The organism is Pedobacter sp. MR2016-24, from assembly GCF_026239655.1.
GTDB lineage: Bacteria > Bacteroidota > Bacteroidia > Sphingobacteriales > Sphingobacteriaceae > Pedobacter.
Genome location: NZ_JAPIVO010000002.1, coordinates 57672 through 173014, shown reverse-complemented (window position 1 = coordinate 173014; position 115343 = coordinate 57672). Strand labels below are relative to the sequence as shown.

General features: G+C 41.3%; 82 protein-coding genes and 2 tRNA genes (2 of these 84 cut by a window edge). 29 read left to right on the top strand and 55 right to left on the bottom strand.

The features are described from left to right. Together OQX62_RS04855 and OQX62_RS04850 are read right to left on the bottom strand one after the other, a co-directional pair. Nucleotides 1–2633, bottom strand: the 5' portion of a protein-coding gene (locus tag OQX62_RS04855; protein WP_265830285.1) for a SusC/RagA family TonB-linked outer membrane protein. The gene continues 496 nt to the left of window position 1, outside the view; 2633 of the gene's 3129 nt are visible here — the first part of the coding sequence; the start codon lies at nucleotides 2631–2633; the stop codon falls past the left edge of the window. A gap of 157 nt (nucleotides 2634–2790) precedes the next feature. Next, nucleotides 2791–5475 (bottom strand): alpha-L-rhamnosidase, encoded by a 2685-nt coding sequence (locus OQX62_RS04850; RefSeq protein WP_265830284.1) that lies wholly within the window; start codon nucleotides 5473–5475, stop codon nucleotides 2791–2793. A 127-nt stretch (nucleotides 5476–5602) separates the two neighbouring features. On the opposite strand from OQX62_RS04850, the gene OQX62_RS04845 reads away from it, so the two are divergent. Next, complete coding sequence (locus tag OQX62_RS04845) at nucleotides 5603–6076, top strand: FKBP-type peptidyl-prolyl cis-trans isomerase (protein ID WP_265830283.1); 474 nt, start codon at nucleotides 5603–5605, stop codon at nucleotides 6074–6076. 85 nt (nucleotides 6077–6161) lie between these two features. On the opposite strand, the gene OQX62_RS04840 is transcribed toward OQX62_RS04845, so the two are convergent. From OQX62_RS04840 to OQX62_RS04830, 3 genes are all read right to left on the bottom strand, one after another. Then, nucleotides 6162–7010 carry a phosphatidylinositol-specific phospholipase C/glycerophosphodiester phosphodiesterase family protein gene (locus OQX62_RS04840; protein ID WP_265830282.1) on the bottom strand — a complete coding sequence of 283 codons (849 nt, stop codon included), beginning with the start codon at nucleotides 7008–7010 and terminating at the stop codon, nucleotides 6162–6164. Nucleotides 7011–7309: 299 nt separating this feature from the next. Then, complete coding sequence (locus OQX62_RS04835) at nucleotides 7310–8041, bottom strand: hypothetical protein (RefSeq protein ID WP_265830281.1); 732 nt, start codon at nucleotides 8039–8041, stop codon at nucleotides 7310–7312. 29 nt (nucleotides 8042–8070) lie between these two features. Continuing rightward, nucleotides 8071–8469: a hypothetical protein gene (locus OQX62_RS04830; protein WP_265830280.1), complete on the bottom strand. Its 399-nt coding sequence runs from the start codon at nucleotides 8467–8469 to the stop codon at nucleotides 8071–8073. A 306-nt stretch (nucleotides 8470–8775) separates the two neighbouring features. Between OQX62_RS04830 and OQX62_RS04825 the strand changes: the two genes are divergently transcribed. Beyond that, complete coding sequence (locus OQX62_RS04825) at nucleotides 8776–9711, top strand: cyanophycinase (protein ID WP_265830279.1); 936 nt, start codon at nucleotides 8776–8778, stop codon at nucleotides 9709–9711. A 107-nt stretch (nucleotides 9712–9818) separates the two neighbouring features. Here the strand turns inward: OQX62_RS04825 and OQX62_RS04820 are convergent, their stop codons facing one another. The 20 genes from OQX62_RS04820 to OQX62_RS04725 form a co-directional block, all read right to left on the bottom strand. After that, nucleotides 9819–10055 carry a hypothetical protein gene (locus OQX62_RS04820; protein ID WP_265830278.1) on the bottom strand — a complete coding sequence of 79 codons (237 nt, stop codon included), beginning with the start codon at nucleotides 10053–10055 and terminating at the stop codon, nucleotides 9819–9821. A 124-nt stretch (nucleotides 10056–10179) separates the two neighbouring features. Continuing rightward, entirely contained in the window at nucleotides 10180–12429 is a 2250-nt protein-coding gene (locus OQX62_RS04815) for a hypothetical protein (protein ID WP_265830277.1), read from the bottom strand. A 410-nt stretch (nucleotides 12430–12839) separates the two neighbouring features. Next, on the bottom strand, nucleotides 12840–13985 hold the full coding sequence (locus OQX62_RS04810; RefSeq protein WP_265830276.1) for a DUF3095 domain-containing protein: 1146 nt from the start codon (nucleotides 13983–13985) through the stop codon (nucleotides 12840–12842). A 198-nt stretch (nucleotides 13986–14183) separates the two neighbouring features. Next, nucleotides 14184–14630, bottom strand: a complete 447-nt coding sequence (locus tag OQX62_RS04805; RefSeq protein WP_265830275.1) for a DUF3347 domain-containing protein — start codon at nucleotides 14628–14630, stop codon at nucleotides 14184–14186. Nucleotide 14631: 1 nt separating this feature from the next. After that, entirely contained in the window at nucleotides 14632–17085 is a 2454-nt protein-coding gene (locus OQX62_RS04800; protein ID WP_265830274.1) for a zinc-dependent metalloprotease, read from the bottom strand. An 18-nt stretch (nucleotides 17086–17103) separates the two neighbouring features. After that, nucleotides 17104–18522 carry a RagB/SusD family nutrient uptake outer membrane protein gene (locus tag OQX62_RS04795; RefSeq protein WP_265830273.1) on the bottom strand — a complete coding sequence of 473 codons (1419 nt, stop codon included), beginning with the start codon at nucleotides 18520–18522 and terminating at the stop codon, nucleotides 17104–17106. A gap of 12 nt (nucleotides 18523–18534) precedes the next feature. Continuing rightward, a complete protein-coding gene (locus tag OQX62_RS04790; protein ID WP_265830272.1) occupies nucleotides 18535–22047 on the bottom strand; it encodes a SusC/RagA family TonB-linked outer membrane protein in 3513 nt (1170 codons plus the stop codon). A 158-nt stretch (nucleotides 22048–22205) separates the two neighbouring features. Continuing rightward, nucleotides 22206–23348 (bottom strand): FecR family protein, encoded by a 1143-nt coding sequence (locus OQX62_RS04785; protein WP_265830271.1) that lies wholly within the window; start codon nucleotides 23346–23348, stop codon nucleotides 22206–22208. A gap of 124 nt (nucleotides 23349–23472) precedes the next feature. Then, nucleotides 23473–24081 (bottom strand): RNA polymerase sigma factor, encoded by a 609-nt coding sequence (locus tag OQX62_RS04780; protein WP_265830270.1) that lies wholly within the window; start codon nucleotides 24079–24081, stop codon nucleotides 23473–23475. Between the two features lie 192 nt (nucleotides 24082–24273). Further along, the gene (locus OQX62_RS04775) at nucleotides 24274–26808 is read right to left on the bottom strand and encodes a zinc-dependent metalloprotease (protein ID WP_265830269.1); all 2535 of its coding nucleotides are present in this window, start codon (nucleotides 26806–26808) and stop codon (nucleotides 24274–24276) included. Nucleotides 26809–26839: 31 nt separating this feature from the next. Next, nucleotides 26840–28165 (bottom strand): MutS-related protein, encoded by a 1326-nt coding sequence (locus OQX62_RS04770; protein WP_265830268.1) that lies wholly within the window; start codon nucleotides 28163–28165, stop codon nucleotides 26840–26842. A gap of 2 nt (nucleotides 28166–28167) precedes the next feature. Further along, nucleotides 28168–29502: a MutS-related protein gene (locus OQX62_RS04765; protein WP_265830267.1), complete on the bottom strand. Its 1335-nt coding sequence runs from the start codon at nucleotides 29500–29502 to the stop codon at nucleotides 28168–28170. Nucleotides 29503–29566: 64 nt separating this feature from the next. After that, nucleotides 29567–31855, bottom strand: coding sequence for a Gldg family protein (locus OQX62_RS04760; protein ID WP_265830266.1), 2289 nt, complete (start codon nucleotides 31853–31855; stop codon nucleotides 29567–29569). Nucleotides 31856–31883: 28 nt separating this feature from the next. Beyond that, on the bottom strand, nucleotides 31884–32813 hold the full coding sequence (locus OQX62_RS04755; protein WP_265830265.1) for an ABC transporter ATP-binding protein: 930 nt from the start codon (nucleotides 32811–32813) through the stop codon (nucleotides 31884–31886). 32 nt (nucleotides 32814–32845) lie between these two features. Next, complete coding sequence (locus tag OQX62_RS04750; protein ID WP_265830264.1) at nucleotides 32846–34210, bottom strand: RagB/SusD family nutrient uptake outer membrane protein; 1365 nt, start codon at nucleotides 34208–34210, stop codon at nucleotides 32846–32848. Nucleotides 34211–34221: 11 nt separating this feature from the next. After that, nucleotides 34222–37788: a SusC/RagA family TonB-linked outer membrane protein gene (locus OQX62_RS04745; protein ID WP_265830263.1), complete on the bottom strand. Its 3567-nt coding sequence runs from the start codon at nucleotides 37786–37788 to the stop codon at nucleotides 34222–34224. Nucleotides 37789–37980: 192 nt separating this feature from the next. Then, the gene (locus OQX62_RS04740) at nucleotides 37981–39231 is read right to left on the bottom strand and encodes a FecR family protein (RefSeq protein WP_265830262.1); all 1251 of its coding nucleotides are present in this window, start codon (nucleotides 39229–39231) and stop codon (nucleotides 37981–37983) included. A gap of 85 nt (nucleotides 39232–39316) precedes the next feature. Beyond that, the gene (locus tag OQX62_RS04735; RefSeq protein WP_265830261.1) at nucleotides 39317–39907 is read right to left on the bottom strand and encodes an RNA polymerase sigma factor; all 591 of its coding nucleotides are present in this window, start codon (nucleotides 39905–39907) and stop codon (nucleotides 39317–39319) included. A 289-nt stretch (nucleotides 39908–40196) separates the two neighbouring features. After that, nucleotides 40197–41570: a magnesium transporter gene (gene mgtE / locus OQX62_RS04730; protein ID WP_265830260.1), complete on the bottom strand. Its 1374-nt coding sequence runs from the start codon at nucleotides 41568–41570 to the stop codon at nucleotides 40197–40199. A gap of 154 nt (nucleotides 41571–41724) precedes the next feature. Continuing rightward, nucleotides 41725–42312 (bottom strand): TetR/AcrR family transcriptional regulator, encoded by a 588-nt coding sequence (locus OQX62_RS04725; protein ID WP_265830259.1) that lies wholly within the window; start codon nucleotides 42310–42312, stop codon nucleotides 41725–41727. A gap of 205 nt (nucleotides 42313–42517) precedes the next feature. Here OQX62_RS04725 and OQX62_RS04720 point away from each other — a divergent pair, with 205 nt between their 5' ends. After that, nucleotides 42518–43237, top strand: coding sequence for a LytR/AlgR family response regulator transcription factor (locus tag OQX62_RS04720; protein WP_265830258.1), 720 nt, complete (start codon nucleotides 42518–42520; stop codon nucleotides 43235–43237). Nucleotide 43238: 1 nt separating this feature from the next. Here OQX62_RS04720 and OQX62_RS04715 read toward each other — a convergent pair whose 3' ends face one another. After that, entirely contained in the window at nucleotides 43239–43400 is a 162-nt protein-coding gene (locus tag OQX62_RS04715) for a hypothetical protein (RefSeq protein ID WP_265830257.1), read from the bottom strand. Between the two features lie 413 nt (nucleotides 43401–43813). Between OQX62_RS04715 and OQX62_RS04710 the strand changes: the two genes are divergently transcribed. The 3 genes from OQX62_RS04710 to OQX62_RS04700 all read left to right on the top strand — a co-directional run bounded on the left by OQX62_RS04710 (nucleotide 43814) and on the right by OQX62_RS04700 (nucleotide 48127). Beyond that, nucleotides 43814–44536 (top strand): sensor histidine kinase, encoded by a 723-nt coding sequence (locus OQX62_RS04710; RefSeq protein WP_265830256.1) that lies wholly within the window; start codon nucleotides 43814–43816, stop codon nucleotides 44534–44536. 61 nt (nucleotides 44537–44597) lie between these two features. Next, a complete protein-coding gene (locus OQX62_RS04705) occupies nucleotides 44598–47441 on the top strand; it encodes a lantibiotic dehydratase (protein ID WP_265830255.1) in 2844 nt (947 codons plus the stop codon). A gap of 116 nt (nucleotides 47442–47557) precedes the next feature. Then, nucleotides 47558–48127, top strand: coding sequence for a hypothetical protein (locus OQX62_RS04700; RefSeq protein ID WP_265830254.1), 570 nt, complete (start codon nucleotides 47558–47560; stop codon nucleotides 48125–48127). On the opposite strand, the gene OQX62_RS04695 is transcribed toward OQX62_RS04700, so the two are convergent. Then, a complete protein-coding gene (locus OQX62_RS04695) occupies nucleotides 48128–49141 on the bottom strand; it encodes an alpha/beta hydrolase (protein WP_265830253.1) in 1014 nt (337 codons plus the stop codon). It lies immediately after the preceding gene. 165 nt (nucleotides 49142–49306) lie between these two features. Between OQX62_RS04695 and yiaA the strand changes: the two genes are divergently transcribed. The 4 genes from yiaA to OQX62_RS04675 all read left to right on the top strand — a co-directional run bounded on the left by yiaA (nucleotide 49307) and on the right by OQX62_RS04675 (nucleotide 53767). Beyond that, on the top strand, nucleotides 49307–49723 hold the full coding sequence (yiaA, locus tag OQX62_RS04690; RefSeq protein WP_265830252.1) for an inner membrane protein YiaA: 417 nt from the start codon (nucleotides 49307–49309) through the stop codon (nucleotides 49721–49723). A 171-nt stretch (nucleotides 49724–49894) separates the two neighbouring features. Further along, nucleotides 49895–49966, top strand: a tRNA-Arg gene (locus tag OQX62_RS04685). Nucleotides 49967–50137: 171 nt separating this feature from the next. After that, nucleotides 50138–52345 (top strand): SEL1-like repeat protein, encoded by a 2208-nt coding sequence (locus OQX62_RS04680; RefSeq protein ID WP_265830251.1) that lies wholly within the window; start codon nucleotides 50138–50140, stop codon nucleotides 52343–52345. 90 nt (nucleotides 52346–52435) lie between these two features. Beyond that, entirely contained in the window at nucleotides 52436–53767 is a 1332-nt protein-coding gene (locus OQX62_RS04675; protein ID WP_265830250.1) for a cobyrinate a,c-diamide synthase, read from the top strand. On the opposite strand, the gene OQX62_RS04670 is transcribed toward OQX62_RS04675, so the two are convergent. After that, nucleotides 53760–54929 carry an ABC transporter substrate-binding protein gene (locus OQX62_RS04670; RefSeq protein WP_265830249.1) on the bottom strand — a complete coding sequence of 390 codons (1170 nt, stop codon included), beginning with the start codon at nucleotides 54927–54929 and terminating at the stop codon, nucleotides 53760–53762. The two genes, OQX62_RS04675 and OQX62_RS04670, sit on opposite strands and share 8 nt — an antisense overlap. Nucleotides 54930–55020: 91 nt before the next feature. Between OQX62_RS04670 and OQX62_RS04665 the strand changes: the two genes are divergently transcribed. Beyond that, nucleotides 55021–55734, top strand: a complete 714-nt coding sequence (locus tag OQX62_RS04665) for a hypothetical protein (protein ID WP_265830248.1) — start codon at nucleotides 55021–55023, stop codon at nucleotides 55732–55734. On the opposite strand, the gene OQX62_RS04660 is transcribed toward OQX62_RS04665, so the two are convergent. From OQX62_RS04660 to OQX62_RS04610, 11 genes are all read right to left on the bottom strand, one after another. After that, nucleotides 55700–57559 carry a magnesium chelatase subunit D family protein gene (locus OQX62_RS04660; protein ID WP_265830247.1) on the bottom strand — a complete coding sequence of 620 codons (1860 nt, stop codon included), beginning with the start codon at nucleotides 57557–57559 and terminating at the stop codon, nucleotides 55700–55702. The genes OQX62_RS04665 and OQX62_RS04660 overlap by 35 nt on opposite strands. Further along, complete coding sequence (gene cobN, locus OQX62_RS04655) at nucleotides 57546–61826, bottom strand: cobaltochelatase subunit CobN (protein WP_265830246.1); 4281 nt, start codon at nucleotides 61824–61826, stop codon at nucleotides 57546–57548. Before cobN ends, OQX62_RS04660 begins: the two co-directional genes overlap by 14 nt. 112 nt (nucleotides 61827–61938) lie before the next feature. Continuing rightward, complete coding sequence (locus OQX62_RS04650; protein WP_265830245.1) at nucleotides 61939–62967, bottom strand: acyltransferase family protein; 1029 nt, start codon at nucleotides 62965–62967, stop codon at nucleotides 61939–61941. Nucleotides 62968–63154: 187 nt separating this feature from the next. Further along, nucleotides 63155–63439 (bottom strand): SelT/SelW/SelH family protein, encoded by a 285-nt coding sequence (locus OQX62_RS04645; RefSeq protein ID WP_265830244.1) that lies wholly within the window; start codon nucleotides 63437–63439, stop codon nucleotides 63155–63157. Nucleotide 63440: 1 nt separating this feature from the next. Next, nucleotides 63441–64319 (bottom strand): cysteine synthase CysM, encoded by an 879-nt coding sequence (gene cysM, locus OQX62_RS04640; RefSeq protein ID WP_265830243.1) that lies wholly within the window; start codon nucleotides 64317–64319, stop codon nucleotides 63441–63443. A 7-nt stretch (nucleotides 64320–64326) separates the two neighbouring features. Beyond that, a complete protein-coding gene (gene epsC / locus OQX62_RS04635; protein ID WP_265830242.1) occupies nucleotides 64327–65133 on the bottom strand; it encodes a serine O-acetyltransferase EpsC in 807 nt (268 codons plus the stop codon). 10 nt (nucleotides 65134–65143) lie between these two features. Then, the gene (locus OQX62_RS04630) at nucleotides 65144–65977 is read right to left on the bottom strand and encodes a mechanosensitive ion channel family protein (protein WP_265830241.1); all 834 of its coding nucleotides are present in this window, start codon (nucleotides 65975–65977) and stop codon (nucleotides 65144–65146) included. 143 nt (nucleotides 65978–66120) lie between these two features. After that, complete coding sequence (locus tag OQX62_RS04625; RefSeq protein WP_265830240.1) at nucleotides 66121–66897, bottom strand: hypothetical protein; 777 nt, start codon at nucleotides 66895–66897, stop codon at nucleotides 66121–66123. 42 nt (nucleotides 66898–66939) lie between these two features. After that, on the bottom strand, nucleotides 66940–67668 hold the full coding sequence (locus tag OQX62_RS04620; protein ID WP_265830239.1) for an MIP/aquaporin family protein: 729 nt from the start codon (nucleotides 67666–67668) through the stop codon (nucleotides 66940–66942). A 22-nt stretch (nucleotides 67669–67690) separates the two neighbouring features. Beyond that, nucleotides 67691–69205, bottom strand: coding sequence for a glycerol kinase GlpK (gene glpK, locus OQX62_RS04615; protein ID WP_265830238.1), 1515 nt, complete (start codon nucleotides 69203–69205; stop codon nucleotides 67691–67693). Between the two features lie 39 nt (nucleotides 69206–69244). Next, the gene (locus OQX62_RS04610) at nucleotides 69245–70834 is read right to left on the bottom strand and encodes a glycerol-3-phosphate dehydrogenase/oxidase (protein ID WP_265830237.1); all 1590 of its coding nucleotides are present in this window, start codon (nucleotides 70832–70834) and stop codon (nucleotides 69245–69247) included. 270 nt (nucleotides 70835–71104) lie between these two features. On the opposite strand from OQX62_RS04610, the gene OQX62_RS04605 reads away from it, so the two are divergent. After that, complete coding sequence (locus OQX62_RS04605) at nucleotides 71105–71872, top strand: DeoR/GlpR family DNA-binding transcription regulator (RefSeq protein ID WP_265830236.1); 768 nt, start codon at nucleotides 71105–71107, stop codon at nucleotides 71870–71872. A gap of 8 nt (nucleotides 71873–71880) precedes the next feature. Here the strand turns inward: OQX62_RS04605 and OQX62_RS04600 are convergent, their stop codons facing one another. Next, nucleotides 71881–72444 (bottom strand): acyl-CoA thioesterase, encoded by a 564-nt coding sequence (locus OQX62_RS04600; RefSeq protein WP_265830235.1) that lies wholly within the window; start codon nucleotides 72442–72444, stop codon nucleotides 71881–71883. A 78-nt stretch (nucleotides 72445–72522) separates the two neighbouring features. Here OQX62_RS04600 and OQX62_RS04595 point away from each other — a divergent pair, with 78 nt between their 5' ends. The 3 genes from OQX62_RS04595 (at nucleotide 72523) to OQX62_RS04585 (ending at nucleotide 75979) form a co-directional block, all read left to right on the top strand. Next, the gene (locus tag OQX62_RS04595; protein WP_265830234.1) at nucleotides 72523–73011 is read left to right on the top strand and encodes a TspO/MBR family protein; all 489 of its coding nucleotides are present in this window, start codon (nucleotides 72523–72525) and stop codon (nucleotides 73009–73011) included. 147 nt (nucleotides 73012–73158) lie between these two features. Next, complete coding sequence (locus OQX62_RS04590; RefSeq protein WP_265830233.1) at nucleotides 73159–75447, top strand: patatin-like phospholipase family protein; 2289 nt, start codon at nucleotides 73159–73161, stop codon at nucleotides 75445–75447. 1 nt (nucleotide 75448) lies between these two features. Then, nucleotides 75449–75979: a hypothetical protein gene (locus tag OQX62_RS04585; RefSeq protein WP_265830232.1), complete on the top strand. Its 531-nt coding sequence runs from the start codon at nucleotides 75449–75451 to the stop codon at nucleotides 75977–75979. On the opposite strand, the gene OQX62_RS04580 is transcribed toward OQX62_RS04585, so the two are convergent. After that, nucleotides 75976–78363 (bottom strand): BamA/TamA family outer membrane protein, encoded by a 2388-nt coding sequence (locus tag OQX62_RS04580; RefSeq protein WP_265830231.1) that lies wholly within the window; start codon nucleotides 78361–78363, stop codon nucleotides 75976–75978. The two genes, OQX62_RS04585 and OQX62_RS04580, sit on opposite strands and share 4 nt — an antisense overlap. On the opposite strand from OQX62_RS04580, the gene OQX62_RS04575 reads away from it, so the two are divergent. The 3 genes from OQX62_RS04575 to OQX62_RS04565 all read left to right on the top strand — a co-directional run bounded on the left by OQX62_RS04575 (nucleotide 78354) and on the right by OQX62_RS04565 (nucleotide 79443). Then, complete coding sequence (locus OQX62_RS04575; protein ID WP_265830230.1) at nucleotides 78354–79103, top strand: TrmH family RNA methyltransferase; 750 nt, start codon at nucleotides 78354–78356, stop codon at nucleotides 79101–79103. The genes OQX62_RS04580 and OQX62_RS04575 overlap by 10 nt on opposite strands. A gap of 48 nt (nucleotides 79104–79151) precedes the next feature. Then, a tRNA-Cys gene (locus OQX62_RS04570) sits at nucleotides 79152–79225 on the top strand. Nucleotides 79226–79260: 35 nt separating this feature from the next. Continuing rightward, nucleotides 79261–79443, top strand: a complete 183-nt coding sequence (locus tag OQX62_RS04565) for a spore protein (RefSeq protein WP_265830229.1) — start codon at nucleotides 79261–79263, stop codon at nucleotides 79441–79443. A gap of 271 nt (nucleotides 79444–79714) precedes the next feature. Here the strand turns inward: OQX62_RS04565 and OQX62_RS04560 are convergent, their stop codons facing one another. After that, nucleotides 79715–80743 carry a quinone-dependent dihydroorotate dehydrogenase gene (locus tag OQX62_RS04560; protein WP_265830228.1) on the bottom strand — a complete coding sequence of 343 codons (1029 nt, stop codon included), beginning with the start codon at nucleotides 80741–80743 and terminating at the stop codon, nucleotides 79715–79717. 177 nt (nucleotides 80744–80920) lie between these two features. On the opposite strand from OQX62_RS04560, the gene OQX62_RS04555 reads away from it, so the two are divergent. Next, nucleotides 80921–82840 (top strand): ABC-F family ATP-binding cassette domain-containing protein, encoded by a 1920-nt coding sequence (locus OQX62_RS04555; protein ID WP_265830227.1) that lies wholly within the window; start codon nucleotides 80921–80923, stop codon nucleotides 82838–82840. Continuing rightward, entirely contained in the window at nucleotides 82840–84108 is a 1269-nt protein-coding gene (locus tag OQX62_RS04550; RefSeq protein ID WP_265830226.1) for a DUF5103 domain-containing protein, read from the top strand. Before OQX62_RS04555 ends, OQX62_RS04550 begins: the two co-directional genes overlap by 1 nt. Before the next feature lie 13 nt (nucleotides 84109–84121). On the opposite strand, the gene OQX62_RS04545 is transcribed toward OQX62_RS04550, so the two are convergent. Then, complete coding sequence (locus OQX62_RS04545; RefSeq protein ID WP_265830225.1) at nucleotides 84122–85609, bottom strand: alpha-amylase; 1488 nt, start codon at nucleotides 85607–85609, stop codon at nucleotides 84122–84124. A gap of 79 nt (nucleotides 85610–85688) precedes the next feature. On the opposite strand from OQX62_RS04545, the gene OQX62_RS04540 reads away from it, so the two are divergent. After that, complete coding sequence (locus OQX62_RS04540) at nucleotides 85689–86216, top strand: acyl-CoA thioesterase (protein ID WP_265830224.1); 528 nt, start codon at nucleotides 85689–85691, stop codon at nucleotides 86214–86216. 102 nt (nucleotides 86217–86318) lie between these two features. On the opposite strand, the gene OQX62_RS04535 is transcribed toward OQX62_RS04540, so the two are convergent. Then, nucleotides 86319–86723, bottom strand: coding sequence for an EVE domain-containing protein (locus OQX62_RS04535; RefSeq protein ID WP_265830223.1), 405 nt, complete (start codon nucleotides 86721–86723; stop codon nucleotides 86319–86321). A 209-nt stretch (nucleotides 86724–86932) separates the two neighbouring features. On the opposite strand from OQX62_RS04535, the gene OQX62_RS04530 reads away from it, so the two are divergent. Beyond that, the gene (locus OQX62_RS04530) at nucleotides 86933–87358 is read left to right on the top strand and encodes a DUF3995 domain-containing protein (protein WP_265830222.1); all 426 of its coding nucleotides are present in this window, start codon (nucleotides 86933–86935) and stop codon (nucleotides 87356–87358) included. Between the two features lie 10 nt (nucleotides 87359–87368). Here OQX62_RS04530 and holA read toward each other — a convergent pair whose 3' ends face one another. Then, nucleotides 87369–88394 carry a DNA polymerase III subunit delta gene (gene holA / locus OQX62_RS04525; RefSeq protein WP_265830221.1) on the bottom strand — a complete coding sequence of 342 codons (1026 nt, stop codon included), beginning with the start codon at nucleotides 88392–88394 and terminating at the stop codon, nucleotides 87369–87371. 56 nt (nucleotides 88395–88450) lie between these two features. Here holA and OQX62_RS04520 point away from each other — a divergent pair, with 56 nt between their 5' ends. After that, nucleotides 88451–88912 carry a type I restriction enzyme HsdR N-terminal domain-containing protein gene (locus OQX62_RS04520; protein ID WP_265830220.1) on the top strand — a complete coding sequence of 154 codons (462 nt, stop codon included), beginning with the start codon at nucleotides 88451–88453 and terminating at the stop codon, nucleotides 88910–88912. A gap of 580 nt (nucleotides 88913–89492) precedes the next feature. Here OQX62_RS04520 and OQX62_RS04515 read toward each other — a convergent pair. Then, complete coding sequence (locus OQX62_RS04515; RefSeq protein WP_265830219.1) at nucleotides 89493–92168, bottom strand: valine--tRNA ligase; 2676 nt, start codon at nucleotides 92166–92168, stop codon at nucleotides 89493–89495. A gap of 57 nt (nucleotides 92169–92225) precedes the next feature. Next, nucleotides 92226–92771, bottom strand: coding sequence for a GNAT family N-acetyltransferase (locus OQX62_RS04510; protein ID WP_265830218.1), 546 nt, complete (start codon nucleotides 92769–92771; stop codon nucleotides 92226–92228). A gap of 405 nt (nucleotides 92772–93176) precedes the next feature. Here OQX62_RS04510 and OQX62_RS04505 point away from each other — a divergent pair, with 405 nt between their 5' ends. Continuing rightward, the gene (locus OQX62_RS04505; protein WP_265830217.1) at nucleotides 93177–95216 is read left to right on the top strand and encodes a M13 family metallopeptidase; all 2040 of its coding nucleotides are present in this window, start codon (nucleotides 93177–93179) and stop codon (nucleotides 95214–95216) included. 65 nt (nucleotides 95217–95281) lie between these two features. On the opposite strand, the gene OQX62_RS04500 is transcribed toward OQX62_RS04505, so the two are convergent. Both OQX62_RS04500 and OQX62_RS04495 read right to left on the bottom strand, forming a co-directional pair. Next, nucleotides 95282–95983 (bottom strand): OmpW/AlkL family protein, encoded by a 702-nt coding sequence (locus OQX62_RS04500; protein ID WP_265830216.1) that lies wholly within the window; start codon nucleotides 95981–95983, stop codon nucleotides 95282–95284. Nucleotides 95984–96082: 99 nt separating this feature from the next. Continuing rightward, complete coding sequence (locus OQX62_RS04495; protein WP_265830215.1) at nucleotides 96083–96445, bottom strand: MmcQ/YjbR family DNA-binding protein; 363 nt, start codon at nucleotides 96443–96445, stop codon at nucleotides 96083–96085. Nucleotides 96446–96491: 46 nt separating this feature from the next. On the opposite strand from OQX62_RS04495, the gene mnmD reads away from it, so the two are divergent. From mnmD to OQX62_RS04480, 3 genes are all read left to right on the top strand, one after another. Then, complete coding sequence (mnmD, locus tag OQX62_RS04490) at nucleotides 96492–97181, top strand: tRNA (5-methylaminomethyl-2-thiouridine)(34)-methyltransferase MnmD (RefSeq protein WP_265830214.1); 690 nt, start codon at nucleotides 96492–96494, stop codon at nucleotides 97179–97181. Between the two features lie 101 nt (nucleotides 97182–97282). Continuing rightward, nucleotides 97283–98236: an aldo/keto reductase gene (locus tag OQX62_RS04485; protein WP_265830880.1), complete on the top strand. Its 954-nt coding sequence runs from the start codon at nucleotides 97283–97285 to the stop codon at nucleotides 98234–98236. A gap of 114 nt (nucleotides 98237–98350) precedes the next feature. Continuing rightward, nucleotides 98351–99463, top strand: coding sequence for an AI-2E family transporter (locus tag OQX62_RS04480; protein ID WP_265830213.1), 1113 nt, complete (start codon nucleotides 98351–98353; stop codon nucleotides 99461–99463). A gap of 232 nt (nucleotides 99464–99695) precedes the next feature. Here the strand turns inward: OQX62_RS04480 and OQX62_RS04475 are convergent, their stop codons facing one another. The 4 genes from OQX62_RS04475 to OQX62_RS04460 all read right to left on the bottom strand — a co-directional run bounded on the left by OQX62_RS04475 (nucleotide 99696) and on the right by OQX62_RS04460 (nucleotide 109799). After that, nucleotides 99696–100595, bottom strand: coding sequence for a PorP/SprF family type IX secretion system membrane protein (locus tag OQX62_RS04475; protein ID WP_265830212.1), 900 nt, complete (start codon nucleotides 100593–100595; stop codon nucleotides 99696–99698). 19 nt (nucleotides 100596–100614) lie between these two features. Continuing rightward, the gene (locus OQX62_RS04470; protein ID WP_265830211.1) at nucleotides 100615–101370 is read right to left on the bottom strand and encodes a gliding motility-associated C-terminal domain-containing protein; all 756 of its coding nucleotides are present in this window, start codon (nucleotides 101368–101370) and stop codon (nucleotides 100615–100617) included. A 32-nt stretch (nucleotides 101371–101402) separates the two neighbouring features. Beyond that, entirely contained in the window at nucleotides 101403–104453 is a 3051-nt protein-coding gene (locus OQX62_RS04465) for a tail fiber domain-containing protein (protein WP_265830210.1), read from the bottom strand. 84 nt (nucleotides 104454–104537) lie between these two features. Continuing rightward, nucleotides 104538–109799 carry a beta strand repeat-containing protein gene (locus OQX62_RS04460; protein WP_265830209.1) on the bottom strand — a complete coding sequence of 1754 codons (5262 nt, stop codon included), beginning with the start codon at nucleotides 109797–109799 and terminating at the stop codon, nucleotides 104538–104540. Between the two features lie 690 nt (nucleotides 109800–110489). On the opposite strand from OQX62_RS04460, the gene mazG reads away from it, so the two are divergent. Further along, nucleotides 110490–111296: a nucleoside triphosphate pyrophosphohydrolase gene (gene mazG / locus OQX62_RS04455; RefSeq protein ID WP_265830208.1), complete on the top strand. Its 807-nt coding sequence runs from the start codon at nucleotides 110490–110492 to the stop codon at nucleotides 111294–111296. 27 nt (nucleotides 111297–111323) lie between these two features. On the opposite strand, the gene OQX62_RS04450 is transcribed toward mazG, so the two are convergent. After that, a complete protein-coding gene (locus tag OQX62_RS04450) occupies nucleotides 111324–112628 on the bottom strand; it encodes a DEAD/DEAH box helicase (protein ID WP_265830207.1) in 1305 nt (434 codons plus the stop codon). A 145-nt stretch (nucleotides 112629–112773) separates the two neighbouring features. Here OQX62_RS04450 and OQX62_RS04445 point away from each other — a divergent pair, with 145 nt between their 5' ends. Next, nucleotides 112774–115182: an alpha/beta hydrolase family protein gene (locus OQX62_RS04445; RefSeq protein WP_265830206.1), complete on the top strand. Its 2409-nt coding sequence runs from the start codon at nucleotides 112774–112776 to the stop codon at nucleotides 115180–115182. 124 nt (nucleotides 115183–115306) lie between these two features. Here OQX62_RS04445 and OQX62_RS04440 read toward each other — a convergent pair whose 3' ends face one another. After that, nucleotides 115307–115343: the final stretch of an ABC transporter permease gene (locus tag OQX62_RS04440; protein ID WP_265830205.1), read on the bottom strand. It continues 1184 nt past the right edge of the window; only the last 37 of its 1221 coding nucleotides appear in the window; its start codon lies off the right edge, out of view; its stop codon occupies nucleotides 115307–115309.

The following is a 115343-nucleotide window of genomic DNA, read 5'->3' as shown; positions in this document are numbered from 1 at the left end:
GTATTTGTTAATCCCCAGGTAAAATCAGGCTGTGGGGAACCGATCACGGCAAAATCTTTTACAGGCTCAATGATCCCGTTGTTATCTACGTCTTTGTACTTTACAGAGCCAACCACAGAAGTAACATGTTTCGGAGAGTTAGCCAGATCATCCTGATCCCGGTAGATTCCTTCCAGGATGTACCCGTAAAATTCACCCACTGGTCTCCCTACCTGCGTAATGTGCTGGTATGATCCTTCACCGCTCCGTCCACTATAAACCGGATCATTATTATCATTCAATGCCAGTACTTTATTCCTGTTAAAAGCGATATTTGCACTCGTGCTCCAGGTAAATTCACCTTCCAGATTTTTAGAGGTCAGCCCAAACTCAAAACCCTTATTTTCAATCTTGCCAGAGTTGATAATCGCATTCGAGTAACCGGAAGACAAGGGAATTTCACTATTGTACAACATGCCCTTCGTGATCCGTTTATAATAATCAAGGTTAACATATACACGGTCTTTGAACAGGCCCAGATCAATACCGGCATCCAGCTGTGAAGACTCTTCCCATGTCAGGTTAGGATTATTCAGGGAAGCAGGGATCCGTCCACTGGCTAACTGTCCGCCGAATGCATAATTAGATGAGCCAATATTGGTGATATACGTATAATTTCCAATGTTAAAATTACCAGAAAGGCCATAAGTAGCTCTTAGTTTTAAATCGCTCAGCCAACCTACGCTTTTCATAAAATCTTCCTGCGACACTCTCCAGCCCACCGCCGCAGAGGGGAAAGTACCATAACGGTTATTACTTCCAAAACGGGAAGATCCATCCGTACGCACCGTACCTGTAAATAAATATTTGTCCTTATAAGTGTAATTTACCCTGGCCAGGTAAGAAATAATAGACCATTTTTGTACATCCGCTCCATAAGAGCTGATAATAGATGCTGCATTGATGGTCTGGATCTTATCATCAGGATAGTTATCCGCAAAAAGGTTCAGACTTTCTGCACGTTCCTGTTGTGCACTATAACCTAATACCACATTCAGGCGGTGATCTTTAGCAAATGTTTTATCATAGGTCAGCAACGCTTCGGACAACCAGTTGAAGCTGGTGGATTTGTTTGTAGAAGAATTTGGCACTACTGGCGGCGGTGCATTTACACCACCTACAAATGAGGGGTTAAACACAAAAGAAGAGCCATTGATATAATCTACGTTGAAGCTGTACTTTAGTTTTAATCCATCCAGCAGCTGGTATTCTGCAAAAACAGTTCCCAGTCCCCTGAAGTTCTTCGATTTAGTCCCGGCAAATTCCAGACTGTTCAGTGGATTTGGTCCTGCATACATATCAGGCGACAATATGTATGGCGTAAGGTTTCCCGAAGCATCAGTAACCGGTATCAGCGGACTGAGCCAGAGACTCCTGCTGAGCACATCCACAAAGTCACTCTCAAAGCTGTTCAGGTGCTGTACACTATTGGTCGGCGCTATATTTAGTCCCACCCGCAACTTCTTGCCGATTTTACTTTCCGTATTCATCCTGATCGCATAGCGCTCAAAACCTGTATACCGCAGCGTTCCTTCCTGGTTCAGATAACCTAGCGAGAAAGAGTATTTTGTATTTTCTGAGCCACCGCTGATACTTGCATCCAGGTTACTGGTAGGTGCGTTATGGATAATCTCATTATACCAGTTTGTACCCTCGCCATATTGTGCAGGATTACGAAAGGCAGCCGGAATATCTGCATCCGTAGCCACTAGTCCTCTTGAGGCAAAATCATCAATAATAATATCTTTTCTGAACTGCGCGAACTCAGTACCGTTCAGCATTTGCGGACGCCCTTTCTGAGGAACCTGCTGAATACCGGTAAACGCACTTACATTGACCACTGGAATTCCACGTGCTCCCTGTTTCGTAGTGATTACGATAACTCCGTTGGAACCTCTTGAGCCATATATAGCTGTAGAAGAAGCATCCTTTAATACAGTTACCGATTCTATATCATTTGGATTGATCACATTCAGAGGGTTGGATACCTGTCCCGAAGTATTTGATATCGGATAGCCATCCACTACAAACAACGGATTATCGCCCGCACCTATAGAACCGGAGCCCCTGATTTTAATTGACGTACCACCGCCTGGCGTTCCTGTTGTGGTGCTGATCTGTACTCCCGGAATCTGTCCTTTTAATTTCTGATCTACTGAACTGACAGGTAAATCTTTCATTTGTGCCGCAGAGAGTGTGGCCACAGCTCCTGTAGCATCTTTTTTTGTAGTAGTTCCGTAACCAATCACCACAATCTCATCCAGTCGCTGGTTATTTGACACCAGTTGTACATCGAGCGTGGTTTTACCAGCGACCGCAACCTCCATTTGGTGGTAACCGATATAACTAAAGGTGAGAATAGCATGATCTACTGTTTTAAGCGAATAAACACCGTTCGAATTTGTTGTGGCACCGGCAGCGGTACCTTTTACTTTTACTGTAACTCCCGGAAGCGGATTACCATCATTTTTATCAGTTACCTTACCGGTAATGGTGATCTGCTGGGAAAGGGCATTTGTAGCTGTTGTCAGTATCAACAAGAGTACACAAAGCAGCGCAGAAAAGAATTTTTGTAAATTTCTTTCAGTCGTCATATGCATTTATATTTGGTTGATCTAAAATAAATCAACCAGTCCTGATCGGCAACCTGCTCTATCCTGTAAATGCGTTATTTTTATGTTTTAAAACGTTTTTATATCAAAAAAGGGCGACAAAATGAATTGCCGCCCGCTCCTTAAATATTTAATTACACTACTTTATCTCGAATACATATTTTCCCGCACCAATCTCATGAACAGCATTCACTTTATTCCCCTTTAACCAGGCAGATTGATTCCCTGTTAGCGGGAAGCGTACGGTTGCACTGGAATTCGATGGCACCGTTACTTCATAAATAACCTGTTTGCCTTTCCTCTTCCATGAAGAACGAATAGTGCCATATGGCCCTGTATGGCTCGCTTCAAAATGGCTTAATCCAGAGACGAAATTAGGCGCCAGAATAATATTTTTAAAGCCCGGATGCTCTTCATCAATCTTAATTCCACCTAAACCTTTAAAAAACCAGCCACCTATTTCACCAAACATCATATGGTTTAAAGAGATATCACGCTCTGCTTTAATATTCCAGTTTTCATATAAAGTGGTCGCCCCATTTACAATCCACCATCCCCATGAAGGGTAAGTATCCTGCGCAGCCAGTTTGTACGCTGTTTCTGCTTGTCCGTTATCACTTAAAGCATTTAAAATTGCTTTTGCTCCAAGTACACCCACATCCAGGTGCATCCCATCAGCAGCTACTCTCTTTGCCAGGTTTTCTGCCACTTTTGCTTTCAGTTCCTCAGGCACGATCCCCCACTGCAAGGCCACACTCAGCTCTGTTTGCAATCCGCTGCCATATATGGCCGTAGCTGTGTTAAGGTATTTGTCATTGATCGCCTTTTTAATCTTTTCTGCCAATGCAGTATAATATTCAGCATCTGCTGTTTTACCGAAAAGTCGTGCTGTTTTAGCCAGAATATTAGCATCTACGTAATAGTAAACGGATGACGTATATTCCAAAGGCGAAGAAGATTTCACAGGCACCCAGTCGCCCCTGCCAAAAGAAGTTAATCCTGCCGGGCTAATCTGCTCTACATAATTTACATAACTTTTGATATTATCATAGCAGTCCGCCAACAATTTACTATCTCCGTAAAACTGATAAATATTCCATGGAATGATGGCGATGGTACTGGTCCAGTCTGTTCCATTTGCTGTACCGTATCCCCAGCCGCCTGTAGGAATAATATCCGGTAATACCCCGTTCGGCTGCTGTTCATCTCTGTGATCTGCCAGCCACTTTTCATATACGGTAATCCCATCAAAATTATACAGACCCGTTTCCACTGCAAAATGACCGTCACCCGTCCAGCCGTTCTTTTCGCGCTGCGGACAGTCGGTCGGGAATCCAAATAAATTAGATAAGTACGAGTTATTAGTTGCCCACCATAATTTATCAATTAGCGGGTTTGAGGAGCTGATCTTACCTGTTACCGGTACATCGCTATGCATAAAGTAACCAGTGATACTACCTTTATCAATTTCTACAGGTTTGCTGCTGATGACTTCTACGTACTGAAAACCTTTATAGTTAAACTTAGGCATAAACTCTTCTACTCCTTTTCCACTCAGGATCAGGATATCGGTCTGAAAAGGATCTTTGTTATCTGCCGGACGATGGTATACATCGATGTTAGACAGATCCAGGCGACCATCAGGAAAGAGTCGCTCTCCATGTTTAATGCGTACAACAGTTCCGCTTTCTCCTTTCACCCTGATCTTTGTAACCCCGGCGATGTTCCGGCCCAAATCAAACACATAAGTAGTATCATTGAACTTTTTAACCGATGCTGCCGGAATAGCCTCCACATTACGGATCGGATGCATCGCCTGACTCACAATATTTTTTGATGGCGCCGCACGAAGGGAAATACCATTCCATTTACTGTCGTCAAAATCCACCGTATTCCATCCCGGTTGTTCCAAACGTGCATCATAATGTTCCGCTGTATATATACTGTTAAATATCACCGGACCGCTATGCGTTTTCCAGCTCCCGTCAGAAGTTACGACTTCAGCAGATCCGTCTTCATAAGTGATGCGCAAGTCTAGACAAAATGCCGGACGCGCTCTCCATGGTGCTTTATCAAAATCCCAAACGGCGAGCGACTGGTGGTTGTACCATCCATTGCCCAGTAAAACTCCTACAGCATTTTTACCATTTTGCAAATTAGCCGTTACATCATAACTCACATATAAGGTCCTCCTGTCGAAACGCGTATACATCGGATCCAGGCGATGGTTACCTACCTTTTTACCATTCAGGTATAACTCATATAGTCCGCCGGCAGCGATATATGCCCGTGCAGATTTCACCCTTTTAGCCGGTTCGAATACTTTCCTGAAATAAGGGGCAGGCAATTTATTTATATTATTCCCATCACTGATCCAGGTACCTTTCCAGTTAGACATCTTCATCATTCCCGTCTCAAAACTCGCTATCTTACCTGCAGCAGCCGGTTTTCCATCTTTATCCCACACTTCTACCAGCCAGAAATACTTTGTAAAAGCATTTAGCTTTTCTCCTTTATAAACAACCAGTGATGCGGAAGAGCTCACCTTACCGGAGTTCCATAACACCTCCTTTTGATTGAGCAGCGCGATAGAATCCGTACCTAAGACAATCCTGTAAGCTGTTTGCTGTGCATCCTGCCGTGTATCTGCAATCATCCATGAGAACCGCGGTTCTGGTGCGTCTATCCCTATAGGATTAACCAGATGTTCACATTGCAGGCCATATGGTGTTGCCGATACATTAGCCAAAATAGTCTGTGTCGACAGCAGCATGAGGATCAGTAATAAGGAAGAGATAAATAATTTTCTTGAATAAAGTTTCATAATATCATGTATGTGCTTTACAATAGTAACATGCGCAATTCTTTACAGCAACCTGTACTATCCTGTTCTCAAATCTAAAAAAAACCAGCTAACTGAAACCAAGCTATATTTTTTATATTTGCCGCTGATGAAATCTACATACCTAATCTTACTTGTTTGTATAGCAGGATGCTTTACCGCTTGTTTCAAAAAAGACTCTTTTGATCCTGAAGCTCAATTCAGAACAGATACGACTATGATCCGTGAATTTGTAAAGAAAAATAACATTCCAGCTATCAAACATAGCAGTGGTATTTTTTATGTGATTTCCACACCTGGTACCGGCGCTTATAAATATACGGCTTCCACAAAAGTGACAGCAAACTATACCGGAAGACTGTTAGATGGTTCCATATTTGATAGTACAACAGGCAAAGCACCAGTTGAGTTTCCGCTTAACCAGGTAATCGAAGGCTGGCAGATTGGTGTTCCATTGATCCAGAATGGCGGGACTATACGTTTAATCATTCCTTCAGGATATGGATACGGAAATACTTCTCAACCTTTGCCGTCAAACTCGATTACCGATTTTGATATTACAATCACGAAGTTACGAGAATAATAAAAGATAAATTTTAAACGCGGAAAGGCTCCTGATTAGGGAGCCTTTCCGCGTTTAAAGAAATTTAGGATATAAACCTGTATAGTTATTCATTGTAAGTGGCTTTCAGGAATCTTGCCATTGCTGCAGGGGAATCAGTATTCAAATAATCCACACCCATTTTGATAAAAGCCTGCCAGCAGGTTTTCGTATCCGGATTACCCCAGAAACGTACCTGTTTACCTGCTTTATGTACAGAATCTACGAAGTTTTGTGATTTTATATAATCAGCTGCTGTCATGCGACCCATCCCATTCCATTTCGAAAATTCATAGAGTCCTACACTAAAAAATGCTACTCTTTTCAGCTGCTCTGCAGCATATGGAGTTCCCCGCTTGCCATCAAAGAAAAAGATAGGGTCAAAAGCTTTAAAACGATCCGGAGCTGGAACGTTTCCCGTGATCACCAACCGCACGGCATCCGGATTAGCCGCCAGGTCAAAATAATGGCGCAATGGTTTCAGCTTTGCTTCCAGGCATTTCAGTGTAGGTTCTCCCGCAGTCTTCAGGTCAATCAGCAATTGAAGTTTACCTCCATCTTTGTAAGCCTTGTTATTTCCGTTGCGTTTAATCTCTCTTAGGAGTGGTTCGATGTACAGGCTTTCTATAGTGCGTTTTTTATCAATATCCTCTATGGTATGCGCTACATAAAGTTCATTACCTTCCAGAAACACGTCCACTTCCATAGAGCCAAAATGGCTGGCATAGGCGGTATGAAAAGGCTGACTTTGCAGATAATCATTGTGGGAATGCGTATTCTTATTTACTTCATACTTATTTACCGGAACATATTCCTGTGCATGAGAAGCCATAACATTTGCAACCTGCATCAGCATTGTACATATTGCAGTGTAAGATAAATGCCTTAATGCTGTACTCTTTTTTCCTTTTTCCATTATCCTTTTTTAGGGGTTTAAACCAAAATTAAAGTCGCCTCATCCTTCCCGGCAGAGATGTCTTGACAGTCGGTATAGTTATTAGCGTACCCATCTTGGGTCAAAGATATACGCTGATGTATTAAACTAAAGTTAGCCTGAAATTATGAAAAGAATACACTACGAGACTTATATAAAGATATCTGGATATACATATATCAAAATTCTTTAAACAAATACATAATTATGCAGCTATCGGTGGCCAAAACTATATAAATCTGCTATTTGTTATCTAACAAATTATCAATAAAACGAGATGATCACTTATCAAATTTGATCAACTGATCGTTTGGAAGATCATACTCATAGAGCAGATCACTTGTACTATCAAAATATAACCACTGAACAACGTTTGTTTTATGCTCGAATGCTGTAGCAATACCAATCATTGTATATTCCTTATCTGCTCTGGTTTGTGCTTCTATAGAATAGGAAAGATCATTTCTATTTTTAATTTGTAGTTTGAGCAACTCATTCTGAGAATTTGCAACATAGTATTCCACAATAAGATAAAGTTTATCCAGGTAGCTTTTTGAATATTTATCAGCTTCAACTGTATAGTATTTGAGTTCTTTCTGGTATCCTTTTCTAAATTCCGAAACCTTACCATCCTTAACTTTTGTTGCGGACACTATACGTTTCGCTTCCTGCGGTAAATCTCCATCACCGGCCATGTAAATCGTGTCTTTTTGCCATGTCAGCTCCACCAGGTCGCCCCTTAGTAAAGTTCTCTTTTCATTAGCGGCATTCACAAAAGAATAATTTTCGCTTCCTTTTCTGGCGTTAAACAGCTCGTAGTCGCCGTCATCATTATACCCAATAAATTCAACTGTAATTCGCTGTTGCGGAATAGCCGCCAAAGTCTCTTTAGGCAGGCTAATCTTTTTTTCTGGTGCCAGAACAACGTGACCTGGTGCTTTTACGCTATCAGAATGACATGATGTGCAAATGTTTAAAGGTAAAATACAGATAATAATAAATCGTTTAATCATGTTATAAGTCGTATTCGTTTTGAAAATTCTTATCTGGTCAGACTTATCGATTTTGTTCGTAGTATATGTCCTTTGTTAGGATCATACTTTTTACAATGTACCCGCGCTATCAAATCATCTGCATATCCTTCCAGTGTTCTGTTTTCATTGTCCCTGGCCGATTCATACAGGTGGTCGCTATAATCCACAAAGAATCTTTTTCTGTAAAAAAATATAGTAATCCGTTTGCTACTATCGGTTTTTATAACAGGATAATGCCTATTGACAAACTTACTGATGGTGTCTAATAGAATTTTGTCGGACACTCCCTCGTAGTTAGCAATCTGATAGTATTGCACCACATCTGTTGTACTAAAAAGCCTGTTATCCAAACCTGTACCGGTAAGAAATTTCGCATTGTATTCTTTACTTATTGGTTCTATAAGCAAAGCTGAATTATTCTTACAACCACTCATAAAAATGCCTGTCAGGATAAGAAAAAAAGCTGTTTTAAAAATTCCGGCCATCATAAAGAATTATCTAATAACCAAAATGGTTATCGCAATTTACAAAATCTTAAGAAAATCAGAGAGGCTATTGACGGAATGAGCTGATACTTTCGTTTCAGTTCCGCATAATTTTGACTATTCTATACCACTATCCTGCAATTAAATCTACCAGATTTATAGATTTAATTTGATACTATAAAAATTGATTATAGATTTACGGGTATCTGCCTAATGAATACAACACACATGAAAAAGATCCTATTTATAACAGCCCTGATATCAATTAGAATATCAGCACTGATTGCACAAACGCCAGTTACGGTCAACCAAAAATCAACCACCAGACATGGCCCCGAACAAGGTTCCCTGCTGATTATTGGAGGCAATGTTGGGTCAACTTATTCGGTATGGAGCAAATTTGTGGAGCTGGCTGGCGGAAAGGATAAGGCACACATTGTAGTGGTTACCGCCGCCGGAGGAGACTCTGCTTTATACGATAACAAATCCGTTGACGAGGTAAAAAAGCAAACAGGTATCAAAGATGTGGTGCTGTTGCATCCAAAAAGTCTGGCCGAAGCTAACAGCGACAAGTTTGTTGCCTCCATTAAAAAAGCGACGGGGATTTATTTTATTGGCGGCAGGCAATGGCGTATTGCCGATGCTTATCTGAATACACTTGCTCACCAGGCATTTCTCGATGTGTTAGCAAGGGGCGGTGTAATTGCAGGAAGCTCCGCTGGGGCCAGTATCCAGGGTTCGTTTCTATGGAGAGGCGATACGAAGGGAGCACAGATTTTGATAGGCGACCACACTCAGGGATTGGCTTTCCTCAAAAATTCCGCTATTGATCAGCATTTACTGAAACGCAACCGGCAGTTTGATCTGGTAGATTTTATCAGGACAGCACCCGAGCTGATAGGTATAGGCCTGGATGAAGCTACAGCAATTGTGGTTCAGCAGGATACTCTTGAAGTGCTGGGAAAATCATATGCAGTAATTTATGACTATCAAACAATTGTGGGTGAGGGTAAAATGCGGGTAAATAAAGACATAGAAGAATATTCCGCTCCAGCAGGTCCCTTACTATTTTTGTCTGAAGGCCAGAAATATGATTTGAAAAACAGAAAAGTGATCCCTGCAAGACAGATTTCTGCTATACAAGCCGTCCCCGCTAATCAATAACACACGCACTAAAATCAGAGCGATCAAATTTATGTTGATCTCTCTGATGCAAAATCAGGGTTTTAGCGATAGGTATTAGTACATACCGTATTTGTCCCGCCAATAGCTTAATCTTCTTTTTGATCCTTTTTCTTTTTTGTATCAGGCTTAGTTTGTCCGTTCGGAATTGGTGTACCTGTAGTATTTTTACCAGAAGAAACGCTCGAAGCATCACCAGTTGCCGGAGCAACCGGCCCTACAGGTTCAGTATGGTCTTTTTTACTCATCGCTGTATGTGTTACATGACAGGCTTGCAAGGAAAATACCGCTATTGCTGCTATAAATAAGTTTTGAATCTTTTTCATGGTATATGATTTTATAACCTGATAATCGCAAATAACGTGCTAGGTATTATTTTAGAAAAGGTTACGTACAAAAAAGCTGCTCCGTAAAAAACGGAACAGCTTTCTCAATTATATTGTTCTCCCCTTAGAACTTGAAGTTCACAGCGGCTTCAACCGTAAAAGGACGGATATAAGAACTGGTTAAAACAGAATTATAATAAGGTGTTGGATCTGTAATCAGCTCTGCACCATTGATCGTACCCTTTGCACCGTTCTGGTTCAGGATGTTCACTACGGTTAAGCCTAACCCAATATTTTTCTTTGCCTGGTAATTTACACCTGCAAATGTTTCCCACCAGCCTTTGAAATACAGGGCATTCGTTAAGTTGGCAAACTGGTTACTGAAGTAACGTGCGCTTCCCCAAACTTTCCATTTTTTGAATTCATAACTTGGATCAATCTCCATCAGTGTTTTGGAAACACCAAGAACGTTATTATTGGTAAAACTGTAAGCACTGTCAAAAGCGTTAAAATCGTAGTTCTGATAAATCGGGTTTTGGAAAGTAATCAGGTAATGCAGACTAAAACCTTCGAAAGGCTTGGCAACGATATCGGTTGTCCAGCCCGTAGTTTTAATATCATATTGCTGATAAACCACATTAGACTGCGCAGCATCGGCCGGATTAACAAGATTTAAGCGTTGTACATAGTTGTTTCTGGTTAGGTAAGTCAATGCAGATACTACACTGATTTTTGGGCTGTTAAAATACAGACCTATACTTGCATAAGGACTTTTTGTTTTTTTGTAATCAGGTTTATAACCTCCTGAGAAATCTTCCAGCTGACCATGTTTTTCGGTATAAATAAAATCACCCGTTACACCAAAGTTGTCAGTCGCCTTGTAAACCAGGTTCACAGCAGCGCCCATATGCATCCAATCATAGTTGAAATAGCTTTTCTCCTGACCTGCAAAGCTAAAGTTAGCCGTTCTTGGCTGTGCATAATAATCACCTTTCAGCTTATGATAACGTAAATTCACACCATAGTTCATCGTGAACTTATCAGAAATTTCCCAGGCATCAGACATATATGCCGTAATCTTATTTTCGAAACCATTATGGTATTCTGCACCGGCATTATAGTTATAAAAACCATCAGCATCTGTAGTAGGGGAAAGTAATTGACGCGGTTGTGCTCCTACTTCCTGGAAGTAGGAAGAACGGTTGGTAGTGAACTTGTCAACGTTATGGTAAGATTCGGTTATGCCGATACGCCAGTTGTGCGCACCTGCCTGTTTGTTCAATTCAAATCTTGAATTGATAGTTCTTACAGGTACGTTGAGTATAATTCCACCAAGAACCGTTTGTACAGCCCCTGTATAAACACTGCCATCATCTTTATAGCTGAAACCATCAGCTGCAGTTACCTGTCTTATCGCTAAAGGAGTAGTAGATGTAGAAGAGACGTTAGCCTGGTGATAACGAACGATATATTTAAAGTTCCAGTTATTTTCAAGCTTATAATTACCCAACAGGTCCAGCGTATGAGAACTTGTCATTCCATAATCTGAACTGCCCATGTCTGACTGATAATTTTCACCCGTCAGAGAGTTGCGCATGTTCATCAAACCATCACGCTTAAAATAAGAATCAAGACCGGGTCTGAAGTTACCCAATTCTTTGATTGTCCCCCCTTCCTGGTAGGTAAAAGCTGCATAGTTGGTTGGCAGGGCAAATGATCTTGCATATTTATATAATAAGCTAATCTCTCCTTTGCCATTACTGAAACGTTTAGTTAAACCTGCACGATAGATTTGTGTTTTATCACTGTAAGTCGTAAAACCCGGATCAAAAGTCATAGGGTCATAGTTGACGAAAACACCTGCGCTATATGCCCATCCATTCTTGATAGGCCCGGAGACATTCACATCACCTTTAAGCCATCCATAATGACTGCCGGATAAGGTACCTGCAACCTCTAGTGAATCGCCACCTAGTTTAGTGTAAGAGTTAACAGCATATCCGAAGTCGCCCGTCAACAATGCCTGTTCTCTTAAACCCATCAGGCCAGACTTACCTAAACTTACACTTGAGCGCCAGGTTCTGCTTGGCAACTCCGGCCAGAAATAATAAACTACTGGTAAATCATTCTCCATAATAGTTGTACCACCAACACTGGCCGGCAAACCTATATTTACTTCACGCGGACCATTGTTATTAGCCGCGTTTAACATCACATTACGATTTTCTTCTTCTTTACTGTTTTTTGATCCTGGTTTCTTCTTCACCTTGATCGTGTCTGGCTCGGCAACCTCCTGACCAAAGGCCATGGAATCGGGTAGGAATACACTTGATACTAGGAATAGTGCACATAACTTTACGGTCTTAAATCTCATACAATCGGGAATTTGGTTTTAATATTGATCTGGTATTGTTGTTTTATAGTATTATTTTACGTTTCGCTCTTTTATTGCATCAAAATGAGGCAATGGTAATTTTAAAAAGTTTGATCCCATTACGCTAAATCTTATGCGCAAGAGGATGTTATCAGGAAATGAATGTGGTTATTTTAGCAGATCTTCGTATAACTGCCGTAGTGTAAAGCTAAGTTCGAAATTGAAGCTTTTTGTAAAGTTGAGGGGGAGTATCTGGCCATCATAATAGGATTTAGCTTATATAATTTGGTTATGGGATAATACAGGTGCTAATTTTTCAAAAATCAATATAATATGCTGCAAAAAATGCACAGCAATATAAATGTTACAACAGCGATAAGGGTCAGATTGTTTTCTTAAACTTAGCAGGACTATAATTTAGCTTTCAACATACGTGCAGCCTGGGTATATCCCCCATCGGAACCATCTACAAAATGAATATGTGCATCATCCATATTTCTGACATAACAGGACATTATTGATGCATTGCTGATATGCAGACCATAATATATTTCCCCCGCAGTCTCCATTTGCTGCAACCGCTCTTCTAAGCTGAAACGCTGCGCAGCTGTGCCGGAAATTACCGTATTAATTCTGCCATCTATCACCAGCGTATCGGACATCTGAACCAACTGCTCTAAATATAATTTTCCCTTGAGCGTACGGAAATAGATATAACCATAGGCGTTCAGGATCATGGCGTGAATTACCTTTAATACGCGTGACTTACCTAGCCTTGCCAGCAACTCTGTTTTCAAACTATTGTATGAAGTCTTGAGGCGTAATTTGTTGATAGATATCGGTTGTCTTTGCTGTGGCGGACCATAGATTTCATCCATTAATTGTATCACTTTTCTTAACACTGCAGATTGCCTGACTCCCTCTCTTGCAGTAACCAGTAAAGCGATTACTTCTTCCTGATCTTCTGGTACCGCGATTCTGTCCCAGCGACACTGCATTCCCGTCATATCTGGTTCATCTTCGTCATCGGGATATTTGTCCGCCAGGTAATCCTCTCCTTTGATGAGTTTTTCAGCATAATCCAGTCCCTGTCCAAGCACTACCGGGATAGAGAAAACAGATGACCTGCTATGTTTTGAAACACGCAGCTCATAACCATCATCATAGATCTTCCGGACAGGAACTACTCCGGCACGCAGCTCCAGTTCAAAGTTGTTAAGAGAATTCACTTTATATTTAGATAGTGCCTGCATCACCGCATCAATAATCAGAGGCGGAACAATAAACGTTGCACCATCACCACCAAAGAAAAAAGGGACGTCGACATTCATCTTATTGGCAATGTTCAGCACAATAACAATGCTGCCCGTAGCCAGGAAATTGACTGTTTGATGCTGCCCGTTCAACACAGCTTTAGTAGAGTTTTTTATATCCGTAATAACGATATGCCAGTCGGCCGGCACCTGAATAAAAAGGGCTTCATCATTTAACAGCTCATCTAAGTCAATACCATTTACAGGAAGTGATGTATAAAATAATTCTGTGGTAGCTTTCATTATCAAATCTTCAATAGGTACTATGGATGTACGAAGATATCTAATTATGACGTGGAATTATTAACAATAAGCTACATTGAAAATATGATATAGTTATATATATAAATATTGATATCTATATACATAACTATCATTCAGGATAAAAAAGTAAAAGGCCGGCATCCACCGGCCAATCTACTATCTAACCTAATTTTTAACTTAAATCTGACCTTTCACTTCACCGCAGGTCAGCATATTTTTCGGATAATAAGGGTTCCTTATTTCCTTTTCTTTACTTAGCCAGCTTGCGCCCGTCATAGGGCAAACCTGTAAGTAAACCGTATTTTTTTTCTGTACAGGCATTTGCTCTGCCATAGTCCACATCAGTTTAGATAACAGGATAAAACCAGCGCGCTGTTTGTTGATGTCAGTTGTTGCCGCTATTTTTCCCGCATATAAGCGTATGCTGTCTGTACCATCAATTTTATTAGCTGCCTTCAGCAAAGAATCTGCTCCTTTTGCCACACTTTCCTTATCGGAAACGATCAGGCTGTTTTTCATGTTCAGGTAATAGTTAATTGCCTGTTGTTTGGCTGGTACTTTTTTCTGCGCCACTGCAGCAGAAAAGGAACACAGCAAGACTAAGTTGAATAGGATGTATTTCATATTATTTATTTTTTAATAACTGATCAATTTGTTTTGCCATTTCTTTCAAATGCAGCTTATCGATATCATCTTTTGCATGGATGGCACGTATTTGCTTGCGTATCTCTGCTGCATGCAGACGGGCTATCAGGTGTACATCACTGCGGTCTGCCTCTGATAACATTTTCCCTTCTGCATTGGCTTTTGTCTGAATCAATGCGCTTAAGCGTTCAACGTACATGCGTTCTACATTCCTTCTGAACATGTTGCCCATCTGGTCATTTGTAAAATCTTTCCATACGGCTTTCTGTACATCCTGAAGGAATTCTGCTACAGGGTAGTTGTATTGTTCCTTCATATCGATCTGCAACATGTTGTACAGAAGTCCCGGACTCAGCAACATCAGTACAAATTGATTCTGTTGTGCGGTAATATCCTTGATGATATCAACACCACTGATCTTATTGGTAATTTCTTTCGGATATAACCACATAGGTGCGTCAAATAACTGGCGACCAAAAAAATCCATTGCTGCTTTTACCCGTTCTTTTTTTACAGCTGTATATACAGGTCCATTTTCTTCAGAACTTTTAAGGGTAGTATATTGTCCGGTAACATTTGTCATCACATGATAAAGGAACCGGCTGTATTCCGTTACTGCACCTTTATGGAGACTTTTCAGGTTATCATACATATCCCCTTCTTCTGCTGTCCAGTTGACTAACTGAGGCACTACCCTTTTCAGGTTCATCAATCCGTAATCGCTGGCTTTTATGGCATCATCGCCGAGGTCTTCTGCCTGACTACGGGGATCACCGTTTTTACCTTCGCCGCCAAACCATAATTTAGGATTTGCCGCCAGGCTGTCAACAATCATTTTGCTTAGAATCTTGCGGTCTGCAAATTCATCTTTAGTATCAAAAATATTCTTATATCCCCATTCTATCGCCCATTTATCATACATACCAATCCTTGGATAAATACCCGCTTTACCAATATTGTCTTCAGGTTGCGCCACATAGTTGAAACGTGCATAATCCATGATGGATACCGTATGACCGTTGGCTTCCACCCATTTTTTATTACGCAACAGTTCTACCGGAGTATGGCTGCTTGCCCCCATGTTATGACGCAAGCCGATCGTATGCCCTATTTCGTGTGAAGACACAAAACGAATCAGATCACCCATTAGTTCATCATCAAATACAGGTTTCCTTGCCCTTGGATCTAATGCACCTGCCTGTAACATATACCAGTTGTGCACCAGTTTCATTACATTATGGTACCAGCCTACATGACTTTCGATAATCTCACCACTACGCGGATCACTGATTCTTGGGCCGTATGCATTGGCCTTATCAGAGGCAAAATAACGGATCACGGAGAAACGTGCATCTTCCAGGCTCATCGTCGTATCATTAACCGGCCATTCTTTGGCGATGATTGCATTTTTGAATCCAGCCTGTTCAAAAGCCTTTTGCCAGTCGTTCACACCAGCAATCAGATAAGGTCTCCATTTTGCAGGGGTAGCAGGATCTATATAATACACGATCTGTTTTTTAGGTTCTACCAGCTGACCTGCCTTGTATTTTTCGATATCTTCATCTTTAGGCTCTAAACGGTAACGTTGTATCAGCGCTAACTTTTGTACCTGCTGAGAATCATCTGCAAAAAACAGATAGGAATTTCCGAAGTAACCCACACGCTCATCTAATAAACGTTTACGCATCGGTACTTTAGGCAATAAAACCAGCGAAGTATTCATTTCAAGCGTGGCGGAACCTGTAGCGGATGCCGCTACGCTACCCATTGTAGCAGAATAAGTTTTAGTTGTTTTTACCTCTATATTAATCGGATAAGCATTGATGCTGTTTAGAAAGGAACGGTCATCTGCAAAACCACCCAATTTGTTTTCTGTTTTCATTGCCGCACTCATCGCAACTACCGCGTTATCTTTTCTAAAGAAATCTGTCACATCAATCACCATGGCCGAGGTAGCCGGATTAACCGCCTTAATATCAAAAATAGCAATGATCGGATTTATAGCGGAATTTTTGACTGCACTATAGATCGCCTGATTGGTATCCAATGCCATTTGATTTTCGAGTCCTGCTCTTAAAAGCAATTTATTTCCCTGCCCTTTTTCAAAATATAAAGTTTGTTCATTCGCTTTTTCACCACCGTATGAACCAAGGCCCATAGGTGTACCTACATATCTTGTAACCGCCAGGATATGCCTGTTTAATAAAGAATCTGGAATCTCAAAATACCATTTGTTATCGGTGTAATGCACAGTAAACATACCTGGTTTGGATAAAGCACCCGAAGGGATGATTTTATCATAGGAACCAATTTTTGCTGGCTTAATGCTTTTCTGTACACTGTCAAGCGTTTTAACGGGAATAGAAACTGTTTTTTGCGCCTGTAACCGCAGAGCAAAAAACAGTAAAAAGATAATCGGAATTGTTCTCCTCATTTGTGTGTGTTGAAAAAATTAAAAAGGTCTGGTTTCGTCTGTATTGAGCGTTAACGATGGATTGGCCTTCAATACATCCTGTGCGAAAGGGATAATATATAAAAACGAGTTTGGCTTTAAAGTATATGTTTCCTGTGGAACTGTTTTGTTAACTAGAGGAAATACCCTTACAATGGTTTTAGAATAATCAGGTTCCGTATTTAACCTGCGCAGATCCCAGAAACGGTTAAAACCAAATAACAACTCACGGCGACGCTCGGCGATCACCATATTCATCGTTTCTTTGACAGTAGCCGGCACAGCCAACGTAGCACCAGTTAGTACTTTCTTCACGCGGATTTCATTCAGTAGTCTGACCGCTTCTTCACGATTACCTGCTCTGGCTTCACATTCAGCCAACATCAGTATCACTTCCGTAGTTTTCATACCTACAGTGGGATAAAAGAAAGTATTGTATTTTGGAGTCCACCATGCTGATCCTGCTGCAACATCAATCCATGAGGCATTCGTGGTATCAAAAAACAGGTTAAAGCGTGCATCAGTAGTACCAAATAGTGTACGCAATTCCGGACTGATCACAAAATTATAACCAAAACTCAGTTCGTTATACCCTGTCATAAAGAGCAGGTTTAACACTTCCGGGTTTAGATCTGCAGTAACAAGTGGTTTAACAGCTAACTTGCTATAAGCAACTAAATCGTAGATTTTACTATTTAAAGCCAGGGACTGCTTCGCTGCTGCTGCTGCTTTTTCAAATTCTTTCTTGAATAAATGAACCTTAGCTCTTAACGCATAAGCATAGGCCAGCGAAGGATGGTATGGATTTGCAGGATTTGCCTGCAAAAATGGAATCGCCTCATCCAGATCTTTCTCCACAAAAGCATACACTTCTGCTACGCTAGATTTCTTCGGTTTCGCCTCGAGATCATATTTATCCATGATACAGATACCACCATCAGTGGCTGCTGTAGCCGCATCATAATGTTTAGCATAGGTATTCACTAGTAAAAAATGCTCAAAGGCACGGTTAAGCCTGGCTTCTGCCTTAGCCAGCGTTTTTAGCTGTTGATCTCCCTCACTGTCATCAACTAAACTGATGATGATATTCCAGCGGTTAATATATACATAAGCCTGATTGTACAAACTTGATGCTGTTAGGAACTGAGGTCTGTTAATTTTCTCATCGAACTTAAAATTGATAGTATTAATATTGGTAGGAACACCAATCACATTTGATTCTTTCATGTACTGGTCGTCAACCAAATACTGGAAGGTATTAGTTGGATAACTACGACTTGGCAATTCAATCAACTTATAGAACTCTTCTGCCTTTTGAATAGTGACTTTACCTTTGGGTTCGAGGTCCAAATATTTCTTGCAGGATACATTGAGTATCACCGGCAACAATAACAATATATATATGATTCTTGATTTCATGTTTGTATGATTTTAAAAAGTAACCGCTAAACCGAATAAAAGTGAGCGGGGTGTACTTAAACTCCTCGTTCCACTATTTAAACTATAAGTTTCCGGATCAATGTCGTCACCGGCAGCAGCCCATAAAAATGGATTATTGGCTTGTGCTGTGAGTTTCACCTGCTGCAGGTTAATTTTCTTTAAAAAGGTTTTAGGCACAGAATAGGAAAAAGATATATTACGCAGACGTACAAAAGAGGCATTTGCAACATTGATATCGGCAGATCTGTAAAGCGCATAAAGCGTAGATACTCCATTTGACTGAAGCGCAAGAGGATAATCAAATATTGCGCGTGGTATATTGCTTTCAGTATTAGCCGGTGTCCACCTGTTAGCCAAATCTACGTCAGTTGGGTAATTAGTAGAAAAATCGAGAACATCTTTTCTTAACTTATTACCCCCGTAAAATATAAACATGGCTCCCAATTCAAAACTTTTGTAACGAATACTTTGCTGAAAAGAGCCGTTATATGTTGGCGTTAGTGAGCCGGCATTCTGAAAGGCCAGCGGACTGTTTATTGCTTTGATTGTTGTGGGCACCCCGTTTGCATCAAAGGTAACATTAGGATTTCCGTTCTCATCTAAAAACACAGGATAACCATTGGTCATTCCTGCGTATTTATAAACATAAAGTGAATTAAAATTCTCGTTTGTAAAAAAGTAATTAGTCGGCGCATTTACATAATTTGACCCTGTCGTTGAGGCACGCGCCACGTCAAGCACTTTAGTACGGTTATAAGCGAAAACAAAATTAGAGCTCAGCGTCCAGTCACCATGTTTAAACCAGTCTGATCCAATAGTAAATTCTATACCTTTGTTTGTTAATGAACCATTGTTGATGGTTTGTGTACTCGCTCCCAGCGTTGGCTCAAGATCCATAGTGATCAGCAAATCTGTACTTAGTTTACGATACATATCAATACTACCACGAATACGGTTATTAAAAATAGCATAATCAATTCCAAAGTTGGCTGTAGCAGTTTTTTCCCATCTCAATTTCGGGTTTGGCAATGTACCCAGATTCAAATAAGTCAAATTAGGATACAGCCTGTCATTTGCTACTCTGGCGGTGAACTCTGAGCTCGTTGACTGATCAATATTTCCACCGATTCCATAAGTAGCTCGCACTTTAAGGTAATTTAACCAGTATAGATCTGACAAAAAGTCTTCATTACTCGCATTCCATCCTCCGCCCACAGACCATATAGGCCTGAATTGTGATCTGATTTCTGATCCAAACAGGTCCGCCTGATCAACACGGATACTACCAGTCAGATTATAACGGTCATTGACCGTATAACTCATATTCCCATACATAGAAACATACCTGTGCTTGGTTTCGAGCTGCCCGTCAGACGAACTCAAAGTGGTTACATTATTAAATGGATAACTCGTAATCCCAGTCCTCTTCAGCATGTCTAAATCCAGCAGCTGTGAACTTAATGTGATTGGATTGTAACCATATCTTGTATCCTGAACAGCTACCGGAGTGAAGGTCTGACGCATTTCAAAACCTGCCAGGGCACTGAAATCATGTTTTGTATTACCTATTCCGAAAGATTTAGAGTAATCCAGCTGATTTCTAAATGTATAACTGTATTTCTGCTGGCTCGACTGAAACTGCCTGTCGCCATCTGGTATATAATGCCTGTATACCTTTGTGTCTGCAGCATAGGATGTGAAAGTATTGTACAAATTTCTCATTGCGTAAGAATCAGCTTCCGAATAGCTGGTTACATCAGCTTTATTTATCTCATATTGTCCCTGGATGCTATATTTCAAACCACCAATAATTTTATAGTCCAAATTGGCAAATGCACGAACGTTCAATGCATTAGTTTTAGTTAAATCCCGATCGAGTTCATCAAGTACATTAAATTTAAATGATTTAAAATTTGTATTCCCGGCCAGCGCATCAGCTACAGAAGAATTTAATGATGTGAACCCCTGAATATTCCCCACGTAGTCTGTTAAAACACGATTACCATCGGCATCGCTAATGGCAGCATAGCGCTGTTGAAGTGTATAGTTATCATAGACACTATTTGTCGAGATCGATCTGTTGTACCTGCCATTTAAACCAACTGTGGCCGTTAGACGATCAGACAACTGGTAGATCGATTTAAAGTACATGTTAAAGCGTTCGCCATTGTTATTGCGTACACGCTCATTTGTTTTATCGTAGTTAAAGGAGAAATAAGTATTGCTTTTGTCCGAAGCAGAACTCAATGACAGGTTATAACGCTGGCGACTCTCATTTTGCCATGCCTGATCTACAAATTGAGAATAATAATCATTATTACCTAATCCATTAAGACTACTTGCTAACTGATTTGCGTTTATTTTCCCCTCTGCCTGCTGCCTGTAGAAAGCATAAACCGGGGAATAATATTTCACAGTACCAGTACCAATTCCACCATAGTCGGCGAAAAGATTAGCTACATTTCCTTTATTTAGCAGTTCTGCCTGATAACGGGCTGATTCGTAATCTACGAGCTGACTGGAAGAAGCATAATGCATGTCATCCAGATCAGGCTTTTCTGTAATAAAAAAATCTGTATTGAAAGTTACCTGAGTTTTTCCTTTTACTCCTTTTTTAGTGGTAACGATAATTACTCCGTTAGCTGCACGCGCACCGTAAATAGATGCTGCAGCAGCATCTTTTAAAACCGTTACAGATTCAACATCATATGGATTGATGTCGTTCAAAGCTGTTTCAGTCGGCAATCCGTCGATAACGACCAGAGGCATATTTCCCACAGTAATTGTTTGAAAGGTGCTTGTTCCACGTAATACAGGATCACCCTTGTACATGCTTAATCCAGCAACTTTTCCTTCCAAAGCCGCAGTAAGATCCGTATTTATAAATTTATTCAGTTTCCCATTTTCAATCGTCTGTATAGACCCCGCTGAATTTCCTTTAGTGGTGGTCTGATAACCAGTAACCACAACATCATCTAATGATACGGCATTAGTAGTTAAAACAACATTGATGGCCGCCTCACCTCTTGGATTTAATTCCTGAGAGACAAATCCCATATACTTAACAATAATCGTTGGGCTATTAGTATTAGAACGCAGGTAAAAGTGGCCTGAACCATCTGTTTGCGTCATTACATTAGTACCTTTCAGCGTGATCAATGCACCGGGAATAGGCATACCTGTGGTATCCTTGACCATTCCATGCACAATTTTATCTACTGTGGTATTTTCTACCGCTTCAGTATTGGTCTTGTTTTTCAGCAAAATAGATTTATCATTCACCTGATAGGTAAAAGGCTGATCAGCAAATACAAGGCTAAGTACCCTGCCGATATTTGAACTTTTTACATTAATGGTTACCGGATTTGCTTTTTTCAGAAAATCAGCATCATAAAAAAAGTTGTATCTGGTCTGCTTGGATATGGAGTTGATTACCTCCTCCAGCGGAGCTGCTTTAAAATTAAGCGTGATGCCTTGCGCCTGTGCATTACTGGCTAATTGCATTAAAAACAGGATCGCAAAAAATGAAACCAGTTTTTTAAGGCTAAAAATTTGGGTTGTAGTTCTCCAGGAACTTCTACTTTGATAGAAATTTTTCAAATGATGTGGTGTGTTTAGTTTATTTACGGGTTAGTTGAGTAGGAAGATGTAAAAGGAAGGTATCAATTTTTCAAAATTACGCTCCTTCCTTCAATTCTAAATTTGATATTACTGGTCACTTCCAGCATGTTCAATACGCTTGATAATTTGACATCACGACTGATCTTACCATAGAACCGTTTTTCAGCATGGGCGTCGTAAATAATATCTACATCATACCAGCGCTCCAATTGGGCAAGCAGCGTTTTCAAATCTGTATTTTTAAACAGGAAATAACCATTTTTCCAGGCTATACTTTCTTCTGTATCTACAGCTGCAATCTGAAAACCCGAAGGGGTTAATACAGCTTGCTGACCCGGAGTCATTTTCCTTGCCGGGCCGGCGGCATTTTCACTTAGCGCAATACTACCTTCCAATAACGTGGTTTTGGCAGGTGACTTATCGGGATAACTATTGATATTGAAATGCGTACCTAATACTTTTACGAACTGGCCGGCAGAACGGACTATAAAAGGTTTTGCTTTATCATGAGCAATTTCAAAGTAAGCTTCACCGGAAAGCTCAACCTCTCTTTTATTTCCTAAAAACACAGCTGGATATTTAAGAGAAGATGAGGAGTTTAACCAAACCTTACTTCCATCCGGCAAGATAATCTGATACTGGCCACCTCTCGGGATAGTAATTGTATTCAGGCCGCCACCCGCATTTTCATTGTTTGCCGATGAACCGCCTTCATATTTTAAAGTGCCGTCTGCTGTTTTAACAATTTTTGTCTGCTGCTGACTGGCCAGTATACCGTTAGCCTGTTCGTTCAGGTCGATCACAGAACCATCAGCTAAAGTCAGCATTGCCTTATTTTTACCCGGTGCTATATCATTTTTATGCTTCGCATTAACAGGTGCCTCATTATTGCTCGTGTAAGACCTGTAAAATTCAATTCCAGCACTGATTATAATCAGGACCGCAGCGGCTAATGCAAAATATCTCCATTTTAACTGGTAAACAGGCACATCCAGTCTGGAATTGATTTTACCCAATAACTTTTGCTCCAATGCTGTTTTCTCATCCGCATTTAACCTACTGGTCAGATCCTGGTCCTGTTCAAAACTAGCATACCAATGATCCAGCTCCTCCAATTCTACTGGTGATGCCTGTTGTGAATTACAAACTTCAATTAGATATTTTAAACGTTCCTGACTGATCATAGATATAAGTAGATAGCATAAATAACAACCGCTATACAGATCATATCGTTTATAAAAGAAAAAACCCTTGGTTTATTCCTAAAAAAAATGAAAAAAGTTTATAATGGTTAAAATAGGAAAGAATTTAATGCCTGAAGAGCTCCATACATACTAAAACAGTCAGGAAATCGGCACGATAATCTTTTAAAAGTGATTTTAATGTCTTTCTTGCCAAACTTATGTGCCCTTCTACAGTTTTTTCAGCAATCTGTAACCGTTCAGCAATCATTTTATTTGTTAATTGCTGCTGGTGTTTTAGTAAAAATACTTCCCGGCATTTTGGAGCCAGCTGTTCGGATAGCTTTACAATTAATTCAGAGAGTTCCTTATTTTCCAACAGCGTGTGGGCATCTTCAGCCAGTACCGGAGGGCGGTTCAACCATTCTTCCTTGTAATTATTTCTGACTAATCTCGCACGAACCTCATCCAGCACCTTATACTTTAATACGCTATGCAGATAACCCGCCACAGTTGTAGTAATACGCAGTGTATGCCTTTTAAGGTAAACATTAAGGAAAACTTCCTGCACCAGCTCTTCAGAAATATCTTCATCTTTCAATCTCTTGAAAGCAACATCAAGCAGGCTGGACCAATGTCTTTTATAGAGCGTATTGAAAGCATGACGGTTGTCCTCCCGAATCATATCCAGCAGCACCGCGTCAGTATAAAGCTCTAATTCAATCGGATCCATCATAGTTGATAGCACAATAATAATTATTATTATTGGAATACGCCTCAAATGGAGTCGGAGCAGCAACAACGTAACATTAAATGATTAAAAGGAAATAACCTTCCCTGACCAGATCAGGGAAGATTTTGAAGGTCATTACTAATTGGAGGTTACAACATATAACCTCCAATTAAGATTTTCTGCCAGAACGGCGTATTATTTATTCATACCGTTTTTTTCGGCGGTGAATTTATTGTCAATCATTGTGATCATTTCCTGCAAATGCAGTTTGGTCACTTTGTTCAATCCAGCATTTTGTAACGCTTTTTTAAACAGCTGCTGCTGTGTTCTCAATTCGTTTCTGATGAGCGCATTGATATCGGTTACCGTAAAACGGAAAGTATTGTTTGCATTGATCTGCGACATATCCATGTTATAGAAGCCTTGTACCAGCAATCTGTACACATATAATTTCTGCATATTCCTGCGGTAAAAATCTACATTCTTACCTGTCATTTCTTCCTTAAAGATGCCTTTATCCAGATCACCGAACAATTCAGTAATCGTATATTTCTTTCCTTTACCCTCCTGCTCATCTGTTAACATTCTGCTGAGGCGGTTTCTGGTAATCACAGCATCAATACTAGTCTGCTGAAGGCTGTTTAATTCAAATCCGAAATTCACATTCAACTTATTGGTGATGCTGGCATTATTCAGCCATAGTGGTGTGGTGAATAAATAATCATTCAGGAACTGCACTGCACTTTTCTGTTTTGCGTAGGGAGTAGTTTCCGAAGTTAATCCGGCTTCTCCATTTACCCGCACCGTATGGTAAGAACCAGCAATGTTTTTAGTTACATGACCAAGATATAAGGTATACTGATCCCAAACACCTTCATAAGCCTTGAACAATTTCGCCTGATCTTCACCGGGAACACTCACCCATTTTTCAAGCTGTGGCAAAATCCGTTTCAGGTTTTTGATTCCATAAGCACTTGCAGTCATGGAGTTATCGCCCAGATCTTCATTCTGTGCCCTTGGATCATAAGGTTCAGCTTCATTACCAAACCATAAACGGTGGTTACGCTTCAATGAATCAGTTACTACTTTTACCAGTGCTTTATGCTCTTCTTCGGCAGTTGCAAATTCAGGATGCCAGGTATATGCCCATTTAACGGCCCATTTATCGTAATCACCAATTCTTGGGAACATTCCTTTGTCGCCCACATGATCTTCCGGCTGCGCCACATAATTGAACCTTGCATAATCCATAATTGATGGCGTATGTCCATGTGCCTCTACCCAGGCCTTATCTCTTAATTTTTCTACCGGCACAGTTGAGCTCGATCCAAAATTGTGCAGTAAACCTAAAGTATGCCCTACTTCATGGGAAGATACGAAACGAATCAGGTTACCCATCAGTTCAGTATCAAATTCTGCTTTTCTGGCTCTCGGATCTACCGCAGCCGCCTGCATCATATACCATTTCTGCAATAAAGACATCACATTGTGGTACCAGAAAATATGACTCTCAATAATCTCCCCACTTCGTGGATCTGCCACATTCGGTCCCATTGCATTCGCAATAGAAGATGGTCTGTAAATGATGGCAGAGTGACTCGCATCATCGATGCTCCAGGTACTGTCCTGTGCTTTAGTTGGTGCTTCCTTAGCGATAATGGCATTCTTAAAACCTGCTTCTTCAAAAGCCTTTTGCCAGTCGTTCACACCAGCTATTAAATAAGGCACCCATTGTTTCGGCGTTACCGGGTCAATGTAAAACACAATTTGTTTAGCAGGTTCCACCAGCTCACCGTTTTTGTATTTCTCTGCATCTTCGGGTTTAGGCTCCAGCTTCCAGCGTTTAGCATAGGTAGTGGTTTGTACACCTTGTGGATCTGCATCAAAATCTTTGAATGAGGTAGAAAAATAACCTACCCTTTCATCCGCCAGTCTAGGACGCATCGGTTTTTCATCCAGCAATACCATAGAAGAGTTCAGCCCAACGGTATAACTTGATCCTGTCGGATTAAGACCTGCGCTATAAGTTTTAACGGCACCAATCTCTATGTTTTTTGGATAAGTATGCACATAATCGATATAACTTCTATCGTTGATCTGACCGGCCATACCCGCTTTATCCTTGAATGCTTTCTTCTGGAAGTAAAGGATATCATTGTCGCTGTTTAAAAACTCAGTTGCGTCTACAACAAAAGCCGACGAGTCCTTGGGCATCGTCAAGACAGGAAATGCAGCAGCAATGGCACTGATATTATTCTTCTGCAGACTTGCGAACATCGTTTTAGTGCTATCATTGGTATACTCAGAAAAAGAAATCCTTCTTAAAAAAAGTTTGTTATCCGGGCCTTTTTCAAAACGGTATACCGTTTCACCGATCTGATCACCCGCGTATCCGCCGGAGCCATTACGCATATCGGAAGCCGCTTTAGAGATTCGGTTAACAATCAGGATATCTCTGCCTAGAATAGCATTCGGGATCTCAAAGAAATACCTGGCATCCTTCTGGTGAACAGTAAAAAAGCCAGTCTGACTTTTAGTTCCCTTAGTAATAATTTCCGCGTAGGGCTTTAGCGAGGTTGCTTTTTTTAAACTGTCTGCCGTTTTCTTCGCCTTGTCTGCCGGTGTTATTTTAGCAACAGGCACAGGTTTTTTATGGAACAGCGCACAACCAGTAACGAATGTGGTGAGGCTCAGTGCACTATACATGAATAGTGATTTGTGTGTAAGCATTTGTATTTATCTTGGTTTTAAATGTGTCTTTTTAATTCCCTATAATTTCAAGGATTCTTTCATTTTCAATGATCATCATGCCGTGCCTGTCGCTACTGATGCCTTCTTTTGCACGGTATGGGTAATGCGGTATTTTGCCTTGCATTTCTGTAGGCATATAAATAAAGCGAAGGTTATTGGTGCGCTGTCCGAGCGCTTCGCCGACTTCCACGATATGGGTGGAGATGATATAAAAGCAGTTGCGATGCTTCGCAAAAACCTCAGAAACAGCTAAAGTAGCATCGTAGGCATCTTTTACATTTGTTCCTTTAAAGAGTTCATCAAATATGACCACCAGATTTTTAGGGCTGCTTACTTCCTGCGCAATCTTCTTTACCCGCAGTACTTCTGCGTAAAAGTGACTGTAACCCATATTCAGATCATCCGGTACATTGATGGAAGTGTAGATCCCATCCTTTACCGAAAACAACATAGATTTAGCTGGTACCGGAAATCCCATATGTGCCAGATACATGCTGATTCCGAAAGCTTTCATATAGGTTGATTTCCCGGCCATATTTGCACCGGTTAAAAAGATCATGTTCATCTCTGAATTGAGCGACAAAGTATTGGGCACTGCTTTATCCAGACAGGGATGAAATCCTTCCTCCAGATAAATCTTATGCTGATCTGCTGGCAAGGCTTCTGCATAAATAAAGCCTTTTGCTTTTGCTACGCCTGAAACTGCAATATATACGTCCACCTGATACACCAGCTCCATAATTCCCTCCATCTCTGCTCTTAATACAGAACGCAATTGATAGTCATACTTTACTGTCTCAAAAAATGATAATTCAGCAGCTATACTTACAGTTTCGATCCAACTTAGTCTTTCACTTTTGAATAACTGATCTGCTTTTTTTAGTGCAACAGCAAATGGGCTATCAGCATCTTGTCTTAATAAATCAGCTACGAACCTTTTAATGGCAGATAGCATTTTTATTGTTTCACGCAGTCCGGCAGCAATCAGATCCTGTTCCACTTTCAGGCCCAGCAGGTACAATGTTTTTCTACGTGCTGCCTGGCCTGTGGCTACCAGAAAATTTGCCGCGCCGGGACCACTTAGATAATTCCCGGCAGCAATCAGTGCATCCTGCTCAAATGGAAAAATAAGAGCCTTTCTTTCAAAATACTTTAAGATGCTACTTCTCCCGTTAATCTCTTCAACAGAAGTTAGCGGGTGCTGAAACATAGCTTCTAACAAGCGCTCGCCCCCTGCTGTTTTGGTATGATTAAACAGATTCAATACAGAATTACTCTTGTATTTACCCAGGATATTTAAATCATCCAGTGTTTGTTTGTCGGTTACGAATGACATGGCTATTTGTTATTTATTTTCAAGATATCTATGATCCCTTCGTTATTGATGATGATCATCCCGTGACGGTCGGACGTAATACCTTCCGCCAGACGGTAAGTATATACAGGCTTTGCACCTTCCATTAAAGTGGGCAGATAAGTGAAATGGATGTTATCACAGCGCTCTTTTAATTCTTCCCCAGCTTCAATAATATGTGTAGATATCACAAAAATGCAGTTCTTTTTACGAGCGAAAGCTGCCGTTAGTGCCACAGTAGCTTCATATGCATCCTTCACATTTGTACCCCTGAACAGTTCATCAAAAATGACAAATATCTTTTTTGACAGCGAAAGCTGCTCGGCCACCTTTTTTACCCTTAACACTTCTGCATAAAAGTGACTGTAGCCCATACTCAGATTATCTGGCAGATTGATGGTACTATACAAACCATCCATTACGGAAAACTCCATTTTTGTAGCAGGTACCGGGAAACCCATGTGCGCAAGAAATACAACGATACCCATTGATTTCATAAAGGTCGACTTCCCCGCCATGTTTGCACCCGTCAGGAAGATCACATTACTACGCGGTGTAACCTGAAGGTTATTTCCAACAGCATTCTCCAGCAGCGGATGGTACACCCCTTCCAATGTCATATCCAGCAAATCCGCCGGCAAAGCCTTGGCAAAAACAAAATTCTCTTTTGCAGCTACAGTAGCTACAGCGATATATACATCCAGCTGATAGGCATGAGAGAGCATCTTCAGCAGCAGATCTTTCTTTTTGAAACGCAGCACCTGATCATATTCGGCCGTTTTTTCATAGGTCTGCTTCTCTGTTGCTCCCGCTCTTGTTAGTTTCTGGATTTCCTGATCGTCAAGAATACTTTTAATCGCAACTAATTCCTCGTGATAAGGCATTGCATTCTTGTTACTTTTCATTTGATCAAGGAACTGATGAAAAGCATTTATAAAATCGAATATCGCGGCAAGCGCTTTAGCAATTTGCCTGTATTCTGTATCTGCACCGATCAGGTTATTGAATGTTCTGCCGAGCTTATTTTCATCATGGGAAAGCTTACTCCGTTCATCAGCATTACTCAGATACTGCTCAATCAGATCGAACCATTCCTCTTTGAAGGGAAATAAAGCTTTGCCCGATTGAAAAAAATGGATCAGCTGACTGCGCTGGTTGATTGATCCGGCATCCGACAAAGGATACCGGAACATCTGCTCCAGAATTTCTGCACCACCACGGGTGCGGGTGCGGTTAAAAAGACCAAAAACAGAATCCCGACCTTTCTTCGTAAAAATATTGAGATCGTCTAATGTTTGTTTGTCAACGGAGAAACTCATATGTTATTCTTCTGTTTATTTTGCGCTTCTAAATCATTCTATTTGTTAATGCTGATCTTAGATTTTACCTTCCTCTTCTGCGGATCCAGATAATCAGACTAATTGCAATCAGCAATGCAGGCATTCCCCATTTGAAGAAGATCCCGAAGAAAACCCAGCCTTTTTCACCAATACTGATTGATGTATCTGGCGCAGGATCACGGCGCATATCAATTGGCACCTCTCCATCAGAAAGCCAGAAAAACGTACCAGCAACCAGGGAGAAATTAGAGGCCTGTACCCCATTACGATTCATGCCCAGTTCAGCATTACTCATCCAGTCGGCATCACCTGTAACAATAATTTTCTGCTCTTTACCTTTCACCTTACGTGAAAGCGCTAAAACTGTTGGGTATGACTTCTCCACTTCTCCTGCAGCAGGATTTAATTTTACGCTGTCATCCACAAAATTGGTCGTCTCCACTTCGTTCCAGCTACCAATAGAATCGGTGTAAAAAACAGTTTTCACCTCGAATCCCTTGTCTTTGGTATAGGCCATTGGAGCCGTTGCCGGCATAGTCAGCACCATCTCCATTTTCTTCATCATTTGCAGATAAAAAGAGAAATCAGCCGCTGCCTGGCCGGCTTTCATCACCATTAAGTCCGACTGTAAAGTACCCGGTTTTACCAGTCTTCCCGGAAGAAAATGTACACCCAATTGTCCCGTAATTGCATTCATCTCGGCCTGTCTGCCCGGTTCCCCTGCAATCACCATATTACCCCCCCGAGCGATATACTGGTCAAGATTTTTCTGTTCTGCAGCCGTTAAAACCTGTTTAGGCTCGGCAATGACCATAATTCGGATTGAATCAGGCACCTGTTTGTCCAGCGTTAAATCAGTGAAATCAAAACCCTGATTGATCAATGCATAACGGAATGTTTTTTCACTTGCCACCATATTGTAGCCACGATCCTGTTCTCCCGAACTGGCGCGCTCACCATGTCCTTTTACAAAACCCACTACCGGCAGTTTCATCACCATACGTTTGATCGCTGCAGTAATTTCTGCTTCAGAAGGCAAACGCTGCTGATCATCAAAGTAGCGAAGGAATGTTTTACGACCATTATCAAGTTCCAGCACACGCACAAATCGATAATTCTCTGGTTCAAGATTTACTTTGCTGCTGATCTCTGTATAAGGAACAATATCGAAATTCCATTTATTCAGCTTTTTCAAGGTATCAATTCGTTGCACATCACTTAGCTTAGCATACATCCTTTCCAGGACAGGGTTATCAGCCTTGTGGTAATAATACGTGTAGTCCATCTTGATATCTGGTTTAAACCTGATATACTTTTCAAAACGACTCACATCATCCTTATATGCTGAAGGTACAGCAGTATAAGCAGAAGCATCCAGCATGTTGCTGTAAGTGTGGATAGACAATCCGCCTTTCAGCTTATCCATCACCTCCAGGCTACTTTTTGTCAGGGTGTTTTCTTTGGTTCTCGTCGCATCATAATAAATTTTCATGTAAGGCTTTGAGCTGAAATAGCCTAATAACATCGCTACCGAAAATACGATCGCATATTTGCTGAACGTAATTGTCCATTTACTTTTTTGTCTTCCTGCCTGCAGTTTGATAATAGTAAACCCAAGAAAGAGTGCAATGACAACAAAGAAATACAAGAGATTTTCACTGTTGATGATCCCGGCAACGAATGTACCGCTACGCCCCGTGATGGCTAACCAGTAGGTAATATCACGTACAAATTCGATATCCTGACCTACATTTTTCACATATCCCATCAATGCTAAAATCGTTACCGTACCCAGTGCTGCGACTACATTGTAAGATGTTAAAGAAGACATAAACAAACCGATTGCTGCATACGCGCAAGTCAGCAAATAAAGTCCGAGCATTGCAGTCAGCAGGAAAGGTATATCCACATGATCAATCGTAATGATACCAAAAACAGCAAAAACGGCCAGTACCCCCATTAATGCCAGCCCGAAAATCATCAATGATAAATACTTACCAAGTATAATCTGCGCATTGGTAATGGGCGAAGAATATAATAATTTGATGGAGCCACTGCCTAACTCACGACTCATGATACTCATCGTAAGCAGCGGGATATAAAGATATAAATATGCCTGCACCTTGGTGAAAATGCCACCCCAGCCTGCATATGTATTGATAGTTGCACTATTAAGTGGAATCTTCATGACGCCGAGCCTGATCAGCCCTTCAAAAGAATCCGAAAAAGTCATTCCCGTCTGGAAAGTAAAGATGATCAGGATTAGCCAGGCTACAGGAGAATAAAACATGACCTGGAGCTCAGTCTTCGCTATATTAAATATTGTCTTCATTTTTCTGGTTAAATCGAACCCCTAAAGGCTACTTAAGTTTTTTCTTGGTTAATTCGGCAAAGACAGTCTCCAGGGAGTTCTTTTCTACCGCGATTTCAATTAGTCGCCAGTTCCTCTGTACACTGGTCTCTACCAGTCTTTCAATCAGATCCTGCGCATCATTGAATCGGATCTGGTACCTGATACCACCCAAAGGTTCTACCGCGAGCACTCCCGGCACGGCCAGCAGTTCTTCCACTCCGGGTGCTGCTACTAATGAAACCACCAGCGTATTCGGTACGATATGGTTGTCAAATTCATCCATAGTACCCGAGAAAATCATGCTCCCTTCATTGATCATCCAGATATGGTCGCACAATGCCTGCACTTCCTGCAGGATATGCGTAGAAAGTACCACCGTCCGTTCTTCCGCTATTTCTTTGATTAAGCCTCTTACTTCGAGAATCTGGTTGGGATCAAGGCCATTTGTAGGCTCATCCAATACAACGAAATCCGGTTTATGGATAATTGTCTGCGCAATCCCTACACGCTGCTGATAACCACCAGAAAGATTGCGGATCAGGCGTTTGCTGAAATGTGCTATTCCACATTTGTCCATCACCTCTGCCACAGCAGCTTTTACTTTGGAGGAATCCATCAGGCGGATATTGGCCGCATGGATCAGGAACTCCGTAACCGTCAGGTCGTTTTGCAGGGGCGGTTGCTGAGGCAGGAAACCGATATGACGCTTCGCCTTTTCAGGGTGTTCGCCCATATTAATCCCTTTGATAAATATCTCTCCGTCGGTCTGTTTGATCACACCACACATGATATTCATAATTGTGGACTTGCCGGCGCCATTAGCGCCGAGCAGTCCATAGATACCGTTTTTAGTCAGGTCAAAGTTAATATCTCTCACAGCCCATTGCACGCTGTAACGATGAGATAAACCTCTGACACTTACGATAGGTTCGTTCATGTTTTTGATTTAATAAGATTTGTATGTATCGTTTACCTTGGATTCTGGATGATCTCAGGGTTTAGCAAAATGTATTTATCACCGATAGGGAAAACATATTTGTTACTGCCTGGCTCAAGCGTATATGTAACACCTCTGTAACTTCGGGTCACTGTAGATACAAATCCGGCATCTTTGCTTAACCTTCTCTGATCAAACCACCTGAAACCTCTGCCCAGAAACTCTCTTTTGCGTTCATCAATTACCTTGTGCAAAGCGTCAGTTGCATCTGTAGCAGTTAAGGCCACGTAATCTGCAGTTCTGAAACGCTTCGTTCTGAGGTCATTTAAAATACCTACAGCGACACCTGCATTACCTGCCCGGGCTTCACATTCTGCTTTGATCAGCATCATTTCAGGAACATTCGGTCCCGTGAAAGAACCTTCGTTACCCACCAGATTTCTGGTGAAAGCGCGGGTATTGAAAGTTGGACTAAATAGGGTGATTCCATCAACAGTAAAAAGCTGGTAGCGCAGATCAGTAGTACTGAACATACTGATAGCATCTGCGCTCATAGGAAAGCTCAACGGCACCTGCGTAAGTTTCTTCAACAGAATTTCTTCAGGGTTCAGGTTTCTCGTAGGGAAACCAATGGGACTGGCCGCATAAGTTTTCAAGTCAATCAGTGTACTTTTCAATGCCAGCGTTAAATCTGCATTCCGTTCTGCTTCTGCAAATTCCCTAGTATGCAAGCAAACGCGAGCCATAATACCATAAGCAGCTGCTTTGGACGGGTTACTGTTAAAATCCGGAAGATCAGGTAAGCCGGGCAATGCCTGATTTAAATCTGCTTTAATCTGGCTATAAACCTCTTGCACACTTGCTCTGGTCAGATCAGTAAAAAATCTGGGCTCCAGTACCAGGGGTACACCAGGATCTGTTGCGGCCGTAGCTGCATCATATTGTTTGCCATAAAGGTTGACCAGCGTAAAATAGATGAAAGCTCTGTGTACCAGCGCAGCAGACAAAATGCCCTGTTTTTGGGCTTCAGTCCCTCCCTTGCTCTTCATTACATCACTTACGATGGTGTTACATAAATAAAGCTGTTCATAAAGAGCTCTCCAATCTGTATCTTCTTCTGTTGCACCATAAATTTTGGCCGACCAGGTATACAAATTTCCGGGAACTACATTCTGGATATTTTGCCAGCGGATATCATCAGTACCGATGTCATCCCCTGCAAATGCCGGCGCGTAATAACTTCTGTCGAACGTTGTAGTATTGTACATCAAAGACTGGTAATCTGGAGTTTTTTCGAGCACCCTGGTATTTACCGGAGCAATTTCAACATATTTCCGGCAGGCTCCAGTGCAGAATAAAACACCGCAGATTAAAATTGTATATATATATTTTTGCATGATGTTTACAATTAAAGAGATAGATTTAAATTAAATACATAGTTACGCGTTGGAGGTAAATTGGTGAACTTGTCTGTCATCTGGTAACTCGGGTCAACCCCTTCTTTATTAGCTGTCCAAAGCAGGCCAAGATTACTTACCGTTGCCCCTATATTTACAGCTTTAATAAAAGGTGTATTCTTCAGCATGGTTTTTGGCACTCTGTAACTTAAGGTTATCTGCTGCAGTCGGATTGTCCCGGCATTTCTCACATTCAGGTCTGAATACATATAACGATTTACTGTATTTATATCTACACCTGTTAATCCAGGAATATCAGTAAAGGCTTCATCACCTGGTTGTCTCCAGCGGTTAACCAATGCTTTATTATTACCAATCAACCCCCCGTAGCTACCACCTGTTGGATAAAGACTCGGATCTATTTTCTGAATCAGGAATTTATGACCTAAGTTATAACTTGCCCTCGCCGAAATACTTAAACTTTTATATCTCACAGATGTTCCAAAACCACCAAAATATGGGGCGATGGTTCTGCCTGCACTTACGATATCATCAATAACGATATTGTTATTATTTGATTTGAGGATACTCCCATCGGCAGCATAGATCTGCGACTTTCCTGTATTATCTAATCCCGCCCAACGGTATACAAATAATTGATCTACCGAATAACCTGGCGTAAGTCTCACGCCTGTTGAATTAAGTGGAATAACACGGCTTTCTGTGATCTTATTATTATTATAAGAGAAATTAAAGTTTGCGTCCCATCCCCAGTCTTTCTCGCGCATAAGGTAGCCTATCATATTCAGATCAACCCCATTTCCAGACAATGTACCAGCATTGTATGAAAGCGTCGTCCAGCCATATGCAGAATTGATTGGCAATGACATTAATAAATCTGTAGTACGTTTATTGTAGATATCAACACTTAAATTCAACCTGCTATTCATCAATGCTGCATCCAGACCAACATTCAGCATATTAGTAATTTCCCATCCAATATCCTGGTTTACAGGATACCCTATTGTTGAGTATGGCAGCTGTGTATATCCATCTGTTGAACCAACGGAAACTGTGGAAACATTTGCAGATTGCAAAGGATTATTTCCGGATCTACCATAAGATCCCCGTAAGCTCAATGCATCAATCCAGGTCAGCTGATCCATAAAGCTTTCCTTTTTGATATCCCAACGTAAACCGGCCGACCATAATGGAGTAGCTCTAGCTTTTCTACTTGCACCTAATATGTTAACATCATCAAACCTTGCGCTTCCGGTAACATAATATTTATCCTTAAAAGCATAAGTTGCGGTAGAATAATAAGAAAGATATCTTCTAGCCGACCGTGAAATAGTATTATTCGGATTAGGAATGATCCCTGTCTGCCCGTAAATATTTGTATACCTGCCAGCGGCTCCTACTGTATTTACATTGATAGAAGAAGAAAGCTCTTCATTGTAGCCATACAGCGTTCGTGTTGATCCATTTGCTTTTTCCTGACGAATTTCAGTACCAGCGATCATATCAAAATGATGATCTGTTCCCCAATTTTTATTTACCGACAATTGTCCGCGCAGCGCATAATCATCCCGGTTTATTCTTGCATTATTATGTATGCCGCCTTTAGGAAACCCATAACGCGTTCCATAAAGAGTCGTATTTAAGGGGTTTGTTCCTATATTGATCAGGTCACGTGTAAAAAAGCTATTCTCGTTCTTCAGGTTAATCTGGTCATCGATAGTTTTCTGAATTTGTCCGGAAACACTCAATTTCAACCAGTCAGTAACATTACCATCCAAAGCTGCATTTATCCTAACAGCATTACCCGTATTTACAGTATTGTTATAATCGAGTTCATCAATAGCATTGTATGTCCATGGCATCAGGTTTTTTATCCTTGTAAGACTATCAGACGTTCTCGTTGTTAAAGTGATCCCCTTCTGTATCCTGTTGCCATTTGCATCTACCAGCATTTCATAAGGTAACAGCCCGAAGGTACTCAGACTTAAAGCCTGCAATGCAGCACTATTCACCTGACTTTTTGAATAGGAATAGTTGATTCCGGTACTTAACGTAATCCGCTTATTCAAAAAGGTATTTGTCATATTGGAGAGAACTGAGTATTTCTCGCCCAAATTGCTTTTAAAAACAGGCTGATCTTTCGTGTAATTCCCTGACACATAATAAGAAGTATTATCTGTACCACCAGAAAAAGAAAGATTATACTGCTGTGTAACAGCATTTTGCAATAAGTAATCCTTTAACTGATCTCTGTTGGAACGGTTGGCAAGAACATTTAGGGCAGAGTCTCTCTGTCCGGCATATATAGGATTTCTCTTTGCTTTGAACATCCATTCCTGCGCCTCAGTAATAGGCGCAGTTCTATAACCGTTCAATGGTGAAGCAATTAGATTGGCAACCGGATCCTGAATAAATCCCTTATCTACCAATTCACGTTCCAGGTCAATATATTCCTCGTTAGACATCGTATTGAGGTTAGAAAAATTGCCAGGTGCAGATACGCCCAAAGTTGCACTGAAATTCAGCTCTGAAGGTCCCTTTTTACCACGTTTGGTGGTGATTACAATTACTCCATTCGCTGCTTTAGCACCCCAGATAGCAGATGCCGCAGCATCTTTCAAAAAAGTAATACTTTCAATATCCGCTGGATTGAAAGAACTTATAATAGCATTTCCCGTTGTAGAAGGCTGATTTTTATAGGTTACATTCCCATCTACAAGTCCACTACTAATAGAGGTCAGATCCTGGTTGATGGAAGGAAAACCATCAATAACAACCAGTGGAGGTTGCGCATTATAAGAACTCACGCCCCTGATCTGAATAGTATTTTTTCTAATATCCACCTGTACACCTGGTATTTTACCCTCAATACGTTCCATTAAATTTACGCTCGGCGTACTCTCAATGTCTTTAGCTGTAAGCACACTAAATGATCCTGTGGTAGATGACTTTTTTACCGATTGGTATCCCGTTGAAACAGTTACATCTTCTAATAACTGAGTAGCCATTACCATTCTCACTTCCATACTCTCTCTGACTTTCACTTCCTGAGTAACGAAGCCGATGCTTGAAAAGATCAGTGTACCTTCATCTGGTAAACTGTTAAACCTGAAATTACCTCTCTCATCTGCTACCACTGACCGTGTAGAACCTTTAAGTGTTACAGAAACTTTGGGTATTGGCAGGTTTGTAGATGCATCTACGATTTTACCTTCCACATTGATGGAGGCGAGATAATCGCTCACTGTCTCCAGGAAACTCTTTTCTTTTTTAGTAACTACCACAGTCTGGTTCACGATTTTATAACTTAGCTCGTGCCCCGATAGCGTCTTCTTTAAAACATCATCCAGAGGAGCGTCTTTAAACGAAACATTGACTTTCATCGCATCGTTTACTTTGCCTTCCTGCCAGAATACATTATATCCTGTCTGTTTTCTGATTTCTGTAAACAATTCTTTCAATGAAGCGTTTTGCCTGGTGAAAGTTAACTTTTGTGCAAAACCTGCTGCGCTGACCTGCAACAAAAAGGTGGTCATAATTAGTACCATTATTTTCATAACACGAACTATTGAATTATTTACCCAGGCGGAATACCCGGACCGGACTAGATCCTTAAATTTCATTACATTTGTTGTTTAGTGGTTATTTGTTGATGTGTGAATATGTCTCATCTGAACACTGAATTATGGCCGGGGATGTTTGCAGCATTCCCGGTTTTTTACTCCTGTTCATCTTTGTCTATGTAAAGGTTATTTCATAGCCATTATCCTCCTTCCTTCCATTGTAAAGTGAACTGAGCCTGTTGATTCTAATACTTCCAGTAACTGGGAGATCTTTTTAAAGCGGGAAATTGTACCTTTGAAGGTCTGTGTTTTTAGACTATTGTCACTGAATACAACATCTACATCGTACCAGCGCTCTACCTGTTTCATAATACCTTCTAAATCCTGACCGCTGAACATGAAAAGTCCATTTTTCCACGCCATTGCTTCTTCCATGTCTGCCGCCACTACTTTAATACTGCTACCGTTTAAAGTCGCCTGCTGACCTGGCCGCAGCTCATAAGTTTCAGAATGAATATTGTTCGGCGTACTGCGTAAAGAAACGCTAATAGCTCCTTCTAATAATGTGGTCTTCGTCGCCGCTTCTTCAGCATAGGCATTCACATTGAAATGCGTACCTAATACCTGTACGTCTTGTTTTTCTGTTTCTACGATAAAGGGCAGCCGTGCGGTAACTTGTTTACCTTTGATAACTTGTTTAGTCATCATTTTTGCGACTTCAAAATACGCCTCACCATTCAAATTAACCTTTCTTTGTTGACCATTAAACTGAACAGGAAATTTTAAGGACGAAGCCGCATTCATCCACACTGTCGTTCCATCAGGCAGGTTTACTTTATACTCCCCCCCCCTCGGTGTAGTAATTGTATTATATGCATTTGCATTACTCTTAGTTTGAGCGCCATTTTTCCCAGTACCATTTACCGTATACACCAATTGTCCGGTTTTAGTTTTGGTCACTGAGATTCCTGATTCTTTCGCCAGTTCCCCATTTCCGGCATCACTTAAGTCTATTGTCCGACCATCAGACAATGTTAAAATAGCACGATTACCTCCAGGTCTGAGATCATGCTGAGCAAAGCGCTCTGAGGCCGGTGCCAACTCCCTATCGGTATAAAAATACAATCCTGCAGAAAGTGTGACCAATACTGCTGCTGCTACAACAATACAATACCATAATTTTCTAGTAGGTGCTGGATAATCTGTTGTATTAAATTCCTGATGATGAATTAATTTCTGATAAAAATGATCTGCCTCTTCCTCAGTATGCCATACTTCGGCTGTAGTATTTTTCCAGATCTGATCCATCGCTGCCAAAACCTCTTCGTCATTTCCGGTCAGATTGAAATAGCTGATCAATGCTGTATATTCCTCTTTGCTGATATTATCATCTGCAAATTTCTGGAGCAATGCCGTTAATTGTTGTTGATTTGCCATGTATTAATATTCCCTTTACAATGGGTTTATATATGCATTACACAGCAAAATAGATTTAGGACTAGTCGATATGAAAATAAATATGTTATTTTTTCAGCAATGACATAGAAAGCAGGATAAAATAGGTTACATCCGACTGATTAAAGTGTGTTTTTAAAGTTTTAAGCGCCGCAACAAGATGATTTTTCACCGTATTTCTGGAAATATTGAGCCTGTCAGCTATTTCATCATAATTTAAACCTTCGAATCTGCTCAATCTGAATACTATTTGCTGTTGAGGAGGCAATGTTACCAGCGCAGATTCGGTAAAACGTTGCAAATCGCTCAACAAAACGGATTCTTCTGTATCATTACTCGCATTTTGCATACTTAACCAAAGTTGATCTATTGCCTTTTGAGAAGTTGCAATTTGTCGCAGTGCATTTAAAGCGAGTCGCCGGCTAATGGTATATAAGTAAGGAGCAACAGGAAAATCTGCATTTAATCGCTCTCTGTTGGTCCATACGTTCATCAGCGTATCATTCACAACCTCTTCAGCCTGCTCTTTATTTTTAAGGAGGCGAAAAGAGAAGGCATATAACTTCCGGAAATTCTGATCGAAAATTTCACGAAAAGCAGATTCGTCTCCCGCTTTTAATGCTAAAAGGGTGTCTTTTTCAGTTCGACCGCTTAACATTCAATAAATTGTTGTAATAATCCTTTTCTGACATTTTAATCTGACACATCCTCAGACCCTGAAAATGTACTGCAATATAAAAATTATGTTAGAAAGTATACCAATGATGTAGAGAATAGGTTTTCTCCTAAATCATATGCGGCGGCGAAAAAAACTGCCCGACAACTGAAGCATGACCAGATTTAAATCGTTTATATTCTGTTCGATCGGAAAACCTTAAAATAAGGTTAGAAGAACGTCAAAAGAACGTTAGATAAAAACCGCCGTTTGGGATGCATTATTAAATTGATTATAATAACACACCAGTCAAAAACATTACCGCTACAGAAAAGTAAATGATCAATCCGGTCACGTCGACTAAAGTAGCCACAAAAGGTGCTGATGATGTAGCCGGATCGGCGCCAAGTTTCTTTAACAATAGCGGCAACATAGAGCCGGCTAATGACCCCCATAGTACGACTCCGACCAGCGCAACACCTACAGTTAAGCCAATCAGTGCCCAATGTGGCCCATATATGTCAGAAAATAATGTCCAGGTAAATATCCTTAGAAAACCTATGCTACCTAGTACCAATCCAAGCATCAAACCTGAGATGATTTCTCTGCGCATCACCCGCCACCAGTCGCCGATAGTGATTTCTCCCAATGCCATCGCCTGAATGATCAGCGTAGAAGCCTGGGAACCACTATTACCTCCACTGGAGATAATCAAAGGCACAAACATGGCCAGAATTACGGCTTTCGCAATATCTGCTTCGAAATGAGCCATTGCTGTGGCGGTTAACATTTCTCCCAGGAAAAGTACAACCAGCCAGCCAATACGTTTTTTGAATAGTCCGAAAATAGGCATATCCAGATAAGGCTCATCCAGCGCCTGGGTACCCCCTATCTTGTGCATATCTTCCGTATACTCTTCATTGGCTATCCAAAGAATATCATCTACTGTAACAATCCCCAGTAATACGCCATTATTATCTGTAACCGGTAAAGCAACCCTGTTATTCATCCTGAAAACATTAATGGCTTCTTCCTGTGGATCATTTGCATTCAATGCAATAGAACGGTTATCCGTCAATTCTACGATAGGAACTTCAGGGTTTGCAAGGAGAATTTCCCTGATCCGGATATCATCCAAAAGGATTCCGTCTTCATCGATCACATAAATCACATCGATGGTTTCCGAGTCTTTACCATATCTCCTGATATGCTCCAACACTCTCTTTACAGTCCAGTCTTTTTTAACCGCGACATAATCCGGCGTCATCAACCTTCCGACACTATCTTCTTTATATCCCAATAAGGATAAGGCTTCCACCCTGTCTTTAGCTGGCAATAAGATAATTAGTTTTTTAACGGCATCTCCTTTAAGTTCAGAGAACAATGAAGTCCTGTCATCTGGCGGAAGCAGGTTAATCAGCTCAGCAAGCTTTTCACCATCCAATTTTTTAATTATTTTTTCCTGAGTAGGAAAATCCAGAATCCTGAAAACATTAACTGCCCTTTTTATAGACAGTGTATCAATAAATTTAACCGCATATTGTGGAAGTTCATCAATCAGATGTTCAACGTCAGAAATATTCAGATCGTCCAGAAAGACCTTTAACTGACCGTTGTCATTACGTTCAATTAGTTCTACCACCTCTTCTACAACCTGCTCTTCCATATATAGCGTTTATTTACATGCCCTACTGTTTTATCAAGGTTGCAAAAATGACATTTTATTTTTAAAACTCCCTAGGGAAGGATAAAAATAATATGATCATTCTATTAAGAATTGAATCCGCAGCAAATTATATAAACGCCAACCGAAAATAAAACTAGTTAAATGCGATGTGCAATATTCGTTCCATAGAACGTAATAAATCGTCTTTTTGTAGAATGGTATGTACTTTATTCCCTCCTACTCTTTTTTGCATAGACTGCAGTAATAACTCTTCAGTACCGGCAACAAGCAGCTTGGATACAATCTGATAGTAGGCAGCTGAATCATTAACAATTTCCTCAGCAGAGGGTAACTGATTATCGTTATACTTTCTGTTATTAGATAAGTTTTTAGTAATCTTGGAATCAGTAGTAATGCTGTTCAGGATATTAGCTTCCATTTCGCAATGATTATAGAAATGGCCAAATTGTTCCTTCAATATTCCGCTAATCAATAAATGCAAGGATTTCGACTTACTGTTTACGACAGGAGATTCAGCGAGATGGTTTTCCCAGAAATCTTTCTCTTTAACGCATATCCTCAGCAGCTTCTCTAAGTTACCAAAATAGCGATAAATAAGAATTTTAGACACCCCCGCCTGTTTTGCAACTTTGTTTACACCCAGACCTCCAAGTCCCTTAGTTTTTACAATATAGTCAACAGCATCTATCAATTTGCGCTCTGTTTGCATTCTATTCTTCATATTTATATATTTTATTAATAACTGTAACCTGGTCATGCTACTCGTTTAAGTTATGTTCTCAATATATCCTTCAGCAGCTACGAAGAGAAAAATGTTATATAAAGTCTGTAGAATATTATATATAACTGTAATTTATTTATATTAATCTACTTGTATTAAGTATCTTAGATGAGAGTTATAAATTTTAATGATCATTGATATGGCAATGAGTTGTATAATAATTGATGATGAACCACACGCTATTGATGAATTAAGCGAACTGGTTGAAGGAACGGGTAAACTGGAACTCCTGCAAACCTTCCCTGATGCAAAAAAAGCAATTCTCTACATGCAGCAGGTGAATCATATTGATATTGTTTTTTCTGATATTGACATGTCAGTTTTAAACGGAATAGATGCTGCTACTGTATTGAATAATTATTGCCATTTCCTGGTTTACGTTACCGCTTACAGAGATCATGCGCCAGAAGCCTTCGAGGCGAGGGCAGCGGGTTATCTGCTCAAACCAGTTAACTATATCACATTCAATAAAAAGATCGAAGAATTAGACCTGAAATATCAGGATATCATCAAGCTAAGAAAAGATGATCAGGACTTCTTATTTATTAAAGGAGGACAAAAATGCAGTTATATTAAAATAAGATACAGCAATATTGTTTACATAGAAGCTTTACTAAACTATATTATGATTTATACTACCACGGGTCATGAAATTACTTATATAGGCCTGAAAGCAATGGAGGATATGTTGAGGGGAAGAGATATATTTTTCAGGATCAATAAGTCGATCATTATTTCAGTGAATTACCTGGAACGTGTTGATGGAAATATTGCCAGAATGAGTACAGGAAATAACTATCAGGTAGGCGAAAAGTATAAAAGTGTGTTCCTTGAATATTTGAAGAAACACACTTTGAGATCATAGCTTAATTTTGCTCACGACGATTTACTGTTGGAGGAAACATAGTATTTGTTGTATGTGCAAGAACAGTAGTTGGATCAGAATAACTGAAACCGCCAGTAGCATGTTTTTGATAAACAAATAATGTCTCTTTTGTTAATTTGATGTTTTTTTTTAAGATTTTCATAATGATTGTTGTTTAGGTACAATCAATATTATCTCTCAAATAAATTATTTGCACTTTTATTATATTAAATGCCCGCTTTATTATATATAGGACGATTTAAAATATCAAAAGCTGTGTTCATACATTCGCTATGTTGGACTATCTTCATATTTTATGAAATAATAATCATAGGAATAATAACAAGGCATTTTCAATCCTTTTTATTATATCTTATATTCTATATCCTGAATATCTCTTTATTTTATTTCCATTCTCTAGTTGTACTTCGGTCAAGTTCCCATCACACCATTATAAATATTTGGAGATTACCATTATTTATAATTCTGGAAATATTAGCATACACTGTTATTACAATCCTTATCAGTTTTTATTTAAAAAAAACTGTCCCCTATTCAATTCTGTCTCGCGAATTTTTGACTTCAATATATTTAGCAAATATTGTCTGGAGAGGCAGCTACTTCATGCTGTACGGCACCGGCTACTACTTCCTCATCCGGTATAACCAGAAGAAGGAACGCACTTTAAAACAGGCCATTGAAAATGAAAAGCTAGAGAATAGCCTTCTTCGTGCTGAGCAGGACTTTCTTAGAGCACAGATCAATCCTCATTTATTATTTAACAGCTTGAATTTCATCCGATATGCGATTAGAAAAAGGCCCGCAGAAGCAGATGATGCAATTATGAGACTGGCAGGAATGATGGGTTTTGCATTAGAGAGTACTACTGGTACGATACCATTAAGCAGAGAGCTGGAACAAATAGATAATTTAATAGCATTAAACCAGTTACGATTCAACCATACTTTGTACCTTAACTATAGCACGGAAATCCACGATCCGGAGACGCCCACTATACCCATCATCTTACTGACACTTGTAGAGAACGTCTTCAAACACGGAAATCTAAGGGATGAAAAGTTTTCTGCCTCTATAAAAATCGAATCGACCCCGGCATATTTACTGTTTGAGTCCTCAAATCTGGCGATTGAAAAAAACTCCGTTAAAAGTAACAAAACAGGTATTCAAAATATTTCACTGCGACTAGACCAGTTTTATAAAAATCAATATCGATTTAGCCATGAACTGCATGAAAATATTTATAAAGTGGAGCTAAAAATTGATTATCCACCCAAATAAAAAAGATAATTAATCAATATCTTAGTGTAACTCATAAAACACAATTAATTTTCGCCCTCTTATGAAATTAACCATCTGCCCTGTAACACTTTGCCGTACGCCTGTATTTTCCACTCAAGCGCAAATAGGAGAAGTTTGGGAAGATCTTAAAACTTATATTGAAGAGTCTTCACCTGCCTTTTTTGAAATTATAAAAGATATTGAAGCTAACCAGCTTAATTTATTAGACGCAAAAGCCCGCTTCACCTTATGGAAATATTTCAACAGGGCAAAATTCAGGGCTACACCTTATGGTAAATTTGCGGCTTTTTCACTGATACCTGTCTCGAAAGATGAATCATTTAATGGTATAAAAATAGCTAGAGAAGCTGTAATCCATCGCTTTGCAGACTGGTCTGAAAAAGAAAATGTTAATCTTGATCCATCCTCACTCCTGAAAAATGCCAAGCATCTTAGAACCAACACCACTGCCTATGTATGTGGAGAGGAATTACGTTATGTAAATATTGTTGAGGGCACATTTGAACTCTCTGCAATAACTAACCAGGAACTCGCTGCAAATGTGATTCGGTTCTGCCATATTCCGCGTACGATCAAGGAAGTAAAGGATCTGCTCCATGCCGAAGGGATGGGTAAAACCACAGCAAACTACTTCATTGAACAGCTGATCAGCCTGCAATTACTTTTTACGGAGATGCATCCAAATATAATTGGACAAGAATACTTTAGTCGCATCGGGTTTAATACACAAGCTCAGGCGAATGATTATATCATAGCAGAAAGAGAATTAGCAGAGGGGTACCTGAATGAGAAAGAATTGCAAATTCTTTTAGAAACTGTCCATTTTTTAAGTAAACACCTACCGGCTAAGAATAGTAGGTCATTGACAGATTTCCGGGACCAGTTCCGTTCAAAATTCGAAAATAAAGAAGTTCCGCTCCTGACAGCAATTGATCCAGAAGTCGGAATTAACTATATCTCACTAGAACAGGACAAAGACGAAGACAGTTTGATACAAGGATTGAAGAAATTCCGGGATATCCCTAATACAGGCGCAGATCATGTAAGTTCAGCGCTTCAAAAGTATATTATTGATCAGATGATGTCCAGTGAGATCGTACAACTAGCGGGATTTAAAGGTCAGGCTTACGGTTCGACAAACATTGTCGCAAATACTTTTAGCGTACTGATGCAACATGCTGATGAGCTAATTGTAGCCAAACAAATAGGCGGGGTAACCGCCAATGCTTTGCTTGGACGGTTTTCTATGGTCAGCCATGACATTGAAAAACTAGGCAGTAACTTCGCAGAAATTGAAGAAAAAGCAAATCCCGGTGTGCTTTTCTTCGACATTGCTTACCAGGCTGAGAAACATATAGACAATGTGAACAGGCGAAAATCGCTGTATAATTACGAACTTCCATTACTGACCTGGACAGAAAGCAGGAATATCATTGATCCGGACGACATTATGGTTTCTGTAATTAATGGAGAACTGGTACTACGCTCTGTAAAGTATGGAAAAAGAATAATCCCAAAGCTCGCTTCGGCCTATAATTATATACGTTCAGACTTAACCATCTTCCGCTTCCTTTCAGATTTACAACATCAAAATATTCATTCTGCATTAACGGTAAGTATAGATCATATTTTACCCGGACTTTCCCACTATCCCAGAATACAATACAAACAGGTAGTACTATCACCCGCTAAATGGCTTGTACCGGAATTACTTTGCCTTCCTCAGAAAGATCTGCCTTTAAGTGCAGCTACGGATTGGCTGCAAAAGATAGGGATAAAACAGCTATTTAAATGCGGGTCTGCTGATCAGACTTTATGCTTCAACCCATTGATTGAGGAAGATATGACTTCATTTCTGGCTTACTGCCGTAACAAGACATCTTTATATATCGAAGAAGCTTTTATTCCTGAACAACCATTGATCACAGATGAAGGAGGTGCACCCTATCTTTCTGAATTTATTGTGAGTATAACGCATGAGGAAGAAGTATATAAGTCTTATTTTTCTGACATCAAACCGGAAGAACCATTAAGTAGTGCAGGCAAGCCAGTCGCCGATGTCTTTTTACCCGGAAGTGAATGGTTATACTATGAGATCTATTGCCATCCTTCCCGCAGCAATGTTATCCTGCATGATAATTTAAAAAACTGCATCAATGCGGTGAAAAAAGACATTAGAAGCTGGTTTTTTATCCGCTATAATATCCCAACCAACCATATCAGGTTCAGGATGCAACTAAAACAGCATACCGATGGATATGAGGTGATGCGCACAGTAGCGAAATTTATGGAGCCCGATTTACTGAGCGGAATCATATCGGATTTACAGATAAAAACTTACCGGAGAGAAAATGACCGGTATGGCAGCATCAGAATAGATAGTGTAGAAAAATGCTTTCATGCTGACAGTGAATTTGTCATGACCCTGCTTAAAAATGAATATCAGGTACTTCAATTATATGCTTTATCCATCTATCTGATTGAAAAGGTGTGGGGGGCTATTGGATTTTCTCTCCGGGAATGTCTGTCATCTGCAGAAAAAGTAGCTGACAGCTTCGCGCAGGAGATGAATATACAACCGGAAGGATTCAAAATGATCAATCAACGCTTTAAAGATTTCTCCAACAGGAATGATATCGCATTTTTGAAAGCTCAACAAAAAGAGAAACTGGAAAACTCTGCCATTGCTTTTATAAAGGTTTTAAACACCTGTAACATGAGCATAAAACCCCGGCTTTTAACTGATCTGTTTCACATGCATGTAAATAGATTATTCCGCAGCGACCAGCGAATGCATGAATTGGTGATCTACCACTTTCTGGCCAGAATGATGAAAATAAAAATTGGTCGTCTCAAAAACATGGAAATAGATAACGCTAAATAGATTTAATTATAACATACTGATATACATAAAATTAATCAACAAAAAGAGTATCCAAATAAAACAAATTTCCTACTTTTACGCTAGTGGTAACATTGTGGTTTAGTTAGAAAGATTTTATGAAACCCATTAAGAATTATAAGAATGCCGCTCAGATATTGCTGGCGAGTGTAGAGGCCATCGAAAAATTTCAGGCTGCACATACCAGGTTTGTAAAAACTGACAGCGAAGAGGATAGAAATGAAATGGCGGAGTCTTTACGGGTGGTTAAAATGCTCCAGCCAGAGCTGAATGCCCCCGACGCTGACGCTGATAAAATCCGACTCGCATTCATCAAACAGGCCACTATTCTCGAAGCCAACATTATCAACATGAACACACATGATTTGCATCCTGATCTTTACAGAGATAGTGAATCGCTTTTTATGCTGATGAAAGATATTATCAACTGCTTCAAAACTGCATTAGTTACTAAAGGTGAAACGGTTCCGCTGGTCGAACTTTCCTCTACCACAACCCCCTGGAAAGATCAGGGCATAGTTTCTTTTTGCAAAGATCTGAAAAAGGACCTCGCTGCTACTGAATTTAAAACATTATGGGAAGCGCTGCAATGTTATGAGAGATGCAAGTCACTGCTAACTTATACTTTTGAAGTGCTGAATATTACCGGCAACCTTGGAAAAAAGTAACTAGATAGCAGATTTCATATGCAGTATTTCTTTTGCAAAACGCAATGTTTCTCTTGTTACAGCGGGCACATCTTTAGATAAGGCAGGACAGGCAATTACATGATTTCCAGCATTAGGTATAGCAACCTTCCGTTTCAGTGCAGCTGATGTACCTAACTGATCAAACATTTGAAGCATGACATCAATCTTTACTGTAGCATCCTGATGGGTTTCATCTTTATAATAATAGAGCATCAAAACGGGCTGTTTAATTTTAGTATAAGTAGCATGGGTATTTGAGGTTTCCATATACTCTTCAAGCTGTGGTAAAGCCTCCAAGCGGTACTGGCCGTAAAAATACTGACGCAGTTTAGGATCAGTATCTTTGGTATCCTTCGAATATTTCCCGTCCATTACTTTCCTTAAAATTTGCAGTCCCCAGGGATCATTCATCAGCCACGCAGATTTACTATTAATCGCAATATTTGGAGAGTAAAGGATAATACCTTTGATTTCAGGAAAAGTAGCAGCTAATCTCAATGCCACTGCAGCACCTGTTGAAGTGCCTACAATAATCACTTCCCTACCCAGTTTTTTACCAATTGCGTAAGCTTCCAATGCGGATGCCCATAAATGTTCTGGTGTAAATTCCAGCATGGCATCTTTGCCCTTGAGCCCATGACCTGCTAAACGGGAAAGGTAAAGATTACAGCCGAAAGCATGGGCGAATGTCCTGTGTACAGGATCGCCTTCTCCCTGACTGGCCGTAAATCCATGTAGGTATACGATGGCAATTTCCGTTTGCTTTTTAGAGCTACTGTCCGACCATACGATCCGGGCCTCATTATCAGCTTTTACCGGCAGGTTATTTTCTTTTTTGCGAATATACTGGTCCACCTGCACCAGATCAGCTGGCAATACAGGCAATTGATCAGTATAAACAGGGGTTGCTGGTTTAGGGCCGCAAAAATAAACAATGACCAATAAAAGGATCAGGACAGCCAGGCCGGTGAGTATTTTTTTAAACAAACGCATGTGATATATTTATAAGATAAATGCTATGCTCAAACATAGTGTTTTTATGAACCAAAATTGTTCACTAAGCAGACATGACCATTCGAATATTAAAATGATTTAACTATGTTTGTTTTGCGCTTAATAAAGAATAAACAATTTTTCAATCACTTATCTATCTAAATTATGAACCAGAAACCATCAAGTGCATTTGTAGGAGCATCCTGGATTGCTTTAATGGCAGGATTTGCCGCTTACAATATCGGCCTTTTCAATGCAACAATGCAGCTGAATGAGAAAGGGTATTATTTTACCATTCTTATTTTCGGTGTTTTTGCAGCGATCTCAGTACAAAAATGTGTGCGTGACCGTCTGGAAGGAATTCCGGTAACAAATATCTATTATGGGATTGCCTGGTTCTGTACCATCCTGTCTATTGTTTTGCTTACAGTTGGACTATGGAATGCTACGCTTGCATTAAGTGAGAAAGGATTTTATGCAATGGCGTTTTTAATGTCACTTTTCGCTGCTATTGCTGTTCAGAAAAACACACGTGATAGCATTGATACGGAAAATAAAAACCCAAACTCGCTTAATGACTAATCTTTGAATAAGGTAAATACCTGAACAGGAAGTCACAGCTAAGAGCTCGGATTCTTATTCGGGTATTTATTCCTCTTTTCAGTCTCATGAATGAAATAATTAGGTTTAATCTACCGTTATTTTGTCTGAAAATTCAATAATAACCACTCAGATTTATATATTTGCAACCCTGCTTCCGTAGTTCAATGGATAGAATTTTGGTTTCCGGTACCAACGATGGGGGTTCGAATCCCTTCGGGAGCACTTTAGAAAGAGGGAATTTCAGTAATGAGATTCCCTCTTTTTTCATCCATTCTATTGATATTCAGATTATTACCTTTCTTTACGGATTCAACTAAAGTAAAAATTTTCCATCAATGGCATACTATTCGCTATAACGCAATAAATTCTAGTCATCATTTAATCCACACTGATTTGTCACACCGTGCTTATTTATACAATTTAAATACTCCATCAATTGCTGATGATAGCGATACGATGATAATGGAATGGAAATACGAAATGCCGCTGATGCTTCAGCCACTGCTGATCAGTGGAGGCTTCATTTCAGGCAACACTTACAACAACCACATCGAATGTAACGACGCTGGTTTGTATTATGATGCCGCACCAGGAATTGAAAACCTGAAGCAGTTTTATAATTTTCTGGAAGCCCAGCCCGGCCTCATTAAAAATATGGAATATTTTAAATCATCCAGGGATAAATTGTTCAAATATTTAGAAGGGTTACACCGCGGTTACTTCCATCTTGACATGTGGGATATATTTAACATGGAGGATACGCATCATGCTGAACAGGCGAAAGCGTGGCTGGCTGGCATAGCACACAATAACCTCGTTATTACCAATGCAATGAAAAAGGGCGACATTGGCTTACTGGACTACAAAGCGCTCAAAGATGTCAATGCCGCATTTAATTCGTTTGATGATCTATTAAACTATGAAGATTATGCCTACGGCTGGAGTTGTATTGATGTGCCATTTGAAGAAGAACTAGTATACGAAATATTCCAGGAAAATGAACTTTGGGGATTAAAGGGCAAAGATGGCAGGATATTACTCATTCCGCAATTTGATGAATTCTTTAGCTTCGGTCCGCAAGACCTTGCAGTGGTTTCGAAAGATGGGAAATATGGCTATGTAAATACCAGTGGCAGGATAGTATTACCATTAATATGGGATGATGCTTTTGATTTCGAATATTCGGGTATCGCTGTAGTTGTGTCCGAAGGAAAGATGGGACTGATTGATATAAAGGGTAAGCCTCTGAGCCAGTTTAAGTTCGATGAACTCGGAGCATTTGAAGGTGGAGAAGGAGATTATTTCAGTGCGAATATGGATGGCCTTTGGGGAGTGATAAACAAGTCTGGCACTGTGATGATGGACTTTGAACATTCCAATGAAATACAGGCCAGCTACGGTTTCTACCATATTGAGATCAGCGGTAAAAAGAATCAAAAGATTTTTAATGCGGACTTCAAATACTTGGGTGAATTTTCACTTCGGTCAATTGAAAACCTGGAGCAGGGACTGTTATTAATCAAACCACACAAAGGCCAGAATTTTTATTCCATATATAAAAAAGATGGAACACTGCTCGGCAGCGGATTTGACCTTGTGGTATCGAAACCTTTTGATGAGGGCTCTTTTGCATTGGCTTTCAGGGGTGAGGAGGTGTATATGGTTAATGAAACGGATATACAACCAATCAGCAAGGAGATTGCACTGAAATATGCAGGTGAAGATTATGCTTACTATTTTGACTATCAATGCAGAAAAAGATTATTAGTTTATGGTAAGGCGCAGAAAATGAATGACAGGGAGATCCAGGAGGAGTTGAGCGATGTACACTCCTTATACGAACAAGGACTGTCAGCCTACGATCATCAGGATTACGCTACAGCGATATACTACTATACTATCGCTGCGAAAAGAGGTTATACTTATGCAATGAACAATCTGGCATTTATCTATTATAATTACAAGGATTTTGAGGATGATGCTAAAGCTTTCTACTGGTATCAGAAAGGTGCATTATTAGCTAATAAGGATGCTATGAACGGACTGGGCATGTGTTATAAATTTGGAGTCGGTTGTAATTCAGACCTGGAAATGGCAGTACATTGGCTAAGTAAGGCTGCTGAAACGCAATCGGCACTGGCAAATAATAATCTCGGTGATCTTTATTCGGATGAGGATCTGCCCATTTTTAATCCTGATCAGGCGCTGGAATATTACCATAGAGGAGCGGACCTGGGCGAGCCTAAATACAACTGGCTGGGCTATCTTTACGATGCAAGAGGCGATGATGAAAAGGCAGTGCAATTCTATCAGCTTGCCATAGATCAGGGTAACGACGTTTCTGCTTATAACCTTGGTATTTTATACGCAAACGGACTAGGCACGGATAAGAACGTTGAAAAGGCAATAGAATGCTTCGAAATTGCCTTAGGTCGTGCATACCTGCATGCACATCTTGAACTTGCAAGGATTTACAGGAACGAAAATGGATTCATGGACGAAAAAAAAGCAGAGCAGCACTTAAACGAAGCAAGAATAGCCGAACTAACGATACCTGAAGAACTTTTGGTGGAAAGAAAGGATGGTTTGACTTCTGACTAATCTGTAAACGAAGGGAACTGACCAAACTTTACCATTAGTTTTAGGACCCGAAAAAAGAATAAACAAAATTTTGGATATGTCATCAGCAACATGCGCACAAAACCCCAATTCTTAATTGCAGCCCCGCATAGCGGAGCCGGCAAAACAACGGTTACACTTGGCATATTACGGGCCTTAAAAGATAAAGAGTTAAACGTTCAGCCCTTCAAATGTGGCCCTGACTATCTTGATCCCAAACTGCACAGCATTGCGTCAGGAAAACAGAGCATTAACCTCGACCGTTTTATGATGGATGACATACACATCAGGGAATTATATCAGGCTTATGGTGAGTCCGCCGATGTATTGGTAACTGAGGGTGTAATGGGTCTATTTGATGGTGCCGTCAAAATGGAAGGCAGCAGTGCTGATATAGCCCGTTTACTTAACATTCCCATCGTTCTGATAGTGAATGCCAAAGCAATGGCTTATTCAGTGGCAGCACTTTTATTAGGTTTCAAAACGCTGTGCAAGGATATCCATATCGCTGGTGTAATATTCAATTTCGTAGATCATGAATCGCATTACCTGCTGTTGAAAGCAGCTGCGGAGGATGTTGGAATTACTGCATTGGGCTACCTGCCAAACAATTCCGCTATACAAATTCCGTCCAGACATCTGGGTTTAAAAACAGAAGAGGGAATTGATTTGGAAAGTGCAATTGAACTGGCAGCTGTGCATATTAAAAAATACATCAACCTGGAAGAGTTGATGCGGATCACTGCTGCTCCATTTGTGAACAGCAATTTACCGGTCTCAGTAAGTTTAAATAAGCAACCTGATAAACAAGGCAAGTTGAAAACAATATTAATTGCAAAAGACGCAGCCTTTAACTTCACTTATGCAGAGAATATCAAGGCATTATCTGCACTTGGAACCATCAGGTATTTTAGCCCGTTGAAAGATGAAATACTTCCTGTGGCAGATCTGATCTACTTCCCTGGCGGTTATCCCGAATTACATCTGGAAGCCCTGTCGCGGAATCAAATGATCAAAGACCAGCTTTTCACTTATTACAGTAATGGAGGCAAAATCCTGGCGGAATGCGGGGGCATGATGTATTTAGGAAAATCAATAGCTGATCATCAGGGTAATGCCTATACAATGACCGGAATTTTAGCTTTCTCTACAAGCATGCAACACAAAAAGTTATCTATAGGTTATAAAAAGATAAGTATTGAAGGTATAACATTAAAAGGACATGAATTTCATTATTCACAGTTCACTGAAATACCTGAGGTAAATACGAATATAAAAGTATGGAATGCAAGGAACGAATTACTTCAGCTACCTGTATACCATACAAATAATATATTAGCCAGTTACTTTCACTTTTATTTCGGAAATGACATCGGGGCTATTGAAAAGCTATTGTTTACTTAAGTTGTTGATAATAGACCAGCTGATGGTGAGGCAGCAGCTCCGGATGAAGTATTTTAATCAGGTCGGATAAAACGATTTGTGGATTAACAGCGCCAGATTCCCAATAATCATTTGCACCCGCATCATTTATCTTCTTGTTATAATTGTATACATTCCCATTTTTAAAGGGTCCGAAATCTGCAAAGCGCTTATCCCTGGCAGTCATTTCTGCTTTGCTGTTCACATAACCTATGTTTAACCAGAAATCTGCTTTCAATGCTTCCGGCGCCACCAGCTCAAAGGAGAGTGGCAAGGTACCAATCCCTTTTGTATCCGCCCATTTAATGGTACCACCTGCATCCTGGAGAAAATGCGACAGGTAACTGTTTCCTTCAGGCACATACCAGGTGCCTTTCACTGGCATGGTGGTGATCACCCTTGGTTTACCTATAGCTTTTTTAGCGAGCTGAACCAGTTTGTTGTACTCCAGCACTATGGCATCAAACTTTTTGTTCACCAAGCCTTCTTTATCCACCAATGCAGCCATCAGTTTTACCCATTCAGCACGTCCCAACGGTGTGCTCTCCAGGTATTCCGAATTTTGGATCACGGGAATACCCGCATCTGTAAGTATTTTAAAGCGGTTAATCTTTGAACTGACATTTCCTACGGCCATCAGTACATCCGGGTGCATCGTAAGCACCATCTCATTGTTCAGGTTTGTCTCCTGTCCTACCTCTTTTATTTTACCGGCTTTGATATATTTCCTCACTTTAACTGAACTGGCATATTTCAAATTTCCTAATCCGGTTAAAATGCCATCTGCATCGGCAAAATTTATCAATGCCACATGCATGGACGACATGCCAATGATTGACCTGACTGGTATTTCGATCACCTGTGCTTTTGGAAAGCCATCTGGAATAGGGGAACCTCTTTTAATCAAAAGATATTGCGCAGTATCTATTCTTTTGCCTTCATAATTATAAACATTTACCTGCTTGAATGTCTTATAATAAGTTATGCTGAAACCTTTGGCATATTTTAAATCGGCTTTACGAACGGGTAATTCTGCCAGCTGATGTATCGGATTGCGGCTTGAATACAGATCGGGCTGACAAGCCGCCAGGAAAAGAATACCAGTCCATACGCTACAAATAAAAATTGCCTTTCTCGTGATCATGTGCCAAATACCTTCTTAATGAATGAATGGTAAAACTAAGAAGAAATATCAACTGACCATAAACAATCTAAAATGTATAGCTTTGCGCGCAATGAATATCCTTAGTATTAGTCGGCCACTCATCGCCGGAATCCTGCATTCTTTCGAACCTGACCATATCGCCGCAGTATCTGTTTTAGCATCTGAACAGGCTATCAGTAAAAAGAAGATCTCCTGGTCAGTTATCTTCAGAGCTTCTCAATGGGCACTGGGCCATTCGGTAACTTTACTGATCTTTGGTATTATAGCACTACTATTTAAGTCATCCTTACAGTTATTTGTCAACAATATCTCTTTCTGGGCAGAAATGTCGGTCGGCCCGATTATGATTATCCTGGGCATCAAAGCCATCAGAAGTAATTACAAAATCAATGAAATTGTGAAGCAGACAGCCAGGGAAGAGCACCGGCATTTACCTTCTGAGCTGATACATTTTCACGGAGAAAAAGGAGAAAAGATAAAAGTAAAACCGCTTACCAGATCTTTCTGGGTTGGCATGTTACACGGACTGGCAGGAACCGGAGGTGTGTTAACCACAGCACTGGTCATCAGCGCAAGCACTATTGGCGGCTCTATTATGGTACTGGTCATCGAATCGGCAGGTATTATTTTAGCCATGAGCATCTATAGTTACCTGCTCATTTCTACCATGAGCCGCTTTCTGCAAAACAATATGGTGGTATTCAAATGGATGAACGGTTTAGCCGGTCTGGGCTCGATACTATTGGGCTCTACCTGGATTTATAAGATAATTGATTTATTATAGGCGTAAGCTCCTCTTCAGAAATATCTGAAAGCGAAAGGTATTGTGCCCCAAGCGCTACAGCTAATTCATCTGCATGGTCGAGGTTGAAATAGCTTGATTCCGTGTTGATAACGAGCGACTGAACAGCATGGTCTTTCAATTGCCCGGCAAGCTGGATCGTCTGACCCCATGGATCTTCACCTGTTCCTGGCAGCGGCACATTTGCCTTACCATCGGTAAGCACAATTAATATAGGATGATAGCCCTTTTTTGCGTCAAATGTATTCAACAATTGAATAGCCGTCTGCAAAGCATGAGGTAAAGGCGTTCTTCCGCCGGTAGGCAGACTTCTCATTGCTTCTTCAGCGAGATCTGTAATTTTAGTAGGTGGCAGCAGCACCTGTGCCTCTATCCCCCTGAATGCAATTACACCAACGGTATCACGTTTTTCATATGCTTCGGTCAGCAAACTCAGCACCGTTCCTTTAACGGCCTCCATTCTCCTGCGTGCAGCCATCGAACCTGAAGCATCAACAATGAATAGAATTAAGTTGCTCATTTTACCCAGACGCTTTTTCTGATGTAAATCGCCCGCAGAGATTTCAAACTTTTCCGGGTCACGTAATACGGCATGGATCACGGTAACGTCTATCGCAATATCACTGGTATTTGTCGCTCGTTGCGCACGCGTATAAGCGCCAATCTTCAGGGTGTCGGTCGCGCTCCTTCTTCCTGCCTTAGGCTCTTCGGGAATTCTTACCCGGGCGATATCAATCTTAGGCAAAGCTTTAGGCATACTGCTTTCAAAGATCTGTTCTTCACCAGATTGAGGCTGATGTTGCGCTGCGTCCCCCTGCTGTTGTTCAATTCTTTTTCCCTGATCCCTGTCTTTCTCTTCATCCGGCTGTCTTTGCGGCTGATCTGGAGTCGGTTGCGATATAGGTGGTGATGATGCTGGTGGCGTGTTAGACTTCTTTTTGCTTCGATGCGGTAATGCCAATTCTGCCGCCATTTTTATATCCTCTTCAGTCACCTGTTGACGAAGATCAAAAGCAGCGAGCGTAATTGCTGTTTTATACATCACAATATCTGCACGCAGACTTCTCACATTCAGTTCTGTAGTGAGCTGACTAATTAAATTGAGCAAATCATCGTCCAGAATAACCTCGGGTAATAACAGTTTAGCCTGCAAAAGCTGCTGCTGCAGTTTAGCCTGCTGCAACGTCCAGCGCTGTACAAAAAGCACAGGATCTGCTTCAAAAGCAATGCGACGGCGCACAACTTCTGTCCGCTCTGCAATATCAGCCGGAGCGTCTACCTGTACCATCAAACCAAACCTGTCCAGAAACTGTGGTCGCAATTGCCCCTCTTCCGGATTCATCGTACCGACCAATGTAAACCGGGAAGGGTGGCTAAGTGATAAGCCTTCTCTTTCAATTATATTTTCACCTGAAGCAGCAACATCCAGCAGCACATCCACCAAATGATCAGACAACAGATTTACTTCATCTATATATAAAATACCCTGGTGCACTGCCGAAAGCAGGCCGGGCTGAAACTTCTTCTTTTTATCTACCAGCACCGCTTCCAGATCAAGGCTACCGATCACCCTTTCTTCAGTAGCACCCAATGGCAAGGTAATAAAGGGAACTTTCCCTTGCTCTATCGCAGGCATCACCTCCGCAAGTGCACGTGCAGCAGTACTTTTTGCTGTTCCTTTATCTCCCTGAATCAGGATTCCGCCAATAGCAGGGTTGACAGCACATAAAAGTAAAGCCTTTTTTAACTTCTCCTGCCCTACTATTGCCGCAAATGGATAATTTATACTGGTGTTATTCAACTTCATTCCGTTCTTCTAATAATGTTTCACTTTCAAGGTACAGCTGTTTCAGGGCCTCCAGCATTGCTGCAGGTACCGACCACATTTTCCTTTTTGCAGCTTCCAGCAATCGCTCGGTAATGGCATGCAGCGCCCATGGATTGTTTTCATTTAAAAACTCCTGCATGCCCTGATCCAGGGCATAAGTTTCTGCGATCTGATCATACATCCAGTCATCCATTACCTTTGCAGTAGCATCATAACCGAACATATAATCTACGGTAGTGGTTAACTCCAGCCCGCCCTTGTAACCATGTTTTTTTATACCGTCCAGCCATTTGGGATTCACTACTCTGGACCGGAAAACACGCAGCACTTCTTCTTTCAGATCCCGAACCGTTGCCCTGTCGGGATTCTGTGTATCACCGAAGTAACTTCTTGGCTGCTTTCCAGTCAGGCTCCGTATAGAAGCAATCATCCCTCCATGGAACTGCAGGTAGTCATCACTATCAAAAATATCGTGTTCCCTGTTATCCTGGTTGTGAAGGGCAACTTCTACACTGGAAAGTCTCTTTTTAAATTCAGTCCTCGCATCCACCCCATTCACGCTGCTGGTATAGGCATAACCACCCCAGTTGATATAGGCAGCAGCAAAATCAGCTTCAGATTCCCAGTTTCTTTCCTGAATCAGCTCGAGTATACCAGCTCCATAAGCTCCCGGAGGAGAACCAAAGATCCTGTAAGCTGCCTTTTCTTCCGCTTGTTCTATGGAAAGGTCTTCCGACTGAAGTTCAGCTAAATCTTTGAGGTAATGTTGTTTTACAAAGTTCTCCTCATCAGGTTCATCTGCAGCAATAACCAGCTGTACAGCATTATCTATCAGTTCAATAAGGTGCGGAAAAGCATCTCTGAAAAATCCGCTGATACGGGTAGTAACATCTATCCTTGGCCTTCCAAGGTCCTCAAGGGCAATCAGTTCCAGGCCGTTCACTCTCCTGCTCTCTGCCTGCCATATCGGTCTTACACCCATTAAAGCAAGGATTTCTGCCACGTCATCCCCTTGGGTACGCATGGCACTGGTCCCCCATATACTTATGGCAACACTCTTAGGATAAAAACCCTTTTCTTTCAGATGGCGCTCCAGCACTTCACGCGCTAATTGCTGGCCGACATGCCATGCGGCCTGTGAAGGTAAAGCACGTGGATCCACACTATAAAAATTACGCCCTGTAGGCAGAATATGCGCCATCCCCCGGGTAGGCGCACCGCTTGGTCCGGCAGGTATATATCCACCGGATAATCCGTGCATCAGATTGCTGATTTCATCGTAAGTGTGCCCCAGATTGGGCAATAAGGAATCACAGATATAGTGTAATACCTGAATGATACCTCCTCCTGTTTCCGTTGTAGAAACAATAGAAAATGTCTCAAAAAATGCCTGATCAATCATTTTCCTGCTGAAGTGATATTTATACATGAGCTGAAGCAGATGGTTGATCAATTCATTCAGCACTTCTGTCACATCGGTAGCCGTGACCAGCGGGCGACCAGCCAAATGAATCAAATGTTGTGGCACAGCAGTTATTCGTTGTCCCTTCTGATCGAGAAGCTCATTGATCTCAAAGCCAAAAAGTGCAGCAACTTCAGCGGCAAGACCAGGTACGCCAATATTTGAAAGACGCGTGAGCGAAGAGAGCATATCTATTAAAGCTGTGCCGATCGGCGCCAAACCTAAGGTATGCAATCCATTCCTGATCTGCGCGGCACCCAATTCACATAAATAACCGTCTATATCTTCTATTAAATGCGCAATATCCTTTCCGTCCATTTCGGTAATACTCACCGGAACACCCTCCGGAGTCATTTCATCATCCCATTCATGCACATGATCTCCATGATCACGCTTCAGCATGGCTGAAAGATCTTTATCCAGGTTTGTCTGTTTGATCAGTGTCCATATCTGCTGCTGCAGTAAAGGTAGTTTAGAAGGATCCAATGTTTCTACCTGATAATATTCATCCACCAATTGGGTCAGTAAGGCCAGTTCTCCATAACTGTCTGCCGAAGTCATAGCCGGGGTAAGATGATCTACCACCACCGCATGTGCTCTTCTTTTGGCTTGTGAACCTTCACCCGGATCATTGATAATAAAAGGATAGAAGAGCGGCATATCAGCAAGAAACGCATCGGGAAAGCAATTTTCTGACAGACCGATACTTTTTCCGGGTAACCATTCCAGTGTACCATGTTTACCCACATGCACAATGGCATCTGCACCCCAGTCTGTTCTCAGCCAGCGGTAGAAAGCGTGATAGTGATGTGTTGGCGCCAGATCCGGCTGATGGTATATCGCATCGGGATCCATACCGTAACCGCGCGGAGGCTGGAGCGCGACCAGCGCGTTTCCAAGCTCAATGCCTGCGAAAGAGATATAACCGTCATGTACATAAGATTTTCCCGGAGCGGCTCCCCACTGTTTCTCCATGTTGTGTTGCAGCGCAACGGGAAGGTCTTTAAACCAACTGGCGTAGCGCTCAAATGAAACACGACCTATGGCAGCTGATAATTGTTGTGAAGTAAGATAACTCTCATCATAAGAACACCTGTTGATCAGGTCATGGATCAACTGCGTACCCGAAGAAGGCAGATTACTGATCTGGTAACCTTCACCCTGCATCGCCTGCAAAATAGCCATCAGTGATTCCGGCGCATCGAGTCCAACAGCGTTTCCAACCTGCGATGCTTTACTGCTGGAATTCGTAAAAATAAAAGCTACCTTTTTTGCCCGGTTGGGTAAATGCTTTAAGCGCGAAAAGCGTAGGGCAAGTCCGGCTACACGTTCCACCCGGTCTTCCAGAGGTTCATATCCTTTAGCGTCCCTGCCTTTCTCTTTAAAAGAGATGGGCACCGTGATAATTCTGCCGTCAAATTCGGGAATGGCAACATTCATTGCGGTATCTAATGGGTTCAGCCCACGTTTTGATGATTCCCATGAGCCACGGCCCATACCACTGGTAATAGCCTGTAAAATGGGAACGTTTAATTTATTGAGTATACTTTCACCTGAATTTGCTGCATTGGCATCCTGCATGGCGAAAGAAACAGTATTAATCAGCACATCGATGTTGACCAGTCCTTCTGTTCTGAAAAACTGGAATGCAGCAGGCCAGCCAGTCACTTCATCGTTAGCTTTGAGTGAGGCTGTAAATACAGGAAGAACATTTAAATCCCGATCTTCAAGAGATCTGATCAAAGCATCTATAAAAGCGGTGTTCCCACTGATATAATGTGCCCGGTAAAATGTGATTCCTATATTCGGAAAAGCCGGATTTCTTCTTAAATACCAATCCTGCAGACTGGCATTTTCAGGCAATTCAGGATGGTAGATACCGTGTTGTGGCAAAATAACAGGCGCATCAAAACCAAAACCGGTAAGCAGTAAATGATCGGACAAAAAATGAAGGAGGGATACCAGGTTAATATGTCCACCCGCATCCAGGTAATCTAATGTTTCCTGCAAAATAGCAGGTGTCACAGTAGAAGCGGCTGCATATTCCGGGTTAAAGTCGCTCGTGCCACTTACAATAATCAAATGCTGACCTTGCTTCCGCGCACGCTGCACCAGTTCACTAAAGCCGGGTATACTGCTCGGTCTGCCTAATATTCTGAGTATAATAATTTTAGCACCTGCAATTTCCCTGTCCAGCAGCTGAGCCATATGTGCTTCACTTTTTACGGCAAGCAGATTTATGCCTAATGTTCGGGGGAAATCTTCTGGCAAAGACTGGATAGCGCGGTGTAGCGTCAATAAGTCTGTATCTGCATGGCTGAGAAAAACAATTCCCTCTTTAGCATGATCCGCAGTATTGGATAGCGAAGGAGCCTCAGTACCCTTCCAGGTATAAAACTGAAACACATACTCATTGAGTTCGGCCGGTGGTATTTGAAAACGGTCAGCAACAACCATACCTTCTATATAATCAAAAATGGCTGTTACCTGCCAGTCGCTATTGATAGAATGAAACCATACAGAATGTCCGTCGAATAACAGTGTAACCACATTTGCCAGCGTACATGGACCGAGACAGCCCCCTTTAGTCATGTGCACTACATTCCGTAATTTACGGCGCAACCACTCATTCTTATAAAGGTCTACCGGAACAGCGCTATATCCCCTGTCTGTTCTCCCACAGCAGCAGGCATTATAACAATAAGATAGGTGCCCTCTTCTCTGAACAAGATTAATCGCTTTACCGTCCGCCCTGGTTACACGCTGCCTTTTGATTTCCGCCATTATTCGATCAATTCTTAATTATGCTGATGAGGTTTCCCTTCAAAAGTATTAAGAATTTTTATCATTAGCCGGCCTAATTGGTATACCTGTAGCAATAAAACCTTTGAACATGTTACGCAGCAACTGGTGTCTTGGCCAGAGGTCGCTTTTTACTATAAAAGTCGAACAATATATAAACCAGCCAGGCTACAATTAAAGAGGCAAGTACGCCGAGACCAATATTATGGATGTTGTGTTGATTAAAAAATAGAAACACAGAACGATGTGTAAGATAAAGCGGATAAGAGATGTTCCCAAGAACGTTAAATATCTTTTTAGTATTGAGGGATAAATAAGTAACCTTATGGTTATAGAATACAACCACAAAAACTATTCCCAGCGTAAATAACTGCAGAGCAAAGTATATCAGATCATGACTGACAAAATCACCTGCCGTATGTTGCTTAATCTGATGAAACAATTCTATCAGGATAGTTAAACCAAAATAACAGGCAAAAAAGAGTGCGACATTGATTGCCATGAATTTTCGTTTTTCAGGATATATGGAATAAACAAAACCTGCCACCCATATAAATCCAAGGATGATTAAATTAAGTCCTGCAGTAACCCCTGCATAATAAGGCCAGTGAAATAGTGTCCGGCCAGCAATATGAATCAAAAAGGCAGCAAATGAAATATAGATAATAACCATCAAAGCTTTAAAGGACAGCTTATATAAATATGGAGCGAGTGCATATAACCAAACCTCAAGGGATAAACTCCAGGCGACAACTACATAAGAAAGTGAAGTGAAAATCTGATTCAGAAAGAGCAGATTCAACACAAGTAAAACGATAAACTCCGTTGTGATCTGATCCTGTACAACTAAATAGTGTATAATTATACTGACAATATAAACGGGATAAATTCTCTGCAATCTTCTTTTAAAATAAGAATCCTGATTTTTCTGTATCGACTTTCCAATAGATAAACCACTAATCAATAAGAATCCAAGAACTGCCTCAAAAGCACCTAACTTACCATACCAGGGTCTTGAAGTATCGCTCATTAATGTTGCAGGAAGGTGGTGAAAGAGTACTACTATAGCTAAAAAGAACCTGGTAATTGCTAAAACTTCCCAGTTATAAGTTATTTTTTTCATTAAAATTGAGCCTGATCTTAAATTCAATAGCAATAATTAAACCATTAAATCAATTAAAAATAATGTTTCAGACTTAAATCCCAAAATGAAATAAAATTTTAACGTTTCTTAGAGGAGAAATGCTATTTATTAATATTCACCTAACAAATTCTTTATTCGAAAGGGTGAAATTCATAAAAAAACTCAATTAAACAGACTTATCAGAGTGACCCAGACCTTTTTCGGGACAAACTACGTCTCTGATCAGCTGCTTCAACTCCTTAACTTCCGGAAAACGGCTATGTGCTTTCCTGTCAAACACCGTCAGGCCATCAACGCGAACAATATAGGCGCCACCTGTCTGACTTGGCTGTAACAATACGCCATGAACTTCATCAGTGAAAGTGGTCAATAATTCCTGCGCCATATAGGCCGCTCTAAGCATCCATCCACATTTAGGACAATACTCTATACTAACAGTTGGCTTCATCATCTTATTTGTTAACAAATAAATCACTGCTCAGATAACGGTCGCCACGATCACAGGCAATAAAAACAATGACACCAGAACTCAACTCAGCAGCTAACTTCAATGCACAGGCCAGCGCACCACCGCTGCTCATTCCGGCAAAGACCCCTTCAGTACGCGCCATCTTTCTCGCATATTCACCCGCCTCGTCCTGCGACACATCCATTACCCGGTCTACTCTTGAGGGATCAAATATTTTAGGAAGGTAGGCCTCCGGCCATCTCCTGATGCCAGGGATAGATGATTCTTCCGTGGGCTGGCAACCTATAATCTGTATCTCAGGATTTTTTTCCTTCAGGAACATAGAGTTACCCATAATACTTCCTGTAGTCCCCATCGAACTTACAAAATGAGTAATCTGTCCATCTGTATCACGCCAGATTTCCGGACCTGTTGTCTTATAATGGGCCAGGTAATTATCAGGATTTGAAAACTGATCAAGCAGGAAATAACCGGGCTCAGCACTTTTTTCTTCCGCATAATCCCTGCAGATTTCTATGGAGTCCAGTAAAGTTACTTTTGCGCCAAAAGCTTCCATCGTCAATGTGCGCTCCCTTGTAGAATTAGAGGGCATCACCAGCTCAATCTCAAGCTGGTAAATGGCAGCAATCATGGCTAATGCAATTCCCGTATTTCCACTCGTAGCTTCAATTAACTTAGTGTCTTTGCCTACATCTCCACGTTCCATCGCACTGCGGATCATATTCAAAGCAGCCCTGTCTTTTACGCTTCCTCCAGGATTATTACCTTCCAGCTTGGCAAAAATCTTAACGTCAGGATTTGGATTTAACTGTTGAATTTCTACCAATGGCGTATTTCCTATACATTCGATCAAATTTCCCATTTCTTGTCTATTTCTTTGTCTCTATAACTTTCATGGCCGATTGGTGATATACCGTAGAACCGGCAGGCACACTCCTGGTCAGCCATACATTCCCACCAATAATACAATGTTCACCTATAAAAGTATCTCCGCCCAGTATGGTTGCACCAGAGTAAATAATCACATGGTCGCCAATAGTCGGATGCCTCTTCATATCAGCCATATATTTTTCTACACTTAATGCGCCCAGTGTAACGCCCTGATACAATTTAACGTGATTCCCTATTTCCGTAGTTTCTCCAATAACAATACCAGTTCCATGATCTATAAAAAGATACTCTCCTATTCTTGCGCCCGGATGGATATCAATCCCCGTTACTGAATGTGCATACTCTGTTAAAAATCTTGGAATTAAAGGCACCTGCAGTAATAGCAGGTGATGTGCGATTCTATAAAAGCAGATAGCAAGAAAGCCAGGATAGGTACGTATAATTTCGAATTCACTTTTCGCAGCCGGATCACCACTCAGCGTGGCACTGATATCGGTATTCATTTTCCGGTACAATTCCGGCAGATCCTGATAAAATGATTCAGCAATCAATTCGTTTTCACACCCGATACAAGCTTTGGTAGAGGTAAGGATATAAAGCAGCCCCTGCTCTGAGTCGGCAAACATTTTCCTGATCTCCGCAAGGGTATATTCAGCCCTGGTTAACCGTTCAGGATAAATCAGATTCAGCAAGTTAATAGCCCATTCTGCAATCTCCCTGTTGGAAGGCACAGGGTCAATGTGTTCTTGCTTCTGATAAATATGCAGGTAAAAATCCTCGTTCATTTCACTTCCTTTATCCCAATTTCAATGGATTGTTCACTATATTTATTTCCTGTTTGGTATCCGGCAACTTGATGTCATTCGCTGTCAGTGTTTCAATGATCTTTTCGTAATTAGCGTGGTAGGCCGTCCAGAACGTTGTATTGGTCGACCATGCCCTCACCAGCAGCACAATCGCACTATCGGTAAGCGAGCCGACCAGAACAACCGGTTTTGGTTCTTTCAGGACCAGTGCATCATTTTCCAGTACAGCAAGGATGGTTTTACGTGCCGTGTCAATATTGGTATCATAAGAAAGACTGATTTTATATTCTGCCTGACGAATCTCATTGTCAGACACGTTATTGATCACTGCATTAGCCAGCGGACCGTTTGGCGCATAAATGGTTGTTCCGTTACCTGCTTTTAGGGTAGTATATAGTATATCTATTTTTAATACTGTGCCGGAGACATTATTGCTGGAGGTAATATTGTGGCCGACTTTAAAGGGCTTAAATAATAAAATCAGCACCCCACCGGCAAAATTGGAAAGGCTTCCCTGCAGGGCCAGGCCGACCGCCAAACCTGCAGCACCCAATACCGCCACAAACGAAGTTGTCTGTATCCCAATCATAGATGCACAACAGATGATCAGCAGCACATATAAGGAAACATTCACGATACTCAGCAGGAACTCGCTCAGGGAAATATCCACCTCATTACGCCGGAAACGTCCATGAAGAAATTTCACGAACTTTTTAATCAGCCAGAGTCCGACCAAGAGCGTAACTACCGACATCACCAACCCCGGCAAAAAATTAAAAATCAGTCGCGTAATACTACCTGTATAAACTTCAATCTTATTCATTTTAAACATATCTTTCACAAAGATACTGAACTCATTTAAGCTCTTCGGCCGAAGAGTTCATTAAGATGTCAAGAAAAATGAATCTGTCAAAAGGCCGGCTTCAGATTTTCTCCAAAGCCGGCCTGAATAAGAGCAGTATCTGGTCAAAAAGCATTGATGACCAGCTGTATGGCACCATGATTGTGTTCCGGACTAAACATTGCTGTCGCCGCCACGGGCATATGATGATTAAATAGTATCAGTTCTTTATTCAGCGTTAAACCCGTATTAACGATGTTCGGCTTATCCCCATAAAAACTCTTATCCCTGCCAAAAGCAAAGCCGCCAGCCACATACACATGGAGGTTAATCGTACCTTCTTCCCATAATTTATAATCAAGCTGCACATAATTGGAATAATTGTTTCCCAGCTGCCCGTCACTCTTCACATGTGTATCACGGCCCTGAACAATTGTGCTCCAGCTAATGCTCAGAGGAAATGCTTTACCAAACTGGTAAGCCGCAGAAACATCGATGAAATGTGAAGTGCTGTCCCTTTTGTAGTCAAACAGTTTTGCATTTGGAAAGTCCGTAAAATTATTGATATCCCATACCGCAAAGCTCCAGCCTTTTTTGGCATAACTTACATAGTAATCAAACTCTCTGTATTCACCATTAAGTCCGGCTCCACCCCATAATCCGGCAGAAAAGCTGCCGTCACGTGTGGTATAATGCATGTCCACATCAGTAATCGGGCTATTGGAAACCCTGAAGCCACGCCAGATGTACATATTCCGCAGCTGCAGGTTTACATTATAGGGACGATATTTTTTAACCGGAACCGTATCTGTCTTTCTTGCTGTGGTATCCTGAGCCTGAAGATTCAGGCAAAGGCATAGCCCTAGTGCAACCAGAAGGCTGCCTTTATAGATGGCTTTCATAATTATTTTTTTTAAAGCGGGAGAATATTTATTCTCCCGCGGTTAATGTAATTGAAGATAAATCAGTGCAGCGATTCCCGAACCGATCAGCGGACCCAATACAGGTACCCATGAATATGCCCAGTCACTGCTTCCCTTACCTTTAATTGGCAGAATGGCGTGCATTAGCCTTGGCGCCAGATCGCGCACGGGGTTGGTTGCATATCCGGTGGTTCCGCCTAGCGACAAACCAATAACCCATACCAGGAATGCTACCGGAATAGCGCCTACAGAACCCAGACCTACTGGCACTTTGGTCGGAGTGATCTCTGCTCCCGTAATATAAAAAATGGTAAAGATGAGCACGAAAGTACCGACAATCTCACTGACCATATTAGATGCATAATTGCGGATCGCAGGAATCGTACTGAACACACCCAGAATAGTACTCTGCGAAGTCGTACGTTTAAAGTGATCGAGGTACATTACCCAAACCAGGAAGGCACCCATACAGCCACCCAGGAACTGAGCCGAAATGTACATGGGTACATCTGCCCATGGGAACTTACCGATGATGGCTAAACCTAAAGTAACTGCGGGATTTAAATGTGCCCCGCTATAAGGACCGGCAACGGTAACTGCTATAAAAACAGCCAAACCCCATGCGGTGGTAATTACCATCCACCCGCTATCTTTTCCTTTTGTTTCGTTTAATATGACGTTGGCAACTACGCCATCGCCAAGGAGTATAAGCAACATCGTGCCTATCAACTCTGCTATAAATGGAGTCATTTGATCAGGATTAAAGGGTGATTTATGCTTTGTCAGTTACAGGTAATTCATCAGTAGATCTTTGAGCGGTATAAATTGCTCTTTCCCAGCCGTTGATCCCGGCCGCGACTTTTTCAGGATCTCCCTGAGCGGCAAATTCCTTATCTGCCTGCCATAACTGCTGAATCTCTTCCACACTATCCCAGAAACCTACAGCAAGACCAGCCAGATAGGCAGCGCCTAAAGCAGTGGTTTCGATGATTGTAGGCCTGATTACCTTACAACTTAGTAAGTCAGACTGAAACTGCATCAGCAAATCATTCGCCGCCGCTCCGCCATCAACCCTAAGCTCTTTAATTTCTACTCCGGCATCGGCCTGCATGGCTTTCAGCACATCCATTGTCTGGTAAGCAATTGCCTCTAAAGCTGCACGTGCAATGTGAGCCTGGTTAGTACCGCGACTTAAACCTATAATCGTTCCGCGAACATCGGGTTCCCAATAAGGCGCACCCAGACCAGCGAAAGCAGGTACAAAGTATACTCCCTGCGTATCTTCCACACTTAAAGCCAGTTTCTCTATATCAGCAGAAGATTTAATAATTCCCAGGCCGTCACGCAGCCATTGTACCACCGCTCCGCCTATAAAAATACTCCCTTCAAATGCATATTGTACTTTTCCGTCAATTTTCCAGGCAACCGTAGTCAGCAGGTTATTTTTTGATTCGATAAACTCCTCACCGATATTCATCAGCATAAAACAACCTGTACCATAGGTATTTTTCACCATTCCTTTTTCAAGACACATCTGCCCGAAAAGTGCAGCATGCTGATCTCCCGCAATCCCTGCAATAGGAATTTTAGAAGCGAAAATGGTCGTGGCCGTTTCACCATAAACTTCACTGGATTGTTTTACCTCTGGCAACATGCTTTTTGGAATGTCCAGCAACTCCAGCAATTCATCGTCCCACTGCTGCGTACGGATGTTAAAAAGCATGGTACGACTTGCATTGGAAATATCGGTCACATGTACATGCCCCCTGGTTAATTTCCATACCAGCCAGCTGTCTACCGTTCCAAAGGCAAGATCACCAGCATTCGCTCTTTCCCTTGCACCTTCAACATTGTCCAGTATCCATTTAATCTTTGTACCGGAAAAATAAGAGTCAATTACCAGCCCTGTTTTAGAGCGGATCATATCAGCCTTACCTTCTTTCTTTAACTGATCGCAGTAATCAGCCGTCCTCCTGTCCTGCCAGACAATAGCATTATAAACAGGTTCACCAGTATGGCGATCCCAGACAATCGTTGTTTCACGCTGATTGGTAATCCCTATTGCTTTAATATTAGTCCCGTTAATCCCTAATTTCACTGTTGCTTCAGCAGCCACTCCTGCCTGCGTAGACCAGATCTCGTTCGGATCATGTTCTACCCAGCCTGACTGGGGAAATATTTGTGTGAATTCCTTCTGAGCTACAGATCTTATTTTACCAGCATGATCAAATACGATTGCGCGTGAGCTTGTAGTGCCCTGATCCAGGGCTAAAATGAAGTCTTCCATGATTATATGATTTATATTGGTTTTTTTAAATTATTCGGGTTAATTGGCAGGCAAATAAGGCACCAGCAGGTAAGATTGTGCCAGTTTGGTAAAAGTAGCGATCTGCTCTTTTTTCCATGCTTCGTCCTTTTGTAACTCGCCGGCTATCAGCTCCGCTACTACCGGCGCCATATCTATTGCAGCCCGCGCATCCAGGAATAATGCCCTCACTCTTCTGGCCAGCACATCTTCTACCGTTCTGGCCATTTCATGACGAACAGCCCAGATGACCTCTGCTTTAAGGTAAGGCATACGCACATGCAGTTGCTCTTTCCATACAGGATTCTCATTTCCTAAAGCAAGCACAGCCGCTTCATCACTTCCATAAACATAAAGGTGATCATTACGGTCTACATCAGCCTTGCTGCCGTGGATCGGTAAATCTTTTGTTCTGGTAGCTACCTTTTTCAATCGGCCCACTTCCATTGCCTTATCAATCGTATCCTCACCCATCCTGCGATAGGTTGTCCATTTACCACCAGTGATGGTGATTAATCCTGATTCAGTAACGATCAGCTTATGGCTTCTGGAGATTTCTTTCGTTTTTGAGGATCCTTTTTCCGGTGCAGCTAAAGGTCTCAGACCGGCAAATACACTCAGCACATCATTACGTGTTGGCGCTTTCACTAAATATTTTGCAGCAGTACGCATAATAAACTCGATCTCTTCTTCCAGCGCTACCGGCTCCAGGCTATGCTGATCTAAAGGCGTGTCCGTAGTCCCAACCACCAGTTTATCGTGCCATGGCACCACAAACAATACCCTGCCGTCATCCGTTTTAGGGATCATGATCGCGTCTTCGCCCGGCATGAATGAACGGTCAATCACTAAATGGACACCCTGACTTGATCTCACGAGTGGCTTTTTACCTGGTTTATCCATTTGTAAAAGGTCATCCACAAAAACGCCAGTAGCGTTAATGACAGTTTTTCCTTTAATATGATAAGTAATGCCTGATTCTATATCTGTTGTTACCACACCGGCTATTTTAGCCTGTGCATCTTTGAGCAAACTCGTTACTTTGAAGTAGTTCAAAATCGTTGCACCCTGTTCCAGTATGGTCTGGGCTAGATTTACAGCAAGACGTGAATCATCAAACTGACCATCGTGATAAGCGACTCCGCTATACAATCCCTTCTGCTGAATGGTAGGCAGTTTACTGATCACTTTGCTTTTTGAAACGTATTTCGCTCTTCCAAAACCAAGTTTCCCGGCCAGCAAATCATAAATTGTCAGTCCGATAGCATAAAATGCGCCACCCCACCATTCGTAATTGGGAATAATAAAAGTCTCGTTCTTAACTAAGTGGGCGGCGTTTTTCAACAACAATCCTCTTTCGTACAATGCCTCTCTAACCAGCCCGATATCACCCTGGGCGAGGTAACGCACACCACCGTGAACCAGTTTGGTACTGCGACTGGAGGTGCCTTTTGCAAAATCGGCCTGTTCCAATAGTAAAGTCTGGTAACCACGACTGGCTGCATCCAATGCTGCACCCAACCCTGTTGCACCACCACCAACTACAATCACATCCCATACCTTATCCTGGTCAGCAATATTTTTTACGATTTCTTTTCTATCTGTGTTCATCTTCAAAGCCTCCTCTGTTCTTTACAAACCTATGTTTCATTTGCTATATCAAACTTACGAAATAAAAACAATACGAAACAAATAAAAAGCATATTAATTTTACATATCGTAATTATGTGGCTTTACAGTGCATAAACAGAATAAAATATAAAAAATGAAAGTGCATTTCAAAACAAATCGAAACAAACGCAATACTATAAAATAATTAGTTGTTTATTTCGCTTTAATAGCGCACTAATTGTTATTTTTGATCACCTATCTACGTGAAAAATGAAAAGTATAACCGAAAGACATCAGTTGATTTTAAAAAAATTGCAGGAAAACGGCCTTGTAAACGTGCAGGAACTAAGTCTGCAGATGAAGGTTTCGGAGGTAACGATACGAAAGGACCTGAAACTTCTTGAGGATAAAAATCTGCTTTTCCGCACGCATGGTGGAGGATCAAAAATTAATCCCTACACGAATGACAAGCCCGTTGCAGAAAAAGAACAGCTGCATGCAAGTGAGAAGAGAACCATCGCTGAAACTGCCGCAACAATGATAGGTCATAATGACTCGATCATTATCGCATCGGGGACTACCATGCTGGCCCTTGCCAGATCTATACATCCCGAGAAACACCTGACAGTAATCACTTCCGCTTTAAACGTAGCTCTGGAATTATCATACCACAAACATGTGGAAGTATTACAGCTTGGCGGGCAGCTCAGGCAAAATTCATCCTCTGTAATGGGACCTTATGCGGAACAGATTCTTAAGGACGTGTCTTGCAGCATGTTATTTTTGGGGGTGGATGGACTTGATCTGGAGACAGGCATCAGCACGACGAGTCTGATGGAGGCACGGTTAAATCAAAAGATGATCGATGCTGCACAGATTACCGTGGTACTGGCAGACAGCAGCAAAATAGGTAAACGCGGTTTGGGAAAAATCTGCACACTGGACCAGATTCAGCATATTATAACGGATAATAAGGTGTCTCCCGGCATCGTAAAAGCATTGGAGGAAAAAGGAATTACGGTAACTATCGCTGGCTGATACTGATCTCAGATAACGATCTGACAGCGCTCATTTTTCAGTAAAGTGAGGCAATGCTCATTGTCATATTCATTTTTAATGTTTTCTTCCTCTTTTTTATAGGCCTGCTTCAATTCTTTTCTGTTTTTAGCCTGAGAGAAACGCCTGATATCATCCTGACTCTTCAATATTAATCCGGGTACCTGTTTCGGCTTATTGTCATCTCCGATAGCCACCATGGTAAAGTAGCTGGTGTTGGTATGTTTGCTTACCTGTGTCTTTAAATTTTCTGAGATTACGCGTATACCAATAATCATAGAAGTATTGCCTACGTAATTCACAGAAGCCATTAAGGAAACGAGTTCACCTACTTCCACGGGGGCCAGAAAATCAACAACATCTATAGATGCAGTGATACAATAGCCATCGGAATGTTTCGCCGCACATACATAGGCCACCTTATCCATCAGACTCAGAATGATACCTCCGTGAATCTTACCACCAAAGTTAGAATAGGAAGGAATCATCAGCTCAGTCAGTGTGGTCTGTGAATTTTCAACGGGCTTAAAATTTGGTGCAGCGACTATATTCATGATGCAATTTACTTTTTTATCGTTTAAAGCCAAATCTGACAGGCATGATTATTGACCAAAACAATTAAATTATTATTCATGCCAACTGACGCTAAACGAATTGAATTCCCCGCTTTATTGATTAATATATTGATTCCACTACTTTTTGGGGTTGCCGGGGGACTCATCACGATCGATTCAGTACATAGCTGGTATCCCGGAATAGTAAAACCATCTTTCAACCCGCCAAACTGGCTGTTCGGCCCGGTCTGGTCACTATTATTTATCATCATGGGTATTTCAGCCTACAGGGTCTGGATAAACCGAAAAAAAATTGCACATCTGCCAAGAACTGCAGCAATCTATTTTATACAACTGATCCTAAATCTGGGCTGGTCATACCTGTTTTTCTACAGGCACCTTATTGGCGCTGCACTGATTGAGATCATAGCATTGCTGGCTGCCATCCTCGTTAATGCAACCATCTTTTATAAGATTGACAAAACGGCGGGGCTCCTGTTTATTCCTTACTTTTTATGGGTAAGTTTCGCAAGCATCCTGACCTACAATATCTTTCTACTGAATTAGGAGCAGCACAGACCCTATCCGTAAAAAATTCTTAAGAGTGAAATGATTACAGCAAGATGATCATCTCCTAACAACTAAAAGCCGGATATTATCTAAAAAAACCTGTATTTTAGGGATGTGATCTTAGGAGGAAAAATATTTCTGGTTATGCTATGTTTCTGCACTCTGAATTTACATGCGCAGAAAGTAGGTCTCGTGCTCAGCGGAGGTGGCGCCAAAGGACTATCACATATTGGCACATTAAAGGCGCTGGAAGAGAACAATATCCCTGTTGACTACCTCACCGGAACTTCAATGGGTGGCATAGTCGGCGCCCTTTATGCCGCAGGATATTCTCCGGCACAGATCGAAAAAATTGCTTTAACGACTGATTTTCAGGATTGGGTAAGCGGAAAATACAAAAGTGATTATAGTTTCTACTTCCAGAAAACAGCGCCTAATTCTTCGCTAATCACGGCAAAACTCTCCGTCGATACTGCATTAAGAATGAGCTTCAGGTCCAACCTGGTGAATGATATCCCGCTTAATTTTGCATTATTAGAACTTTTGTCGCAGGCCTCTGCCACAGCTAAAGATAATTTTGACAACCTGTTTATTCCTTACAGATGTATGGTGTCTGATGTTTTTTCACAAACCAGCATCACGGTAAAAAACGGAAGTCTGGCTGAAGCAGTACGTGCCACCATGACCGTCCCTTTGATCTACCGCCCTATTAAACTGGATAATAAATATGTTTTCGATGGCGGACTTTACAATAACTTTCCTGCGGATGTTATGCAGAAAGAGTTCAAGCCGGATTATATTATCGGTGTAAGCGTATCCGCAAAAAATTACAATGAATATCCGAAAAATGGCGATGAAAGGCTGATGAACAGACTGATGATGTTCATGTTTTTATCTAAATCCGATTCCACACTGATTGGTAAAAATGGCATTTATATCGAACCTGACCTGAAGGGATACAGCGCCAGTAATTTTAACCCCGTTGCAGAACTGATTAAACTGGGGTATGATGCAACGATGCGTGAAATGGACCAGATCAAAAAAGAAGTGGCCAGACGCGTGAGCACCAAGCAGCTGAGCGACAAAAGGAACAATTTCAACATCAGAAAACCCGAACTGGTTTTTAACGCCGTTACAGTATCAGGCGTAAACAGTCAGCAGAAAAGATATATAGAGCGACTCTTCAAGCGTGATAAACCGACATTCGACCTGAACGACATCAGGCAGGGTTATTACAAGCTGGTTGCGGATGAAACATTTGAAACCATCTATCCCAGGATCTCATATGATCCAAAATCTGACGGCTATACCTTCGAAATACTCGCACAGCCCAAGAAAAGCCTTAAACTGGATGTAGGAGGAAATATTTCCAGTCGCCCGATCAGTAACGTATTCTTGGGCGTTCAATACAATTACCTTAACCGGAAAGCCTATACTTTTGGCGCCGATTTCTATTCCGGTCGTTTTTACGAATCGGTACAGTTAAACGGGCGTATAGATTATCCATCCCGGTTGCCATTTTTCCTGGCCATGGAAATGACCTATAACCACTTCAATTACTACAATACGAGCCAGATTTTTATAGAGAATCCGCACCCGACTTATATTGAGCAGAACGACAGGAAAATTGAGATCAAGGCAGGAATTCCTTTAAACCGCAATACTAAAATTACCCTCGGTACATCTTTTATCAACAACGGCGATCATTACAGTCCCACCAACACCTTCAACATTGGGGATGTGCTTGACGAAACTATTTTTAATGGATTACGCAGCACGCTCAATTTTGAGCAGAACTCCCTTAACCGTAAGCAGTATGCCACCCGGGGTCGAAATTTCCTGTTCAGTTTCAACTATTTCACCGGCAGGGAAAATTATACGCCCGGTAATATTTCCAGGAACAGTTTTGTGCAAACAGATATTGCTGCGAACCGAACATCAAGAGACTGGTGGAACCTTAAAATAAGCGACGAAAATTATTTCTTTACGAAATCGCAGTATACACTCGGCTATCTTGTAGAAGGGGTGATTTCCAACCTGCCGCGCTTTTCAAATTACTATTCCAGCTTATTGGTCGCCCCTGCTTTTTATCCGCTACAAGACAGCAGATCACTATTTCTGGAAAAGTTCAGGGCCAGGACTTATGTAGCCGGTGGATTAAAAAATGTCTATAAATTCCGCAGAAATCTGGACCTCCGCGTAGAAGGATATCTGTTTTTGCCTTACCAGCAATTTGAACAGGATGGATTCCAGGAAGTAAAAAACAGGGGCACGTTCAACAAAATCCACTATGCCGGCACTGCAGGACTTGTTTATCACACTCCGCTGGGCCCCGTTAGCCTAAGTTATAATTTATATGATGACCCGATAAAAAGAAACGGCGTTTTGTTACATTTGGGATATCTTATTTACAATAAACGTTCTATCGAATAATATGAAGACATTATACTACTGCCTGTTGCTACTGATGATATCGGCCACTGGATTTGCGCAAAAAGCAGATGTAAACAATTTTATAGTAAAAGAGAGCCTGCTGAAGAACAGCAAACTGGCTATTATTGCCGCTGATTCACTCGATCAGCCTTTGGAAAACATCAACGGGTTGTATACTTTTTCGGTGAGTGGATTTACTCAACCCGTGAAATTTAATGACGGCGTGGCTATTTTACCTATGCAGCTTGAAAGATCTGCATTCGTCTATATCAAACATCAGAATGATAAAGGAACACACAGCAAACTGCTCTATGTGTACAAAAAAGATGGTACCCTAAACCCATATACGATCAATAGTCTGTGGCTGGTTGTGATTCCACTGCTGCTGATCTTTATGGCTTTTGCTTTCAGAAAGCTGATCATCTTTGTAGTGATCATCCTGCTGTTATTTATGTACTTTAACCATAGCAACGGATTAAACCTTAGCACTTTCTTTGAAACCATCTTTGACAATCTTAAAAAGGCATTTTAGAAAGGTAATCCAATTCCGAAGTTATATTGTACGAAACGATAGGTATCAGGACTGTTTGCGATTTTATATTCGTTTTTAAACGCTCTTCCACCGCCAAGGAACTTGCTGATTACCCATTGTTCTGAACCTTTAAACTGTGGATCTTTTAACTTTAAACCGATATCAAATCTGAATACAAAATACTGAACATCATACCTGAATCCCATCCCTGTACCTATACCCAGCTGATTTCCGATATTTTTAAAATCAAAATAGGTTTCCGGCTGGGGATTACCAGGAGAAATGTTCCATACGTTACCTGCATCCAGAAAAATAGCTCCCTTTAACTTTGCACCGAAGAAGTTATTAATTAATCCATAGCGATATTCCAGATTGGCTTCAATATGCATCTGACCTAACTGATCTATCCCATAAAGCGTTTTTCGTGCTTCCTCAGTTGGTACACGCTCTGCGCGGTTATAATTTCCCGGACCTAATGTTCTGGCCTGCCATGCCCTGACACCGCTTGATCCTCCTGCAAAGAATAACTTCTCAAAAGGCACTGCTGTAGAGTTACCATAAGCATAACCTACGCCCCCGTTTATACGTGCTACAAACTGTTTATCTACCCCGAGACTTTTATACCAGCGTATATCCACTTCTGGTCTTACGTACTGATTAAAAGGTAATCCCAGAATTCTCGCATAATCTCCCTCAGAAGGATTATGCTTTCTGTCGGTCAGCCTGGAGACCGCATCAAGCATATTCCCCGCCAATTCAATATTTCCACGGAAATACACAAAACTTTTATTTAACAGCAGTTTGTTGGCATTGAGTGAATAGGCATATTTTACCCCTACCGTCAGATCTCTTCTATCCAGCAGCTTGATATTGTAAGAATATGCCGCCAGCAAATCTCTTCCTTCCTGTCCTTTCGGTGTATCAGAAGTATCGACCAGCAATCCCCCGAATCTGTATTCAAAATTCAGTGGCGTAAAAGAGTGTAACTTGGATTTAGTTTCCACCCATTCATATGTGATTGAGTTTAAAAATACCCGCCTCACAAAAAAGTCTTTTTGTAGTGCATACACGTAACTGGTAGAGAAAGTGGTGTAAGGTATCCCGTTTTTACCCATCATAGGGATGTCGAACGGCACCATTAACCTCGGGACGGCTAAACTGGCGCTTATAGAGAAATCGCGCTGGTAGATGTCTTTAAAAAAGGGAACACCCTGACCAATTCTTGATTGCAGTCCGCCTTTAACCTGAAATTCAAAACGCTCTGCTCCTCTGAAGAAGTTATTGTTGGTATAGGTATTGCCCAGCGTAAAGCCAATCGTACCCGCATTAAAAGGAATTTCCCCCTCCACCCTGTTGCTCATTTTCTTTTGAGGAATCAGTTGAATGAGCGGATTCACCCTGTCAGCACTGTCTTTATCCTTCGTATATTCTATTTTTACATTTTTAAACACGTTGAGTTCATACAGACGGTCAAAAGTGAGGTTCTCTTTACTGACATCATAAACCTCCCCTTGCCTGATAAAATCATAACGTACAATCGGATTTCTCCTGAAGCGTTTAGATAAATCCGTATACCTGATCCCTCTGAAAATACGGGGGTTCAATTTTACTGAATCTGTAAACCCGTCTGTAGAAGGAGCAACAATTACATTGGATTCCCCGATCAGGTATTTGGTATGTTTACCGTTATTTGCCGGCTGATCAATATATAAAACAACATTTGTCTTGCTGGCGTTCAGTGCAGAATCAACCGTAAACCGCACATAAGGACGGGAAAAATCAAAGTATCCGTTCTCTTTCATCACCTGATAAATCTGTTCGCGCTCATAAGAGAGTGAATCGTCATCATACTGCATCCCTTCATGTAAATGCGTGAACATCGCTTTTTTATCCTGGTAAAGCTGGTTTACTGCAGAATCCGGAATTTTATATTCGACCTTATTTATCGAGAAGGCAGGACCAGGATTCGCTTTAAAATCAACCTCTGCCCGCTGATTTTTAACCTTGATTTCCGATTTGACTTTTGCTTTGAAATAGCCCTTACTGTTCAGAAATTTTTCAATCTGGTTACGCGAAATTTCCACCAGTGTACTGTCCAATACAGGTGCAGGGTTACCGACCGACTTAGTTTTGAAGAGTGTATAAAATAAATTGTATAAGCCGACATTGATCCCCAGCCTTGGAGCGGGACGGATATCCTTCTGAATATAATTTAAAGATTCCTCTTCGTACTGCTTGGGAATGCTATCTATATCCACCTTTTTAACGATCGACTGGTAGTCTTCTATAAATTTTGTAGAAGAACAGGCAGTGACAAAAAGAAGAATAAATAGTAATATTGCGGGAAATTGGAATTTCTTTTTATAAATAGAATATGCTTTCAAAATCTCAGATAGGTTTTATTAAATCGTTACATCAAAAAAAGTACCGTAAAGAGAATGGGGTGTTCATTATTGAAGGAATAAAGTCCATTTCAGAATTTATTCAGTCCAGCTACCAGATCCAAAGTATCTATTTTTTACCCCAATATCAGTCTTTACTTCCAAAGTTAGCTTCAAATATAAAGTTATTTGAAGTAAACACTACCGAATTGGAGAAGATTAGTGCGTTGCAGGCACCACAAGGTGTCCTGGCGGTTGTTGCTATTCCCGCAAAAGCCGGTTTTGATAAAAATTCTTTAAAAAATTCATTTTCACTCGTACTTGATGGTGTTCAGGATCCGGGTAACCTCGGTACTATCATCAGGACAGCAGATTGGTTTGGTTTTAAAAATGTGATCTGCTCCAACCATACGGTGGAGGTTTACAACCCGAAAACAGTGCAGGCCACTATGGGATCTTTAGCCCGCGTAGATGTAAGTTACCACGAGCTGCCTGAATTTTTGAAAGACATTGAGATGCCCATTTTTGGTGCAATGCTGGATGGAAACAGTCTTTATGAAACCAACTGGGGAAAAGAAGGGCTCGTTATTCTGGGCAATGAAGGACAGGGAGTGAGTGAGGAAGTAGAAAAATTCATTGGTCGCCCAATAACAATTCCAAGAGTGGGACAAGCTGAATCATTGAACGTTGCGGTATCTGCTGCAATATTTTGTGCGGACATTTGCAGATTTTTGCAGAAATAAATTGCATGTTAATATAAAATTGCTATTTTTGCAGCCTGAATTTCAACAGGTCGAGTGGCCGAGTGGCTAGGCAGAGGTCTGCAAAACCTCGTACAGCGGTTCGAATCCGCTCTCGACCTCCAGATTTATATAAATTAAAAAAATAAAGGTTCAAACCATGGCAGTTACTAGATTAAAAAGAAAAGACAGAAAAAACAAAACAACTTCACGTTTAGAAGTTAAAACTTTGAAACTAGCTACAAACATTGAATTAGGAAGCCGTTCAAAACAACCTAAAACAGATCAGTTAGCTAAAAACAACATCATCTTAGATCAGCTTACAGCTGCTGCAAGAGCATAGTTTTTCTGCACAAAGAATCAAAGAGAGGTTAGCTTAATTGTTAACCTCTTTTTTTATACCTGGAATTTTAAATTTCACACTGCGACGCAGCTATTTTGGGTCGGGGCAAAACTAGAGCAGATCCCAGGTTCGCTTGGGGAGTATTCTACCTGATTATAGTCTGACTCGGGTGATACTGTGGTACAGGCACCAGTATAGCGCCCAATTCATCTGCACGCAAGTCATATTCAGCCTGCAGTCACCTCAATTCGTCCCAGACGCCCCCCGGAACTTAAATTAATGCTTTACAGATTCTTTTGATGAGTCCCGGCCCTTCATAAATGAAACCCGTGTACAGTTGCACGAGTGATGCACCTGCCTCAAGCTTATCCTTCGCATCCTGGGCAGAATGGATACCCCCTACGCCAATAATAGGAAAAGCCCTGCCTGATTTATCAGCAAGATAACGGATCACCTCAGTGGAGCGCAAAGTAAGCGGCTTACCACTCAGACCGCCAGTCTCATTGGCTAATTCAGCAGGTGTATATAATCCCTCTCTGCTGATCGTTGTATTGGTAGCAATTACACCGGCGATACCCGTTTCCTTTACAATATCTATGATATCATCCAGTTGCTCATTCGTCAAATCCGGTGCAATCTTTAATAAGATGGGTCTGGAGATATTGTTCTTGCTGTTGCGCTGCTGTAAAGTGTTCAGCAATTCCGTAAGCGGACCTTTTTCCTGCAAGGCTCTTAACCCGGGTGTATTGGGAGAACTTACATTGACTACAAAATAATCTACCACATCAAAAAGGCGGTCAAAACACTTTACATAGTCGCTCGTTGCCTCTTCATTAGGCGTATTTTTGTTTTTACCGATATTGCCGCCAATCACAATGCTGGCATCTTTTGCTTTCAATACCCTTAAACGCTCTGCAAGAATATCCACGCCCTTATTGTTGAATCCCATCCTGTTGATGATTGCACTATCTTCTGTCAGGCGAAACATCCTGGGCAGGTCATTCCCGGGTTGTGGTAAAGGTGTCACCGTCCCTACCTCGATAAATCCGAATCCCAAGTGACTTAAAGCTTCGATATATTCTCCATTTTTATCAAAGCCGGCTGCAAGGCCTACCGGATTTTTAAACCTGATACCGAACACCTCCCTTTCCAGTCCTTTGATATGTACATCGAAGCTGCTGCGCAGGATTGTTTTACCAAGTGGAAAACGATCATGAAACCAGTTCAGTCTTTTAACCACAAAATGGTGTACTTTTTCAGGATCAAATTTAAAAAATATGGGCTTTATGAGACGATACATGCCACAAAGATAGATTATTATCCATAATTATGAATTCAAATGTATGCGAATTCATAATTACGGATCAGTGCTGCTTTGGCTCAAAAAAGTAGCAGCGCTGTAATATTTTTATAATTCGGGTCAGAACTCATTATAACTCAAACAAAATGCGCTTAATTTTGTATTTTTGCACCCAACATGATTTCGATAAACGACTTAACATTCCTGATAGGTTCCCGTGCTTTATATGACGAAGCGAACTGGCACATTAAACCAGGAGAACGAATTGGCCTTATTGGTGCCAATGGAACAGGAAAATCTACCCTTTTAAAAATAATTGTAGGAGAATATGCACCTTCTTCGGGATCAATTTCTATGTCTAAGGACCTGAAAATTGGTTACCTGAATCAGGATTTACTTTCTTATGAATCTCACCATACCATTTTACATGTGGCCATGGAAGCTTTTGAGCGCCAGAACCAGATACATGATGAAATTGAAGTACTGCTAAAAAAGATTGAAACAGATTATTCTGAAGAAGTACTGAACAAACTGAGCGATAAACAGCAGGAGTTTGAAGCACTGGACGGCTATAATATCGAATACAAGGCGAATGAGATCTTAGCAGGATTGGGTTTCAGCACTGCAGATCAGCACAGACCTTTAAACACTTTCTCCGGAGGATGGAGAATGCGTGTGATGCTGGCAAAGATCTTATTGCAGACACCTGATATCCTTTTACTGGATGAGCCTACCAATCACATGGATTTACCTTCCATTAAATGGCTGGAAACTTATCTGGCCGGATTTGAAGGTGCTATCGTAATTGTTTCACACGACAGGTACTTCCTTGATAAAATAGTAAACCGTACTGTAGAGTCCCGTAAAGGTAAACTGACAACTTATGCAGGAAACTATACTTTCTACCTGGAAGAGAAATCACTCCGTGGTGAAATCCAAAAAGGAGAATTTAAAAACCAGCAGGCCAAAATCAAGCAGGAAGAAAAACTGATTGAGCGTTTTAAAGCCAAAGCAAGTAAAGCAAAGATGGCGCAATCGCGTATGAAGGCTTTAGATAAAATGGAGCGTGTGGAAGATGTTGATGATGACAACCCAACGGTTAACTTCAGCTTCAAGTTCACCAAACCTTCGGGCAGACACGTGATCAGGATCGAGAATGCGACAAAAAGATATCCTAACATCGACATTCTGGAAAATGCAGAAGCTGTAATCGAAAAAGGAGACAAGATTGCATTGATCGGCGCAAATGGTAAAGGTAAATCTACTCTATTGAGAATGGTTGCAGGGGTAGAAAAGTTTGACGGTACCTGTGAGACCGGACATAATGTAACGACTACTTTCTTTGCTCAGCATCAGCTGGAATCACTGCATTTAGGCAATACGATCCTGGAAGAGCTGCAGGCATTTGCACCAAAACATACAGACACCGAATTACGCTCCATATTAGGCTGTTTCCTTTTTACAGGAGATGACGTATTCAAAAGGATCAAAGTCCTTTCAGGGGGAGAAAAATCACGTGTAGCGCTGGCAAAATCACTGACTACGGATTCTAACTTCCTGATTCTGGATGAGCCTACGAATCACCTCGATATTCAGTCGGTCAACATTCTGATCCAGGCATTAACACAATTTGAGGGTACTTTTATTGCAGTATCCCATGACAGGTACTTCCTGGACAATGTGGCCAATAAAATCTGGTTTATCGAAGAAGAACAGATCAAACAATATCCCGGTACTTATGCAGAATATGAAATATGGAACAGCAAAAGGGTAATCCCTGCTGCAAAAAGTATTCCTGTGAAACCGGCAGAAAAAGAGGTGAAACCTAAAGCAGAAGATAAACCGGTAACGGTAAATACACAGCAGCAATTAAAAAAACTGAATGACCAGCTGCAAAAAATTGAGCAGGAAACTGTTGTACTGGACCAGGAGGTGAAAGCTATTGAAGCTGAACTTGCTGATGAAAAAGTATACAGTGATCAGGTGAAACTTGCGGAAGCAAACAAAAAATATATCGCTGCTAAAGCGCTATTAGATGATGCGCAGGACAAATGGGAAACACTTGCTGCTGAGATTATGGAACTGGAAACAGCCTGATGAATAAATTTGGAGGATTGCTCTTTTTATGTCTTTATGCTTTTCAATTCTGCTTTGCACAGCAAAATCAGTTTGATTACGAGAATAAAATATACGCTGCACAAATTAAAACTGTGCAGTGTTACAATACACAAAAAGAGCAATCCCTTCCTGTCATCCAGCTCAATTCCAGCGAGCGACTACTGTTTTCATTTGATGATTTGAATGGAGGCAGTAAAGATTACTGGTATACTTTAGAGCATTGTACGTACGACTGGAAAGCGAGTAACCTGTCTGTACTGGATTATCTTGACGGGTTGAATGAAGACAGAATTGTTGATTATGCCTACTCTTCCAAAACGCTGCAAAAGTTTAGCCACTATCAGCTGACTTTGCCAAATGATCAGATCAAACCTAAAATTTCCGGAAATTACCTGTTAAAGGTATATCTGAACGGAGATATCAACAAACCGGTATGCTCGCAAAGGTTATACATCACCAGCAACCAGCTCAATGTGGCGACGGAAGTTACACCAAGCAATGAAGTTTCCCTGCGTTTCAGCAATCAGAAAATCAACTTCACCGTTTTTAGCCAGACGCCAATTCAGAATCCTTATACCGACATCAAAGTTTTGCTGATGCAGAATGGGAATCCCCGCACAGCAAAACTCAGTACGAAGCCTACTTATGTAAAACCAGGATCACTGGTATACAATGAGATCAATGCGAATGACTTTCCCGGTCTGAATGAATTCAGAAAGTTCGATTTCCGCAGCCTGCGTTACAAAGCTGAACATGTGCAGAATATCTTTACCGATACGGCGAACCATATTGTTCTCTTCCAGGACATAAATGGGAATGCACCTAAATATACCAGGCAAATTGACGATAATGGTGCTTTTTTTATCAGGAATCAGGATAATACAGACAATGATACGGATAGTGACTACGCGCACGTATTATTTACGCTGAACAGCGCCCCTCCCGGGACTGATGGAGATGTATATGTGGTAGGGAGATTTAATAACTTTCAGCTTACAGCTGAAAATAAAATGGATTACGATGCCTTTAAGAAAAAGTATTACAAAAATATTTTCTTAAAACAGGGCGTATATGATTATCAGTATGTATGGAGGAACAATTCAACCGGAAACACCGACTTTGCTGCGTTCGAAGGTTCTTTTGTGGAGACTGAAAACAACTACCAGACTTTCGTCTATTTCCGAAAACCTGGTAGCCGCTGGGACGAACTGGTTGGCTATAATACCATCAGTACTGTCCAAAAATAATTAGCTAAAGAGCTTAATTCTTTTTAATCCACACAGAAACACTGCCTGCATTACAGAAAAATTCTGCCCATCCCTCTTCATTTACGGTAACTTCTTCTTCCCTTCCGCCAATGGCATCTATAAATATACTGCCTGCGTGTCCCTTTCCTATTTCCATATTCTTGTTTCCTTCTTCTCCGTTGCTTAATACTACCGCAACTCCCGAATTTTCATGTTCTTCATCCCCTTCTCTCGTCCAGCCTATACAGTTTGAATGTTCCAGATATTCCCGCTGAAAGCCATGTGCCAGATCGCGGCGGATCTTAATCATTTCGGGCAAGCTGTCTATGCTCACCAGCTCTACATCTGTCTCATTCCCTTCACTATCCGTATCCTTATATTTAGCACCATACAAATCAGAATAAAAAATACAAGGTATTCCCTGCTCCCTCAGCAATATCATGGCATTAGCAAGCGGACGGAACCAAAAGTCCACATAAGCCTCTAACGATTGAAGCGGCTGTGAATCATGATTATCCACAAATGTGATGGAAAGATGCGGATGAGATTCAACAAGCGTATCTTTAAATATGGATCCCATATCATAATCGCTTCCCTGTTTGCTCGCCTGATAGAAATTATGGTGCAGCATCGAATCAAATAATTGCATTCTGCCTTCCGTGATGTCAATATAACTACGCAGGTTTGCGACGTCATCCAGCACCCAGTTCTCTCCTACTATGAAAAACTCCTTATTGAATTTCGCATTCATATGGTCCAGCCATTCGTTCAGAAAGTCCGGCGCAATATGTTTCACCGCATCCAGTCGGAATCCATCCATCCCGCAGGTTTCGTAATACCACTCTCCCCATCTCTTCAATTCTTCCCTTACCGCTTTATTTCTAAATTCCACATCATTAAACATCAGGTAATCGTAGTTACCCATTTCTTCAGATGGTACATCTTCCCAGCCTTCTCCGTATTCATTTTGGATAGAAAATATGGCCGTTTCCTTCAAATCTTCCGCCCAGTCAATTCCACTGAAACAACTTTTATCCCATATGAACTCAGAATATTTTCCTTGCCTGCCAGGGAAAGTGAATTTTGTCCAGGCCTCAATCTCAAAAACATCAGAAGTGAATTCTGCCCTGTTGTCTGCATCTACCCTTCTCACCGGCACTTTTTCCAGCTCATCGCCCCCGGCTTTATGGTTAAACACCACATCAGCAAGCACCATGACTTCATGCTCATGCAAAGCCTTTATCGCCTGCAGGTACTCTTCCTTAGTCCCGTATTTAGTGGCCACACTGTTCTTCTGATCAAATTCCCCCAGGTCATAAAGATCATAACAGTCATAGCCCGTAGAATCATCCCCTTCAGTAGATTTATAAGCCGGCGGAAACCATACGCCGGTTATACCTATATCCTGAAGATTTTTGGCTTCAGCCGCTGCTTTCTGCCATAGTTTTTGTTCGTCGTTATAATACCAATGAAAATATTGAATTAGTGTTTGATTGATCATGAAGTGGGTATGTGTTTGATTGTTGTTAAAACATTAGCATAACATGATTCCCTACATTTTGTTTACTTTTGCCCTAATTATGAGTATAAAAGCCAAAAATCCTAAAAATTCATTCACCATCATGAATGAACTGGTCCTGCCAAACGACACCAATACATTAAATAATTTAATGGGTGGCAGGTTATTGCACTGGATGGATATAGCTGCTGCGATTTCAGCACAAAAACACTGCAACAGAATAGTTGTAACGGCTTCAGTAGATAACGTATCTTTTCAGCAGCCCATTAAACTAGGGGATGTAATTACCATAGAGGCTAAAGTAACCCGTGCTTTTCATACTTCAGTGGAAGTACGCCTGGATGTGTGGGCGGAGAATATCCCCTCGGGGAGTCGCGTAAAATCTAATGAGGCTTACTATACTTTTGTAGCGGTAGACCAGAGCGGCAGAACTATTCCGGTTCCTGAATTATTACCGGAAACGGAAGATGAGATTGAATTATTTGCAGGCGCATTAAGGAGAAGACAACTGCGTTTGATTCTTGCCGGAAAAATGGACGCAAATGATGCGATCGAATTAAAAGCCCTGTTTTTTAAAGACCAGGCATAAACCACATTGTTTTTCAAGGCATAAACAATATTATACTAACAACAGGAGAGATCTTAAATTCCTGTTGTTAGTCCCTGTTTTGGATTACAATCCTGACAGCTATTAGCTGCCCATCTCCAGGATCTTATCAAATTCTGTTGCCTTGAGCTGCATCACAGATAAGCGGCCTTGTTTGACCAATGAAATATCTTTCAGGCTTTCCTCTGCTTTAACCTGCTCCAGGGTAACCGGATTTTTTAGCGTCTCCACAGGAGACAGATCAACTACTACCCAATTGGTGTCATCTGTAGTTGGATCCTGATAAAACTCTCTCACCACTTTTGCAACGCCCACCACATGTTTTCCTTCATTGCTATGATAAAACAGGACAAGATCGCCCTCCTTCATCAATTTCATATTATTGCGTGCCTGATAATTGCGTACACCGTCCCAAAAAGTACGTCCGTCTTTGTTAAACTGTTCCCAGCTATATTTAAATGGTTCTGACTTGACTAAGAAGTAGTTCATCTATGTAAATAATTTATGTATGAAGACAGATATCAGCGATGTAATAAACATATACCTGACTTTCGGATCCAAAATTAACAAAAGGGGAACAATAAGAGCTTAAATAAATTCAAATGACCATTTTCCGCAAAAAGAAAGAACTCAACATCTTCTTTTTAAACATTTTAACTATATTTAATGGCTAACCAAATCCAATTGCTCGTTCTTTTATGATCACCTTTTTAACCATTATCAATATTATAGTATTTCTGCTGCTGGCCGGACTTCATTTTTATTGGGCATTTGGCGGCACTGCCTGGAAAGATGTAGTCATTCCTACTTATGGAAACGGAAGGTATCTGTTTATTCCTTCGATGGAAGTTACCGTATCTGTCGCAATCGGTATGCTGTTTTTTGCGGCGATAGATCTCGCACATCGCCACTGGCTGCATCTTTATATCGACCTCGAATATGTGCGTTATGGTGTCCTCATCATCTGTATCATTTTTCTGATGCGGGGCATAGGCGATTTCAGGTATATTGGCTTGTCAAAGAAATACAGGGAATCCCGGTTTGCAAAGATGGATACGCGATTATATAGTCCGCTATGCCTGCTTCTGGCGCTGACACATATCATCGCCTTCCTGGAAAGCTAACGGAAAGAGATTAGTGTAATACTTTGAACATCAATTCTTTCAACAACTCTCCATCGGTCACATTTCCCGTGCTATCCACTCCTTTACTTTTAAGGTCATATTCCCTTAATAAACTGATAATATCAAAGGTCTTGTTGATAGGATAACTTCTTGCTGCAGCTTCATAGTCCTTCACAAAATAAGGATTTACCCCCAGCTCTCTTGCTGCGTCTCCTTTATGCTGCAGATAATGATACTTCAGGATTTTGGTGAAATAAGCATTCAGATTCGCCATCACCATCACCATCGGATTTGCTTTGGGATTATCAGCAAAATAATTAACAATCTGATTGGCCTTCAGCACATTCCTTGACGCCAGTGCCTTTTGCAATTCAAAAACATTATACTCCTTACTGATGCCTATATTTTTCTGAATATGATCCGTATCAATAGTAGTTTCCTTACTCACGTTCAGCATCAGCTTCTCCAGCTCATTCGAGATCTTGGAAAGGTCCGTTCCAAGATATTCTGCCATCAGTGCTGCTGCCTGCGGTGCAATTTTTGCTCCTTTTTCTTTCACCAGATCCTCAATCCATCCCGCCAGTTTATAATCTCTTACCGGATCTGACTGAAATACAAGCCCGCTTTTAGTAATGGACTTAAAGATCTTCTTCCGCTTATCAAAATTTGCATATTTATAACCCAGCACCAGAATAGTGCTTTGCAGTGGTTTCTCAAAATAAGCCTGAACAAACTCAGCTTCCTTACTACTCCCCTCCGTTTCTTTAGCCCATTTAAGATCCTGCGCTTCCTTCACCACGATCAGCTGATAATCTGACATCATCGGATAGCGCTTCGCCGCATTTAAGATCGTAGCCATATCCGTATCCTTGCCATATAATACCGTCTGATTAAAGCCCTTTTCCATATCGCTCAGCACATGTTGTTCCATGTAATGGATAATCTGATCAATATAATAAGGTTCTTCGCCATGCAAGAGATAAACTGGCTTAAACTTTCTCGCTTTAATGTCTTTTATAATATCGGAAGCACTCATATAATTATCCAAATGTAACGGCTAAAAACTAATTATTAAAGGTTATTTTTGCACAAATGGCTTTTATACCCACAGCACTCAATCTACCGCATCACCCTTTCAAAATAACCATGAAAGCAGAGCAGTACTTTATCTTTGATGAAGTAAGAAAGAAACACCTGGTATTAACTCCCGAAGAGTGGGTAAGGCAACACTTTATCCACTACCTGATTAAAGAAAAGAAATTTCCGAAGTCACTCATCCAGATTGAAGCAGGTCTCAATTTAAACGACCGGCAGAAGCGTACAGATATCGTCATCTTCAATACCTCAGGACAGCGCATCATGGTGATCGAGTGCAAAGCACCGTCAGTAAAGATGTCTCAGGCGGTGTTCGACCAGGCATCCAGATACAATTCTGTACACAAAGCAAAGTGGTTGGTGGTAACCAATGGTTTGGTACATTGTTATGCTCAGATTGATCACCTTGCTTCCAGTTTCCTGTTCTTCGAAGAGTTGCCGCTGTACGCAGATCTTTAAATCGCTTCATATTCTATAAGTTCATCCTGATCTGTAAAATAAATGATGCTGTTTCCAGGCTGCCCAAGCTTTGAAGGAACCTTGGAATGCCTGTCTACAGCAATAATTTATTTTCTTAAACCACTAACTCACGTTATCTCCTACCTACAGACTGCAACCAGATACAGCTCAAAATCAACCTAGCAAATCAATCATAAAAACCTTCATTAAAACGCCCCTACACCAACCCACGATTAAGGTAAATAATGATTCCATATGCACATCTCCTAGACAGAACAATTAACATATATATACCTATACATCTTTACGTCTATATATCTGCACACCTATATACCGTTACCTCTATAGATCAAAATACCTACACATTTTGATACCAACAATTATATACCGCTATACTAATATGCGCCATACCGGACGCACCCTCCCCTAAAAGCCTTATCTGAAACTGGATATGTTGCATCATCCCGGGCCGTGGATACACATGTGAGTACGAAAAAAACGGGGAGAGGGGTATGCTGTCCTAGGATTGTTCGCCCCTTCAGGCGAATATTCCAGACAGCATACCCCTCTCCCCGTTTTTTTACAAAGCTTGTAAAGACTCCAGGATAATCTTCATCTTCCCTTCAGCATCAGCTTTCTTATTGCGCTCATTTTGAATAATTTCTGGTTTAGCGTTCTGCACAAACCTTTCATTACCCAATTTCGCATCTACTGCCTTCAGGAAACCCTGCAGATAAACCAGATCAGCATTCAAGCGTATCTTCTCCGCCTCTACATCAATCGTTTCATTCAGCTGAATAAAGAATTCGTCCTTACCCACCATGAAAGCTGACGCACCAGATACCTTATCACTCACGATATCAATCCCGGTAACATTCGCCAGTTTCGATATGATCGTACGCCATTTGTCGTAAGCTATTGCTGAATTCACCTTAATACTCAAAGGCAATCCTTCCTTCGGAGAGATTTGTTTAGTATTACGGATATTCCGAACTTCAGCAACAATCCCTTTCACTATTTCCACATCTTTTAACAACACCGTATCTGCATCCCCTACTACAGGATAAGGTGCGACGATAATACAATCCATTTCACCTTTCTCCCCGAACAATTCATCATGCCAAAGCTCTTCCGTAAGGAAAGGCATAAAAGGGTGCAGCAGACTCAGGATTTTTTCAAAGAAGCCTACCGTTGCTTTCAGGGAAGCAGGATCAATAGGATGCTGATAAGCAGGTTTCACCATTTCCAGGTACCATGCACAGAAATCATCCCATACCAATTTGTAGGTAGTCATCAGCGCTTCCGATAAACGGTATTGCTTAAAGTTATCTTCGATCTCCGCCAATGCCTCATTGAAACGGTTCTCAAACCATAAAATAGCTTGCTCATTAGGATTAGCCAGCGTATCATCCACCTCCCATCCTTTTACCAGGCGGAAGGCATTCCATATTTTACTGGCGAAATTCCGGCCCTGCTCACAGTAACTTTCGTCAAACATCAGGTCGTTTCCTGCAGGAGAGCAAAGCAGCATACCTACCCTCACGCCGTCAGCACCATATTTTTCGATCAGGCCAATCGGGTCAGGAGAGTTGCCCAGTGATTTAGACATTTTGCGACCCAGTTTATCGCGTACAATACCGGTCAGATATACATTCGTGAAAGGCTTTTTGCCCATAAACTCGTGTCCTGCCATAATCATACGCGCTACCCAGAAGAATAGGATTTCAGGAGCCGTAACCAGGTCGTTTGTCGGGTAATAATAGTTGATATCTTTATTGCCCGGGTTCTTCAAACCATCGAATACAGATATTGGCCATAACCATGAAGAGAACCAGGTATCCATTACATCTTCATCCTGCCTGATGAAAGGAGCCAGTTGGTGTTTAAAGCCATTCGCTTCTTCTTCCGTAAAATTACCATCAATATCTTTCAGTTTCAGAAATTCTTCTAAAGCTTCGTCTTTCGTTTTTGCGACTACCCAATTGTTTTTATCATCATACCAGGCAGGGATTTGCTGGCCCCACCAGAGCTGGCGACTAATATTCCAGTCGCGCACGTTTTCCATCCAGTGACGGTAGGTATTCATAAACTTTTCCGGAATCAGTTTCACATCACCATTCAGCACATCTTCCAGTGCAGGTTTTGCCATTTCATCCATCTTACAGAACCATTGCATAGACAACTTAGGCTCAATAGCCGCATCCGTACGCTCAGAGAAACCTACCTGAGATTTATAATCTTCTACCTTATCCAGGTGACCGGCTTCATCCAGCAGCACAGCAATTTTCTTGCGCGCTACGAACCTGTCTTCACCCACCAGGATTACAGCCAGTTCATTTAAAGTACCATCATCATTTAAGATATCAATTACAGGCAATTTATGTTTCACACCCAGTTCATAATCGTTCAGATCATGTGCCGGAGTTACTTTCAGACAGCCTGTACCGAAATCCATCGTTACATATTCGTCCTCAATTACAGGAATTTCCCTGTTGATCAGCGGTACAAACACAGATTTACCTTTCAGGTGTGTATAACGCTCATCATTGGGATTGATACAGATGGCTGCATCAGCCATAATAGTTTCAGGACGTGTAGTGGCAATAGTCAGATATCCTGCAGCGCTCCCTGTATTTGCAGGAGCAATAGCATATTTGATATAATACAATTTCTGATTTACTTCCTTACGGATTACTTCTTCATCGGAAACGGCCGTTTTACCTGCAGGATCCCAGTTTACCATGCGGATACCGCGGTAAATTCTTCCTTTTTTATATAAGTGGATGAAACTATCAATTACAGAATCAGAAAGATCTTCTTCCATAGTGAAACGCGTACGTTCCCAATCGCAGCTTGCCCCTAATTTCTTTAACTGATCAAGAATGATCCCACCGTATTTTTCTTTCCATTCCCAGGCATAAGCAAGAAACTCTTCCCTGGTCAGGTCTTTTTTACTGATCCCTCTTTCCTTTAACATGGCTACGACCTTCGCCTCTGTCGCAATTGACGCATGGTCAGTTCCCGGTACCCAGCAGGCATTTTTGCCCTGCATCCTGGCGCGACGGATTAAAACATCCTGAATCGTATTGTTTAACATGTGTCCCATGTGCAACACACCCGTCACATTTGGCGGAGGGATTACAATCGTATAAGGCTCACGCTCATCAGGTTCAGAATGAAAGAAGTTTTTTGATAACCAGTAGCTGTACCATTTATCTTCGGTTGCTGCCGGATCGTATTTCGTAGAAATGCTCATTATATTTTTAAAGTATCGGGTTCAATTACAAAAATAAGCTTTTTGGGGGAAAATAATTTATGCTTTCCACTCCACATCAAGAATTGCATATTCAAAATTATCCATCCACCCTGTTTTTAACGGCAGGATCTGTCTTTTTCTGCCTTCCTGCGTCATGCCTGCTTTCTCCAGCACACGTATAGAAGCCAAATTTTCAACTGCACAGCCTGCTTCGATACGGTGTAGTTTCAAGCGGTCGAAACCAAACCTGATTACTGCCCTGATCGCCTCAGTAGCATATCCCTGGTTCCAGTAATCCACATTGATTTTGTACCATACCTCGGCACTGTTAAACTTCAAAGAAGATAACTTCAATGCGATTAGTCCAATAAAACCTCCTTTTTCCAGCTCTACTGCAAATGTGTAGTTCTTGATCGTTTTTTTCTGATGGTCATTGATCCAGCCATCCACAATTATATTTGTCTCTTCTAAATCTTTAGGTATGCCTAAGGTATTGTATTGATCTGTTTCTGCAAGATGGTGCAACATATGAATAGACTCCAGGTCTGCCATCTCCACTAATCTTAACTTCAAGCGTTCTGTAAAAAATTTTAGTTCAGCCATTTATATCCGGGATTTAAGTTGATGCGCCAAATATAGTAAATCGCCTGCATTGGCTCAATTACCTGTTTGGACAATTGACACTATATAACATATATAGTAAGACCAACACAATAATAAATGTTAAAATATGTTAATACAGTATAATTTATCTAGTCATGGGATCTATTAAAATATATTCGATTACAGGAATGATCATCAGAAAACTGGGATTAACCAAAATCTACTATTGGTTCAATAAGTAATATTTTCATTAGACAACGATTGTTTAAGCTGTATTACTTAATTTCAACCCCTGTCAATTCTTACCTGAACAAGATCATGTTTACCGGCACAGTTATGTGTTCCTTTAGGCGGCATACGTTCATCAGGAATTGACGCGCTATAATTTACCTTAATTTATAAATAATGACCTTCACACACATGAAAAGCTACTTCGCAGCTTTAGGGATTGTGGCTGCGAGCTATTCTTCGTTCGCCCAGCAAGCTCCTCAAAAATTCATAGATCCTACCAATATGGATCTCACCGTAAAACCCGGAGATGATTTTTATACTTATGCCAGCGGAAACTGGATCAAAAAAAATCCTGTACCTGCAAAAGAAACACGCTGGGGTAGCTTCAACGAGCTTCGTGATTTTAATATAAATGCAGTAAAAACGCTGGTGGAAGATGCCGCGGCAGATAAAAGTGCACCGGCAGGTTCGGTAAAGAAAAGGGTCGGCGACTTCTATTCAGCAGCGATGGATAGCGTAACTATTGAAAAATTAGGTTACACTCCTATTAAAGGCGACCTGTCCCGGATCAGCAAAATCAAAGATCTTCAGGGTGTAATTGACGAGGTAATCACGATGCGCACCAGCGGAATAGGTAGCCCTATGTTCGGCTTCGGTGTTGGTCAGGATAGAAAAAATGTGACAAAATACCTTCCTCAGATCAGTCAGGGCGGCACAACATTGCCAGACCGCGATTATTACCTGAAAGATGACAGCAGAGTCCTCAAGATCAAAGAAGCCTATCTGAATTACATGACTACCTTGTTTACATTGACAGGTAGCGCTGCAGCAGAAGCTAAACAAAAAGCAAATACCGTATTTACAATAGAAAAAGCATTCGCTGAAGCACAGATGTCACGACTGGAAATGCGTGATCCTTATAAAACCTATAACAAGTTCACGGTAGCAGATTTCAGTAAAACAACCCCCAACATCAACTGGGTGACCACGTTGCCAAAACTACAAGTAAAAGGTCAGGATACCATTCTTGTTTCCTCTCCTAAATTCTTTGTGAGCCTGGACGGAATGCTGAAAAACATTCCTGTGGCCGACTGGAAAACTTACCTGCAATGGAATGTGCTGAAAAACTCTGCACCGAACCTGAGCTCTCCGTTTGTACAGGCGAGTTTTGCTTTTAACCAGGCCCAAACAGGTCAGAAAGTACAAACACCAAGATGGCAACGTATGTCGTCATTAACTGATGGCGCCATCGGTGAATTATTGGGTCAGCTATATGTGGCTAAATATTTCAAGCCGGAGGCGAAAGCAAGAATGACAGAACTGATCAGCAATCTGCGTAAAGCTTTTGAAATCAGGATCAACAACCTGGAATGGATGAGCGCTGTAACGAAAGAAAAAGCATTAGCTAAACTTAACGCTTTTGTACCGAAGATCGGTTATCCTGATAAATGGAAAGATTACAAAGGATTAGAAATTAGTCGCACCACCTATTTCCAGAACATTAGAAATGTAGGTGCATGGGGATACAAAGAAATGATCGACCAGTTAGGCAAACCCGTTGACCGCACCCGTTTCGGCATGACGCCACCAACGGTTAATGCATATTACAGCCCGACAATGAATGAAATCGTTTTCCCTGCCGGCATCTTGCAATTCCCATTCTTTGCTGCAAATGCAGATGATGCCATTAACTACGGTGGTATTGGCGCCGTGATCGGCCATGAAATGTCGCACGGCTTTGACGACAGCGGAAGTCAGTACGACAAAGACGGAAACCTGCGCAACTGGTGGACAAACGACGACCGCAGCAAATTTGATGCAAAAACCAAAGCATTGGGCGAACAGTATGACGGATATGCAGTACTTGATACCGTTAAAGTAAATGGAAAACTGACTATGGGTGAAAACATTGGTGACCTGGGCGGATTAAATGCAGCTTATACTGCATTTAAAATGACTAAACAGGGTCAGTCGAATGAAAAAATCGATGGTTTCACACCAGATCAGCGTTTCTTCCTTTCATGGGCGCAGGTATGGAGAGGTAATATCCTTCCGGAAAGTGCGGCACAGCTGATCAAAACAGATCCGCACTCGCCGGGAGAATTCAGAACTATCGGTGCACCGGTAAATATGGATGCCTGGTACGATGCCTTTGATGTTAAACCTGGTGATAAATTATATAAAAAACCAGAAGACAGAATCAGACTCTGGTAAATTCCTTTTACAACAGAAGCCGCTCCTGATCACAGGCAGCGGCTTCTTATTTAAAGAGAGCGCAACTAAAATTTACAGCCGATACCCACACCAAGCAGCCATGGGTTAATTTTAACATCGGCCTGGATATTACTTAATACAGGAGCCAGCTGGGGACTTCCTGCAGGGGTCAGGTTACTGGCATCTACCGTTGCAGTAGTAGATAAGAAGATTTTTTTGAGATCCACATTGATAAACAGTCTTTTGCTGATATCATAATCGAAACCCGCCTGCGCAGCAAAAGCAAATTTGTTTTTATACTCTATGTTTTTCACTACAGGTCCCTGATCTGCGCTGTAGAATATGGTGTAATTGATACCCGCACCCACATAAGGATTAAATTTTCCTACCGGATAATGATATTGTAAAGTCAGCGTCGGAGGCAAAAGCCATACCTTTCCCAGGTCTATATTTGCCGCATCTGCACCACCTATAGCAGTTAAATCTGAAAACCTTGTACTCACCTTATGTCTGGTCGTTCCCAGGATCAGTTCAGCCGCAAAATGACTGTTAAAGAAATAAGTGAAGTCCAGCTCAGGAATAAAAGAATTAGAAATGTCCACATCGCCTTTAATGACGCTGATATCTGCACTTTCCTGTGGCATTACACCTACCCCGCGCAACCTTACTCTCCATTCGTGTCCATTCGCTGATTTTGTTTCTGTCGTCTGACTAAAAACACTCATTCCAACAACCATCATTGCTGAAAACATGATTAACCTTTTCATAATAACTTGATTTATTTAAAATCAAATCTATTCGTATGAACAGGAAAAAATAATGAGATTAAACATACCTAAACATGATTTAAAGCAGGGTTTCCAGCTTTATTTACTGCTATCTTCGCCCTGCTGGCTATACTTTTCCTGTATTTTTTTCGGCAGTTTAGCTATAACAGATGAGCGCGACGCTGCAATTCTTTTCTTGAGTTCTCCATCCGCCATCACATCATAATCCATCAGGGTTATCCATTGTGTTTTAGCAAAATGTGAGGCCTGCTGTATACCATCCCTTGCCGTGAGTTCTTCAAATTCCTCAGGATCGCACTTAAAAGTGAGCGTACCTGTATCCAGCGATGCCAGTACATAGATCTTCTGCTCCACCATGAAACAGAGGTTCTCTCCCCATTTAAGATCTTCTTCAGTGCCTGGCAAACTGAGGCAGTATTCCCGGAGTATTTCAATATCCATGTAAAATAATTTAAGCAAATCTAAGTAATTCAGATAAATTTGAGGAATGAACCGAATTACTCTAACGGCCGACGGCTCCAATACGCTCTTCAATGAAACTATAGGTGAACATTACCATTCCAAACATGGTGCCCTGCAGGAAAGCAGACACGTATTTATAGACGCCGGTTTAAAACATGCAATGGCACTATTTCCGGAACAACCTATAGCCATATTAGAAGTTGGTTTTGGTACGGGCTTAAATTTCCTGCTTACTGCCGCGTTTGCAGAAGAGCAGCAGGTCAATGTCAACTATACGGGTATTGAAGCTTTTCCTTTAAGTATAGAAGAATTGGCGAGTACAAATTATGAGCAGTATGTACCCGCAGCGGTCTGGGATAACCTGATCACACATTATGCCGCAGCGATGGTCGATCCTGTTCAGCTGAATCCCTTTCTGGAGCTGAAAATCGCATTCACCACCTTAGCCGCATTTAGCAGGCCGCCGGTGTATGACTTAGTCTATTTTGATGCATTTTCAGTGCAGCATCAACCAGAGATGTGGTCGGACGAGATGATCGGGCACGTTTGTTCCTTCTTAAAACCAGGCGGAATATTTGTAACCTATGCCATTACCGGCAAACTGAAACGTGCTTTGAAGAGTCATGGTTTAAAGATTGAAAAACTGCCTGGTGCCCCTGGAAAAAGAGAAATGCTGCGTGCAGTAAAACTGACAGAACAGCCTGTTGATCTTTAATTGACAAATCCACGACGAAAACCGGCAAACACGCGACTTATATTGTTGTTTTTAATGGAGATTAGATTATTCCTAACAATTATAAGCGTGATATGAGTACGATAGAAAAAAGAAAATTAGGTAACACAGATTTATTAGTGAGTCCCATTACTTTTGGAGGAAATGTATTTGGCTGGACCATAGATGAGGCAAAGTCCTTTGAAATTCTGGATGCTTTTGTAGAAGCGGGTTTTAACTTTATTGATACGGCTGATGTTTATTCCAGATGGAAACCGGGAAATCAAGGTGGCGAGTCAGAGACCATCATTGGTAACTGGATAAAATCACGCAATAACCGCAACAAGGTGATCCTGGCTACCAAACTGGGCAGCGATATGGGTGATGGTAAAAAAGGTCTTTCTAAAAAATATATAACTGAAGCCATAGACGCATCTTTACTACGGTTGAAAACAGACTACGTAGACCTTTACCAGTCGCACTACGATGATCCTGAAACTCCCGTTGAAGAAACACTTGAAGCTTATGGTGAACTCATAAAAGCAGGGAAAATCCGCTGGATTGGCGCTTCTAATTTTAGTGCAGAACGTTTAAAAGAATCACTCGAAACCAGCAAGCGACTGAGTTTACCAAAATATCAGTCTTTCCAGCCAGAGTATAACCTGTATAACAGAGCAGAGTTTGAAAAAGAATATGAGCAGATTTGCCTTGACAATCAGCTGGGTGTCATTAACTACTATTCCCTTGCCAGCGGATTTTTGACAGGGAAATACCGGTCTGTGGATGATTTAGGTAAAAGCGCCAGAGGCGGAGGCATGAAAGATTACCTGAATGATAAAGGTTTCAGGGTACTCAAAGCATTGGACGAAGTTTCGGAACAATACAATTCCACGCCGGCAAGTGTAGCCTTAGCATGGCTGATTGCCCGTCCTTCTATCACTGCACCTATTGCCAGTGTAACCAGTTTAGCACAACTGGAAGATCTGACGAAAGCGGCATCCTTAAGACTAAATATGGAAGATATTGCCATTTTAGATGAAGCAAGCGCATTATCATAGCCTGCAGGCTGATGAGAATCAATTAGCCTGAGCACACAAATGCCCTGTCAGATAATATTTGGCAGGGCATTTGCATTTGGGTATTTTAACGCACATAAGACCAACAGGCAAAACATGAAAAACATCTCTCTACCATTTTACACCAAACTTGCAATGGTGTTGTTCTCACTTATTTGCCTTGGCTACCTAGCTATATTAGGACAAAGTCTGCTTGCTCCAATGCTCGCCTCTTTTTTACTTGCATTGTTATTATTACCGCTGGCCAATTCACTTGAGAATAAACTTAAATTTTCCAGAAGCCTTGCTGCTTTATGCGCTGTGATCGTCATGATCGCTTTCATCTCAGGTATATTGTACTTTCTGGTGAACCAGCTGAGCGATCTTGGGCAGGACTGGCCATTGCTGAAACAACAGGCAATTCATTCTTTTGAAGATCTGCAGCACTGGGTTTCCGGTACTTTCCATGTTAACGCCCATAAACAGATCGACTATCTGAAAAACAGCGCGACCAGTGCCGTAGCAACCAGCGCAACAGTCGTGGCCACTACCTTGATGACGCTGTCATCATCTTTACTTTTCCTTGCCTTTCTCTTATTATTCACCTTCTTCTTTTTAACCTATCGCCGGATACTTTATTCCTTCCTGGTAGGGGTTTTTAAAGAGGAACATGCACAAAAAGTGAGCGATATTGTAGGTCAGATTCAATACATTATCAAAAAATACATCGTCGGACTCTTCATTCAAATGCTGATTGTGACTGTGCTGATGATCATAGTGCTTAGCCTGCTTGGTGTAAAATACGCAGTGCTCCTGGGTTTAGTTACCGGAATATTTAACATTATCCCCTATATCGGAATTTTCAGCGCATTGCTGATCAGTATACTCATCACTTTTGCTACCGCAGGGGCGACTAAGGTCTTATTAGTGATCATCGCTTTCGTTGCCATTCACGCTTTGGACGGTAATATTTTAATGCCATTGGTAGTCGGCTCAAAAGTTAAAATCAATGCCCTGTTTGCTTTTATAGGCATTATCGTAGGCGAAATGATCTGGGGTATATCAGGCATGTTTTTATGTATCCCCTATTTAGCTATGCTGAAGATTATATTTGACAGGGTTGAGGAATTAAAGCCCTGGGGCATCCTGCTGGGTGATCAGCAAAATCCGAATAAAAAGCGAAAGGTATACCGCATCACTAAAAAGATCAAACTCGAAGAACAAGAGTAAATATAAAAGCCTCCGCATTTCATTGCGGAGGCTTTTATATTTTAATCAGCTTGTCTGACATTTTTAGACTATCTGACATTTTTTTGGAGGCGAGCAAGAAGCACTATCCCTGCTACCGATGTTAGTACGATTGTAATCATATGGATTATAATTGGTTAGAGTATTTAAATATACAACTAGACTGGTTCATTCAAAAACATTTATAAAAATTAATTGTAAAATTCTTGTTAACTTAATAATCCCTGAGGTTAATCTTCAGACTCAGCTCGAAGTCGCCCCCCGTATTTTGGCGCTGTGCAGCCATCTGACTGGTATAGAAGCCCTGTAAAGTGTATCTGTTATACTTTACCCCTACACCAAATGTCGAGCTCTTATCGCTGTGATACATCCCCATAAAAGACAGTATATTATTCTCAAACTTCAGATTGGTGCCGATATCCCATATATTATCGATATCCTTCGCTCCTCTAAAACTGATTTTGGGTTCCATCGTTACTGCATCCATATTTAAACCGATTTTGTAAGAGGCCGCAGCAAAATACGTAGATCCGTCAATTGTATTCTCTTCATCTTTCTGAAAGAACTTTTTGAGATTAGGCAGTGCAGCCTGCAAGGTTACGCGCTCTGTTGTATAGGCCATTCCCAGATCACCATCTATAAAGCCTTTACGCTGACTAAACCGGTCAGCCACCATATCATCCGGCATGGCTATAATATTTGGATTATCCAGTGCCTCACGCATTACACCCAGTGCTACACCGAAATGCAATTGCCTGTTCTCCCCATTCAATGGCAAATGATATGCATACATTCCCGTGATACGTGTACGGGAAATCAAACCTGCTTTATCCTTAAAAGCATTGAATCCCAGTCCTACTTTTTCATAACGGTAATCACCACTTGCATTCATGGTTACCGGCGATCCGGGAATTGCTCTCCACTGGTTCCGGTAACTCAGGTTGATATTAATCCCTTTGTCCATTCCTGCAAAAGACGGATTGCTGATATACTGGTTTTCATAATACTGCGTACTTAGCGGTCTGAGCTGCGCTGACACCGGCTCAGCACCAGCCATCAAAAAGATCAGGCAAAAACTTAGAAAAACGATCTTTTGATATATAGATTTAATCATTACTACTTCTTTTATAAATTTATTTGTCCTTTACTATAGATATAAATCCTGTCTTTTTAGACTTCCCTGAATTGAAGGTCAGTATATAGTAATAGGTATCTTCCTGTAGGGGATTACCATTAAATTGTCCGTTCCATGAGTTATCATAACCAATCATGCTAAACACGATACGTCCCTCACGGTCAAAGATCTTTACTTCATTATTCGGAAACTGTTCAATATTTTTCACAATCCAGAAATCATTGACCCCATCACCATTGGGCGTAATCATATTATTTGATTCCAGGTTCTCCGGTGCTTCAGCTGTTTCCATTGTCACCGCGGTCAAATCCGAGAAGTCGATTGCTGAAGTGAACAGTTGTCCCACATACCGTTCTGTAGCAGAAGAAACACTTTCCTTCACCATCAGGAAATCCTTGTAATTGCTGCTCGTTGTTTTCGAATGCGCTAATACCAGGTTTTTACTTTCGTTACCATTCAGTTCAACATCCTTATAACTCATCGCCACCTCCCCTTTAAAAGTAACTGGTCTGCTGAACCGGTACATCCGCACAATACTGTTGAATTTTGGCCAGATCACCACAGAAGACTCCTTCACTGCCGTTAGGTTATTCATCCCCCAGTCGTCAGTAGGAACAAGCGTTAAGCCATCCGTACTGAATACTGTTCCTCCCTGCACAAAAAGCCCTTCTGAACCTATCTTTAATTGCGCTTTCAAATTACTTCCAGCAAAGAGCAAGATTCCCATAGTTATTGCTATAATCGCTTTATTCATATCTGCTGATTATTAATTTTAAGCTCCATCTCTTATTTCATTTTTTTAAGAATGGCGTCAATCTGTTCCTGCTGATGTTTCATCACAGCTTTCAGTTCAGCAATTTCGTCCTGCTGTTCTTTTATGGCCTGAATTAAAACTCCCGTAAGCTGCGTATAGTCTACCTTTAGGAAGCCATCCTTACCCTGTGTGACCATTTCCGGATATACTTTCTGCAGTTCCTGCGCAATGACCCCTATTTTTGTACCCGTAGCATATTTATGCTGATCCTTATACTCGAAGCTCACTCCTCTCATCTGGTCTATCTTTTGTAGCACGGTACCCAACGTGGATATATTCGTTTTCAGCCTGTAATCAGAAGGTGTAAAGAAGTTGCCATTAATGGTCACATCCTGACCAAAAGTGGCATTCCCTGAAGCCTCAAAAGTTAAGCCCTTACCATTTGCACCATCGTTACTGATCGCGTTAACAGCAAGCTTAATATTTTCTGTCGCTTCATGATTTCCCAGATTGTCCTTAGCCGCTGCTGTCGCTGCGATCAAACCTGCATCTACATATTTCTTAGTCGCCGCATCCTGATCTGCCGCAGGATCTGCAAGGTTGTTGATATTGAAGTTTATCGTTCCGTCACCCAAAGAAAGAGGCGCAGTAGGATTAGCGAAACCACTTAACGGAATTGCACTCTTTGCCGTCGACACCGCTACTTTATCCGCATTGCCGACATACATTTCTCCCTCATTCAATTTGCTGTCTATTGGTGCCCAGGCTGTACCATCGTAAAAATAGAGACGTTTCTCCGTCGTGTTGAAATAAATATCACCAACCTTTGCCGTAGCTGCATCTGGTGCTGTTGGTCCCGATGGTGTAGTAGCAGATGTTGCTTTAGCATCTACATATTTTTTTGTTGCAGCCTCCTGATCATTTACAGGATCAGCAAGGTTAGTGATTTTGAAGTTTGCAGTTCCGTTACCAATAGCAAGATCTTTGGTAGCTGCTGCAAAATCACTCAATGGAATAGCAGATTTTAATACACCCATTGCTTTATTTTCAGCATCTCCAACAAAAATATGATCAGCAGGTAAGGTTAAAGCTCCTGGAGTAGACAGTTTACTATCTACATAAATTTTAGTAGCAGCATCCTGATCCAGCAATGGATCTTTCAGGAAACTGATGTTATATAATTCCGTGCCCCCGCCCATGTTTAATGTAGCCGTTGCCCTGCCAAAACCACTTACCGGGATCTGCACCTTTGTAGTTGCAGTGGCCATTCCCAGGTCATTGCCTACAAAGAAATTGCCTTTAGGCAAGCCTAGTAAAGTTGAAGGCGTTTTAAAAAGGTCATCTACATATTTCTTAGTAGAGGCATCACCATCCGCTAAAGGAACAGCAAGATTGCTTAATACAAAACCGCCCATCGAAACATCCGCAGCAGGCACAGCGAAGCCACTCAGAGGAATAGTATTTTTCAATATGCCAGCACCCTTTCCTGTGGCATCTCCCACCATGAAGTTATCCGTAGCCAGACTAATCCCTGCCGGAGCAATAACTTTGGTATCTATATAATTTTTGGTCGCTGCATCCTGAGCCGCTACAGGTTCTGCGAGATTAGTAACTTTGAAAGTTGCCGCTGATATATCAGCCGTAGGATTTCCAAATCCTGTAAGGCTGATTGTATTTTTAGCTACTGCAGATGCTCTTCCCTGGGCATTACCTATCAGCAATTGTCCAGTTGCTAAAGGAACGCTATTTAAGTTAATAGCTCTGGTGTCTACATAGTTTTTAGTGGCTGCATCCTGTAGTGCTACCGGATCGGCCAGATTGATAATTTTAAAATTAGGACCCGTTCCACTAACAGGTCCCATAGAAATATCTGCTGCCGCTCTGTCAAAACCACTGATCGGAATCAGGCTTTTTAAAACACCAACTGCTTTATTTGAAGCATTACCAACAAAAAAGCTATTGTTGGCTAATGTTAATGAACTTGGTGTTGCCAGTAGCGCATCAACATATCCTTTTGTCGCCGCATCCGATGCTGCAGACGGAGTTGCAAGATTTATAATTTTGAAATTATCCGTACCATCTCCTAATTGCACATCATTCAAAGGTGGACCAAATCCACTTAATGGAATTTTCAGTTTATCAAGTTTTAAATCACTTACAGCCTTATCATTTATTGCCAGAACACCCGCATTGGTAATAGTTGCATCCCCCGTTACAGGAACAGAAACCGGAACACCTGAAGCACTACCTACAAAAATTTGTCCGGGCTTTAGCGAAATGTTAACCCCCATCCAGCTGTTACCATTATAAACATAAAGCTTATGGTCAGCTATATTGTAGAATAAGTCACCTTCTTTAACACTTCCTGTTAAGGGATCTGGATTGATTGCTCCACTAGGTGTAGATCCGTTGGTCGTAATTTTGAACCAGACTACCCCATTATTAATATAAGTATTATTATCATCCTTATTGAAGAACATTTCGCCCGCTTTCGCAGGAGTAGGAAATTCACCAGCCGAACCACTGGCAATGACCCCACCACCTACCGGAACCCATCCGTCAGCAGTGTAGGCATATAATTTTTTCTCTGTTGTGTTATAAAACAGATCTCCCGCTTTTGCAGTTAAAGGTTTTTCTGCATCCGTGCCGGATTTGAAACCGCGGATGTCTTTATCAATATCCATTATAGCTGCATTGATTACAGCAACCCTTAATGCATCGTTTGTAAATTCCGGATCAAAAGTACCTAATGCGTAGCCATTTCCGGTAGGTCTAAATAACGTCCCTGTACTATAAGCATTTGGAAAAGTAGAGAATTCAAATGTTGCTCCACGTAAATAAGTAACATCTACGACGAGGAGATCACCAATCAGGCTAACGATTTTATCAATCCGGTAGGTTTGTCCCTGACTATCGGCTATCATATCCCCTATCATTACATCTGAGGCTGAATACAGCGATAATGGATCTGTAAACTTACCTTCAATAGAGTAATTGGAGTTTATAGTTGTAGGCGTCTCAGAGCTCCCACTGATATAAAATCTACCATTAAGTCTGGCTTGAGCTTGACTATTGATCGACATTGTCATCAATACAAGCACAAATATGTAAAATAAATTTATTTTCATTTTAGAATCCCTTATCTTAAATTTATTATCAGCATGAGTTTAAAAAGCTAACATTAAACTGTAGATCTTAATAGAAGGCACAAGTTTGAGTACAAGCAGGTTTCCACCAATGCTCTCTACATTTATCGTAGCTGTGTACCCGGCACTACTAGGAACCTTAAAAGCCAAGGGAACTGTATTTCCACTTACTCTATCTAAATAGGTTATGCCTACTGGTGGCATAAAATCTTCTACACTATTATTTATAGCTGTATTTCCATCTTTAATATTAAAATATACTACTGGTGCAGCATCACTTCCTGCTTTTCCAAATAGGGCATTATCACCATTTAATCTTAGGGACATCATATTGACACCAGCCGGAATAGTTATTGTAAATCTATTTGGGGTTCCTGCGATAGGACCTTCACTTTGAACGATGGTAATGCCTTCTCCGTCAGCTTTCACCATAAAGTATGGTAAGTTACTTGGATGGTATACTTTTACTGCACCAACACTATTTCCACCACCTGTTGCTGGAGTTACCCATTCAGCAGCAGTACCTGTGGCATTCACAGTTAACACCTTTGCAGCATCAGTAGGTGTAACAATAGGTGCAATCTTATCCAGTTTGATTTTATCAGCTGGCAGCATTAAACTGGTGTTTGTGGTTGAACCTGCCGGGATAACAACTGTATTACCCGTACTTGAAGCAAGACTACTTTGTGTAGCAGTAGAAGTATAGGTCAAATTAGTTGCTCCACCACCGCCTGCAGCACCATTCGACGCCGCAGTAATTCTACCTTTGGCATCAACAGTAATATTTGCCGCAGTATAACTACCAGCAGTAACAGCTGTGCTGGTTAAAGCCAGTGTTGGGTTACCTGCAACACCATCGCCATTGGTAACCGTCACCTCACCTGTTGTGCCAGTAATTGAACGGTTAGTTGAGGTTCCGGCAGCAGTGCGTACCAGAATCCCATTAGCTGTTACGCCAGCAAGACCTGTGGCAGTTCCGCTTACGTTTCCGGTGATATTACCAGTTACATTACCAGTCAGATTACCATTGAAAGTCCCCGCAGTGATTGCAACAGCGGAAAAATTTCCTGTAGCATCTCTTTTCACTATCGTATTTGGCGTAGCCAGATTGGTAGCGGCAGTAGTTGCAATAGTTGCCGTATTTACAGCGGCAGCAGTAGACCCACCTACAGTAGCAACCCTGGGCAGATCAGCTGTATTACTTAAGTCACCAGCCAGCATTACTACACCACGTGTGGTAGTGGTTGCTGAAGGGGCACCCGAAGAAGCCACCCCATCTACATAAGTTTTCAATGCTTTTACAGATGGATACTTTATATCAGACGCGGCATCCGTAGCAACATCGGTACTGATATTTGAAATATTCTGCTTTAAATCTAATGCAGATTGTGTAGCTGTACTTATCGGTTTAGCAGCATCGCTTGTATTGTCTACATTGTTCAGCGCAAGATCCTGCTTCAATTGTGCAGGTGTTTTCTGTCCGATTGTAGTAGTGGTTGCAGCATATAAATAACTTCCGGCAGTAAGCGAATTCAATCCTGTACCTCCGTTTGCTACACCAACAGTTCCGCTTAGCGAAGTTGCCGTAGAAGCATTACCAATCAGATTACCGGTTATAGTTCCTGCTATAAAATTACCGTTTGCATCTCTTTTAACTATAGTATTCGCTGTGTTTACTGCAGTCGCAGCATTTGCAAGAATTACTCCTGCATTTACAGCTGTTGCAGCAGATCCACCTACCAGCAAAACTTTAGGCGCCGCAGCAGTTCCGCCCAGGTCGCCTGCCAGCTGAACAATACCTTTACCCGTTGTACTGGCATCAGGCGATCCTGAAGCCGACAAAGCATCAACGTAAGTTTTTATAGCCTTTACAGTAGGATATTTTTCATCAGAGCTACCATCAGTACTCACATTTGTACTTTTATTCGCTTTATCTTCTTTAAGTGCCAGTGCAGTAGTTGTAGCTGCACTAACCGGTTTTGCGAGGTCACTGGTATTACTCACATTTTCTAAACCGATATTCGCTTTAGTCAATATCACATCCGGACCTGCAACCCCGTTGACTGACGTCACAGCATTGCTTGTTGGCGTTAAAATCTCTTTCCAGTTACTTAGTGTCGAAGCGGGTGTAGCACCTAATACAAAACTCTTGCTTACATCTGTTCTGATCACCGTACTTCCAATTTGTGCACCTGTAAGACCAAGCATTTGAGCTTCACTTCCGAATACATTTACTGAAGCAAAAGAAAGCGAAGGAATTTGCGATACCGGTACCTTACCCGATGCATCAAGAGTAGCTACCCCATTAACTGCTGCCTTCTCAGAAAGATCAATCTTGGTATTCAGTGCTGCCTGAGCAGAATTGCTGATAGGTTTTAGCGCATCAGCAACATTACTCACATTTTCTAATTGTAAATCAGCTTTTACCTGAGCGGGTGTTCTCTGCTGAAGCGTAGTGCTTGTTGCAGCACTAATAAAACTCCCGGGAGTATAACTGATCATTCCGGTACCACCTCTTACTGCCTGTAAGTTGGTAATTAACGGTTCTTTCAAAGCCAATCCGGGCACAGTCGGCGCAGAAGCAATGCCAGACAGATCGCCTGCCAGCTGAATCTTACCAATAATGGTAGTGGTTGCATCAGGAACACCGCCAGCACCAATCACCGCCTCGTTAACTTTGGTATCAACATACGTTTTGGTCGCCTTTTCAGTAGGGTATTTTGTATCGGAGTTAGATGCTAAAGTAACATCGGTGCTTTTGTTCGCTTTGTCCTCTTTCAGATCAAGTGCAGTTTGGGCCGCAGTACTTACGGGCTTATCCGCATCAGAAGTATTACTTACTAGGTTTAATCCAAGGTCTTCTTTTACCTGGGACGGCGTTCTTTGTTGTAAAGTTGTCGCATCAAGTGCGTTGATGAAATTCCCGGGGCTGTAAGAAGTGATTCCCGTTCCACCATTTGGTACCTGAACTGTTCCACTTACTGAACCTGCAATTGTGGCGGTTGCCGCATTTCCATTCAGGTTACCAGTAACAGTACCTACCTCAATATTCCCCAAACCATCTCTTTTCACAATGGTTCCGGCTATATTCTGAGCCGTAGCAGCATTGGCAAGGTCAACTCCAGTTTTGATATCACTTGCATTTGCACCGCCTACTGTTTTAACAGTAGGTGCAGCAGCAGTACCTGCAAGATCCCCCGCAAGCATTATCCTTCCCTTAACCGCTGTAGTTGCATCAACCCCACCACTTAAGTTATCTACGTAATTTTTTACCGCATTTACTGTTGGATATTTTTCATTTGAAGCCGCATCTATAGTAATACTGGTGCTTTTATTTGCTTTATCCTCTTTTAGATCAAGTAAAGCTTGTGTAGCAGTACTTACAGGTTTTAAAAGATCGGAAGTATTGTCGACCTTATCTAAACCTAAACCGGCTTTAATACCTTCCGGAGTAGTTGCACCTGTACCGCCACTCGCTACAGGTAAAACACCCGTAATTTTTGAGCCGCTTACACTTTCAATTTTCGCATCGGTTACGCTGCCGTTCTTAATTTTATCTGCGGTAATAGCATCATTGGCAACAAGGGGAGCTTCTGCCGTGCCTGTTAAATCACCTGCAAGCTGCACCTTACCCTTGGCCAGAGTTGTTGCATCAGGTGTGCCGCTTGCCACAATTGCGTCCAGAGCGGCCTGCGTAGCTGTACTTATTGGTTTATTCAGATCGGAAGTATTATCAACATTACCTAAACCCAGACCGATTTTAATACCTTCAGGTGTTGTTGCACCTGTACCGCCGTTGGTTATGGGAACAATACCAGTAATTTTTGAGCCGCTTACACTTTCAATTTTCGCATCGGTTACGCTGCCGTTCTTAATTTTATCTGAGGTAATAGCATCATTGGCAACAAGAGGAGCTTCTGCTGTGCCTGTTAAATCCCCTGCAAGCTGCACCTTACCCTTGGCCAGAGTTGTTGCATCAGGTGTGCCGCTTGCCACAATTGCGGCCAGAGCGGCCTGCGTAGCTGTACTTATTGGTTTATTCAGATCGGAAGTATTATCAACATTACCTAAACCCAGGTTTGTTTTTGCACCGGCTGCAGTAGTTGCTCCTGTACCGCCATTTGCAATAGCAGTAGTTCCGGTATTCCCATTTCCTCCTGTACCATTGGCCGCAGCAGTAATCCGCCCATTTGCATCAACAGTAATATTTGCTGCAGAATAGGTACCGGCAGTTACGCCTGTAGCAGCTAATCCCAGCGGACTAGCAGTATTTCCTAAACCAGTTAATGTAGCATCATGTGTTACAATACCACTCCCTGTACCGCTACCACCAACTATAGAAGCCAGATCAACATGGCTGTTTCTTGGTCCCGAGATAGATAAAACCGTACCGGCAAGACTTAACGACTGATTTAAATCGGCAAGACTTACTGAATTACCATTTTTTATAGACAGGTTATAAGCTGCATCGAAACTCAGGATTGGTGTTCCGCCCCCTCCTCCGTTTACAGCAGCAAGAATCTGCGCATCAACATACTTTTTTGTAGCAGCATCCTGTGCAGCGACAGGATCGCCAAGATTTTTAAGTAAAAAACCACCAAGGGCTATATTTTTTGTTGGTATCCCAAATCCACTCAATGGAATAGTCGTCTTGTTTAAGTCCACATTTCTGATGGTACCATCTGCAATCTTTTCAGATGTAATGGCATTATCTGCAACATCCAGACTCAAATCCGTTAATACCGACTCTTTACCTATGATGGCAATTGTTCCCGGGGAAGTAACAGTTTTCCCCGTTGCGGGTATTCCGCTCCCCGAATCTCCCTTTGGACCAATCAGTACTGTACCATTTCCCGGCCATACTCCATTGGCTTTCGGACCAAATAAAGTGCTCGTTGCAGTGTTCAGATAAAAATCTCCATTTGCACCTAAACTGGTAGCAGGGGCGGTAATTCCATTTAGAATAGTATTCCCACTGGTACCTGTACCGCCTCCGGAAGTTATTTCTGAATTATTGACCAGCTTTTGCCATTGTCCGTTATTGTAATAATAAAAGCCTGCGGAGTTGGTGGTCTGATAGATCAGCAAACCATTGGCAGGGTTATTGATATCGTTACGTTGAAGTAATGACAGTCTTGGAATAAGTAAACCTTTAGAGGTGGATAAAATTTCAAGTTGAGCACTAGCGTCAGGAGCATTAGTACCTATACCTACCTGAGCTTTCGCACCGAATGCTGTAAACATTCCGATGAGCACAGCAAATTGCATTACTCTTTTATTCATGAGATAACGTTAATATATTGGTGTATCGATTGTATAATGTTGATCTGAGACAAAAAACCAGGAGAAAGCCATAATTAAAAATTATGCGCATACCCCCATCCCCCTTCTGCAGGATCAGATTCAAATAATAAAATAAAATTCCGTTGGAAATAAGAATACCTGAGCAATACATGTGTATTGATTACTCATGATCTGATTGAGAGCGGAATTAAAGCCTTTTAGTCGCGTTTCTTTCGTATAAACATAAATTAGTAATGAGCGTAAATCATAAACATATTTTCAAGGCGTAGATGTGAATCAATGTTGTGCTTACAAAAGTAATTATACGATGTAAATTTAATATTACATGCAGTAAAATTATTACTCACAAATGTAACTATTTTGATGTCAAATACAATAATACACAAACAACTTATAATCAACAGATTAAATGTTTTTATATTCCGTAATTTGAATAAATTAACAGATCAACAGCATATAAAGGGCAATAAAGCACTGATTATTATAGCTATATGCGAAGAGATTAACGTGTATTAAAAATTCTGAACCAGGGCAACCGCTCATAATTTACTGTTATTTAATTCTTAATACAACCCTATTTTTAATTAGTCATCTGATTATAAGCCATATAGTTTTTAATTCTTTTTAATAAAATGGCTTTGGTACTTTAGCACTCTCAAATTCTTATTTATGCCTAACCATATCCCTCCTGTATCAGCATCAGATCCATCAACAGCCTTCACCAGACTATTAACAGTATTAGACACACTGAGAGACGAATGTCCCTGGGACAGGAAACAAACGATGGAAAGTCTGCGTCATCTAACGATAGAAGAAACCTATGAACTGTCTGACGCCATTATGGAAGGTGACCTTACCGAGGTAAAGAAAGAGCTGGGAGACGTGATGATGCACCTGGTTTTTTATGCAAGGATAGCTTCAGAAACAAACGACTTCACCATTGTGGATGTATTAAACAGCGTATGTGATAAGCTGATTAACCGCCATCCGCACATTTATGGTGATGTAGAAGTTCAGGATGAACATGACGTAAAACGAAACTGGGAGCAGATCAAGTTAAAAGAAGGAAATAAATCTGTTTTAGGCGGGGTGCCTGCCTCATTACCAGCATTGGTTAAAGCCAGCCGTATCCAGGAAAAAGCAAGAGGTATCGGGTTCGACTGGGAAAATAAAACACAGGTATGGGAAAAGGTAGAGGAAGAACTGGAAGAGTTCAAAAACGAATATAATGTGGTAGACAATGCAGCGATAGACATAGAAAAAGCGGAAGCTGAATTTGGCGACCTGTTATTTTCTCTGATCAATTATGCACGTTTCATCAACATCAACCCGGAAAATGCACTGGAAAAAACAAATAAAAAATTTATCAAACGTTTCCAGTACTTAGAGGAGAAAGCGAAAGAAAACGGCCAGCTATTGCAGGATATGACGCTGTCCGAAATGGATGTATATTGGAATGAAGCTAAGAAACTCTAGGTTTCTTAGCTTCATGAGTATGCAGAATTAAGAATGTTTTTTCTTCATGGTCATTTTGGCCTTCTGACCGATACCATAGTTATATGTTTTGGTATTGCTTTCTTTTTTATCATGGTAAGCACCGCCACCAGCAGGCTCTTCTGGTTTCACTTTCACCACCCTGTTTTTATCCAGACCTTTTGGTTTAGCGGTTTTTTCTACCAGAATTTCTTCAGGTAAGTCTGCAATTTCAATCTTCTGCCCTATAGATTGTTCAATTTTCTTCACCTGCGCCAACTCCATATCTGTAGAGAAAGTAATGGCAACCATTTCCTGCTCCGCAGCCTTATTTTTAATAATACGGTTTAAGAAAGTCTCTTTTTCTTCAGGAAGTTCAAAATGAAATATAAAAGGAATGCCGTTAAGATCTAAAGCATCAGTACCTTCATTGGAAACGACCAATACCCTGGCTTCAGGAGTTTCTTTGAAATCTTCGAAATCATCAAAACCATCTTCATCGAAATGCAGCGGTCTCAGCATAGAGAATTCACCCACTTTTTCACTGGCTATACTTTTAGTCAGTTTCTGAGCGGTCAATCGTGTATTTACAAAAACAACTACCTTGTCGAACACCTCATCATCGCGCAGCAGGTTATGCAGGAGGTTAATTTTCGTTTTATAATTTGGCACCAGATACAATACCTGATCAACAGTTTCCGCTTTAGTATCCCCGAAATCTTCTACTTCCAATACGGTAGGAAAATTCATGAACTGATCTGTCATCTTTGTCATCTTTTCATGGATCACTTCGGTAAACACCAGGTGCTGACATTTTCCTGCACTTCTTGCCAGTTCACAAACAGGTAATTGCATGCCTTGTTTGATGATCAGCTCTGCATCATCTACAATGAAAGTCTGCAATTTACTCAGGTTCAATCCTAATTTAAGATAAATAGCCCTTGCACGGTTCGGGGTTGCCACTACAATGTCGATACCTAATACCAGTTCGTTGATCTCTGCTTCTAAACCGCCTGTACCATATAAACCAACGATATTCAGATCCCTGTTTTTACTGAGTGACACAAACTGATCGATTACAGCAATAGCGCGATCTGCATCGGCCACCAAAATCAATACTTTAGGGGAATCATCTTTCGTGTATTTTAAACGCATTAAAACACCAAGGATATAGGTTGTTGTTTTTCCGGATCCTTCCGGACCTACAGCAATTACATCTTGTCCGCCAAGAATCCTGGACATCGTTTTCGCCTGGATTTCTTTCGGGGTTAAGTACCCGGCGTCAGTCATTGCTGTTACCAGCGCCTTACTTAGTTTTAATTTATCTAATGACACAGTATTTTTATTAAAATTGATATTGCTGCAAATTTACACATTTAAAATAACGTATTGTATCAATATTTTGATACTACAAAAACCGCTGCTGAACATAGAATTTGTAGTTTTATAGCAATTAACTAATTACCTGAATATTCATCAAATGAAGAGAACCTTACTCAGCTTATTTTTAATCAGCGTTTCTGCCGCAGTATATGCACAGGACGCGATTAATTACCAGCAGCCACCTAAAGAGATGGCTGACCTTTTACTGGCTAAACCTACACCAGCAGTGAGCATTGACAGCAAAGCAGAATGGATACTGCTTAGTGAACGTAACTCCTACCCTTCTGTAGAGGAAATTGCAATGCCCGAATTCCGTATTGCGGGATTGCGGATCAACCCGAATAATTTTTCGCTGAGCCGACAGATTTATATCAATAATTTCACGCTGAAGAATATCAAAACTGGGAAAATAGCGACCATCACTGGCCTCCCTGCTCCTCTTTTTGCAGGAAATATAGAATGGAACCCTGGTGAAACGAAAATCTCTTTTACCAATTCTACACAAAAAGGGGTCGATCTGTATATCATTGACATTGCTGCATTGAAAGCGGTGAAGGTGAACAAACAGCCACTCAACGTAGTCCTTGGGAACGGAATTACCTGGGTAGACAGTGAAACATTATTGTACAGAACGGCCACTCAGCCTGCGAGTGCAGCACCTGCAAAACCATTGATGCCTAAGGGACCAACGGTACAACAGAATCTGGGCAAAGCTTCTCCAAGCGCTACTTTTCAGGATCTGATTAAGTCTCCCTACGACGAGCAGCTTTTCGCATTTTTTGCGACATCACAATTGACGCAGTATAAAAACGGTAATTCATCTCTTATCGGGAAACCGGCTGTTTACCTGAGCGTAAGTGCATCTCCTGATAAAAAATACCTGCTGCAAAGAACAATCAATAAACCTTTCTCTTACCTGGTTCCTTCAAGGGGTTTCCCTTCTACGGTAAGCGTGACAGATCTTACAGGAAAACTGGTTAAAGTATTGGCAAAACTACCTTCTACAGAAGGTACACCTTCAGGATATGACAATACACAGAATGTACCGAGAGGTTACGATTGGCGCGATGATGAAGATGCAACAATTACCTGGGCACAGCCACTGGACAGTGGTTTGATCAGGAAAAAAGTAGACTTCCATGATGCTGTTTATGCATTGAAAGCACCATTCTCGGGAGCACCTGCAGAGTTATTCAAAACACAGACCCGCTATCGTGGAACTGCCTGGGGTGATGCTACATTAGCACTGGTACAGGAAGGCCTGAGAAGCAAACAAACTGTAAAAGTAAGTCGTTATAACCCAACCACCGGCAAACTGGAAACCTTATATGAGTTAAACCAAACGGATGCCTATAATGATCCGGGAGATCCTGTAACAGGAAAAAACAAATATGGTCGCCATGTAGTGCAGACAGTTGAAAACGGCACAAAACTATTGCTGAATAATACCGTGGGCTCTTCTGCAAAAGGAGATCTTCCTTTCCTGGCGAAGTTTGACCTGAATACAAAGAAAAATGAAATTATCTGGCGCAGTGCGGAAGGTACATATGAATATGTAGCTGATGTGCTTGACCTGAATAAACTGGTATTGCTGACAAGAAGAGAGTCGCAGAAACAAGTACCGAACTATTACATCAAGAACCTGGTATTGAGAATAGGCGACCAGCAGGTGACCGATTTCAGCAATCCATATCCTCAACTGGAAGGTATCTCGAAAGAAAAAATCTCTTATAAAAGAGCTGATGGCGTAGACCTTACTGGAGATCTGTATTTGCCAAAAGGTTATGATAAGGTAAAAGATGGACCACTGCCAACTTTGATCTGGGCTTATCCGCGTGAATTCAATTCGGCCGCAGATGCTGCACAAATCAGGGGTTCGAAAGACCGTTTTACGATCATCAGCTGGGCTTCTCCTATCTATTGGGTAACGCAAGGTTATGCCGTACTGGACAATGCAGAGATGCCAATTGTAGCGAAAGATGGGAAAAAACCTAATGATACTTTTGTTGATCAGCTGCAATTAAACGCAGAAGCTGCAATTAACAAGTTGTCAGACCTTGGGGTGGGCGACAAAAACAGGATGGCCGTAGGTGGTCACAGTTATGGCGCCTTCATGACTGCGAATCTACTGGCACACACAAAACTTTTTAAAGCAGGTATTGCCCGCAGCGGTGCCTACAACAGAACACTTACTCCCTTCGGTTTCCAGAATGAGGAACGTACTTACTGGGAAGTGCCACAGTTGTATTATGAAATGAGTCCTTTCAGTTATGCTGATAAAATCAAAACACCTATCCTATTGATTCATGGTGATTCTGATGATAACCCGGGTACATTCCCGATTAACAGTGAGCGTTTATTTAATGCCATCAAAGGTTTCGGCGGAACGACCAGGTTTGTCTTCCTGCCTTATGAAGCACATAGCTACCGCGGCAAAGAAAATTTGTTGCACATGTTATGGGAAATGAACAGCTGGTTAGATAAATATGTTAAAAACGCGAAATAGAAGGCGGTAATAATAATAAGAAATCCCGGCTGACCATACAGGTTGCCGGGATTTCTTATTTAACAGCAAAAGCCGTTTGGACTACAGCAAATTATCAACCTTCAGATTTGTTTTACCTGATGATTTATTTAAAGCGTATCGCCTTTAAAGGAGAAATACGG

Bases quoted from the DNA above. Each gene is read 5' to 3' on its own strand.
- OQX62_RS04520 (WP_265830220.1), top strand. From the start codon at position 88,451: ATGGCTTTTATACCCACAGCACTCAATCTACCGCATCACCCTTTCAAA.
- OQX62_RS04770 (WP_265830268.1), bottom strand. From the start codon at position 28,165: ATGTCATTCGTAACCGACAAACAAACACTGGATGATTTAAATATCCTG.
- OQX62_RS04740 (WP_265830262.1), bottom strand. From the start codon at position 39,231: ATGGCAAATCAACAACAATTAACGGCATTGCTCCAGAAATTTGCAGAT.
- OQX62_RS04800 (WP_265830274.1), bottom strand. From the start codon at position 17,085: ATGAGGAGAACAATTCCGATTATCTTTTTACTGTTTTTTGCTCTGCGG.
- OQX62_RS04670 (WP_265830249.1), bottom strand. From the start codon at position 54,929: ATGATCACGAGAAAGGCAATTTTTATTTGTAGCGTATGGACTGGTATT.
- OQX62_RS04820 (WP_265830278.1), bottom strand. From the start codon at position 10,055: ATGAAAAAGATTCAAAACTTATTTATAGCAGCAATAGCGGTATTTTCC.
- holA (WP_265830221.1), bottom strand. From the start codon at position 88,394: ATGAGTGCTTCCGATATTATAAAAGACATTAAAGCGAGAAAGTTTAAG.
- OQX62_RS04725 (WP_265830259.1), bottom strand. From the start codon at position 42,312: ATGAAGAATAGAATGCAAACAGAGCGCAAATTGATAGATGCTGTTGAC.
- OQX62_RS04810 (WP_265830276.1), bottom strand. From the start codon at position 13,985: ATGAAAGCTACCACAGAATTATTTTATACATCACTTCCTGTAAATGGT.
- OQX62_RS04645 (WP_265830244.1), bottom strand. From the start codon at position 63,439: ATGATGAAGCCAACTGTTAGTATAGAGTATTGTCCTAAATGTGGATGG.
- OQX62_RS04540 (WP_265830224.1), top strand. From the start codon at position 85,689: ATGAGTATAAAAGCCAAAAATCCTAAAAATTCATTCACCATCATGAAT.
- mgtE (WP_265830260.1), bottom strand. From the start codon at position 41,570: ATGGAAGAGCAGGTTGTAGAAGAGGTGGTAGAACTAATTGAACGTAAT.
- mazG (WP_265830208.1), top strand. From the start codon at position 110,490: ATGCCTAACCATATCCCTCCTGTATCAGCATCAGATCCATCAACAGCC.
- OQX62_RS04705 (WP_265830255.1), top strand. From the start codon at position 44,598: ATGAAATTAACCATCTGCCCTGTAACACTTTGCCGTACGCCTGTATTT.
- OQX62_RS04445 (WP_265830206.1), top strand. From the start codon at position 112,774: ATGAAGAGAACCTTACTCAGCTTATTTTTAATCAGCGTTTCTGCCGCA.
- OQX62_RS04600 (WP_265830235.1), bottom strand. From the start codon at position 72,444: ATGAATATAGTCGCTGCACCAAATTTTAAGCCCGTTGAAAATTCACAG.
- OQX62_RS04720 (WP_265830258.1), top strand. From the start codon at position 42,518: ATGAGTTGTATAATAATTGATGATGAACCACACGCTATTGATGAATTA.
- OQX62_RS04695 (WP_265830253.1), bottom strand. From the start codon at position 49,141: ATGCGTTTGTTTAAAAAAATACTCACCGGCCTGGCTGTCCTGATCCTT.
- OQX62_RS04750 (WP_265830264.1), bottom strand. From the start codon at position 34,210: ATGCAAAAATATATATATACAATTTTAATCTGCGGTGTTTTATTCTGC.
- OQX62_RS04805 (WP_265830275.1), bottom strand. From the start codon at position 14,630: ATGAAATACATCCTATTCAACTTAGTCTTGCTGTGTTCCTTTTCTGCT.
- OQX62_RS04555 (WP_265830227.1), top strand. From the start codon at position 80,921: ATGATTTCGATAAACGACTTAACATTCCTGATAGGTTCCCGTGCTTTA.
- OQX62_RS04665 (WP_265830248.1), top strand. From the start codon at position 55,021: ATGAATATCCTTAGTATTAGTCGGCCACTCATCGCCGGAATCCTGCAT.
- yiaA (WP_265830252.1), top strand. From the start codon at position 49,307: ATGAACCAGAAACCATCAAGTGCATTTGTAGGAGCATCCTGGATTGCT.
- OQX62_RS04660 (WP_265830247.1), bottom strand. From the start codon at position 57,559: ATGAAGTTGAATAACACCAGTATAAATTATCCATTTGCGGCAATAGTA.
- OQX62_RS04735 (WP_265830261.1), bottom strand. From the start codon at position 39,907: ATGTTAAGCGGTCGAACTGAAAAAGACACCCTTTTAGCATTAAAAGCG.
- OQX62_RS04610 (WP_265830237.1), bottom strand. From the start codon at position 70,834: ATGAACACAGATAGAAAAGAAATCGTAAAAAATATTGCTGACCAGGAT.
- OQX62_RS04650 (WP_265830245.1), bottom strand. From the start codon at position 62,967: ATGAAAAAAATAACTTATAACTGGGAAGTTTTAGCAATTACCAGGTTC.
- OQX62_RS04765 (WP_265830267.1), bottom strand. From the start codon at position 29,502: ATGAGTTTCTCCGTTGACAAACAAACATTAGACGATCTCAATATTTTT.
- OQX62_RS04790 (WP_265830272.1), bottom strand. From the start codon at position 22,047: ATGCAATTAGCCAGTAATGCACAGGCGCAAGGCATCACGCTTAATTTT.
- OQX62_RS04505 (WP_265830217.1), top strand. From the start codon at position 93,177: ATGACCTTCACACACATGAAAAGCTACTTCGCAGCTTTAGGGATTGTG.
- OQX62_RS04780 (WP_265830270.1), bottom strand. From the start codon at position 24,081: ATGATGGATCCGATTGAATTAGAGCTTTATACTGACGCGGTGCTGCTG.
- OQX62_RS04625 (WP_265830240.1), bottom strand. From the start codon at position 66,897: ATGAAAGCCATCTATAAAGGCAGCCTTCTGGTTGCACTAGGGCTATGC.
- epsC (WP_265830242.1), bottom strand. From the start codon at position 65,133: ATGAACGAGGATTTTTACCTGCATATTTATCAGAAGCAAGAACACATT.
- OQX62_RS04460 (WP_265830209.1), bottom strand. From the start codon at position 109,799: ATGAATAAAAGAGTAATGCAATTTGCTGTGCTCATCGGAATGTTTACA.
- OQX62_RS04565 (WP_265830229.1), top strand. From the start codon at position 79,261: ATGGCAGTTACTAGATTAAAAAGAAAAGACAGAAAAAACAAAACAACT.
- OQX62_RS04745 (WP_265830263.1), bottom strand. From the start codon at position 37,788: ATGAAAATAATGGTACTAATTATGACCACCTTTTTGTTGCAGGTCAGC.
- OQX62_RS04835 (WP_265830281.1), bottom strand. From the start codon at position 8,041: ATGATTAAACGATTTATTATTATCTGTATTTTACCTTTAAACATTTGC.
- OQX62_RS04470 (WP_265830211.1), bottom strand. From the start codon at position 101,370: ATGAATAAAGCGATTATAGCAATAACTATGGGAATCTTGCTCTTTGCT.
- mnmD (WP_265830214.1), top strand. From the start codon at position 96,492: ATGAACCGAATTACTCTAACGGCCGACGGCTCCAATACGCTCTTCAAT.
- OQX62_RS04755 (WP_265830265.1), bottom strand. From the start codon at position 32,813: ATGAACGAACCTATCGTAAGTGTCAGAGGTTTATCTCATCGTTACAGC.
- OQX62_RS04585 (WP_265830232.1), top strand. From the start codon at position 75,449: ATGAAGACATTATACTACTGCCTGTTGCTACTGATGATATCGGCCACT.
- cysM (WP_265830243.1), bottom strand. From the start codon at position 64,319: ATGGGAAATTTGATCGAATGTATAGGAAATACGCCATTGGTAGAAATT.
- OQX62_RS04550 (WP_265830226.1), top strand. From the start codon at position 82,840: ATGAATAAATTTGGAGGATTGCTCTTTTTATGTCTTTATGCTTTTCAA.
- OQX62_RS04480 (WP_265830213.1), top strand. From the start codon at position 98,351: ATGAAAAACATCTCTCTACCATTTTACACCAAACTTGCAATGGTGTTG.
- OQX62_RS04510 (WP_265830218.1), bottom strand. From the start codon at position 92,771: ATGGCTGAACTAAAATTTTTTACAGAACGCTTGAAGTTAAGATTAGTG.
- OQX62_RS04500 (WP_265830216.1), bottom strand. From the start codon at position 95,983: ATGAAAAGGTTAATCATGTTTTCAGCAATGATGGTTGTTGGAATGAGT.
- OQX62_RS04715 (WP_265830257.1), bottom strand. From the start codon at position 43,400: ATGAAAATCTTAAAAAAAAACATCAAATTAACAAAAGAGACATTATTT.
- OQX62_RS04475 (WP_265830212.1), bottom strand. From the start codon at position 100,595: ATGATTAAATCTATATATCAAAAGATCGTTTTTCTAAGTTTTTGCCTG.
- OQX62_RS04825 (WP_265830279.1), top strand. From the start codon at position 8,776: ATGAAAAAGATCCTATTTATAACAGCCCTGATATCAATTAGAATATCA.
- OQX62_RS04530 (WP_265830222.1), top strand. From the start codon at position 86,933: ATGATCACCTTTTTAACCATTATCAATATTATAGTATTTCTGCTGCTG.
- OQX62_RS04785 (WP_265830271.1), bottom strand. From the start codon at position 23,348: ATGATCAGTCAGGAACGTTTAAAATATCTAATTGAAGTTTGTAATTCA.
- OQX62_RS04575 (WP_265830230.1), top strand. From the start codon at position 78,354: ATGCTTTCAAAATCTCAGATAGGTTTTATTAAATCGTTACATCAAAAA.
- OQX62_RS04545 (WP_265830225.1), bottom strand. From the start codon at position 85,609: ATGATCAATCAAACACTAATTCAATATTTTCATTGGTATTATAACGAC.
- OQX62_RS04465 (WP_265830210.1), bottom strand. From the start codon at position 104,453: ATGTCGATCAATAGTCAAGCTCAAGCCAGACTTAATGGTAGATTTTAT.
- OQX62_RS04535 (WP_265830223.1), bottom strand. From the start codon at position 86,723: ATGAACTACTTCTTAGTCAAGTCAGAACCATTTAAATATAGCTGGGAA.
- OQX62_RS04845 (WP_265830283.1), top strand. From the start codon at position 5,603: ATGAAATCTACATACCTAATCTTACTTGTTTGTATAGCAGGATGCTTT.
- OQX62_RS04595 (WP_265830234.1), top strand. From the start codon at position 72,523: ATGCCAACTGACGCTAAACGAATTGAATTCCCCGCTTTATTGATTAAT.
- OQX62_RS04675 (WP_265830250.1), top strand. From the start codon at position 52,436: ATGCGCACAAAACCCCAATTCTTAATTGCAGCCCCGCATAGCGGAGCC.
- OQX62_RS04495 (WP_265830215.1), bottom strand. From the start codon at position 96,445: ATGGATATTGAAATACTCCGGGAATACTGCCTCAGTTTGCCAGGCACT.
- OQX62_RS04840 (WP_265830282.1), bottom strand. From the start codon at position 7,010: ATGGAAAAAGGAAAAAAGAGTACAGCATTAAGGCATTTATCTTACACT.
- OQX62_RS04605 (WP_265830236.1), top strand. From the start codon at position 71,105: ATGAAAAGTATAACCGAAAGACATCAGTTGATTTTAAAAAAATTGCAG.
- OQX62_RS04700 (WP_265830254.1), top strand. From the start codon at position 47,558: ATGAAACCCATTAAGAATTATAAGAATGCCGCTCAGATATTGCTGGCG.
- OQX62_RS04515 (WP_265830219.1), bottom strand. From the start codon at position 92,168: ATGAGCATTTCTACGAAATACGATCCGGCAGCAACCGAAGATAAATGG.
- OQX62_RS04630 (WP_265830241.1), bottom strand. From the start codon at position 65,977: ATGAATAAGATTGAAGTTTATACAGGTAGTATTACGCGACTGATTTTT.
- OQX62_RS04620 (WP_265830239.1), bottom strand. From the start codon at position 67,668: ATGACTCCATTTATAGCAGAGTTGATAGGCACGATGTTGCTTATACTC.
- glpK (WP_265830238.1), bottom strand. From the start codon at position 69,205: ATGGAAGACTTCATTTTAGCCCTGGATCAGGGCACTACAAGCTCACGC.
- OQX62_RS04850 (WP_265830284.1), bottom strand. From the start codon at position 5,475: ATGAAACTTTATTCAAGAAAATTATTTATCTCTTCCTTATTACTGATC.
- OQX62_RS04795 (WP_265830273.1), bottom strand. From the start codon at position 18,522: ATGAAATCAAGAATCATATATATATTGTTATTGTTGCCGGTGATACTC.
- OQX62_RS04760 (WP_265830266.1), bottom strand. From the start codon at position 31,855: ATGAAGACAATATTTAATATAGCGAAGACTGAGCTCCAGGTCATGTTT.
- OQX62_RS04560 (WP_265830228.1), bottom strand. From the start codon at position 80,743: ATGTATCGTCTCATAAAGCCCATATTTTTTAAATTTGATCCTGAAAAA.
- OQX62_RS04815 (WP_265830277.1), bottom strand. From the start codon at position 12,429: ATGAGATTTAAGACCGTAAAGTTATGTGCACTATTCCTAGTATCAAGT.
- cobN (WP_265830246.1), bottom strand. From the start codon at position 61,826: ATGGCGGAAATCAAAAGGCAGCGTGTAACCAGGGCGGACGGTAAAGCG.
- OQX62_RS04775 (WP_265830269.1), bottom strand. From the start codon at position 26,808: ATGCTTACACACAAATCACTATTCATGTATAGTGCACTGAGCCTCACC.
- OQX62_RS04590 (WP_265830233.1), top strand. From the start codon at position 73,159: ATGCTATGTTTCTGCACTCTGAATTTACATGCGCAGAAAGTAGGTCTC.